General features: G+C 70.3%; 95 protein-coding genes, 10 tRNA genes, 1 other RNA gene, 1 pseudogene and 1 riboswitch (2 of these 108 cut by a window edge). Of the genes and pseudogenes, 64 read left to right on the plus strand and 43 right to left on the minus strand.

The annotated features are described in order from the left end of the window. Both cobN and JOC24_RS07115 read left to right on the plus strand, forming a co-directional pair. A protein-coding gene (gene cobN, locus JOC24_RS07110; protein ID WP_205019234.1) for a cobaltochelatase subunit CobN crosses the window boundary here: on the plus strand, positions 1-1,584 show its end. 2,016 nt of this gene lie to the left of the window's left edge; the window shows 1,584 of its 3,600 coding nt (coding positions 2,017-3,600); its start codon lies beyond the left edge, outside the window; its stop codon occupies positions 1,582-1,584. 86 nt (positions 1,585-1,670) lie between these two features. After that, positions 1,671-2,420 carry an IclR family transcriptional regulator gene (locus tag JOC24_RS07115; protein ID WP_205019235.1) on the plus strand — a complete coding sequence of 250 codons (750 nt, stop codon included), beginning with the start codon at positions 1,671-1,673 and terminating at the stop codon, positions 2,418-2,420. 105 nt (positions 2,421-2,525) lie between these two features. On the opposite strand, the gene JOC24_RS07120 is transcribed toward JOC24_RS07115, so the two are convergent. Beyond that, positions 2,526-3,260: an SDR family oxidoreductase gene (locus JOC24_RS07120; RefSeq protein WP_205019236.1), complete on the minus strand. Its 735-nt coding sequence runs from the start codon at positions 3,258-3,260 to the stop codon at positions 2,526-2,528. Between the two features lie 148 nt (positions 3,261-3,408). Here JOC24_RS07120 and JOC24_RS07125 point away from each other — a divergent pair, with 148 nt between their 5' ends. The 5 genes from JOC24_RS07125 to JOC24_RS07145 all read left to right on the plus strand — a co-directional run bounded on the left by JOC24_RS07125 (position 3,409) and on the right by JOC24_RS07145 (position 6,571). Beyond that, a complete protein-coding gene (locus tag JOC24_RS07125) occupies positions 3,409-3,885 on the plus strand; it encodes an RrF2 family transcriptional regulator (RefSeq protein ID WP_205019353.1) in 477 nt (158 codons plus the stop codon). A gap of 247 nt (positions 3,886-4,132) precedes the next feature. Continuing rightward, a complete protein-coding gene (locus JOC24_RS07130; RefSeq protein WP_205019237.1) occupies positions 4,133-4,747 on the plus strand; it encodes a VOC family protein in 615 nt (204 codons plus the stop codon). An 87-nt stretch (positions 4,748-4,834) separates the two neighbouring features. Next, positions 4,835-5,284 (plus strand): helix-turn-helix transcriptional regulator, encoded by a 450-nt coding sequence (locus JOC24_RS07135; RefSeq protein ID WP_205019238.1) that lies wholly within the window; start codon positions 4,835-4,837, stop codon positions 5,282-5,284. A gap of 5 nt (positions 5,285-5,289) precedes the next feature. Next, the gene (locus tag JOC24_RS07140; protein WP_205019239.1) at positions 5,290-5,700 is read left to right on the plus strand and encodes a VOC family protein; all 411 of its coding nucleotides are present in this window, start codon (positions 5,290-5,292) and stop codon (positions 5,698-5,700) included. A gap of 325 nt (positions 5,701-6,025) precedes the next feature. Continuing rightward, a complete protein-coding gene (locus tag JOC24_RS07145) occupies positions 6,026-6,571 on the plus strand; it encodes a GNAT family N-acetyltransferase (RefSeq protein ID WP_205019240.1) in 546 nt (181 codons plus the stop codon). A 271-nt stretch (positions 6,572-6,842) separates the two neighbouring features. Here JOC24_RS07145 and JOC24_RS07150 read toward each other — a convergent pair whose 3' ends face one another. The 3 genes from JOC24_RS07150 to JOC24_RS07160 all read right to left on the minus strand — a co-directional run bounded on the left by JOC24_RS07150 (position 6,843) and on the right by JOC24_RS07160 (position 10,534). Next, the gene (locus tag JOC24_RS07150; protein ID WP_205019241.1) at positions 6,843-7,619 is read right to left on the minus strand and encodes an SDR family NAD(P)-dependent oxidoreductase; all 777 of its coding nucleotides are present in this window, start codon (positions 7,617-7,619) and stop codon (positions 6,843-6,845) included. Between the two features lie 1,122 nt (positions 7,620-8,741). Next, on the minus strand, positions 8,742-9,716 hold the full coding sequence (locus tag JOC24_RS07155) for a helix-turn-helix domain-containing protein (protein ID WP_205019242.1): 975 nt from the start codon (positions 9,714-9,716) through the stop codon (positions 8,742-8,744). Continuing rightward, positions 9,713-10,534: a peptidoglycan-binding protein gene (locus tag JOC24_RS07160; protein ID WP_205019243.1), complete on the minus strand. Its 822-nt coding sequence runs from the start codon at positions 10,532-10,534 to the stop codon at positions 9,713-9,715. The genes JOC24_RS07155 and JOC24_RS07160 overlap by 4 nt, the downstream gene beginning before the upstream one ends. Before the next feature lie 423 nt (positions 10,535-10,957). Here JOC24_RS07160 and JOC24_RS07165 point away from each other — a divergent pair, with 423 nt between their 5' ends. From JOC24_RS07165 to JOC24_RS07190, 6 genes are all read left to right on the plus strand, one after another. After that, the gene (locus JOC24_RS07165) at positions 10,958-11,467 is read left to right on the plus strand and encodes a peptidoglycan-binding domain-containing protein (protein WP_205019244.1); all 510 of its coding nucleotides are present in this window, start codon (positions 10,958-10,960) and stop codon (positions 11,465-11,467) included. Positions 11,468-12,124: 657 nt separating this feature from the next. Continuing rightward, complete coding sequence (locus tag JOC24_RS34150; protein WP_374104480.1) at positions 12,125-12,445, plus strand: hypothetical protein; 321 nt, start codon at positions 12,125-12,127, stop codon at positions 12,443-12,445. Between the two features lie 866 nt (positions 12,446-13,311). Next, positions 13,312-13,596 (plus strand): hypothetical protein, encoded by a 285-nt coding sequence (locus JOC24_RS07175; protein WP_205019245.1) that lies wholly within the window; start codon positions 13,312-13,314, stop codon positions 13,594-13,596. Continuing rightward, positions 13,578-13,991, plus strand: a complete 414-nt coding sequence (locus JOC24_RS07180) for a DNA-binding protein (RefSeq protein ID WP_205019246.1) — start codon at positions 13,578-13,580, stop codon at positions 13,989-13,991. The genes JOC24_RS07175 and JOC24_RS07180 overlap by 19 nt, the downstream gene beginning before the upstream one ends. A gap of 952 nt (positions 13,992-14,943) precedes the next feature. Continuing rightward, entirely contained in the window at positions 14,944-15,807 is an 864-nt protein-coding gene (uppS, locus tag JOC24_RS07185) for a polyprenyl diphosphate synthase (protein WP_205019247.1), read from the plus strand. A 125-nt stretch (positions 15,808-15,932) separates the two neighbouring features. Beyond that, complete coding sequence (locus tag JOC24_RS07190; RefSeq protein WP_205019354.1) at positions 15,933-17,342, plus strand: oxygenase MpaB family protein; 1,410 nt, start codon at positions 15,933-15,935, stop codon at positions 17,340-17,342. 225 nt (positions 17,343-17,567) lie between these two features. On the opposite strand, the gene JOC24_RS07195 is transcribed toward JOC24_RS07190, so the two are convergent. Then, positions 17,568-18,608, minus strand: coding sequence for an IS30 family transposase (locus tag JOC24_RS07195; RefSeq protein WP_205019355.1), 1,041 nt, complete (start codon positions 18,606-18,608; stop codon positions 17,568-17,570). Positions 18,609-19,385: 777 nt separating this feature from the next. Here JOC24_RS07195 and JOC24_RS07200 point away from each other — a divergent pair. Both JOC24_RS07200 and JOC24_RS07205 read left to right on the plus strand, forming a co-directional pair. Further along, a complete protein-coding gene (locus tag JOC24_RS07200) occupies positions 19,386-19,670 on the plus strand; it encodes a type II toxin-antitoxin system Phd/YefM family antitoxin (RefSeq protein WP_031097329.1) in 285 nt (94 codons plus the stop codon). Then, positions 19,667-20,071 carry a type II toxin-antitoxin system VapC family toxin gene (locus JOC24_RS07205; protein ID WP_065849249.1) on the plus strand — a complete coding sequence of 135 codons (405 nt, stop codon included), beginning with the start codon at positions 19,667-19,669 and terminating at the stop codon, positions 20,069-20,071. Before JOC24_RS07200 ends, JOC24_RS07205 begins: the two co-directional genes overlap by 4 nt. A gap of 181 nt (positions 20,072-20,252) precedes the next feature. Here JOC24_RS07205 and JOC24_RS07210 read toward each other — a convergent pair whose 3' ends face one another. From JOC24_RS07210 to JOC24_RS07220, 3 genes are all read right to left on the minus strand, one after another. Further along, positions 20,253-21,158 carry a phosphorothioated DNA-binding restriction endonuclease gene (locus JOC24_RS07210; RefSeq protein ID WP_205019248.1) on the minus strand — a complete coding sequence of 302 codons (906 nt, stop codon included), beginning with the start codon at positions 21,156-21,158 and terminating at the stop codon, positions 20,253-20,255. Between the two features lie 101 nt (positions 21,159-21,259). Next, a complete protein-coding gene (locus JOC24_RS07215) occupies positions 21,260-23,710 on the minus strand; it encodes a helicase-associated domain-containing protein (protein ID WP_205019356.1) in 2,451 nt (816 codons plus the stop codon). Between the two features lie 278 nt (positions 23,711-23,988). Next, a tRNA-Ser gene (locus JOC24_RS07220) sits at positions 23,989-24,076 on the minus strand. A gap of 132 nt (positions 24,077-24,208) precedes the next feature. On the opposite strand from JOC24_RS07220, the gene ffs reads away from it, so the two are divergent. The 6 genes from ffs to JOC24_RS07250 all read left to right on the plus strand — a co-directional run bounded on the left by ffs (position 24,209) and on the right by JOC24_RS07250 (position 32,996). Continuing rightward, positions 24,209-24,305: signal recognition particle sRNA small type (gene ffs / locus JOC24_RS07225), an RNA gene on the plus strand. 79 nt (positions 24,306-24,384) lie between these two features. Continuing rightward, the gene (locus JOC24_RS07230) at positions 24,385-26,637 is read left to right on the plus strand and encodes a DNA polymerase III subunit gamma and tau (RefSeq protein WP_205019249.1); all 2,253 of its coding nucleotides are present in this window, start codon (positions 24,385-24,387) and stop codon (positions 26,635-26,637) included. Positions 26,638-26,811: 174 nt separating this feature from the next. Beyond that, complete coding sequence (purD, locus tag JOC24_RS07235; RefSeq protein ID WP_205019250.1) at positions 26,812-28,065, plus strand: phosphoribosylamine--glycine ligase; 1,254 nt, start codon at positions 26,812-26,814, stop codon at positions 28,063-28,065. A 335-nt stretch (positions 28,066-28,400) separates the two neighbouring features. Beyond that, the gene (locus tag JOC24_RS07240; RefSeq protein WP_205019251.1) at positions 28,401-30,122 is read left to right on the plus strand and encodes a M48 family metalloprotease; all 1,722 of its coding nucleotides are present in this window, start codon (positions 28,401-28,403) and stop codon (positions 30,120-30,122) included. A 210-nt stretch (positions 30,123-30,332) separates the two neighbouring features. After that, positions 30,333-31,796 (plus strand): N,N-dimethylformamidase beta subunit family domain-containing protein, encoded by a 1,464-nt coding sequence (locus JOC24_RS07245; RefSeq protein WP_205019252.1) that lies wholly within the window; start codon positions 30,333-30,335, stop codon positions 31,794-31,796. A 273-nt stretch (positions 31,797-32,069) separates the two neighbouring features. Then, positions 32,070-32,996: a phosphoribosylaminoimidazolesuccinocarboxamide synthase gene (locus JOC24_RS07250; RefSeq protein WP_205019253.1), complete on the plus strand. Its 927-nt coding sequence runs from the start codon at positions 32,070-32,072 to the stop codon at positions 32,994-32,996. A gap of 41 nt (positions 32,997-33,037) precedes the next feature. Here the strand turns inward: JOC24_RS07250 and JOC24_RS07255 are convergent. The 5 genes from JOC24_RS07255 to JOC24_RS07275 all read right to left on the minus strand — a co-directional run bounded on the left by JOC24_RS07255 (position 33,038) and on the right by JOC24_RS07275 (position 35,977). Next, positions 33,038-33,113: transfer RNA gene (locus tag JOC24_RS07255), tRNA-Gly, on the minus strand. Positions 33,114-33,590: 477 nt separating this feature from the next. Beyond that, the gene (locus JOC24_RS07260; RefSeq protein WP_239579809.1) at positions 33,591-34,904 is read right to left on the minus strand and encodes a sensor histidine kinase; all 1,314 of its coding nucleotides are present in this window, start codon (positions 34,902-34,904) and stop codon (positions 33,591-33,593) included. Positions 34,905-35,264: 360 nt separating this feature from the next. Then, positions 35,265-35,337, minus strand: a tRNA-Gly gene (locus JOC24_RS07265). A 79-nt stretch (positions 35,338-35,416) separates the two neighbouring features. Beyond that, positions 35,417-35,488: transfer RNA gene (locus tag JOC24_RS07270), tRNA-Gly, on the minus strand. Positions 35,489-35,641: 153 nt separating this feature from the next. After that, positions 35,642-35,977, minus strand: coding sequence for a histone-like nucleoid-structuring protein Lsr2 (locus JOC24_RS07275; RefSeq protein ID WP_205019254.1), 336 nt, complete (start codon positions 35,975-35,977; stop codon positions 35,642-35,644). 388 nt (positions 35,978-36,365) lie between these two features. Between JOC24_RS07275 and purS the strand changes: the two genes are divergently transcribed. The 10 genes from purS (at position 36,366) to purM (ending at position 47,281) form a co-directional block, all read left to right on the plus strand. Then, a complete protein-coding gene (gene purS, locus JOC24_RS07280) occupies positions 36,366-36,617 on the plus strand; it encodes a phosphoribosylformylglycinamidine synthase subunit PurS (RefSeq protein WP_031097355.1) in 252 nt (83 codons plus the stop codon). Beyond that, a complete protein-coding gene (gene purQ / locus JOC24_RS07285; RefSeq protein ID WP_205019255.1) occupies positions 36,614-37,294 on the plus strand; it encodes a phosphoribosylformylglycinamidine synthase subunit PurQ in 681 nt (226 codons plus the stop codon). Before purS ends, purQ begins: the two co-directional genes overlap by 4 nt. Continuing rightward, positions 37,291-39,540, plus strand: a complete 2,250-nt coding sequence (gene purL / locus JOC24_RS07290; RefSeq protein WP_205019256.1) for a phosphoribosylformylglycinamidine synthase subunit PurL — start codon at positions 37,291-37,293, stop codon at positions 39,538-39,540. The genes purQ and purL overlap by 4 nt, the downstream gene beginning before the upstream one ends. 98 nt (positions 39,541-39,638) lie before the next feature. Next, a complete protein-coding gene (locus JOC24_RS07295) occupies positions 39,639-40,163 on the plus strand; it encodes an ArsR/SmtB family transcription factor (protein ID WP_205019257.1) in 525 nt (174 codons plus the stop codon). A 30-nt stretch (positions 40,164-40,193) separates the two neighbouring features. Then, complete coding sequence (locus JOC24_RS07300) at positions 40,194-41,018, plus strand: M23 family metallopeptidase (RefSeq protein WP_205019258.1); 825 nt, start codon at positions 40,194-40,196, stop codon at positions 41,016-41,018. A 4-nt stretch (positions 41,019-41,022) separates the two neighbouring features. Further along, positions 41,023-42,357 (plus strand): hypothetical protein, encoded by a 1,335-nt coding sequence (locus JOC24_RS33085; protein WP_239579811.1) that lies wholly within the window; start codon positions 41,023-41,025, stop codon positions 42,355-42,357. Positions 42,358-42,409: 52 nt separating this feature from the next. After that, on the plus strand, positions 42,410-43,207 hold the full coding sequence (locus tag JOC24_RS07310; RefSeq protein ID WP_205019259.1) for a maleylpyruvate isomerase family mycothiol-dependent enzyme: 798 nt from the start codon (positions 42,410-42,412) through the stop codon (positions 43,205-43,207). Positions 43,208-43,238: 31 nt separating this feature from the next. After that, a complete protein-coding gene (locus tag JOC24_RS07315) occupies positions 43,239-44,072 on the plus strand; it encodes an META domain-containing protein (protein WP_205019260.1) in 834 nt (277 codons plus the stop codon). A 548-nt stretch (positions 44,073-44,620) separates the two neighbouring features. Further along, positions 44,621-46,147, plus strand: a complete 1,527-nt coding sequence (purF, locus tag JOC24_RS07320; RefSeq protein ID WP_205019261.1) for an amidophosphoribosyltransferase — start codon at positions 44,621-44,623, stop codon at positions 46,145-46,147. 60 nt (positions 46,148-46,207) lie between these two features. Beyond that, positions 46,208-47,281, plus strand: a complete 1,074-nt coding sequence (purM, locus tag JOC24_RS07325; protein ID WP_205019262.1) for a phosphoribosylformylglycinamidine cyclo-ligase — start codon at positions 46,208-46,210, stop codon at positions 47,279-47,281. A 150-nt stretch (positions 47,282-47,431) separates the two neighbouring features. Here purM and JOC24_RS07330 read toward each other — a convergent pair whose 3' ends face one another. Next, complete coding sequence (locus JOC24_RS07330; protein WP_031097368.1) at positions 47,432-47,689, minus strand: DUF3073 domain-containing protein; 258 nt, start codon at positions 47,687-47,689, stop codon at positions 47,432-47,434. Positions 47,690-48,049: 360 nt separating this feature from the next. Then, positions 48,050-49,150 (minus strand): Leu/Phe/Val dehydrogenase, encoded by a 1,101-nt coding sequence (locus JOC24_RS07335; protein WP_205019263.1) that lies wholly within the window; start codon positions 49,148-49,150, stop codon positions 48,050-48,052. A gap of 177 nt (positions 49,151-49,327) precedes the next feature. Here JOC24_RS07335 and JOC24_RS07340 point away from each other — a divergent pair, with 177 nt between their 5' ends. Both JOC24_RS07340 and bldC read left to right on the plus strand, forming a co-directional pair. After that, a complete protein-coding gene (locus tag JOC24_RS07340; RefSeq protein ID WP_205019264.1) occupies positions 49,328-50,167 on the plus strand; it encodes a hypothetical protein in 840 nt (279 codons plus the stop codon). A 659-nt stretch (positions 50,168-50,826) separates the two neighbouring features. Then, on the plus strand, positions 50,827-51,033 hold the full coding sequence (gene bldC, locus JOC24_RS07345) for a developmental transcriptional regulator BldC (protein ID WP_003949541.1): 207 nt from the start codon (positions 50,827-50,829) through the stop codon (positions 51,031-51,033). A 559-nt stretch (positions 51,034-51,592) separates the two neighbouring features. Here bldC and JOC24_RS07350 read toward each other — a convergent pair. From JOC24_RS07350 to hrpA, 3 genes are all read right to left on the minus strand, one after another. Next, positions 51,593-51,940, minus strand: coding sequence for a DUF6274 family protein (locus JOC24_RS07350; protein ID WP_205019265.1), 348 nt, complete (start codon positions 51,938-51,940; stop codon positions 51,593-51,595). A 138-nt stretch (positions 51,941-52,078) separates the two neighbouring features. Then, positions 52,079-52,153 (minus strand) — tRNA-Asp (locus JOC24_RS07355). Positions 52,154-52,269: 116 nt separating this feature from the next. Then, positions 52,270-56,190 carry an ATP-dependent RNA helicase HrpA gene (gene hrpA, locus JOC24_RS07360; RefSeq protein WP_205019266.1) on the minus strand — a complete coding sequence of 1,307 codons (3,921 nt, stop codon included), beginning with the start codon at positions 56,188-56,190 and terminating at the stop codon, positions 52,270-52,272. Positions 56,191-56,426: 236 nt separating this feature from the next. Between hrpA and JOC24_RS07365 the strand changes: the two genes are divergently transcribed. Continuing rightward, complete coding sequence (locus tag JOC24_RS07365; protein WP_205019267.1) at positions 56,427-57,206, plus strand: DsbA family protein; 780 nt, start codon at positions 56,427-56,429, stop codon at positions 57,204-57,206. Then, positions 57,203-58,030, plus strand: a complete 828-nt coding sequence (locus JOC24_RS07370) for a cytochrome c biogenesis CcdA family protein (protein WP_205019268.1) — start codon at positions 57,203-57,205, stop codon at positions 58,028-58,030. Before JOC24_RS07365 ends, JOC24_RS07370 begins: the two co-directional genes overlap by 4 nt. 50 nt (positions 58,031-58,080) lie before the next feature. On the opposite strand, the gene JOC24_RS07375 is transcribed toward JOC24_RS07370, so the two are convergent. From JOC24_RS07375 to JOC24_RS07390, 4 genes are all read right to left on the minus strand, one after another. Further along, positions 58,081-58,157, minus strand: a tRNA-Phe gene (locus JOC24_RS07375). A gap of 22 nt (positions 58,158-58,179) precedes the next feature. After that, positions 58,180-58,254, minus strand: a tRNA-Asp gene (locus JOC24_RS07380). A gap of 39 nt (positions 58,255-58,293) precedes the next feature. Then, positions 58,294-58,366 (minus strand) — tRNA-Glu (locus JOC24_RS07385). An 80-nt stretch (positions 58,367-58,446) separates the two neighbouring features. After that, positions 58,447-59,979 (minus strand): metallophosphoesterase family protein, encoded by a 1,533-nt coding sequence (locus tag JOC24_RS07390; protein WP_205019269.1) that lies wholly within the window; start codon positions 59,977-59,979, stop codon positions 58,447-58,449. Positions 59,980-60,124: 145 nt separating this feature from the next. Here JOC24_RS07390 and JOC24_RS07395 point away from each other — a divergent pair, with 145 nt between their 5' ends. The 7 genes from JOC24_RS07395 to JOC24_RS07425 all read left to right on the plus strand — a co-directional run bounded on the left by JOC24_RS07395 (position 60,125) and on the right by JOC24_RS07425 (position 66,374). After that, positions 60,125-60,469: a metallopeptidase family protein gene (locus JOC24_RS07395; protein ID WP_030123167.1), complete on the plus strand. Its 345-nt coding sequence runs from the start codon at positions 60,125-60,127 to the stop codon at positions 60,467-60,469. Further along, positions 60,466-60,963: a FluC/FEX family fluoride channel gene (locus JOC24_RS07400; RefSeq protein WP_205019270.1), complete on the plus strand. Its 498-nt coding sequence runs from the start codon at positions 60,466-60,468 to the stop codon at positions 60,961-60,963. Before JOC24_RS07395 ends, JOC24_RS07400 begins: the two co-directional genes overlap by 4 nt. Continuing rightward, the gene (locus JOC24_RS07405) at positions 60,960-61,328 is read left to right on the plus strand and encodes a fluoride efflux transporter FluC (RefSeq protein ID WP_205019271.1); all 369 of its coding nucleotides are present in this window, start codon (positions 60,960-60,962) and stop codon (positions 61,326-61,328) included. The genes JOC24_RS07400 and JOC24_RS07405 overlap by 4 nt, the downstream gene beginning before the upstream one ends. A 136-nt stretch (positions 61,329-61,464) precedes the next feature. Then, a complete protein-coding gene (locus JOC24_RS07410) occupies positions 61,465-62,025 on the plus strand; it encodes a hypothetical protein (RefSeq protein ID WP_205019272.1) in 561 nt (186 codons plus the stop codon). A 239-nt stretch (positions 62,026-62,264) separates the two neighbouring features. Continuing rightward, on the plus strand, positions 62,265-64,550 hold the full coding sequence (locus JOC24_RS07415; protein WP_205019273.1) for a DEAD/DEAH box helicase: 2,286 nt from the start codon (positions 62,265-62,267) through the stop codon (positions 64,548-64,550). A gap of 103 nt (positions 64,551-64,653) precedes the next feature. Beyond that, positions 64,654-66,210, plus strand: coding sequence for an amino acid permease (locus tag JOC24_RS07420; protein ID WP_239579817.1), 1,557 nt, complete (start codon positions 64,654-64,656; stop codon positions 66,208-66,210). A 90-nt stretch (positions 66,211-66,300) separates the two neighbouring features. Continuing rightward, positions 66,301-66,374: transfer RNA gene (locus tag JOC24_RS07425), tRNA-Lys, on the plus strand. 173 nt (positions 66,375-66,547) lie between these two features. Here the strand turns inward: JOC24_RS07425 and JOC24_RS33090 are convergent. The 4 genes from JOC24_RS33090 to JOC24_RS07440 all read right to left on the minus strand — a co-directional run bounded on the left by JOC24_RS33090 (position 66,548) and on the right by JOC24_RS07440 (position 69,852). After that, entirely contained in the window at positions 66,548-66,796 is a 249-nt protein-coding gene (locus JOC24_RS33090) for a hypothetical protein (RefSeq protein ID WP_239579819.1), read from the minus strand. Positions 66,797-66,814: 18 nt separating this feature from the next. After that, complete coding sequence (locus JOC24_RS33775) at positions 66,815-66,946, minus strand: hypothetical protein (protein WP_275588345.1); 132 nt, start codon at positions 66,944-66,946, stop codon at positions 66,815-66,817. Positions 66,947-67,514: 568 nt separating this feature from the next. After that, positions 67,515-68,348 carry a hypothetical protein gene (locus JOC24_RS07435; protein WP_205019274.1) on the minus strand — a complete coding sequence of 278 codons (834 nt, stop codon included), beginning with the start codon at positions 68,346-68,348 and terminating at the stop codon, positions 67,515-67,517. A 94-nt stretch (positions 68,349-68,442) separates the two neighbouring features. Next, positions 68,443-69,852 carry an ATP-binding protein gene (locus JOC24_RS07440; protein ID WP_205019275.1) on the minus strand — a complete coding sequence of 470 codons (1,410 nt, stop codon included), beginning with the start codon at positions 69,850-69,852 and terminating at the stop codon, positions 68,443-68,445. A 167-nt stretch (positions 69,853-70,019) separates the two neighbouring features. Here JOC24_RS07440 and JOC24_RS07445 point away from each other — a divergent pair, with 167 nt between their 5' ends. Genes JOC24_RS07445 through JOC24_RS33095 form a run of 3 tightly spaced genes read left to right on the plus strand, consistent with a single transcriptional unit; the run spans position 70,020 to position 72,297 of the window. Then, positions 70,020-71,444 carry a hypothetical protein gene (locus JOC24_RS07445; protein ID WP_205019276.1) on the plus strand — a complete coding sequence of 475 codons (1,425 nt, stop codon included), beginning with the start codon at positions 70,020-70,022 and terminating at the stop codon, positions 71,442-71,444. Next, the gene (locus JOC24_RS07450) at positions 71,441-72,007 is read left to right on the plus strand and encodes a RipA family octameric membrane protein (protein ID WP_239579821.1); all 567 of its coding nucleotides are present in this window, start codon (positions 71,441-71,443) and stop codon (positions 72,005-72,007) included. The genes JOC24_RS07445 and JOC24_RS07450 overlap by 4 nt, the downstream gene beginning before the upstream one ends. A gap of 56 nt (positions 72,008-72,063) precedes the next feature. Continuing rightward, on the plus strand, positions 72,064-72,297 hold the full coding sequence (locus JOC24_RS33095) for a site-specific integrase (RefSeq protein WP_239579823.1): 234 nt from the start codon (positions 72,064-72,066) through the stop codon (positions 72,295-72,297). Between the two features lie 32 nt (positions 72,298-72,329). On the opposite strand, the gene xerC is transcribed toward JOC24_RS33095, so the two are convergent. Further along, positions 72,330-73,856 carry a site-specific integrase gene (xerC, locus tag JOC24_RS07460; RefSeq protein ID WP_205019277.1) on the minus strand — a complete coding sequence of 509 codons (1,527 nt, stop codon included), beginning with the start codon at positions 73,854-73,856 and terminating at the stop codon, positions 72,330-72,332. Next, positions 73,853-74,533, minus strand: coding sequence for a helix-turn-helix domain-containing protein (locus JOC24_RS07465; RefSeq protein ID WP_239579825.1), 681 nt, complete (start codon positions 74,531-74,533; stop codon positions 73,853-73,855). The genes xerC and JOC24_RS07465 overlap by 4 nt, the downstream gene beginning before the upstream one ends. A gap of 94 nt (positions 74,534-74,627) precedes the next feature. Here JOC24_RS07465 and JOC24_RS07470 point away from each other — a divergent pair, with 94 nt between their 5' ends. The 5 genes from JOC24_RS07470 (at position 74,628) to JOC24_RS07490 (ending at position 80,323) form a co-directional block, all read left to right on the plus strand. Further along, a complete protein-coding gene (locus JOC24_RS07470; RefSeq protein ID WP_205019278.1) occupies positions 74,628-74,858 on the plus strand; it encodes a hypothetical protein in 231 nt (76 codons plus the stop codon). Between the two features lie 234 nt (positions 74,859-75,092). Further along, complete coding sequence (locus tag JOC24_RS07475) at positions 75,093-76,406, plus strand: DUF3631 domain-containing protein (protein ID WP_205019279.1); 1,314 nt, start codon at positions 75,093-75,095, stop codon at positions 76,404-76,406. 420 nt (positions 76,407-76,826) lie between these two features. After that, positions 76,827-77,699, plus strand: coding sequence for a DUF2637 domain-containing protein (locus tag JOC24_RS07480; RefSeq protein ID WP_205019280.1), 873 nt, complete (start codon positions 76,827-76,829; stop codon positions 77,697-77,699). A gap of 495 nt (positions 77,700-78,194) precedes the next feature. Continuing rightward, on the plus strand, positions 78,195-78,593 hold the full coding sequence (locus JOC24_RS07485; RefSeq protein ID WP_239579829.1) for a MobC family plasmid mobilization relaxosome protein: 399 nt from the start codon (positions 78,195-78,197) through the stop codon (positions 78,591-78,593). Beyond that, positions 78,590-80,323, plus strand: a complete 1,734-nt coding sequence (locus JOC24_RS07490; RefSeq protein WP_205019282.1) for a relaxase/mobilization nuclease domain-containing protein — start codon at positions 78,590-78,592, stop codon at positions 80,321-80,323. The genes JOC24_RS07485 and JOC24_RS07490 overlap by 4 nt, the downstream gene beginning before the upstream one ends. Positions 80,324-80,375: 52 nt before the next feature. Here JOC24_RS07490 and JOC24_RS07495 read toward each other — a convergent pair whose 3' ends face one another. From JOC24_RS07495 to JOC24_RS07505, 3 genes are all read right to left on the minus strand, one after another. Next, positions 80,376-80,933 (minus strand): hypothetical protein, encoded by a 558-nt coding sequence (locus tag JOC24_RS07495; protein WP_205019283.1) that lies wholly within the window; start codon positions 80,931-80,933, stop codon positions 80,376-80,378. 42 nt (positions 80,934-80,975) lie between these two features. Further along, on the minus strand, positions 80,976-81,638 hold the full coding sequence (locus tag JOC24_RS07500) for a class I SAM-dependent methyltransferase (protein ID WP_205019284.1): 663 nt from the start codon (positions 81,636-81,638) through the stop codon (positions 80,976-80,978). A 64-nt stretch (positions 81,639-81,702) separates the two neighbouring features. After that, entirely contained in the window at positions 81,703-82,188 is a 486-nt protein-coding gene (locus tag JOC24_RS07505; protein WP_205019285.1) for a glycine-rich domain-containing protein, read from the minus strand. A 574-nt stretch (positions 82,189-82,762) separates the two neighbouring features. Here JOC24_RS07505 and JOC24_RS07510 point away from each other — a divergent pair. From JOC24_RS07510 to JOC24_RS07520, 3 genes are all read left to right on the plus strand, one after another. Further along, entirely contained in the window at positions 82,763-84,220 is a 1,458-nt protein-coding gene (locus JOC24_RS07510; protein WP_205019286.1) for a helix-turn-helix domain-containing protein, read from the plus strand. Positions 84,221-84,231: 11 nt separating this feature from the next. Continuing rightward, the gene (locus tag JOC24_RS07515) at positions 84,232-84,723 is read left to right on the plus strand and encodes a hypothetical protein (RefSeq protein ID WP_205019287.1); all 492 of its coding nucleotides are present in this window, start codon (positions 84,232-84,234) and stop codon (positions 84,721-84,723) included. A gap of 193 nt (positions 84,724-84,916) precedes the next feature. Beyond that, on the plus strand, positions 84,917-86,371 hold the full coding sequence (locus JOC24_RS07520; protein ID WP_275588346.1) for a serine/threonine-protein kinase: 1,455 nt from the start codon (positions 84,917-84,919) through the stop codon (positions 86,369-86,371). A gap of 1,311 nt (positions 86,372-87,682) precedes the next feature. On the opposite strand, the gene JOC24_RS07530 is transcribed toward JOC24_RS07520, so the two are convergent. Further along, positions 87,683-88,009 (minus strand): SCO4225 family membrane protein, encoded by a 327-nt coding sequence (locus JOC24_RS07530; RefSeq protein WP_205019290.1) that lies wholly within the window; start codon positions 88,007-88,009, stop codon positions 87,683-87,685. A gap of 215 nt (positions 88,010-88,224) precedes the next feature. Here JOC24_RS07530 and JOC24_RS07535 point away from each other — a divergent pair, with 215 nt between their 5' ends. Beyond that, positions 88,225-88,860 carry a maleylpyruvate isomerase family mycothiol-dependent enzyme gene (locus tag JOC24_RS07535; protein ID WP_205019291.1) on the plus strand — a complete coding sequence of 212 codons (636 nt, stop codon included), beginning with the start codon at positions 88,225-88,227 and terminating at the stop codon, positions 88,858-88,860. 56 nt (positions 88,861-88,916) lie between these two features. On the opposite strand, the gene JOC24_RS07540 is transcribed toward JOC24_RS07535, so the two are convergent. Further along, positions 88,917-89,315, minus strand: coding sequence for a VOC family protein (locus JOC24_RS07540; protein ID WP_205019292.1), 399 nt, complete (start codon positions 89,313-89,315; stop codon positions 88,917-88,919). A gap of 93 nt (positions 89,316-89,408) precedes the next feature. Between JOC24_RS07540 and JOC24_RS07545 the strand changes: the two genes are divergently transcribed. Beyond that, on the plus strand, positions 89,409-90,407 hold the full coding sequence (locus JOC24_RS07545) for a helix-turn-helix transcriptional regulator (protein WP_205019293.1): 999 nt from the start codon (positions 89,409-89,411) through the stop codon (positions 90,405-90,407). Positions 90,408-90,474: 67 nt separating this feature from the next. On the opposite strand, the gene JOC24_RS07550 is transcribed toward JOC24_RS07545, so the two are convergent. Further along, positions 90,475-90,930 (minus strand): MarR family winged helix-turn-helix transcriptional regulator, encoded by a 456-nt coding sequence (locus JOC24_RS07550; protein WP_205019294.1) that lies wholly within the window; start codon positions 90,928-90,930, stop codon positions 90,475-90,477. A 210-nt stretch (positions 90,931-91,140) separates the two neighbouring features. On the opposite strand from JOC24_RS07550, the gene JOC24_RS07555 reads away from it, so the two are divergent. Both JOC24_RS07555 and JOC24_RS07560 read left to right on the plus strand, forming a co-directional pair. After that, positions 91,141-92,595, plus strand: coding sequence for an MFS transporter (locus tag JOC24_RS07555; RefSeq protein ID WP_205019295.1), 1,455 nt, complete (start codon positions 91,141-91,143; stop codon positions 92,593-92,595). A 466-nt stretch (positions 92,596-93,061) separates the two neighbouring features. After that, positions 93,062-94,402, plus strand: a complete 1,341-nt coding sequence (locus tag JOC24_RS07560) for an ABC transporter substrate-binding protein (protein WP_205019296.1) — start codon at positions 93,062-93,064, stop codon at positions 94,400-94,402. Between the two features lie 106 nt (positions 94,403-94,508). Here the strand turns inward: JOC24_RS07560 and JOC24_RS07565 are convergent, their stop codons facing one another. The 3 genes from JOC24_RS07565 to JOC24_RS07575 all read right to left on the minus strand — a co-directional run bounded on the left by JOC24_RS07565 (position 94,509) and on the right by JOC24_RS07575 (position 96,565). Next, positions 94,509-94,730, minus strand: a complete 222-nt coding sequence (locus JOC24_RS07565; RefSeq protein ID WP_205019297.1) for a hypothetical protein — start codon at positions 94,728-94,730, stop codon at positions 94,509-94,511. A 73-nt stretch (positions 94,731-94,803) separates the two neighbouring features. Beyond that, a complete protein-coding gene (locus tag JOC24_RS07570) occupies positions 94,804-94,962 on the minus strand; it encodes a hypothetical protein (RefSeq protein ID WP_205019298.1) in 159 nt (52 codons plus the stop codon). A gap of 217 nt (positions 94,963-95,179) precedes the next feature. Beyond that, positions 95,180-96,565: an FAD-binding oxidoreductase gene (locus JOC24_RS07575; RefSeq protein ID WP_205019299.1), complete on the minus strand. Its 1,386-nt coding sequence runs from the start codon at positions 96,563-96,565 to the stop codon at positions 95,180-95,182. A 452-nt stretch (positions 96,566-97,017) separates the two neighbouring features. On the opposite strand from JOC24_RS07575, the gene JOC24_RS07580 reads away from it, so the two are divergent. From JOC24_RS07580 to JOC24_RS07600, 5 genes and pseudogenes are all read left to right on the plus strand, one after another. Further along, a tRNA-Met gene (locus JOC24_RS07580) sits at positions 97,018-97,091 on the plus strand. A gap of 101 nt (positions 97,092-97,192) precedes the next feature. After that, positions 97,193-97,791 (plus strand): annotated as a pseudogene (locus JOC24_RS07585) (TipAS antibiotic-recognition domain-containing protein). Between the two features lie 133 nt (positions 97,792-97,924). Continuing rightward, positions 97,925-99,085 (plus strand): PP2C family protein-serine/threonine phosphatase, encoded by a 1,161-nt coding sequence (locus tag JOC24_RS07590; RefSeq protein ID WP_307792649.1) that lies wholly within the window; start codon positions 97,925-97,927, stop codon positions 99,083-99,085. 233 nt (positions 99,086-99,318) lie between these two features. Further along, a riboswitch (cyclic di-AMP (ydaO/yuaA leader) is annotated at positions 99,319-99,471 on the plus strand. 11 nt (positions 99,472-99,482) lie between these two features. After that, the gene (locus tag JOC24_RS07595) at positions 99,483-100,523 is read left to right on the plus strand and encodes a M23 family metallopeptidase (RefSeq protein WP_205019300.1); all 1,041 of its coding nucleotides are present in this window, start codon (positions 99,483-99,485) and stop codon (positions 100,521-100,523) included. Positions 100,524-100,751: 228 nt separating this feature from the next. Beyond that, the gene (locus JOC24_RS07600; RefSeq protein ID WP_205019364.1) at positions 100,752-101,696 is read left to right on the plus strand and encodes an aldo/keto reductase; all 945 of its coding nucleotides are present in this window, start codon (positions 100,752-100,754) and stop codon (positions 101,694-101,696) included. Between the two features lie 65 nt (positions 101,697-101,761). Here JOC24_RS07600 and JOC24_RS07605 read toward each other — a convergent pair whose 3' ends face one another. The 4 genes from JOC24_RS07605 to JOC24_RS07620 all read right to left on the minus strand — a co-directional run bounded on the left by JOC24_RS07605 (position 101,762) and on the right by JOC24_RS07620 (position 107,104). After that, positions 101,762-103,213 carry a PrsW family intramembrane metalloprotease gene (locus JOC24_RS07605; RefSeq protein WP_205019301.1) on the minus strand — a complete coding sequence of 484 codons (1,452 nt, stop codon included), beginning with the start codon at positions 103,211-103,213 and terminating at the stop codon, positions 101,762-101,764. Positions 103,214-103,283: 70 nt separating this feature from the next. Continuing rightward, positions 103,284-104,174: a tRNA (guanosine(46)-N7)-methyltransferase TrmB gene (gene trmB, locus JOC24_RS07610; protein ID WP_205019302.1), complete on the minus strand. Its 891-nt coding sequence runs from the start codon at positions 104,172-104,174 to the stop codon at positions 103,284-103,286. Next, positions 104,167-105,423 (minus strand): L-2-hydroxyglutarate oxidase, encoded by a 1,257-nt coding sequence (lhgO, locus tag JOC24_RS07615; protein WP_205019303.1) that lies wholly within the window; start codon positions 105,421-105,423, stop codon positions 104,167-104,169. Before lhgO ends, trmB begins: the two co-directional genes overlap by 8 nt. A gap of 160 nt (positions 105,424-105,583) precedes the next feature. Next, positions 105,584-107,104, minus strand: coding sequence for a sporulation protein (locus JOC24_RS07620; protein WP_205019304.1), 1,521 nt, complete (start codon positions 107,102-107,104; stop codon positions 105,584-105,586). Positions 107,105-108,044: 940 nt separating this feature from the next. Here JOC24_RS07620 and JOC24_RS07625 point away from each other — a divergent pair. Next, positions 108,045-110,186: an asparagine synthase-related protein gene (locus tag JOC24_RS07625; RefSeq protein WP_205019305.1), complete on the plus strand. Its 2,142-nt coding sequence runs from the start codon at positions 108,045-108,047 to the stop codon at positions 110,184-110,186. Positions 110,187-110,269: 83 nt separating this feature from the next. On the opposite strand, the gene JOC24_RS07630 is transcribed toward JOC24_RS07625, so the two are convergent. Together JOC24_RS07630 and JOC24_RS07635 are read right to left on the minus strand one after the other, a co-directional pair. Further along, entirely contained in the window at positions 110,270-112,324 is a 2,055-nt protein-coding gene (locus JOC24_RS07630; protein ID WP_205019306.1) for a sigma-70 family RNA polymerase sigma factor, read from the minus strand. A gap of 315 nt (positions 112,325-112,639) precedes the next feature. Next, the gene (locus tag JOC24_RS07635; RefSeq protein ID WP_205019307.1) at positions 112,640-113,446 is read right to left on the minus strand and encodes a TetR/AcrR family transcriptional regulator; all 807 of its coding nucleotides are present in this window, start codon (positions 113,444-113,446) and stop codon (positions 112,640-112,642) included. A 339-nt stretch (positions 113,447-113,785) separates the two neighbouring features. On the opposite strand from JOC24_RS07635, the gene JOC24_RS07640 reads away from it, so the two are divergent. Next, positions 113,786-114,941 carry the 5' portion of an NAD(P)/FAD-dependent oxidoreductase gene (locus tag JOC24_RS07640; protein ID WP_205019308.1) on the plus strand. Its footprint extends 278 nt past the window's final position, so the window shows 1,156 of its 1,434 coding nt (coding positions 1-1,156); the start codon lies at positions 113,786-113,788; the stop codon falls past the right edge of the window.

Below are 114,941 nucleotides of genomic sequence, written 5' to 3' on the forward strand. Positions count from 1 at the left end.
GCCCCGGCCGGCAAGGACCGCGTCAACCTGGTCCTCGCGGTCCTGCGCGCCCGGCAGATCTGGGGCGGCACGGCCTCGCTGCCCGGTCTGCGCGAGGCACTCGGCCTCGACGAGTCCGCCGCCACCCGCACCGCCGCCGACGAGACCGAGGAGAAGGCGCGCGCGCTCGTCCAGGCGATGGACGACGCGGACTGGGACCCGGCCGCCGTCGCCGGTGTGGCCGCCGGGCACCCGCAGGCGGTCGCCGACATCCTCGACTTCGCCGCCCGCGAGGTCGTCCCCCGCCTCGCCGCGACGACCGACGAGCTGGACCACGCGGTCCACGCGCTGAACGGCGGCTTCGTCCCCGCCGGCCCGTCCGGGTCCCCGCTCCGCGGCCTGGTGAACGTCCTGCCGACCGGACGGAACTTCTACTCCGTCGACCCGAAGGCCGTCCCGTCCCGCCTCGCCTGGGAGACCGGCCAGGCCCTCGCGGACTCGCTCCTGGAGCGCTACCGCGCGGACAACGGCGACTGGCCCACCTCCGTCGGCCTGTCCCTGTGGGGCACCAGCGCGATGCGCACCGCCGGTGACGACATCGCCGAGGCGTTCGCCCTGCTCGGCGTCCGCCCCGTCTGGGACGACGCCTCGCGGCGGGTCACCGGTCTGGAGGCGATCCCGTACGAGGAGCTGGGGCGGCCCCGTATCGACGTCACGCTGCGCATCTCCGGCTTCTTCCGCGACGCCTTCCCGCACACCATCGGCCTCCTCGACGACGCCGTACGCCTGGCGGCCTCGCTGGACGAGCCGGCCGAGCGGAACTTCGTGCGCGCCCACACGCAGGCCGATCTCGCCGAACACGGTGACGAGCGGCGTGCCACCACCCGGATCTTCGGCTCCCGGCCCGGTACGTACGGGGCCGGGCTGCTCCAGCTCATCGACTCGCGTGACTGGCGCACCGACGCCGACCTCGCCGAGGTCTACACGGTGTGGGGCGGCTACGCCTACGGCCGTGAGCTGGACGGTCGTCCGGCGCGGGACGAGATGGAGACCGCGTACAAGCGGATCGCGGTGGCGGCGAAGAACACCGACACCCGTGAGCACGACATCGCGGACTCGGACGACTACTTCCAGTACCACGGCGGCATGGTCGCGACCGTGCGCGCGCTGAAGGGCACCGCCCCCGAGGCGTACATCGGGGACTCGACCCGCCCCGAGACGGTGCGCACCCGCACGCTGGTCGAGGAGACGTCCCGGGTCTTCCGCGCCCGGGTGGTCAACCCCAAGTGGATCGAGGCGATGCGCCGCCACGGCTACAAGGGGGCCTTCGAGCTGGCCGCGACGGTCGACTACCTCTTCGGGTACGACGCGACGACGGGCGTGGTCGCGGACTGGATGTACGACAAGCTCACCGAGACGTACGTCCTGGACCCGACGAACCGCGAGTTCCTCCAGCAGGCCAACCCGTGGGCCCTCCACGGCATCGCGGAGCGCCTCCTGGAGGCCGAGTCCCGGGGCATGTGGGCGAAGCCCGATCCGGCGGTCCTCGACGCACTGCGCAAGGTCTTCCTGGAGACGGAAGGCGACCTGGAGGGCGAGGACTGAGGCGGGGCACCGGCCGGAGCAGCACCCGGCCGGGTGCCCCGCGGCCCTGCCTTGCCGCCTCTCCGCCGAGGGTTCAGGCTTGGTGCATGGGTGATCCGGCGGACCACACGCCCATGGCCGCTGTCCAGCACGCCTTTCGCATGCTGGAAGCCGTAGCGGCCCATGCGGGCGGCGCGCCCGTGAAGCAGCTGGCGCGCGAGGCGGGGCTGCCCCTGGAGGCGGCCCTGGAAGCGGTGCGGGCCCTCACGGACGACGGTTACCTCCGCGTGCTCGACGACGGTGGCCTGATCCTGAGCGACCGGCTGGGTGACGGGGACTCCGGGCCCGGCGCGGTCGATCTCGTGCGCCCCGCGCTGGCGGCACTGCGGGACGACCTGTCCGCCGCCGCCTACCTCACCTTCTACGAGGAGGGTGAGATCCGGATCGCCGAGATAGTCGACGGCCCGCAGGCTCCCCGGGTCGACCTCTGGGTGGGGTTCGAGGAGGCCGGGCACGCCACGGCCCTCGGAAAGTGCGTGCTGCGCGAACTGGACGGCGAGGCACGCCGCGACTACCTGGCGCGGCATGCACTCGCCGACCTCACGCCTCGTACGATCACGCACCGGGACGAGCTGATCCGGCAGCTCGAATCATCGAGGCCCGCACCGGTGGTGATGGACCGGGAGGAGTACGACCTCGGCACCACGTGCATCGCGGTGCCCGTCCACAAGGGCGACAAGCTCGGCTCGCTCGGGGTCTCCTTCCGGGCGGACCGGATGTACCGCACCCGCCAGGTCAGGGAGAGCCTGCTGTCGTCGGCGAACCGGGTGAGCCGGGGGCTCACCTTCGATCTCTGAGGCCGGCACCCGGGGCGGCGGCGGGTCCGGCCGGTCCCACGCCGGTCGCTGCCGGCTGGTCGCGTGCCGGGCCGAGACGGCATGTCAGGCCGCAGGCCGGTGCGGTCAGGCGGCCAGCCAGTCGCGGTAGCGGGTCGGGGCGATGCGTGCCGCGGGTCCGGCGATGATCGCGTCGCCCTGGACGGCCGCGAACATACCCGCCGTACCGTCCGTGACGACGGTGCGCTCGTCACCGTGTGCGGCGAGGGTGATGCCGCCGAGTTCGTCGAGCGTGAAGACATCGGCACCCGCGACGTCGAGGGTGCCCTGGAGGGGACGGCCCGCGGCGACCTCCGCCACTGTCGCCGCCACGTCCGCTGCGGCGATCGGCTGGATCGGGGTGGCGGGCAGCCGGACGGTCTTCTCGTCGGCGCTCCAGGACAGCACCGCGTCCATGAACTCGAAGAACTGCGTGGCGCGGACGATCGAGTACGGGACGGGCCCGGCCTTGAGCAGGTCCTCCTGGAGCACCTTTGCGCGGTAGTAGTCGAGCTGGGGCACCTGTTCCACACCGACGATGGAGAGAGCCACCGCGTGTCCGACGCCCTGTTCACGTGCGGCCGCGAGGAGGTTGTCCATCGTCTTCCGGAAGAAGTCGAGCGACGCCTCGTCGAAGGTGGGTGAGTTGGTCACGTTGACGACGACGTCGGCCCCCTCCAGGGCGGCCGACAGGCCCTCCCCGGTGAGGAGGTCGACGCCGGTGGACTGCGAGTGCGGCACCGCCTCGTGTCCGGCCGCCTTGAGGTCCTGCACCACCTGTGAACCGATGAGTCCGGTTCCGCCGAGCACTGCGATCTTCATGTCGTACCTTCCCATGCGCGAACGAGGGCGATTTGCCGGAATTATCCGACCTCGATCACCCTACTCCGGAAACTCGGATATTTCTTGTCCGGGACAATACTCGGACAGAGAGTGTCCGGGCATGGGGAGGTACTGTGAAGTGGTGAAGATGTCGGGCGGAGTCGAGTGGGCGTTGCACTGCTGCACCGTGCTCACGGCCAGCCGCGAGCCGGTCCCCGCCGCGCGGCTGGCCGAACTGCACGATGTCTCCGGCAGTTACCTCGCGAAGCAGCTCCAGGCGCTGTCACGGGCCGGGTTGATCCACTCCACCCAGGGCAAGTCCGGTGGCTACGCCCTGACCCGGGCCCCCGAGACGATCACCGTCCTCGACGTCGTCCAGGCCGTCGACGGTCCCGCGCCCGCCTTCGTCTGCACGGAGATCCGGCAGCGAGGCCCCATGGCGACTCCCGCTGCCGCCTGTGTCACCCCCTGCGCGATCGCCCGCACGATGGGGGCCGCGGAGGCGGCCTGGCGGGCGGCGCTGGCCGCGGTCACGATCGCGGACGTGGCCCACGACGTCGAGTCCGACTACGGGCCCCAGGCCATGGCCGGTATCGGCAACTGGCTCGCGGACAAGGACTCCTGACCGCCTGATCGGCGGAAGGGAGAGCCGATCCGGTCCCGCGCGCCGACCGGGACTCCCGGTCCCGCACCGGACCCGGCGCTACCGTCACGAGGACGACGTCGGGGGCGACGGGCGCCCGGCAGGGCCCGGCCCGGGCCGCGTGCACGCGGACGCGATCACGCGAATGACGTCCGGACCCTGCGCCGAATGGCCGGATCGATCAGGAATCGAGAAGCGCTCGCTGTGGGGCCGGACTTAGCGTCTTCCCATGGCTTCCATCACATCCGTCATCCTCGACGCGGCAGACCCCAACGCCGCCGACCGCTTCTACGCAGCCGCCTTCGGCCTGGACGCGCAGGTGAGCGCCCGGGCCTCGACGACGCTGCCGACCGGCTTCCGCGGGTTCACGCTGTCGCTCGTGGTGTCCCAGCCCTCCGCCGTCAACGGCCTGATCGACGCGGCCGTGGCTGCCGGTGCCACCACGGTGAAGCCGGCGACGAAGTCGCTCTGGGGCTACGGCGGTGTCGTGCGGGCCCCCGACGGGGCGCTCTGGAAGGTGGCGACCTCCGCGAAGAAGGACAAGGGGCCGGCCACCCTGGAGATCGACCAGATCGTGCTGCTTCTCGGGGTGGAGGACGTACTCGCCGGCAAGAAGTTCTACGTCGCCCGAGGCTTCACCGTGGGGAAGAGCTTCGGCCGCAAGTACGTGGATTTCGAGATGCCGTCGAGCCCCGTCAAGCTGGCGCTCTACGGCCGTAAGGCCCTCGCCAAGGACGCCGGGGTCTCTCCCGAGGGGACCGGACCCCACGGGCTCGCGATCGGCTGCGACAACGGCCCCTTCACCGACCCGGACGGCTTCCGGTGGGAGAAGACACCGGGCTGAGGTGCGCCCGGCCTCCCTCCTCGGCGCGCCCACCCGCCGGGCTGGACACACTGGGCAAGTCCGGGCCGGCGTGGCACGATCGCGCACGTGACGAGCAGACCCACCGAGGCGCAGCATCTGCGCGACCTGGCGCTGCTGCGCCGCGTACGCGACCGGATGGACCGGGAGTACGCGCGGCCGCTGGACGTCGAGGCGCTCGCCCGGGGCGTGAGCATGTCGGCCGGGCACCTCAGCCGCCAGTTCCGGCTCGCCTACGGCGAGTCGCCGTACGGCTATCTGATGACGCGGCGGATCGAGCGTGCGATGGCGCTCCTGCGGCGTGGCGACCTGAGCGTCACGGAGGTCTGCTTCGAGGTCGGCTGCTCGTCGCTGGGCACCTTCAGCACACGCTTCACGGAACTCGTCGGCATGCCGCCGAGCGCGTACAGGCGCCAGGCGGCGAGTGGAGCGGCCGGAGTGCCGCCCTGCGTGGCGAAGCAGGTGACCAGACCGATCAGGAATCGAGAAGCGCGCCCCGTCGAACCGCCACTAGCGTGACGGCCATGGACATCACCATTCACACGAGCGTCCTCCCGCACGACGACCCGGACGCCTCGCTGGCCTTCTACCGCGACACCCTGGGTTTCGAGGTCCGCAGCGACGTCGGAACCGGCAGGATGCGCTGGATCACGGTCGGCCCCGCCGGCAGCCCCGGCACGTCCATCCTCCTGGCACCTCCGGCCGCCGACCCGGGCATCACCGAGGACGAGCGCCGCACCGTCGTCGAGATGATGGCCAAGGGCACCTACGGATGGATCCTCCTGGCCACCAAGGACCTCGACGGGACCTTCGAGAGGCTGCAGGCCGGCGACGCGGATGTCATCCAGGAGCCGACCGAGCAGCCGTACGGCGTGCGCGACTGCGCCTTCCGTGACCCCGCGGGCAACCAGATCCGCATCCAGGAACTGCGCTGAGCCCTGCGCGCCCGTAACTGCGGCCGACGAGGCCGGTCGCCGGCATCCGCGGCCGAAACCGTCGGCCGCCCCGTGCCGGGCGACCCGCGCCGTCAGCACGCGGCCGACGGCCGGCTCGTCGTACGCGCGGCCCGGCCGATCGAGTCCGAGGCGGTGCGTGGCGACCGGGGCTCGGGGCCGCACGACGGCGACACATCTCCCAGGGCTCGTGCCCCGCTCGCACGGGCCAGGCGTGCCATCGCGAGGGGCCCCTCGAATTCTGGCGATCCGACGGCTGCCCCCGGTTATCCTGCGTCGTTCTGAACAGGCCAGGGAGGTCTCCAGCATGAGCAGCACCACGTCGCCTTTTCCAGATCGGATCGAACTCACGGGGGAGGGCCTCGTCCTGCGCGACTGGACCGAAGCGGACCTGGTCGCGATGCCGGATCTGTTCGACCACGCGGACATCGCGTACTGGACACCGATCGTCTCCCCCTTCGACGAAGCGGCCGCTCGCGTACGGCTCGACCGGGACCGGCAGCTGCGGGCGGAGGGCACGGCCGTCCTGCTCGCCATCACCACGGACGGCCGCGCACCACTCGGCGAGGTCATGCTGCGGCGCGCTCCCGAGGGCATGGAGATCGGCTACGCGGTCGGCCCGGCACACCGCGGCCAGGCACTGGCCTCACGCGCGGTCCGGGTGATGGCCGCGTACGCCTTCGAGCAGCTGGGCGTGGACCAGGTCATTCTGGAACTGGAGGCCGAGAACGCCGCCAGCGTGGGCGTGGCCGTCAAGGCGGGCTTCAGCCTGCTCGACGTTCCCCTGATCAAGGGGGAGGAGAAGGGACGCTCCTACGCCCTGCAGACGTGGGGCCTGAGCTCCACCACGTGACGGGCTGACGGCGCGACTCCCGGGAGCTGGGCCTGTGTGCGACCGGCAGGGACGAGCCGAGAGCAAGCCTGCGACCCCGACGTGCGGCCGAAGGGCCCACCGCGAACGGTGGGCCCTTCGACGTATCGCCCGGTGCGAGCGATGGCGGAGGATGCGAGATCCGAACCCGTGAGGGTCCGGCTCCCACACGCTTTCGAGGCACGACCCCTGCGAGGCGGTCAGCAACACCGGTGATCCGAGGGCTGCCGGAGGCCCGGGGCGCCCCGTCCGCCTATTCGGGAAAGGGGCCGCGGACCGAGACGCCGCCGTCCAGCACGATCTGCTGACCGGTGATGTAGCGCGCGTCGTCCGAGGCCAGGTAGACGGCCGCGGCAGCCATCTCCTCCGACGTGCCGAAGCGGCCCGCCGGGATCTCGGGGACCCATTCGCCGGAGGAGTTGGCGTTGACGGCGGTGTTGATCGCCCCACCTGCCACGATGTTCATCCGGATGTCGTCGGCCGCGTACTCGGCCGCGACCGTCCGCGCCAGGCTGTACAGGCCGGCCTTGGCGGCGCCGTAACCGGCCTGCTTCGGTGCGGCCATGAATCCGGTGACCGAGCCGACGCTGACGATGTTCCCGCCGGTGCCCTGTTCCAGGAACAGCCGCAGGACGTGCCGCACCGCGCGAACCACGTAGCGCAGGTTCACGTCGTAGACGGTGTCCCAGTCCTCGTCGGCCATCTCATGCAGCTTGACCGCGGGTACGAACGCCACTTGCCCACCGACCACAGTGACCAGCACGTCCAGTCCGCCGAGCCGTTCGGCCGCGCCTGTGATCATGGCTTCGAGCTGCTCGAGGGAGCGGACGTCGGCGCTCAGCGCATGCGCGACATGTCCGGCCGCACGCAACTCGTCCGCCGCCTCGGCTGCCCGTGCGCCATCCACGTCGACCACCACCACGGCCGCCCCGGCGGCCGCACAGGCACGGACGATGCTCCGGCCTATCCCGGCCCCACCACCACCGATCACCAGAGCCCGCTTGCCGTCGAGCCTGCTCAACCCGGCCATGCACCCTCCCCCGACTTCGATTTGCCCAAGGCTATCGACACGACGGCCGACGAGTGAGAAGCAGGGAGGACATGCCGACGGCGGAGGCGGTGAAGGCGGTGGGGCCACCCGTGCCGGCACCACCGAAACGTGGACGCCCTTCATCGGACCGACACTGACACTCCGGTGCCTCGCAGACCAGTTTGTCCGCGAGGTCTCAGGGATACCTGGACGTGGATATCAGTGCATCGGCCGTCCCTGAACGGCCTCCGAGCCGCTCGAGACGCGACACACAGCGATGCGCACTCCACACACCGGCGCGCATGACCGCACGGAGGAGCGCCATGTCCGGGCGACGGGGACCACCGACTTCGGGAACTGTCGGCCGGAACACGGCCTGCTGGCCGAAGCAGAGTTGCTCATGACGTGCCGCCGGTCCGGCTGCCTGAACGAGGATCCGGCGACCAGGCCGATGCTCCGGCGCACGAATTGCTGAAGAACGACGAGAACCCGCAGGGCCTCGATCTCTCGCTCCTCACCGCGGGTCGAGGAGGCTGCCCGTGCCTGGAGCACAGGGCCTCGGCCACGTACGACGACATGCCTCCTTCTGACGCCTGTTTCGCTGCGGGACCTTCGACGTTCGGAGGAACTGAAGAGTCCGGTGGGCCCGAGCCTCGGGCCACTTTCCAGGGACGGACTACGGATCGCGCTTGAACCATCGAGCAGCGATCACCATCCGGCGGTCACGCCGCCGGCAGGCCGAAACCAACAGGGATCGCCACAGACCGGTCAAGCCCGTTTCCAACTGCTCGCACAACTCTGAGTGGAACTACCCCACCGAGAGAAAACAGCAGCATGGCTTCTGCCCGAAGGCCTTTCTATTCCTTTCCCTTCCCCTTGTTCCTGCTGATCAGACTCACGGGCGCACAGATCACCCCGCCGGCAACGAGCAGTACTCCGAGTTCCAGAGCAGGCGAAGTCCCTGAGGAAAGCACCAGGAGGAGCGCGCCGCAGAGTGCAGCGAGGAGGCCGAAGAGAAGGATCTGGCGACCTCTACCCGGTTGAATCATTTCGTGCTCCCTTTCTCGAATCGGCTGGTGCCGGCGAAAGGGGCTACTCACGGCGGCACCACAGCGCCTCCAGCTACGAGGACCGCAGCAGAAGGCCACCTGCAACGGCGCCGTCATCGAGCCGCCGCTCGCTGACGTGCGTCGGTCGGGCCTGCCCTCTGCCGGAGCCCGAATGGACCGAGGGCGAGAGGGCCCGGGGCTTGGCGGGAGGTTCGGTCACCCGGGCCTCGAAGCACTCCCGCTCGCCGTCGGCCGACGTCGGCCGGAAGCAGGCCCGGACGGCGCCGCCGAAAGTGACCTCGGTCATCTCGGTGTAGACGAAGGTCGCCGCATCCTCCGCGTTCCCGATGCGCACGGTGTGGGTCGGTCCGTCCGCCGTCACGTCCACCTGGTCTCCGATCTCGGCCCCCCAGGCTCGTACCCAGCTCGCACCGCACTTCTCGCTGTGGCGAAGCTCGATGTGGGCGCCGGTGGCTGTGCGGTGCGCGGCGAGAGTGTCGGGGTCGATGCCACAGATCAAGCGCATCGGATCCCGCCCTTCGCAGGCGGCGCCGTGGCACAACGGAGCGAAGGAGAAGGGGACGGAAGAGGGCGACGGTTCGTCCCTGGGCGCCTCGGAGTCCGGCAGCAGGAGGAGCAGCACGACGCCGACACCACCGACGATCACGCTGTAGGCCGACGCCAGCAGCACCAGGAGCCTGGTCCGTCCAAGGCGTCGCCGAGGCCCTTCGGCCGTGGCTGTCTCCACGATCGGTGGCGGCGGACCGTCCCCCGAAGAGGGAGGGGCGGGCTGGGGGGTGGCCATCGCGCGTCCGCTCCAGCGCAACTCGGCGATCTCCCAGAGGGCCAGCAGCCGGCCCTGCGGCTGGTGCGCGAGACGGCACAGTTCCTCTACGGCCTGGCGCGGAGGCAGGGCCTTGCCGTTGAGGTAGCGCTCCCACGAGGACTTGCTGTAAGCCGTCCGCTCCGCCAGCGCGGCCAGGCTCAGCCCCGCGTCGGCCCGCAGGTCCCGCAACCCCGCGACCAGCCGGGTATGTTCCGGGGTCACGTCGGATCTGCCTCCCGCAGTGCATTCCAGGTGGGCGGGTCGATGACTCCGTTCACGATCAGCCCGTTCCTCTTCTGCAGGTGCTCGACCGCTCGTCGCGTCTTCGGGCCGAAGATGCCGTCGATGTCCCCCGGAACGGTACCCGCCCGGCGTAGCAGGCACTGGGCCTCGGCCACTTCGAGGCCGAGCTGGGTGTTGGAGAGGAGCACGTCCGCGGTCGGGCTCAGGCCCGCTTGCCAGCGGCCGTCGCGTCTCTCCAGGCGGCAGGTGTAGATGACCGGGACCAGGGTCTCCGACACGGTGGCCGGCGCGGTCGCGACCGCGTCGTCGTGCTGGTGGGCGAGCTGGGTGCGGGCCTCGGTGAGCCGCACGGCCAGCAGGAGGGCCACAGAGACGGACAGGACGGTGACCACGGTCGCCGCGGTCAGCGCGGCGCGCAGGTGGCGCCCGTACGGCTGCCGCTCCCCGGGGACCTGAGCCGGGGCCGAGGCCGGCTCGGACGCCGGGTCCGCGGCCGGGCTCTCGGACGCCGGGGCCGCGACCGGCCGTCCCTCCAGCCAGTGCTGGGCGGCGATCTCGCGCAGTGCCAGCAGGCGGACCGGATCCTCACCGCCGACCCGGGACATCGCCGCCACGGCCTCCTGCGGCGGCAGGGACCTACCGTTCAGGTATCTCTGCCACGACTTCGCGCTGTACCCGGTCCGCGCGGCCAGTTGCCGCGAGCTGAGCCCGCTCCGGTCCTTCAGCCCGCGCAGCCGGACGATCAGCTGACGTGCGGGCGGGGGCAGTTGCGCGGGCAGTTCCTTCCAGCGGGGCACGCTTTTCCCATCACGTTCCGGACCGCAGGCGCGGCCTCCATGCGTCGCTCTCATTCTGCATCAGTCGTTACGGGCGACACAGATTTGCCGCGACAGCCTGGCGGGCCTCCGCCAAGGTGCGGAACCGGGCGTGCGCCGTTGTCCCGTCGCACGGACATGGCGGTCGGCGTCTCCGCAGGCCGGAAGGCGGGACGTCCCGGGACGGGGTCACTTCCGCGGCAGTTGTAGCCGACCGCCGTGCCGCTCCCGCAGTCTGTTGCCGAGCCGGCCGGAGAAGGTCGCCGGTCACGCCACCTCAGAGGAGTTTTCCCAAGACGCCGGACAGAAAGCTGACGGTGGCCCTGAGACATTCACGAACCCTCATCAGAGGTTCGTGAAGGAATTCGTCTCCGAAACGAAACCACGGACCAGAAGGATTGAATCGTGCAACGAGTATCCATGTCCCCCCACATGCGCATCGGAGTGCTGGGGGCGCTGTCTCTCCTTATGGCCGCCGGCCTGACGGCGAGCCCGGCGATGACCACCCCGGCCCACGCCGCCTATGGGCCCTGCAACACCACCTCGTGGCGTGACGTTCCCACTCTCGGCGGGAAGAACGACTACAAGATTCCGGCCCGTTCAGGCAATGGGATCTCCTGCTACCTGAGCTACTACGAGGGTTCTTCCTCGGCAGTCGAGGCTCTTCAGCAGGCCATCACCATCTGCTACCCCGGCACCTGGGCCTCCACGAAGATCCACAACTCCGGTGGCGTCGACGGCGTCTACGGCACCGGCGTGGTCGAGGCGGTGAGGTGGCTGCAGATCAACAAGCTGAACCTCGCAGGGAGCGCGGACGGCGCCTACGGTCCCCAGACGCGAGGGAAGATGCGGTGGCCCCACTATTACGACCGTGGTGCGCTGCTGAACTCCTGCAGCAACCCGTCCACGCTCTGACGCAACCGGCCGAGCCGTATCCGATGACGTTGCCCGGCCTGCCCGAGAGGCGGTGTCGACTCGCAGTGGATTCTCAGGCCGCGGCGGAAAGACGACACCGCCGCGAGGGGCCTGGCCTGAAAGGCGGCTGCTGGGAGGAAGATCCCTGAGTCGTACCACGGGGTATTCATTCCGGGATGCGCCCGCCGCATCCCGGAATGTGCTCGGTGTGAGTCGACGACGGGACGCCGCCAGAAAATCATCATGACATGCCTGGCTGCGTTGTCGGTCAATTCTCGGGCCAGGAGAAAGTTCAAAGATTCCATAGGGGGCGGCCTTCATATCGGCGAGGAAACAGTGCACAAGCGACGGATAGTTTTTGCGGCCTCTCTGGCCATCATGGGATGCGCACTCTCGGCCTGCGGCGGCGATGAGGAGGGGCCGACGGCGCAGGATTCGCCCTCGGTGTCGGCTTCGCCCACGCCGAGCAGTGAGACCCCGGCTGCCGACGACAGCGGCAAGGACGGTGGTGGCACGCCGGCCGGGGGAGACGTCGCAGAGCCGGGGACCAAGCTCTAGGTCGGCGACAGGGCCGTCCTGCCGTTCGAGTACACGAGCGACAAGAAAGGCACCATCGCCCTGACCGTCACGGCGATCGAGAAGGGCACCGAGGCCGACATGGCCGCCTTCGGCGAGAAGGCGAAGGGAATGACGCCCTACTTCATCAAGATGAAGGTCGAGAACGTCGGCGGCACCGACCTGTCGTACGCGTCACTGAAGCTGGACGGCGTGCTGGAAGGCGGCGGCGGCACCGGCGTCATACTGATGGGCGGCATCCCGGGCACATGCGACAACGAGACCGCGCCCGCCGAGTTCAAGACCGAGGGCGCTTCGTACGAGACCTGCGCGCTCAGCGCCACGACGGGAGCGCCCGTCACCGGCGCCAGGTTCGACGAGGGCGACGCGTACAGGAACAGCCCAGTCGTCTGGGCCAACTGAAGCCACGCGCATGCGCCTTACCGTTCCTGCCGGCCGGCACCACGTCTGTCGGGCCGATAGCGGCGGCAACCCGACCACCCACCCACCGGGGGATCGGGGTGAAGGCCCCTGCTCCCAGGTTCGCGGGCGGTGACCTCCATGCCGATACCGAGTGGCGGCGTGCTCGACGAGGTGCCGACGGTAACCGCCGGCGCCCCGCACGTTGCGGAGGCCCGGGTGGCCGGTGCGACCTGGTCGAGCAGGGCGGTGCCGCAACGGAGTCCCGCCCGCCAGACACCGTGACCAGCGCGGCGAGGGGAAGGCCGGGCGTGCCGATGGTGATGCTCGGCTGCCTGCCGACGTTCTTCCTGCCTGCGTCGATGCCCTGCCCCGCGGCGTGGACGGTGGTGTAGGTCATCGGCCTGTGCGGAGCCCGCGTCCCGCTTCCTCGTCCACTGCCTCGACCGCGAGGCGCGCTCGACCCGGTGCGTGGTCGACGATCCCAGTGGTGGCTCGTCGCGGCGCTTGGCCGGTGATGTCTGCTGGACGAGGCCGGAACTACAACCAGCAACGTCGAAGGGCCCCGCAGCAAGCTGCGGGGCCCTTCGGCGTATTGCCCGGTGAGAGCAATGGCGGAGGATACGAGATTCGAACTCGTGAGGGGTTGCCCCCAGCACGCTTTCCACATGTTCGTTTGCGGGTTCGGGGAGGGGTAGGGGCGTCCTGACCTGGGGTGGAGTGGATTGTTCAGCGACGTCCGGACGCGGCTGAACGTAGGCGAATGAGGCCAGAACTGAGACCACGAGGTGCCGGATGGGTGGCTCGCGGCGTTCGGCGGATTCTGCACCCGGGGCCCAAATTCCTACTTGTTTGATAATGTCTGTTCCATGAGCGAGATTCCTTACAGCGTCGGCGAAGGGCCAGCGACCAGGGTCAGTCTCTCCCTTCCCGAGGGGACGGCGGAGGCGATTCGCCGACGGGTCGGCAAGCGTGAGTTTTCCGCGTTCATCACCGAAGCGGTGGAGCGCGAGCTGCGCGGTCAGATCCTGGATGAGTACCTGGCCGACTACGAACGCCGTCAGGGGGCGATCTCCGAGCGCGAGCAGGAGCGTGCACGCCGGGTCTTCGACGAGGTGTTCGCTGAGGAGGGGCAGTGGCCCGCCGCAAGCTGAGCCACGAAGGCACCCTCGTTCTCGACTGCGAGGGTTTGTCAAAGTTTGTCAGTGATCACGAGCCCGTCGTCGCCCTCATCGCGGAAGCCCGCAAGCGGGGCATGGAGGTGGTCATCAGTGCACTCACCATCATCGAAGCGGTGTATCGCCGGACAGATAAGGCGAGGCTCGCCTGGGTCCTGTCCGGCGTGCGAATCGTGCACATCGGTGACGAGGAGGCCAAGGCCGCCTCAGCCATGCTGATCAATGCTGGGCTTCATGGTCACAAGTACGCCATCGACGCTGCCGTGGCCGAGATGGCGCTGCGTCAGCGCCGCCCGGTCGTCATGCTCACCTCGGACATTGACGACATGACGAAGCTCTGCGGCGACAGAGTGCGCCTCGTCGCCGTGTAGCCGACGCCCAGGACCCGAACGAGGGGACGTTCGCCGCATGCCTGAAATGTATTGAATATCGGAAATGAATGAGACCAGAACTGAGACCAGCAACGTCGAAGGGCCCCGCAGCAAGCTGCGGGGCCCTTCGACGTATTACCCGGTGAGAGCAATGGCGGAGGATACGAGATTCGAACTCGTGAGGGGTTGCCCCCAACACGTTTTCCAAATGTTCACCTGGGAGTTCTGGGGCGTACGGGAAGGTTCTGACGCGCGGTGCACGCGGTGCTGGTGGGATTCTGAACGGTGCTGTACGTCGGTGAATGCAGCCAGAACCGCAACCACGGCAGGCCATCCCCGCTCATGCCTTACGCCAGGCGCTGAGCACTTCCTCGGGGCCGTACGCCGCCGTGGCAGGGCCAGCGCCACCGATCCCGGGCGCTGAAGACGGTCCGCCAACTCCTTCCGTGTCACGAGCACGCGTGCCGGTCGAGAGCTGTCGAGGCTGCTCAGCCAGGTCGCCAGAGTTGATCGGGACTTCATGCGTAGTGCACCTCGTCAGCCCAGGGAGCGCCGCAGCGGGCCGGAGCCGGTCCGGCGCCGGGTTCAAGGAGGGCGCATCCCCGTGATCAGCTGGTGCCGCTCGGAACAGGTGGAGCGGCTGCTTCGCTCGCCGGGACGATGCCCGCTCCTGGCGCCGGCACTACCGGGTCGTCGTTCTCGTTCGCGGCGATGAAACCGCCCTCGGAGCGGGAAGGCCGCCCACTCGGTCCGGGGTGGCGGGGAGCGTTCCCACGCGCCGGTGCCCTCCGACTGACGTGCTACGGGTGAATATGCGGGCAACACGATGCGCCGTGGGCCGGACACCGGCACTCTGCTGGTGAGGAGCAGCAGGGGGGATGCTCCGGCCAGTGCGCAACCGGGGCCCCGGCCCCGGCGGAGCCTGCGGACGCGAGTCGAAGGGGGCGCTTCAATGACATCCATCGGAGCAGGGCCATCCAGTCAGGCGCATGCGACGGGTAAGCCGGCCGGCAGCGTCGGCACACAGTCGGCCGGCCCCGCCATACCGGCGGTTCCCGTACAACCACGCCGCCTGCCCGGTGAGGAGGAGCGGCGGCGCCCGGTGCCTCGCCACGTCGCGTGCGTGATGGACGGGAACGGCAGGTGGGCGCAGCAGCGCTCCTTGCCACGTACGTCAGGGCACCGGGCGGCGGAGACGACGGTGATCGACGTCATCGAGGCTGCGCGGTCGGCGGGGGTCGAGTGGCTCAGCCTGTACGCCTTCTCCACCGAGAACTGGCGACGGCCGGGCGAGGAGATCGACTTCCTCATGCGTCTGGTGAGCCGCGTGGTGCGCAAACACGCGCCTCTGCTGTACGCACGCGGGATCCGCTGCCGATTCCTGGGAGCCGAGGATCCGAGGATCCCCGTTCGCCTGGCCCAGGAGTTCACCGACCTGATGACACTTACCGAGAACAATCGGGGCATGACGCTGACCGTGGCGTTCGACCACGGCGGGCGCCAGGACATTGTCTCCGCGGCGCGGTCCCTCATCCGCGCCGGGGTGTCCGCCGACGCCGTCGACCAAGCGCGCTTCGCCGCGCATCTGCCCGTCCCCGATACGCCTGACGTGGACCTCGTCATCCGTACCTCCGGCGAACAGCGCATCTCCAACTTCATGCTCTGGCAGGTGGCCTACGCCGAGTGGATCTTCCCGTCGGTGCTGTGGCCCGATTTCCGTGCGTCGCACTTTCTGGAGTGCCTGCACGACTACCGAAGCCGCGACCGCCGCTTCGGCGGCGTGACGCCGCAAGCGAATGGAGAGCCTCACAGGTGAAGGACACGGACAGCAGCCGCTTCACGAGGACCGGCCCCGACGCAACGGGCCCGTACGACGACCCCGAGCCCACAGGCCCGTCCGGAGATCCCGGCCGGGAGGCCTCCGGAACGCCGACCGAATCCCTGTTCGGCCCTGGATCGCAGTTCCACTGTTTCTTCAACGATCCCCGCTGGGCGCTGGCCGTCGTCAGGGCCACGGTGCTGGAGGCCGCCCACCCGCAGATCGGCGCGGCACTGGCCGACAACTCCTCCTTCGTAGTGCATCCGTGGCGGCGGCTGAGCAACACTCTTGTGAGCCTGCAGCGCATGTTCGGAGCCGACGAGCACACACGGCAGCGGGAGGCGGCACGGCTCAACCGCCTGCACACGCGACTGAGCGGCACGGACGCGAGGAACCGGCCCTACGACGCCATGGACCCCGAGGTGCGGGCGTGGGTGGTCGCGACGCTCTTCGAGAGCTCCGTCACCATGTGCCGATTGAGCGGGCAGCCCCTGGACCAGATCACCATGGAGCGGCTCTACGCCGAGTTCCAGGCCTTCCTCGCCGCCTTGGGGGACGAGGCGGGCCACCTCCCGCCCACCTTGCACGAGTTCTGGAAGTACTACGACCGCATGGTCGCGGAGGAACTGCAGAACACAGAGGCGCTGCGCATCATCCTGTTCAAGCTCTTCGAACATCTACCGGCACCGCCGCTGTTCGCAGGTCTGCCCACGGTCTGGGCGACCGGACGCGCGCTGGCGGGGCCCGTCATCGGCACCATCACCGTTGCCTCCCTTCCCGAGGTTTTCCGCCGCCGGGCGGGGCTGCCGGAGGTTCCCGGTGCCCAGACCCTGATGCAGGGTGCTTACGTGACCGCCCGCCTGGCCCGCGCCCTTCCCGACAACTGGATCCGGACGGAGAACTTCGTCAGTCTGCTCCAGCTGTCGCCGGAAGGCGACGGCCCCTGTGCCGAGGCGCTCACCACTTTGCGCGCCCGGGTGAAACGGGCCGGCGCGCTCATCCGGCTGATCACACCGGTACCGGCCCAGCAGGACAGTACGGGCGGGACCGAGAACCGGCGCAGTGCCCGCGTCTTCTTCACCGAGGTGCTGGACCAGACCGGGGACGGCTATCTGGACTGGCCCGATCTCGCCGCCATGGCACGGGAACTCTGCTCCCGTCTCGACCTGGACGAGCCGGAGGAGACCCGGCTGTACGACGCGTTCGCCGCGTGGTGGAGGGAACTTCAGGCGGCTCTGGACAGTGACGGTGACGGCAGGGTGAGCGAGGAGGAGTACGCGGCCGCAGCCCCGTCCCTGGCAGGACCGGCGCTGATCAGGGTCGCCGAGGTTCTCTTCGGTGTCACCGACGCGGACGGCGATCAGTTCATCGATGCCGAGGAGTACCGCGTCCTGTTCAGGAAAGGCTTCGGGCGATCCGTGGTGGACGCCGGAGGGCGTTACTCCCGAAGCGCATTCGTGCGGGACTTCCTCTCCTTCATGTCAGGGCGTCAGCGTTCGACCTCCTACGATCCACTGCTCTCCGACGCGTAGAACCTCGGACAGCCCGATCACCGCGACACCGCAGGTGCGCGGTTCTCGGCAACGGTTCCGGTCGCGCAGGTTCTGGGAGTAGCGGGTCCGGTGCGGTACTGCCCGGCGTCACCATCAGGACGGCGGCTCTGACTCCAGGACGACCGGAGCGCAACCGCAACCACTGAACGTCGAAGGCCCCCGGCAGCTCTTGGGTTCCAGGGGTCGTCGCAACACCACTTGGTTTCAGGTGGTGAGTAGATCACGTAGGCGCTCGGCTGGGGTATCCCAGCCGAGCGTTTTGCGTGGGCGGCCGTTGAGTTCCTGGGCGACGTGTTCGAGGTCTTCGGGGCTGTGGGCGCTCAGGTCGGTGCCCTTGGGGAAGTACTGGCGCAGGAGTCCGTTGGTGTTCTCGTTCGAGCCGCGCTGCCAAGGGCTGGCGGGGTCGCAGAAGTAGACGGGCATGCCGGTGGCCACGCTGAACTGCTTGTGGCGTGCCATCTCGCTGCCCTGGTCCCAGGTGAGGGAGCCGCGCAGGTGGGCGGGCAGGGTCTGGACCGTGGTGACGAGGCCGTCGCGGACGGTCTCGGCGTCGTGGGCTCCGCCCGGCAGGTGGACCAGCATGGTGTAGCGGGTGGCCCGCTCGACCAGGGTGGCGATCGCGGAGCGCCCGCCCGCACCGATGATCAGGTCGCCTTCCCAGTGACCGGGCACGGCCCGGTCCTCGACGGCGGCGGGACGGTCGCTGATCATCACCATCGGGTCGATGAACCGGGGCATGCGCCGCTCAGGGTCCCGGCGGGGCTTGCGGCGGGTTCGCCCGGAGCGGATCGCGGCCTGCACTTCCCGCTTCAGGCCGCCGCGGGCCTGGAAATACAGCGCCTGGTAGACCGTCTCCACGCTCACCCGCATGCTCTCGTCGTCGGGACACTCCTTGCGTAGAGCGTGGCAGATCTGCTCCGGTGACCATCGACTGCGCAGTCCGTCCTGGACGAAGCGGCGCAGCCGTCCCTCGCGCAGCAGTTTGCGTTCCTTGGGCCGGGGTCTGCGCGCTGCGGCGGCGCGGTAGGCGGCGTAGGGCTGGTAGCCCTCGCTGCCCGAGTTGGCGTCGATCTCCCGTTTGACCGTGCTCGCCGGCCGTCCCAGGGCCCGTCCGATCGCCCTCAGCGACTTCCCCGCCGCGCGCAGATCGCGGATCTTCTCGCGCTCGGCCAGGGTCAGGAATCGGGGGTGGAGCTGCTTCTCCAGGGCGCTCAGGCCCACCGGTGCTGTGGTCACACCGCACATCGTGACGGTCCCGGCCGCGTAGTCGACACGACGCCCGTCGGCATAGATTCGGCCGTTGCGGCTCTTCTTGACGCCCCAGTCCCAGTCCTTGGCCGTGCGCTCGTTCACACCGACCTGCCGGGCTGCAACCCGGCGTGCGACACCGGCGGCCCGGAGCCGCTCGTACTTCTCGCGCCCTGGGTGCCGCCGACGCTGCGAACTCAGTCCGGCCTTCCGGGCCCAGCCGAATGCAGTGTTCGGGTTCACCCCCAGCTCACGCGCCACCACGGTCACGTTCCCCACGACATCCAGCCGCTCAAGGAAGCGCTCCCGCAGCCCTGCAAGATCAGCACACTCAACGGCCACGGTCCTCGCAACTCCCACAGATCGCGGGTGTTGCGAGGACCGTTAGAACCCAAGAGCAGCGGGGGCCTTCGACGTATTGCCCGGTGAGAGCAATGGCGGAGGATACGAGATTCGAACTCGTGAGGGGTTGCCCCCAACACGCTTTCCAAATGTTTGTACGGGGGTCCGTTGGGGGTCGTACCCGTCCTGACCTGAGGCGGGGCGTTCGGAGTGGCCCGGTCCGGACACGGCTGGACGAGGATGAATGAGACCAGGACTGAGACCAGGCGTCGGCGGGACCACTTCCTGGTCCCGCTCGCAGCGCTCTTGGCCGTGCTCGTGGGAAGCGGTCCTTCGGTAAGGCCTTGACCGGGTCGGGTAGTGAGCTGTCGGTGCCCTCGTCCGTACGGCCACCCCGTAGCACAATGCATTACGCCGCGATACGCTGGTTTCATGAAGACCATCACTCAGCGGGAGCTCGCCGCGCGCTCCAAGGCTGTGCTCGACGACGTGGAGGCGGGTGAGACGTACCACGTCACCCGAAACGGCGCCGAGATCGCGGAGGTGCGCCCGCTCAGCAGTAGGCGTCGCTTCGTCCCGGTGGAGGAACTCCAGCGGAAGTGGCGCCACGCGCCCCGGAGCGACGCCGCCCGGATGCGTACGGAAGCGGACGAATTTTTTGGCTCCGAGGACCGCATCGATATCGATGGCGACGGCAATCCGTGGGACCGCACATGACAGACAGAGTGCAGCGCGGACTCTTGGACACGTGCGTCGTCATCGATCTGCCCCTGATCGACTCGAGCCTCCTGCCCGTGGAGGCGGCTGTCTCCTCGGTCGTCCTGGCGGAGTTGGCGCAGGGCGTGGCAATGACGAAGGACCCGGCGGAGATGATGGCGCGAGCGCAACGCCTGGCCGACGTGGAAGCGGAATTCGCAGCCGTTCCCTTCGACCGGGAGGCTGCCCGCCGGTTCGGGACGCTGGTCGCCCTCACGGTCAAGGCGAATCGCAATCCTCGTCCCCGACGCATGGATCTGATGATCGCCGCTACCGCTGCCGCCCAGGGCCTCCCGCTCTTCACGCGGAACGCCGATGACTTCAAGGGGCTGGATCAGGGCGTCGAGGTCATCTCGGTGTGAGTTTCCCGCTCGGTGGAGAGGGCTCGCCGTCCGCAGTGACAGTCCCGGTGATCGGGACCCTGTGAGCCGCGCAGTGGATCGGTGCCGCTCGGGGGGCCTGCTCCGCCTGGAGCTACCACCCCAAGCGTGATGGCCGACGTACTGCGGGGTCCACCTGCTTGCGTGACCGCCAGGTCGGCGTTCAGGCGGTCGCGGCGGGACGTGGGCTGCCTTGGAAGACCTGACTGGTGTGCCAGGAACGATGGGCGGCGGCGATGGGGCGGACGCCCGACTGGGGGCCGATGACCGGACGGCCGGCGAGTGTGATGACGTGCTCGCGGGCGGCGGTGCTGCGGCCGACGAAGCTCTGTGAGACCAGGATGCGGTGGCCCTCGCCACGGCCCTCGCCGAGACCGAGTACGCCTTTGTCGAACAGCTTGTGGTGCAGCGAGCACAGGCACAGCCCGTTGTCGAGGTCGTCCGGTCCGTCGAACGCCCACCAGCGGACATGGGCGGCCTCAAGCCCGACCGGCACCGCGCCGATCCTGCCGTCGTACCCGCAGAAGGCGCACTGGTACTCGTAAGCCGTCAGGACCATCTCCCGCATACGCCGGTCCCGCTGCCTGCGCTTGGCCGAGACCAGTCCGGTCTCGGCCTCCTCCAGTTCCAGGCCGACGGCTTCGCACAGCTCGCCGTGGAGGGAGGGCGGGAAGTTCAGATCGAGGAGTACGCGTGTCATTCGGCCGAGCAGGGGCGGATCCCGCCGCAGCGCCGCCCGTAGCTCCGGCGTCAGCCGCCCAGCGGCGCCGGTTGCGCGCAGCTCCCTGACCCCGGTCCCGGGGCTGCCCGGACCGCGCTCGGTGCGCACCTCCCACACGCCGTCACTCACCAGATGATGGAAGGGATAGGCGGGCGTCGTCCGGTTCCCAGGACCGTACTCGGCGAGCAGCCGCCGCAGGTCCTGCTCCACCGTGCTGTACCGCAGCTCGTCGTCGGCGTCCTGCTGGAACCGGCTGAGCGCGTACAGGAACAGCAACGGCTTGTGCGGAGCCCGCGCCCCGCTCCTGGTCCACTGCCTCAACTGCGCGGTGCGCTCGACCCAGTCCATGGTCGGCGATCGTAAGGGCGGCTCGTCGCCGTGCCTGGTGGCGGGGCGTGGCGCATGGCCGCAGTGACCGGCCGAACACCGAGCCACGGCACGGATCCCGGCTACCCGGGCATGATGCCGTGGATGCGGGAGAGGGTGAAGACCCGTTCGTCGTCGCGCAGGTGGCACCAGGCGGACAGGTAGGGCGGGTCGAGCACGAGCTCGCTGAGGATACGTACGGTCCGGTTTCCCGAGGCGGCGACGTACTCGACCGTGATGGCTGTGCCGACGTCGACGGCATGGGCGAGCTGGCGGACATCGCTGTACGCCAGGTTCTTCGCGTACGCGGCGACGATCTCCTCGGTGTCCGTGCCGTAGGGGACCCCGGTGCCGAACGGGTCGGGAGCCGGGAGTGCCGGCGGGGCGGCCCGCAGCCTGGCGGCCAGCGTGCTCAGGTCGACGGTTACCGGAGTCATCCGAGTCACCGTCGGGACGGATCGCTGCCGCTGTCCTGTGAGTGGTGGGACTGGCACCGGGGCGGCGGCACGCCGACGCCGGGTCTTCTCGACGCGTACGGTTCCGTCGGCCCTCTCGGCGACGGGTGCGTAGCCGGCGGCCCGGAGCGCGGCGAGGGTCTTGTCGAGTGGGGTCCGGCTGACCAGCACGGTCGGTGCCAACACGCGTAGGCCGAGGGCGGCGAGCTTTCTGTGAGTGACGAGTTCGGCGAGGAGGGCGGCTTCTTCACCATGGATCACACAGGAAGCGGGGGCGATGCGCACACGGCCGTGAGTGCGTGCGGAGTCGTTGATCAGGTACAACAGCGGCTGGGGCAGGGCGCCGACCGCGACGGCGCCCAGGTCGGCCGCGATGGCATCCGCCGTGCGGCCCGTGTCCAGGGCACGGCGAACGGTTGTGGGGCTGAACCGCCACACCGATGCCGTGCCACCGACTTCCTTGTCCGCGACGGTGTCCAGCAGTGCGGCGAGGCGGGCGGACGGTGTGCCGGTGACAACGGCGGTGAGGTCCGCGCCGAAACAGGCTGCCCTGGTGGCTGCCGGCAGCAGCCGCTCACAGGCAGCGGCGAGCGTTTCGGCGGCTTCGGTGTCGTCGGCCCGCAGAGCGGCACCGAGGGGGGACAGGCAGCCGCGGGCGACGACCCCGAGCAGTTCCGCTTCCCGGATTGCGGTAGCGAAGGGCGTTGTGTCCTGGGGGAGTTGCTCGGCGAGCGGGCGGTGCCAGGCAACCATCGGCCCCAGTTCCGCGGGGCTGTGCACTCCCCGGTGCGCTGGGAACTCCGCTGCGGCGGCGAGGAGCCCCTCTCGGGCCTGTATACAGCCGCCGCAGGGCGGTGTTCCGGCGAGCGCGGGCAGTACCTTGCCGTCCTCGTCGCGGGCCTGGGCCGGAGTCAGCGGCAGCGTCCGCCAGGCGTGGAGAAGGGCGGTGAGCTGCTCCGCCGGTTCGCGTTCCGCCCAGGTGTCGTATCCGTCCGTTGCCGCGACCCGGTCGCCGTCCTGGGCCAGCAGCCCGGCTTCGTGCGCCGTCTCCAGAACAAGACGTACGACGATGTCGTCGCACTGCGCCGCCTTGCTGATCCGGGACAGTTCACGTGCTCCGACCCCGCCGGACTTCAGCAGGACCGGTGGAGCAGCGGAGCACGTCGCCAGAACCGACGCGGCATGTGCGGCGAACGCCGTGGCGGCTGCCGCCGCCTCCCGGTCCACTTCCGCCGAGGTGACGGACGCCGTCCGCACGGCGGGCGGGACGGGATCGAAGGGGGCGTGCCAGCCGACTCCGCGCAGTGCGAGCGCCACCTCGGCGGGCATGCGTGTGGATCCGTACCCGGAGTACCGGTCCTGGACCAGCAGTCCCCGCTCCAGTGCCCAGTGCGCACCCGCCTCGGAGTCGGCCGACGGGGCCCTGAACGTGATCAAACGCGTCGGTGATTGAGCCTGTTCACGCTGGTGAGACGCTCGCCGCTCAAGCAGCTTCCGGGTGGACGCAGGTGCCGAAGTGATAACCGCGGCCACCCGCTCCGGATTGCTGTGGTGTTCCAGCAAGGCGGTCAGCCGATGCTTCTTGGTGGTGCCGGGCGACGGGATGCCCAGGGCCACCAGCATGCGGCGCAGTTCCTCGGAGGTCGTGTCCGCCAGTAGCCGGGTGAGCGGAGCGTCCAGCCCCAGCGGCGAGTCCCACGCCTGCCGCAACGGCGCCGCCATGCGCAGCAGCCCTTCGCCGTCCGGCCAGACGAGTGCGCGGTCGGCCAGCGCCTCCAAGGCCGCGTCCAGCCAGCGAGTGCTCTCCGTTCCGGTCGCATCCAGCAGATCGGCCAGGGCGGCACATGGAACGGGCCCCGATGCCGCCAGTGCCTCGGCTACCTGCAGGTGTGGCAGCGCGAGTCCGGGCAGCACCGGGGCCACCGACGCCGGGCGCTGAAGGCGGTCCGCGAGTTCGCCGAACGATCGTGGTTCCGGCGGTGACACGGCATCCGGGCGAGCTGCCAGGACCCGCTCGAGCCGGTCGACTTCCAGATCACTCAGCCACGTGGCCAGAGTTGATCCGCTGGGCTTGCCGATGGGGACACCTCACAGAGACGAGTGCCGGTGGTCTCCGACCGGAATCGGTCCTGCACAAAGCCAGAATGGCGGATCGCGGGGGACGCCTGCGTCCTGAGTCGGCAGAAACCCGCTTCTGAGTGAAGGCGATGTCCTGTGACCCGACCCGGCGACGGCAAGTCGACGCAATGAAATGTCTCTTATGTCGGAAAGGAATGAGACTAGAACTGAGACCAGCAACGTCGAAGGGCCCCACCGCAAGCGGTGGGGCCCTTCGACGTATTGCCCGGTGAGAGCAATGGCGGAGGATACGAGATTCGAACTCGTGAGGGGTTGCCCCCAACACGCTTTCCAAGCGTGCGCCCTAGGCCACTAGGCGAATCCTCCGCGGCAAACAATACAAGACGTTGGAGGGTGCTCGCGAACACGTTCCCCGGAGATCGTTCCGGACCGTCCTCCGGGAGGGGTGGGGTGGGGGAGCGGGTGGACGGCAGGGGGATGGGATCGGCTAAGGTGGGCGTCAGCCCCTCACGTGGCGCTATCTGACTGAACTCCCCCAGGGCCGGAAGGCAGCAAGGGTAGGTTGGCTCTGGCGGGTGCGTGGGGGGCCCTTGCGTGTCCGGGGTGTGGTCTCCCGCCGGGCGCCCGGTCCGGGGCGGGACCAGTTGTCGGTGCGCCCCGATAACCTCGTATGTGTGTCGTCCCTTGCGCTGTACCGCCGCTATCGCCCCGAGTCCTTCGCCGAGGTCATCGGTCAGGAGCATGTCACTGACCCGTTGCAGCAGGCCCTGCGGAACAACCGGGTCAATCACGCGTACCTCTTCAGTGGGCCACGCGGCTGCGGAAAGACGACCAGCGCGCGCATCCTCGCCCGCTGCCTGAACTGCGAGCAGGGCCCCACACCCACACCCTGCGGGGAGTGCCAGTCCTGCCAGGACCTCGCGCGCAACGGGCCCGGTTCGATCGACGTGATCGAGATCGACGCCGCGTCGCACGGGGGCGTGGACGACGCCCGTGACCTGCGGGAGAAGGCTTTCTTCGGGCCCGCGTCGAGTCGGTACAAGATCTACATCATCGACGAGGCGCACATGGTCACCCCGGCAGGGTTCAACGCCCTGCTGAAGGTGGTCGAGGAGCCGCCGGAGCATCTCAAGTTCATCTTCGCGACCACCGAGCCCGAGAAGGTCATCGGCACGATCCGGTCGCGTACGCACCACTACCCCTTCCGGCTGGTTCCGCCCGGGACGCTGCGCGGGTACCTCGCCGAGGTGTGCGGCAAGGAGAACAGCGCCGTCGAGGACGGTGTGCTTCCGCTCGTGGTGCGCGCCGGCGCGGGATCCGTGCGTGACTCGATGTCCGTCATGGACCAGCTGCTGGCCGGCGCCGGCGACGACGGTGTGACATACGCCATGGCGACCTCGCTCCTCGGCTATACGGACGGGTCCCTGCTGGACTCCGTCGTGGACGCCTTCGCGGCGGGTGACGGGGCGGCGGCCTTCGAGGTCGTGGACCGGGTGGTCGAGGGCGGCAACGACCCCCGGCGCTTCGTCGCGGACCTGCTCGAGCGGCTGCGTGACCTGGTGATCCTGGCCGCCGTGCCGGATGCCGGGGACAAGGGGCTGATCGACGCCCCCGCCGACGTGGTGGAACGGATGCAGGCCCAGGCGTCCGTCTTCGGCGCCGCGGAGCTGAGTCGCGCGGCCGATCTGGTCAACGAAGGGCTCACCGAGATGCGCGGGGCGACCTCGCCCCGGCTCCAGGTGGAGCTGATCTGTGCCCGGGTGCTGCTGCCCGCCGCCTTCGACGACGAGCGTTCGCTCCAGGCCCGGCTGGACCGGCTGGAGCGCGGCGCGTCCTTCGCCGCGGCCGGGCCCGGCCCCGCCCTGGGGTACGCACCGGGGCGGGAGGCCCACGGAGCGGGTGTCGGGATGCCCGCCGTAAGCGCGGGAGGTGCCGGAGGCCCCGCCGCGGCCCGGGCTGCGGAGGCGGCTGCTGCCCCCGAGTACCAGCAGTCCCAGCCGGCCGCACCGCAGGAAGCCCCCCGGGCCCAGCAGCCGCAGGCCCATGCCCAGCCCCCCCAGCCTCAAGGCCGGCAGGCCCAGCCCCAAGCCCATCAACCCCAGGCGCCCGTAGGCCAGCGCCCCGGGGCCTGGCCCTCGGCGGCCGGTGCCGGGAGTGGCGCGGGCGGTGCGGGCGGTGCGGAACCGGCGCGGAGGCCCGGTGGCTGGCCGACCGCCTCCGCACCCGGTGGCGGCGTGCCGCAGGCTCCCGTGCCTGCGGCCGCCCCTGTCCCGGCTGCCCCGGCTCCCGCCGCTCAGGCACCCGCGGCCGGCGGTCAGGACATGGTGCAGGGCGCCGCCCAGGTGAGGAACATGTGGCCGGACATCCTCGACGCCGTGAAGAACCGCCGGCGGTTCACCTGGATCCTCCTCAGCCAGAACGCCCAGGTCACCGGCTTCGACGGCAGCACCCTGCAGATCGGCTTCCTCAACGCCGGGGCTCGCGACACCTTCTCGAGCAGTGGCAGCGAGGAGGTGCTCAAGCAGGCTCTCGCCGAGCAGTTCAACGCCAAGTGGCGGGTCGACGCGGTCGTCGACCCGTCGGGCGGTGGCGGACAGCCCCCGCAGGGCGGCGGGGGCGGCGGCCGGCCTCCTGCCGCCCCGTACCAGCCTCCGCCCGCGCCGCCGGCTCCGTCGTACGAGTCCCGGCAGCCCGCCCCCGCGCAGCAGACTCCGCCGCCCGCGCAGCAGCCCCCGCAGCAGCAGCCCGGGCGGCCCGAGCCGTCCTCCTACGACCGGGCGGCCCCCGAGCCGCCTCGGTCGGTCGCGCCCGAGGACGACACCGCCGAGGCGGATGATCCCGATCTGGTCGACTCCGCGCTCTCCGGGCACGACCTGATCGTCCGGGAGCTGGGCGCCACGGTCGTCGAGGAGTTCACCAACGAGTAGCGGGCCACCGGCCCGCTGACGGGGCGCGGCACAGAGCGGTGGGTGTCCGGGCCACCGGCGGATGGCGGGTCGACGACGAGGAGCGGACTCCGCGACCCCGGATCCCGGTCCACGGGCTGTCCGCGGACCGGCGCCCGTCGAGACCCCCGGCCCCCGGCGGCTAGGCTGCACCCCGTGAAGGTCCTCGTCATCGGCGGCGGCGCCCGCGAACACGCCCTGTGCCGCTCTCTCTCCCTCGACCCCGATGTCACCGCTCTGTACTGCGCCCCCGGCAACGCCGGAATCGCAGAGGTGGCCGAACTGCACCCGGTCGACGCACTCGACGGCGATGCCGTCGCGCGCCTCGCCACCGAGCTGGGCGCCGAGCTGGTGGTCGTCGGCCCGGAGGCGCCGCTCGTCGCCGGCGTCGCCGACGCCGTGCGTGCGGCCGGCATCCCCTGCTTCGGCCCCTCGGGCGAGGCCGCCCGGCTGGAGGGCTCCAAGGCGTTCGCCAAGGACGTCATGGCCGGTGCCAACGTCCCGACCGCCCGCAGCTACGTCTGCACGACGCCCGAAGAGATCGACGAGGCCCTGGACGCCTTCGGCGCTCCGTACGTCGTGAAGGACGACGGCCTCGCGGCCGGAAAGGGCGTCGTCGTCACGGACGACGTCGAGGCCGCGCGTACCCACGCCCTGGCCTGCGACCGCGTGGTCATCGAGGAGTTCCTCGACGGCCCCGAGGTGAGCCTCTTCGCGATCACCGACGGCGTGACGGTGCTGCCGCTCCAGCCCGCCCAGGACTTCAAGCGTGCCCTGGACGGCGACGAGGGCCCGAACACCGGCGGCATGGGGGCGTACTCCCCGCTCCCGTGGGCCGACCCGAAGCTGGTCGACGAGGTCATGCGGACCGTCCTGCAGCCGACCGTCGACGAGCTCCGGCGCCGTGGTACCCCGTTCTCCGGGCTGCTCTACGCGGGCCTCGCGATCACCTTGCGCGGCGTACGGGTCATCGAGTTCAACGCCCGCTTCGGCGACCCCGAGACGCAGGTGGTCCTGGCCCGGCTGAAGACACCGCTGGCAGGGATCCTGCTCGGGTCCGCCAACGGAACCCTGGACGTGCTGCCCCCGCTGACCTGGCGCGAGGACGCCGCGGTCACCGTGGTCATCGCCTCGCACAACTACCCGGGAACGCCTCGGACGGGGGACCCCATCGAGGGCCTCGCGGATGTCGTGGCGAAGGATGCGCCGCACGCGTTCGTCCTGCACGCCGGCACCCGGCAGGACGGCGACGCGGTCGTCAGCGCCGGAGGCCGCGTGCTCTCCGTCACGGCGAGCGGCAAGGACCTCGCACAGGCCCGCGAGCGTGCCTACACCGCCGTGGGCCGGATCCGGCTCGACGGCTCCCAGCACCGTACGGACATCGCCCGCAAGGCCGCCGAAGAAGCCTGAAACCTCTTCGTCCCCGTGCCCGGCCCTCCAGGGAGGTGCCGGGCACAGGCGTGTCCGGCACCTCCGCGTACGCAGGGCGTGCGGGTTCTGCCCGTGCACCCGTCCGGGGCCGCGGTATCACTGAACCGGTGGGCGCAGACTCGTCAGCAGCTTTGCCCAAAGCCATTCCATCGGGTGACGGCTCGGCCATCCGGATGACGCCCGCCGAGGCCCCAACTAGGGTGCGGCGCAGGCATTCCGGCACTTGGCTCACCGGCATTGCGATGTCGGTGGCGGGTGCCACAGTGGGGGAGTGACCAACACCGTCGCGGGGGCAGAGGGGGTGACGTCCAGTCGTGTCCGGTACCGGTTCGGTTGAGGAGCTGGGTGCGCACGCAGCGCGGGCCAGGGCCGTCGCTCTGCTGCGCATCCGTGGCAGGGCCACGGCCCTGGCGATCCTGCCTGCGGCCGCCGCCGTGGTGCTGCTCGTCGCGAGCGCCCAGGGGCGCATCGCAGGGGTGTGGTCCACGGTCAGCTGGGCCGTGACGGCCTGCGCCGTCGTGGTCCTGCTGCTCGCCGCGGGGGTCGCCGTCGCGGTGGCCCGCGCACGGCCCGCGGTCAGTCCGACCGTGCCCCTCACCGAGACCGCTGCCCCCGATCTCTACCGGCTGGTGCGTGACCTCGCCGACCGGCTCGACGTCCCGGTGCCGTCGGCCGTGGCGCTGACCCCTGACTGCGACAGCTGGCTGGAGGACCGTACGCACCCCGCCGCGCAGCCGGGAGTGAAGGCCCTCGGGGGTCGCGCGGGGATCCGGCGTGGGAGACGGGTCCCCGCAGCGCCGGTGCTGGTGATCGGCTCCCCCTTCCTGTGGTGGATGAGGGTCGCCGAACTGCGAGCGGTTCTCGCCCCGGTCGTCGCGGGCACGGGCCCGGCCGCGCACCCCGACATAGCCGCTGCCCGGCGTTTCGTCCGCGGGCTGGACGCGGCGGTCGCCGATGCCTCCCTGCCCGGTCGGGGCCGTGTGCGCGGGCTTCCCGCTGCCTTCGTGGGGCGGATCGCCGGAATGCTGCTGCGCGGCTGCCGCGATCACGCGTCGGAGATGGAGCGTTGCGTCGCCGCCTCGGCCTCGGGACGTGCGCATGAGGTGGACTACGGGCTGCGGATCGCCGCCCAGGAGCAGGTGGGCCTCGCCTACGCCGGCTGGGACCGGCTGCTGACCCGCGTCGCGCTGCCCGCCTGGCGGATGGGGCGCTGGCCCTCCCGGCTCGACGCCGGGGTCGTCTCCGCGCTCACGGAGCTCTCCCGGCGCGACCGGTTGGCCGAGGGCTTCACCTCCCGGCTGGGGGAGCGCCCCGCCTGCGATCTGATCGAGGAGCCGGGCGCCGCCGACGAGGCGGCTTCGCTGCTGGCCGCCCGGCTCTTCCACGGTGGGCCCGCGGAGCCCGGACCCGGCTGGTCCCCCGTCGACTGGCAGCAGTATCCGGAGGAGGTCGTGGACCGGAAGTGGCGTACCGAGGCCGCCCGCCTGCACCGGGTGCTCGACGCGATGGGGGTGGCCGTCAACGTCTCCGTGGGCGCACCGGGTGCGGCGGCGGCCGACGGCTCCGCGGTACCCACGCTGGCGCGTGTGATCGACCACCTCGCCACACCCGGCGCGGACAGCGAGGCACTCGCGGCCGGGATAGGTGCAGCCGTGGCCCGCGACGAGGAGAAGGCGACGCCGCGGCCCCGCGCCTCCTCCGGTGGCGGTACCGCGCAGGAGAGCGTGGGCGGTGACCACCTCGACCTCTGGGGACCCGTGCCGCCCCCGCTCTTCCCCCTCCAGCCGCCACGTACGGGCACGGAGCTGCTCGCCGACCACGTCGTGGCGATGGTCTGCTGCGCGGCCGTGGACACGGCGGGGGCGGCGCCCGGGCTGGACTGGCTCGACGGCCCCGCGCTGCTGGTCGACGGCGGCCGCAGGTCGGACCTCGGCGCGCCCGTCCTCACGCTGGTCGAGGACGGTGACTCGGAGCCGCTGCTCTCCTGGCTCACCTCGGTGGGAGTGCGCACCGACAAACCGGTGCGCCTGGGCTGAGAGCGCGGCCGACGATCCGCCGAATGTACGACCGTCCGTCCACATGAATGGCGAAATGGGCGGAATGTTCCGGTGATGCACGGAGAATCCGGTTCCGTGCGCGTTGATTCGCGACGAACGGTGACGGAGTGCGTGCTTAATGTGATGTGCTGGGGGTGGCGTCGGCGTCCGGCGCATCGCAGGTGCCGGGGGGCGAGGGAGGGGTGCGGTATGGGGGCGGAGCAGATCCGGCGGTGGGAATCGGGTGCCCTCGCGCATGCCGTGAGCGACCCCTTCGGGCAGGGCCCGCTGCCCTGGCTGCGCGGCAGCGAGCACTACTTCGACGACACGGGCCAGGTCGTCCCCTGGTACGCGGCCCCCGAGCTCGGCCGCGGTGGAACGGGCGGCGGGACGCGCACCGCCGACGACGTCCGGCAGCAGATCAAGGGCTTCGTGTCTCCCGGTGCCGCGGCACCCGGCGAGGCGATCGACTTCCACATCACCGTGGACCCGCCTCAGCAGTTCTCCGTCGACGTCTACCGCATCGGGCACTACGCGGGCGACGGAGCCGCCAAGATCACCACCAGCCCCCGTCTGTCCGGCATCGTCCAGCCGGCACCGATGACCGCCGAGCGGACCGTCTCCTGCCACCACTGGTGGCTCTCCTGGAGGCTGCAGATCCCCAGCTACTGGTCGGTCGGCGCATACGTCGCCGTGCTCACCACGGCCGACGGCCACCGCTCGCACGTCCCCTTCACGGTCCGGGACGAACATCCGGCGGATCTGCTGCTCCTGCTGCCCGACGTCACCTGGCAGGCGTACAACCTCTATCCGGAGGACGGCCGGACGGGCGCGAGCCTCTATCACGCCTGGGACGAGCGAGGCAGGCTGCTGGGCGAGGAGGACGCCGCCGTCACCATCTCCTTCGACCGCCCGTACGCGGGCGCGGGCCTCCCTCTCCACGTCGGCCACGCCTACGACTTCATCCGCTGGGCCGAACGCTACGGCTACGACCTCGCGTACGCCGACGCGCGCGACCTGCACGCCGGCCGTGTGGACCCCAGTCGCTACCGTGGCCTGGTCTTCCCCGGCCACGACGAGTACTGGTCGGTGCCGATGCGCCGCACGGCTGAGCTCGCCCGGGACTCCGGCACCTCACTCGTCTTCCTCTCGGCGAACACCATGTACTGGCAGGTCGGCCTCGGCCCGTCCCCCTCGGGGAGCCCGGACCGCCTGCTCACCTGCCGCAAGCGCCGGGGCCCGGGGAAGTCCGCGTTGTGGCGTGAGATCGACCGCCCGGAGCAGCAACTGCTCGGCATCCAGTACGCGGGCCGGGTCCCCGACCCCCATCCGCTGGTGGTGCGGAACGCCGGCCACTGGCTGTGGGAAGCCACCGGGGCGGCGGAGGGCGATGAGATCGACGGCCTGGTCGCAGGCGAGGCCGACCGCTACTTCCCGCGCACCGCGCTGCCCGATCACGAGAGCCGCATGCTGCTCGCGCATTCCCCGTACACGGACGGTGACGGGGCCACCCGGCACCAGGAGACCTCGCTGTACCGCGCCCCGTCCGGCGCGCTCGTCTTCGCCTCGGGCACCTTCGCCTGGTCCCCCGCGCTGGACCGCCCCGGCCATGTCGACCCCCGGATCCAGCGGGCCACGGCGAATCTGCTCGACCGGATCTGCAAGCGGGACTGAATCCTGGGTGCCGAACCCGGAGCGGTTCATCCACCGCTGCGGACGTGAGCCCGTGCGGCTTCCCGACCGTGCGGTTCCACAATGCTGTTGCCGTGTCCTCACCCGGCGGTCCGCCCCGCCGGGTGAGGACACCGACGAGGACGACGACCGCGCCGGTCCGCGGACCCGCCGCGGGATCCGGCTCCTCGTCCCACGGTGCGACCCCTGGCGGCGCGGCTCCTTCGCATGCGGGACAATCGGAACGACTCCTGGATCAACCTACGCGGAGGCAGCGTGTCCGGTTTCGTAGAAAAGCCCGAGCCCGTGCAGGTGCCGGGGCTCACCCACCTGCACACCGGCAAGGTGCGCGACCTGTACCGGAACGAGGCGGGTGACCTCGTGATGGTCGCCAGCGACCGTATGTCCGCGTACGACTGGGTCCTGCCCAGCGAGATTCCGGACAAGGGCCGTGTGCTCACCCAGCTGTCGCTGTGGTGGTTCGACCAGCTTGCCGACCTGGTCCCCAACCATGTGCTGTCGGCGGAGCTTCCCGCCGGTGCGCCCGCCGACTGGGCCGGCCGGACCCTGATCTGCCGCTCGCTGCGGATGGTCCAGGTCGAGTGCGTGGCGCGCGGATACCTGACCGGCTCCGGCCTGACCGAGTACGACGCGACCCGCACGGTCTGCGGTCTCGCGCTGCCCGAGGGCCTCGTCGACGGCTCCGAGCTCCCGGCACCGATCTTCACCCCGGCCACGAAGGCCGCGGTCGGAGAGCACGACGAGAACGTGTCGTACGAGGAGGTCGCCCGGGAGGTCGGCCCCGAGACGGCGGCGGCGCTCCGCCGGACGACGCTCGACGTCTACGGCCGTGCCCGGGACATCGCCCGTGAGCGCGGGATCATCCTCGCCGACACGAAGTTCGAGTTCGGCTTCGCGCCGACCGCGGACGGGGGAGAGGAGCTGATCCTCGCGGACGAGGTGCTGACGCCGGACTCCTCCCGTTTCTGGCCTGCCGAGGCATGGGAGCCCGGGAAGGCGCAGCCGTCCTACGACAAGCAGTTCGTGCGTGACTGGCTGACCTCGCCGGCCTCCGGCTGGGACCGTCACGGCGAGCAGCCGCCCCCGCCGCTGCCTCAGGAGATCGTCGAAGCGACCCGCGCCAAGTACCTGGAGGCGTACGAGCTTCTCACCGGCCTCAAGTGGCCGGTCGAGGGGAGCTGACGGAAGAAGGCCCCGGTCACGAGGACCGGGGCCTTCTTGTGTGGAGCGAACGACGAGGTTCGAACTCGCGACCTCAACCTTGGCAAGGTTGCGCTCTACCAGCTGAGCTACGTTCGCATGCGCCGTGGCGCGGTGCCTACTATACCCAACCTCTCTCGTGGTCGAGACGCGCTGCCGCACGACGGTTTTCGGCTTCGAGTCCTGAGTACGCCACCGGGAGGCAGCCACGCACGGTCCCTGGGGCCGAGGACGTCCGCGCCGCGATCTCCGCGACCGGCGCCCTGCCCGCTGCGGGTTCGGGACCCGCCTTCCGCGAGGTCAACGGGGAGTCTCCGGTCGAAGGCCGTAGCGGCCACCAACTCCGTTTCCACGGAGCGTCTCCCGCGCGCACGGTACGGACGACCCCGGTCGCCGACCGCTCGGGGGAACGAACGCCCGGGACGCCCGCACCGGGATCCGCCCCAGGCTCCCGGGAGCCGTGACTCGGCACGGTCACGGTCAGGGGGCCGGGCTGCGCCGCCCGCAGCGATGTGGCGGTCTTCACACCGCCGCTGCCGGGGCCTCCGGGGCCAGGACGAGGGATTCGGGCGGGCGTCATCCGTTCGCCGGCGCGGAGGGCGCGGCGGGTGCGGCGGGTGCGGCGGGCGCGGCGGGCGCGGAGGGTGCGGCGCTCTGCCGCGCGGGCAGCGGGACAGCGGCGGTCAGATGGAACCGCCCGTCGCCGACCGGCCCCGCCTCCAGCGAACCGCCGACCGCGGCCAGCCGTTCCCGGAGCCCGTGGAGCCCTGAGCCGCCGCCGGTGGTCCCGGCCCTGTCCGGCGTCACGCCGTCGTTCTCCACCACAAGCCGGATCCCGTCCCGCACCGTCTCCAGCCGGATGTCACACCGCCGGGGATCGCCGTGCCGCAGCACGTTGGTTGCTGCCTCGCGCACCGCCCAGCCGAGCGCCGACTGCACCTGGGCGGGCAGCAGCCCGCCGTCGCCGTGGACCGCACACTCGATTCCGGCCGCCCGCAAGACCCCCTGGGCCCCCAGCAGTTCCGTACGGAGGTCGGCTTCCCGGTATCCCCGTACGACGTCCCGGACCTCCTGCTGGGAGGTGCGGGCGATGCGCTGCACCTCGACCATCTGGTCCATGGCCGAGGGCTTCCCGCGTTGTGCCAGCTCGACAGCGAGTTCGCTCTTCAGCGCGATCACCGCCAGATTCCGGCCCAGGACGTCGTGCATGTCCCGTCCGAACCGCAGTCGCTCCTCGGCGACCGCCAACCGGGTTTTCACGTCCTGGGCTTCGCGGAGTTGCGACATCACGCCGAGAGTCCAGGCGGACAGCCGGGCGGTCACGGCGAGCAGTCCGACGCCGAAGCCCACTCCGAGGAAGGTCTGGAGCGCGAATGGCCCGCCTCCGCCGGCCAGCGAAGTACCGCCGCTCACACCCACCGACAGACATGCCAGGGCCACGGCGGACACCCACATGGGCGCGATCAGGACGAGCGAGGTCGTGAACGGCAGGGCCGCGGCGGACAGGGCCACCGGCAGCTCGGGAAACTCCTCGGGTCCGGTGTACGCACCGAGTCCGAGGAGGCCCGCGGTGTTCGCGAGCATCAGAACTGCCCCGAGCGCGGGCAACGGCCGGTCGACGGTTCCCTGCCCCAGGTAGGCCGCCATGGACCGGGCCACCAGAGGGGTCGAAACGAATCCCTGGGCGATCGCCACCATGACCGTTCCGGATATCAGCGCGAAAGGCGCGCCGGACTCGCGCACGGGCCCGGTGACCGAGAGCAGCGCCTGGGGCACGATCGACATCCAGACCAGGGAGTGCAGGGTGCCGCGCGTGTAAAGATCGATCTTGTCGAAGCCGTTGCGGCCCTTCCAGCGCCGCACCTGCGCCCCTATCCACACAGCACGCATCCCCCTCGGCCCCGTCGGGGCGCAGCCACTCGGATCCCGTCGGAACCACCGCTGCCCAGCAAACACCGGGAGATTCGTCCGGGCCAACATCACCGGCCCCGCACCAGTCGCCTCACGGGCAGGCCGTGCCGGCTCCGTCGGCCTCCGAGCGGCCCGAGGAGTCAGCCGGGAGACGCGGAGAGAGCCGGGAGACGCGGAGGGGGAGAGATCCGGATCACACTGCCCCGATGCCGTCACCACCGCCCCGATGGCGCCTGGACGGCCGTTCCGGTTTCTTCGACGCCCATGAAGCGCGCCATGCGCCGATAACCGGAAACGCCAAAGGCCCCGGTCGATATCGACCAGGGCCTTTGAATCAAGAGCGGACGACCAGGTTCGAACTGGCGACCTCAACCTTGGCAAGGTTGCGCTCTACCAACTGAGCTACGTCCGCATTGCTGCCACTCGGCTTTCACCGGTGGAGCGCTCACCACTCTACCTGATCCACTGAGTGATCCGGTAAGGCAGTGCAGAGCGGGTGACAGGAATTGCACACTGCGCCTTCCCCCTGGAAGGGGGATGTTCTACTACTGAACTACACCCGCACGCTGCGTGGGACTCGGCTTTTCGGCCTTGCCCTTCGGCGTGCTCCAGACTCTAGCCGACCTGCAGGGGTGTTGTGCAAGTCGGCTCCCCGGGGTGTCCCGCGGGGGGGCAGGCCGGCGCCGGCCCGGAATGGAACATTCCGGGCGCTGCCCTCAACTGGCCGCGTCGAACGCCTCGTAGACCTTCTTGGGGATCCGGCCGCGGGCCGGCACCTCCATGCGGTGCGAGCGGGCCCAGGCGCGCACGGCCGCGGGGTCCGGGGCGAGCGAAGTGTGGTGGTACGACACCGGAGCCCTGCCTCGCTTGCCGGTTTTTGTCTGCTTTCGGCCCGCCGCCACGTACGGAGCCAGCGCCTTACGCAGTTTCTTTGCATTGGCGGGATTCAGGTCGATCTCGTACGACTTACCGTCCAGGGAGAAGGTGACCGTTTCCGCCGCTTCTCCCCCGTCGATGTCGTCGGAGAGCGTGACCACTACGCGCTGAGCCACGGATATCGGTCCTTTCCTGCGGCACCGGCGCGGCTGACATGCACGGATGCCGGCCTTCCGGCGGCTGGGCGGATGCGGATCGACTGCTGTCGACTGTTCCGGGGCAACCATGCTTTCCCGGGTATTCATTTGTACAGCGGTGAGGGCCGCATTGTGAAGCCCGGGCAATTGCATCCGCGTGTTGCCTCCGCGTGTCCTCGTGCAATCCGGGTGAAGATTCTTTCTTCCCAGGACTTTTCACCGGCGTTCTTGCCTCCGATATCTGGCCGTGATCAGGCCGCGTTGATATCTACCCGCGTAGAATTTCTGGACGGGTACGCTGAGTGGACCCGCGGGGATCTGGGGAACCCCTCGGAGACACAGCCGCACCACACCACCGGGAGTGCCAGTGGCACGCGTCGTAGTCGACGTCATGCTCAAGCCGGAGATCCTCGACCCGCAGGGACAGGCTGTGCAGCGCGCACTGCCCCGTCTCGGCTTCGACGGAATCGCGGACGTTCGTCAGGGAAAGCGTTTCGAACTCGAGGTCGAGGGGCCGGTCGACGACGCCGCCCTCGCCCGTATCAACGAGCTGGCCGAAACCTTCCTCGCCAACACCGTCATCGAGGACTTCACCGTCAAGGTGGAGGAGGAGAAGTGACCACCCGTATCGGCGTCGTCACTTTTCCCGGCACGCTCGACGACCAGGACAGCCTCCGGGCCGTGCGGATCGCCGGCGCCGAACCCGTATCCCTCTGGCACCGCGACAAGGACCTCCACCAGGTCGACGCGGTCATCCTGGCGGGCGGATTCAGTTACGGCGACTATCTGCGCGCCGGTGCCATCTCGCGTTTCTCGCCGGTGATGGAGACCGTCATCGAGCAGGCGAAGGGCGGCATGCCGGTCCTCGGCATCTGCAACGGATTCCAGATCCTGACCGAGGCGCACCTGTTGCCCGGCGCGATGCTGCGCAACAACCACCTCCACTTCATCTGCCGCGACCAGAAGCTGCGGGTGGAGAACGCGGAGACCGCCTGGACCTCGGACTACACCGCGGGCCAGGAGATCTCCGTACCGCTGAAGAACGTGGACGGCCGGTACACCGCCGACGAGCGCACGCTCGACGCGCTGGAGGCCGAGGGCCGCGTCGCCTTCCGCTACGCCGACGTCAACCCGAACGGTTCGCTGCGCGACATCGCGGGCATCACCAACGCCGCGGGCAACATCGTCGGTCTGATGCCGCACCCGGAGCACGCCGTCGAGCCGCTGATCGGCACCGGTCGCACCGACGGCCTGGGTTTTTTCACCTCGATCATCAAGAAGCTGGTCAACGCATGAGCCTGGACACGGTCAAGCACGCGGCCGAAACCCCGGACGCCGGACAGCCCTGGAAGGAACTCGGCCTCAAGGAGGACGAGTACACCCGGATCCGCGAGATCCTGGGCCGCCGCCCCACCGGCGCCGAGCTCGCCATGTACTCCGTGATGTGGTCCGAGCACTGCTCCTACAAGAGCAGCAAGGTCCACCTCAAGCAGTTCGGCGAGAAGGTCCCCGAGAACGACGCGATGCTCGTCGGCATCGGCGAGAACGCCGGTGTGGTCGACGTCGGTCAGGGCTACGCGGTCACCTTCAAGGTCGAGTCGCACAACCACCCCTCGTACATCGAGCCCTACCAGGGCGCGGCCACCGGCGTCGGCGGCATCGTCCGCGACATCCTCGCCATGGGTGCCCGTCCGGTCGCGGTCGTGGACCCGCTGCGCTTCGGTGCGGCCGACCACCCCGACACCCGCCGGGTGCTGCCGGGCATCGTCGCGGGCATCGGCGGCTACGGAAACTGCCTCGGCCTGCCGAACATCGGCGGCGAGGTCGTCTTCGACGCCTGCTACCAGGGCAACCCGCTCGTCAACGCCGGGTGTATCGGCGTGATGAAGCACGAGGACATCCACCTGGCCCAGGCCTCCGGTCCCGGCAACAAGGTGATCCTCTACGGCGCCCGCACCGGCGGCGACGGCATCGGCGGCGTCTCCGTGCTGGCCTCGGAGACCTTCGACGACACCAAGCCCACCAAGCGCCCCGCCGTTCAGGTCGGCGACCCGTTCCAGGAGAAGCTCCTCATCGAGTGCACCCTGGAGATCTTCAAGGAGAAGCTCGTCGCGGGCATCCAGGACCTCGGCGGCGCCGGGCTCTCCTGCGCCACGAGCGAGCTGGCCTCCGCGGGCTCCGGCGGTATGCGCGTCGAGCTGGACACCGTCCCGCTGCGCGACTCCTCCCTCTCGCCCGAGGAGATCCTCATGAGCGAGTCGCAGGAGCGCATGTGCGCGATCGTCGAGCCGCAGCACGTGGACCGCTTCCTGGAGATCTGCGAGAAGTGGGACGTCATCGCCACCGTCATCGGTGAGGTGACGGAGGGGTCGCAGCTGGAGATCTTCTGGCACGGCGAGCAGATCGTGGACGTACCGCCCCGGTCCGTGGCCCACGAGGGCCCGACGTACAACCGGCCGTTCGCGCGGCCCTCCTGGCAGGACGCGCTGCAGGCCGACGACGCCGGCAAGCTGGCCCGTCCGGCGAACGGCGCGGAACTGCGCGAGCAGGTCCTCGCCCTGGTCGCCTCCCCGAACCAGGCCTCCAAGTCCTGGATCACCGACCAGTACGACCGTTTCGTGCAGGGCAACACCGTGCTGGCGATGCCCGAGGACGCCGGCATGATCCGGATCGACGAGAAGTCGAACCTGGGTGTGGCCATGGCGACGGACGGCAACGGCCGCTACGCGAAGCTCGACCCCTACACGGGCGCACAGCTCGCGCTGGCGGAGTCGTACCGAAACGTCGCCGCGTCCGGTGCCAAGCCGCTCGCCATCTCGGACTGCCTGAACTTCGGTTCGCCCGAGGACCCGGACGTCATGTGGCAGTTCGCCGAGGCCACCCGTGGCCTGGCCGACGGCTGCCTGGAGCTGGGCACCCCGGTCACGGGCGGCAACGTGTCGCTGTACAACCAGACCGGTGAGACGGCGATCCACCCGACGCCGGTCGTGGCCGTCCTCGGTGTGATCGACGACGTGAACCGGCGTACGCCGGTCGCCTTCGCCGAAGAGGGGCAGCTGCTCTACCTGCTGGGTGACACGAACGAGGAGTTCGGTGGCTCGGCCTGGTCCGAGGTCGTCCACCAGCACCTCGGCGGCCTGCCGCCGAAGGTCGACCTGGGCCGCGAGAAGCTGCTCGGTGAGATCCTGATCTCGGCCTCCCGCGACGGCATGGTCGACGCGGCGCACGACCTCTCCGACGGCGGCCTGATCCAGGCGGTCACCGAGTCCTGCCTGCGCGGCGGGAAGGGTGCCCGGCTGGTCGTGCCGGACGGTCTGGACGCCTTCACCTTCCTGTTCTCGGAGTCGGCGGGGCGTGCGGTCGTCTCGATTCCGCGCAGCGAGGAGCTCCGCTTCACCGACATGTGCGGTGCACGGGGTCTGCCCGTGGCCCGGATCGGTGTCGTGGACGGCGACGAGATCGAGATCCAGGGCGAGTTCAGCATCCCGCTGAGCGAGTTGCGGACGGCGCACGAGGGGACCCTCAAGGGTCTGTTCGCCTAGGTTCTGCCTGTACCGCCGAAGCCCCCGTCCGGGTCGACCGGACGGGGGCTTCGGCGTTCCCCTTGATGGAAATTACGTAACTACGTAAGGTTGTGGCTATGGGGCTCGAGGAACGCGTCGCCGAGCTGGAACGTCGGCTGGCGGTGCTGGAGCGGGCTGCGGACAGTGCGTCGCCCGCTCTCGGCGACGGTGACTTCTGGGCGCTGGACGGGCTGAAGGACCAGCTCGAACAGGTCGGGGACGCCGCGGCCGACGGCGGGGTGCTGTTCACCGGCGCGGTGAAGCTGCCGGCCGGTGAGCGGCACGAGTGGCAGTACGGCGCGCTCACCGCGGGGCTCCTGGGTTCCGACGAGGACCGCCCGGACTGGGCGGAAGCCGCCGAGCCCCTGGCCGCACTCGGCCACCCCGTCCGGCTGCGACTGCTGCGCGAGATCCTCGGCGGCCGGCGTACGGCGGCCGAGCTGGCCGAGCTGGACGAGACGGGCACGACCGGTCAGATCTACCACCACCTGCGCATGCTGACCGGCGCGGGCTGGCTGCACACGACGGGCCGCGGGCGCTACGAGGTGCCCGGCACCCGGGTCGTGCCGCTGCTGGTGGTCCTCACGGCCGCCCGGCCGTGAGACCCGCACGCCGAGACCGAGGGGGACCCCATGTCCGTACGCAAAGCAGCGATGCTCCTCTACCGCTGCTGCTGGCTCGCGTTCGTGGCACTGGTGCTGGTCGACGTCCTCGCCGAGCCGCTGGTCCCGTTCTGGCTGGTCTTCGTACCCGCGGCGGCCGCGATCCTCATCGGCATGCTGGTGGGCCGCCGCAGTCCTGAGGGCCGGGCGAAGGGCCGACCGGCCCTCGAGGTGGGGCCGCCGGTGACCGGGCGCTGGACCGCGCTCAACAGCCCGGCCGACAAGGTGCCCAGTCACGGCACCCACGGCTACGGGCAGACGTACGCGATCGACGTCGTCGCCGAGCCCGCAGAAGGAGACCGCCCACCCTTCCGGTGGCTGTGGCCGGTCGCCCGGCCCAACCGTGACTTCCCGGCCTTCGACGCCCCGCTGATCGCGGTGGCGGACGGGACCGTGGTGCACGCGAGCGACACTCAGCGCGACCACCTCAGCCGTACCTCCGGTCCGGCGCTGGCGTATCTGATGCTGGTCGAGGCATTCGTGCGCGACATGGCCGGCGCCCGCAGGATCGTCGGCAACCACATCGTGCTCGACCTCGGCGACGGGACGTACGCCGCGTACGCACATGTACGGCGCGGCTCCCTCCAGGTGGGAACGGGGGACACGGTCCTGGAGGGGCAGGTGCTCGCCCGCTGCGGGAACTCCGGCAACTCCACCGAGCCGCACGTGCACTTCCAGCTGATGGACCACCCGGACTTCGACGTGGCGCGCGGTGTCCCCTTCACCTGGCGGGGCGTCGGCGTACCGGCCAACGGTGAGGCGTTCACGGCCGAGGGGACTGCCGGTACCGGCTGATAGCTTGACGATCGTCGAACGTGGGACCGTACGGGGGGCGACGGTGGACGAGCGCGGCAATGTGCGACGGAACGGTGGCGACCGGGGATGGCCCGACCACGGGCCCTGGGGCAACGCCTGCAACATGCTGCTGTGCGTGCTGGCCGTCGCCGGTATCGGGCTCAGCGGCTGGGCCTTCGCCATGGAGTTCATCGAGCTCCGTGACCGGGGGGAGAGCCGCGAGCGCATCACGGCTGGGTGCGGCGGCCTGATCGATCCGGACCCGGTCCTGGGGCTCAACGGCGGTACCGACCGGGTCGAGCTCTCCGACCGGTACGAGACCGACCTCGGCGAGCTGTCCAGCGGCTGTCTCGTCCACCGCGTCGGCGATCCGGGCACGGCCTACGGGCACTTCTCGATGGCCGTGGTCCGGTACTCGTCCGAGCCGGGTGCCGAGGAGATCGTGCACGACTGGACCGAGATCGACGAATGGGAGGACGAGCCGTTCCGCCGCCCGTACGGCAACGAGGAGCCCGCACCCGGCCCCGTCGTGAACCACGCCCTCCCGCACCCGCTGGGCGACGGCGGACTCGGCGAGTACGACGAGTACAAGGTGACGGCGCGCGCGGTCTGCGCGAAGGGCGGCGAGGTCTCCTCCATAGAGGCTTCCGCCGTCGCCCAGTACGGCGAGCGCGTCACGGCCGAGGACCGACGCGCGCTCGCCGGCCTGGCCCGCCAGGCGGCGGACCGCGCTGCCGGACGGACGGGGTGCCGGGCCGACCTGCCGCGGCTTCCGGCCACGCTCCCCGAGCCCGGGAAGGAGCTCGGCGCCGTGGCGACCACGGGTGGCACCTGTGCCTGGTACCGGCGCTTCCTCGCCACCCAGGAGCGTGGCCGGCTCCCGGACCTGGCGCTGTCCGCTCCGGCGGGAAGGGCGAGCGACCGCGATGCCTGTGTGCTGGCGGTCGGGGAGAGCGAGACCCGCAGGATCTACCCCGGCTTCGTGAAGTCCTCGGGCTACCCCCAGACGCTCGAGGACGTGCTGAAGTACCTCCCCTGGTGGGTGAAGACCGATACGTACGTCGGCGACGGCACGCGAGGGCTGCGGACCGGCCGCGTCGGTGATCAGACCGAGCTCACCCCGGGCACCGCGGGCACCGACTCCGCCGGGACCTGGTGGGCGTCCTCCGTCTGCGGGGGCCGGCCCGCCCTGCACGTGCTGTGGGCGGGCTACCCGTACGACCGCATAGCCGCCGACCGACTGGAGACGCTCTTCCGGGCGTACGTCGACGATGCGACCGGCCGTCGCGGCTGCACCGACGTCGTCGTCCCCGACGCGGCGGACTTCGAGCGGAGTTGAGCCGGTCCGGTCCGCGCGGGCGCTGTCGGACCCGCCGGTTAGTGTCGCCCCCATGCCACCGGCCAAGAAGCGCCCCCGCGCCTACGACTTCCCCCGGACCAGGACCGCGGTCCTGGCCCAGTTCGCCCACGTACAGGCCGCCGTCCGTGCCCTGACACCCGGGCAGCTCGCTCTGCCCGGCCTGGGGGAGTGGACCGTACGGGAACTCGCGGCGCACATGACGGCGGTGCCGGAGCGGGCCAGCCAGGAACTGGAACTGCCGGAGCCGCCCGGCCCCAAGCCCCAGCTCACCCTGCTGGAGTGGCCGTTCTCCACAGCGGCGGGGGCGAAGGGGATCGCGGACGACGCCAAGGCCCTGGCCGCGGCCCGACCCGACCTCGACGTGCTGTACGCGGAGACGGCGGCCCGGTTCGACGAGCTGGTGCCGGCCGACGCCGGGGACCGGCTGGTGACGACCCGGGCGGGGACGATGCGGCTGGGTGATTTCCTGGTCACCCGCACATTCGAACTCGTCGTCCACACCGACGACCTGCACCGGGCGACCGGTCTGGACATCCCGTACGACCGCCAGGCGCTGGCAGCCTGCACGCGCCTGCTGGCCGACGCTCTCGCGGACAAGGCGCCCGGCGGCTCCGTGGAGGTGCGAGTCCCGCCCTTCGCCGTCGTCCAGTGCATCGGCGGTCCCAAGCACACCCGGGGTACGCCGCCCAATGTCGTGGAGACCGACCCGCTCACCTGGATCCGGCTGGCCACCGGCCGTACGCCGTGGACGCAGGCGCTGGAATCGGCGCAGGTCAGCGCCAGCGGCGAGCGGGCCGACCTCGCCCCGCTGCTCCCGCTGACGGGCTGAGGGGAACCGGATCGACCGGTCGACCCGTCCCATGGCCATGTACAAACAACGTATGGCTGTCAGCGTCCTGGCCCTCTTCACCCTCGCCGCCTGCGGTACGGAGTCGGGCTCCGGATCAGGATCCGGAGACGGCAGCGGCACCGTGCGGACGGACGTGCCCCTCAGCGGCGTCCACTGGAGCGTGTCCTCCCTGACCGTCGGCGGGAAGAAGACGACCGCTCCCGCCGGCGCGCACGTCTCCATCGACTCCGCGGGGAAGGCCACGGGCAATCTGGGCTGCAACCGCTTCACCGCAGACGTCCGCCTCGACGGCGACAAGGTCACCGTCGGACAGAACACGTCCACCGGGATGGCGTGCGCGAAGGACGTCCAGGAGTTCGAGAACGCGATGGGCGAGGCATTCCGCGGCGAACTGAAGGCCGCCGTGGCGGGCCGGGGAGAGGAGAAGAATCTGACCCTGACCACCGCGCAGGGCGATTCCATCGCCCTCACCTCCGAGCCCCCGGCCCCGCTCACCGGCACCAGTTGGAAGGTCACCGGACTCGTGTCCGGCAAATCCGCCTCCTCCCTTCCCGCCGGCACGGAGAAGAAGGCTCATCTCACCTTCGCCGAGGACGGCTCGGTGGAGGGAAACCTCGGCTGCAACTCCTTCCACGGCAAGGCGGCGGTCTCGGGCTCGACGCTCACCTTCGAGCCGCTCGCCTCCACCCGGAAGATGTGCGCGGGCCCCGAGATGGAGCTGGAGCGCGCACTGCTCGGCGTGCTGGAGGGGAGGACCACGTACGAGATCGATCACCGCTCCCTGTCGATCGAGGCCGCCAACGGCAAGGCGCTCGACGCCACCGCCCCTGCGGCCAAGGGCTGACCCGCCCAAGCACGACCTCGCCGGGTCGGCCGGCCGCCGGGATCCGGAAGGCACCGTCGATGGCCCCCCGCGCCCCGGTCGGTCTCGTCCGCGATGCCCTTTTCCGTCCGCTGTGCCCCGGTCCGGTCGCGGGTCTTCCTCGGTGCCGGGACCGGGGCGGCGGTCTGCCCGAACCGCCCGTCGCGGACTCTCCGGAGGGCTCACGCGCCCCCGGGGCGGCGTCCTCCGGTGTGAGGCTCGCCACGGAACGGGCGCTCGGCCGACGCCTGCACCGGCGGCCGTAGTGGCTCACCGAGTGCCACGGGCGGAGCGATCCCGGCGATGCGCCGGACCGCCACCCGACCGGCCGGTAACCAGCGCCCATCCCTTGCGTCGGCCGCCTGAGGCGTCCCCCGGGGTAGGTCGAAGACATTGCCGGGGTGACGGTGAGTGACTGTCCGGTGCCGACCCGAACCCTCATGGGTGAGTGCCCCGTCGTCCCCTCGCCGGCGTCCGCGGTGTGGTCCCCAGATTCGGACCGGTGGTCGATCTCGCCTACACTCGGTGGCGTGCCTCGTGGTGATGGACGACTCAACCACGACCTGCTCCCCGGAGAAAAGGGCCCCCAGGACGCTTGCGGCGTCTTCGGTGTCTGGGCTCCGGGCGAAGAGGTCGCCAAGCTCACCTATTTCGGACTGTATGCCCTGCAGCACCGTGGACAGGAGTCCGCGGGCATCGCAGTGAGCAACGGGTCCCAGATCCTGGTCTTCAAGGACATGGGACTGGTCTCGCAGGTCTTCGACGAAACGTCTCTGGGATCCCTCCAGGGCCACATCGCGGTCGGTCATGCCCGCTACTCCACCACCGGTGCCTCGGTGTGGGAGAACGCGCAGCCGACGTTCCGTGCCACCGCGCACGGCTCGATCGCCCTGGGTCATAACGGCAACCTGGTCAACACGGCCCGGCTCGCGGAGATGGTCGCCGACCTTCCCCGCAAGGACGGCCGTGCCACCCAGGTCGCGGCGACGAACGACACCGACCTGGTGACCGCGCTGCTCGCCGGCCAGAGAGACGACGACGACAAGCCGCTCACCATCGAGGAGGCCGCCGCAAAGGTGCTTCCCGAGGTCAAGGGCGCCTTCTCGCTGGTCTTCATGGACGAGCACACCCTCTACGCCGCCCGTGACCCGCAGGGCATCCGCCCGCTGGTCCTCGGCCGGCTGGAGCGTGGCTGGGTGGTGGCCTCCGAGTCCGCCGCCCTCGACATCTGCGGTGCCAGCTTCGTCCGCGAGATCGAGCCGGGCGAGCTCGTCGCCATCGACGAGAACGGCCTGCGCACCTCGCGCTTCGCAGAAGCGAAGCCCAAGGGCTGTGTCTTCGAGTACGTCTACCTGGCCCGACCCGACACCGACATCGCGGGACGGAACGTCTACCTCTCCCGGGTCGAGATGGGCCGGAAGCTGGCGGCCGAGGCACCCGCCGAGGCGGATCTGGTCATAGCGACGCCGGAATCGGGAACCCCCGCGGCCATCGGCTACGCCGAGGCGAGCGGAATTCCGTTCGGGGCAGGCCTCGTCAAGAACGCCTACGTCGGCCGGACGTTCATCCAGCCTTCGCAGACCATCCGCCAGCTGGGTATCCGGCTCAAGCTCAACCCGCTCAAGGAAGTCATCAAGGGCAAGCGCCTGGTGGTCGTCGACGACTCGATCGTCCGCGGCAACACCCAGCGAGCCCTGGTGCGGATGCTCCGCGAGGCGGGTGCCGCCGAGATCCACATCCGGATCTCCTCCCCGCCCGTGAAGTGGCCGTGCTTCTTCGGCATCGACTTCGCGACGCGCGCCGAGCTGATCGCCAACGGCATGTCGGTCGACGAGATCGCCACCTCCATGGGTGCCGACTCGCTGTCCTACATCTCGATCGACTCGATGATCGAGGCCACCACGATCGACAAGCCGAACCTCTGCCGCGCCTGTTTCGACGGTGAATACCCGATGGAGCTGCCGGACCCGGAACTGCTCGGCAAGCAGCTGCTGGAGACCGAGCTGGCCGCCGGGCCCGCCGCGACCGCGGCGGCCGACGCGCTGCGTCGTCCGTGACCCGGACCGGCCCGCGCTCTCCCCTCCAGCCCCGCATTCCGACACGAAAGATCCCGGGCAATGTCTGAGACAACTGGTGCTTCCTACGCTGCGGCGGGCGTCGACATCGAAGCCGGTGACCGCGCCGTCGAGCTGATGAAGGAGTGGGTGAAGAAGACACAGCGCCCCGAGGTGGCGGGCCTCGGCGGCCTCGGCGGATTCGCCGGCCTCTTCGACGCCTCGGCGCTTCTGCGCTACGAGCGCCCGCTACTCGCCTCCGCCACCGACGGCGTCGGCACGAAGGTCGACCTGGCCCGGAAGATGGGCGTGTACGACACCATCGGTCACGACCTCGTCGGCATGGTCGTCGACGACCTGGTCGTCTGCGGTGCCGAGCCGCTGTTCATGACCGACTACATCTGTGTCGGCAAGGTGCATCCCGAGCGTGTCGCGGCCATCGTGAAGGGCATCGCCGAGGGCTGTGTCCTGGCCGGCTGCGCCTTGGTCGGCGGCGAGACGGCCGAGCACCCGGGGCTGCTGGGCCCGGACGACTTCGACGTCGCGGGTGCCGGTACGGGTGTGGTCGAGGCCGACCGACTGCTGGGCGCTGACCGTATCCGTAAGGGGGACGCCGTGATCGCGATGGCGTCGTCCGGACTTCACTCGAACGGGTACTCGCTCGTGCGCCACGTGGTCTTCGACCGGGCCGGCTGGACCCTGGACCGCCAGGTCGAGGAGTTCGGCAGGACGCTCGGCGAGGAGCTCCTGGAGCCGACCAGGATCTACTCCCTGGACTGCCTGGCGCTGACCCGTACGACCGAGGTGCACGCCTTCAGCCACGTCACCGGCGGTGGCCTGGCCAACAACCTGGCCCGGGTGATCCCGGACGCGCTGCACGCCACGGTCGACCGCTCCACCTGGGCGCCCGGTGCCGTCTTCGACCTGGTCGGCAAGGCCGGGCAGGTCGAGCGGCTGGAGCTCGAGAAGACGCTCAACATGGGTGTCGGCATGATCGCGGTCGTGCCTGCGGACTCGGTGGACGCCGCTCTGACCACGCTGGCCGACCGGGGCGTCGACTCCTGGGTCGCCGGCGAGATCACCGAGCGCGCCGATCACGCCACGGGTGCAGAGCTGACGGGCAGCTACGCGAGGTAGGACGTCGTCACCGTCGGTCCGGACCACCACCGGACCGACGGGCGGCTCCACCTCGCGGGCCGACCGCGAGCACGCTCGCTCCTTCCGCACCGGGACAGCACAGAACCCGGTCCGGGCAGGCCCGGACCGGGTTCATGTGTCAGCGCGAGGTCAAGCGCCGCGGCGCTGTGACGACGGACCGGACTGGCCGTCCTCGTCCGCGTCCTCGTCGTCGTTGTACAGATCCGCGTACTGTGCGTACGGGTCATCTTCCTCGTCGTCGTCCTCGAACGGCTCGGCGTTCGGTGGCTGACTCGAAGGCGATGCGCCCAGCTCATTGGCCAGACGCGACAGGTCCGTTCCGCCGCTGCTGTACTTCAGCTGGCGGGCGACCTTTGTCTGCTTGGCCTTTGCCCGGCCGCGCCCCATGGCTCGACCCCCTCGGTGACGGGGCTCGACGGCCCCAGAGTCTTGACACGCGTTCATGTTTCAGGACGGACTCTCAGCAGAGAGACCGCGCCCGTGGCTTTAACCGTACCTGCTTCCTCGGCCATACGGTACGCCGCCCGCACCACCCGCCTTCGCGCAGGACCGTGGAGGAGCCCGTCCTCGCTGGTCACACATGACTTTAACCTCTTGTGGACGGCCGACCCGCCGACCGGAGTGAGTCTTGTCTCCCCGGTCCCCACGAGTCCCTTCGGCCGCCTCCCCGCCCCCCTGGGGCGGGGCCTCCGTCACCGGGCTCACCCGCACAGCCCGGTGACGGCTCCTCGTCCCCGCGGTGACGTGTCAGTGACGGCGGGCGTCCGCCATCCGCTGTTCCGCGATCCGGTCGGCCGCCGCAGCCGGCGGGATCCCATCCGCCTTCGCACGTGCGAATATGGCCAGCGTGGTGTCGAAGATCCTCGTGGCCTTGGCCTTGCACCGGTCGAAGTCGAAACCGTGCAGCTCGTCGGCGACCTGGATCACACCACCAGCGTTCACCACGTAGTCCGGGGCGTACAGGATCGACCGGTCCGCCAGGTCCTTCTCGACGCCCGTGTGCGCGAGCTGGTTGTTGGCCGCGCCGCAGACCACCTTGGCGGTGAGCGCGGGAACGCTCTCGTCGTTCAGGGCGCCGCCGAGCGCGCACGGAGCGTAGATGTCGAGCCCCTCGGTGCGGATCAGCGCGTCCGTGTCGACCGCCACCGAGATCTCGGGGTGCAGAGCGGTGATGGCGCGCACGGACTCCTCGCGCACGTCCGTCACGACGACTTCGGCGCCGTCGCTCAGCAGGTGCTCCACCAGGTGGCGGCCGACCTTGCCGACGCCCGCGACGCCCACCTTGCGGCCGCGCAGCGTGGGGTCGCCCCACAGGTGCTGCGCCGAGGCCCTCATGCCCTGGAAGACACCGAAGGAGGTGAGGACGGAGGAGTCTCCCGCGCCGCCGTTCTCGGGGGAGCGGCCGGTGGTCCAGCGGCACTCCCGGGCGACGACGTCCATGTCGGCGACGTAGGTCCCGACGTCACAGGCGGTCACGTAGCGCCCGCCCAGGGAGGCGACGAACCGCCCGTAAGCCAGGAGCAGTTCCTCGGACTTGATCCGGTCCGGATCGCCGATGATGACGGCCTTGCCGCCACCGTGGTCGAGGCCGGCCAGGGCGTTCTTGTACGACATGCCGCGCGACAGGTTCAGCGCGTCCGCGACGGCCTCCTCCTCGGAGGCGTACGGATAGAAGCGGGTTCCGCCGAGGGCCGGGCCCAGGGCGGTGGAGTGGAGGGCGATGACGGCCTTGAGGCCGCTGGCGCGGTCCTGGCAGATCACGACCTGCTCGTGGCCACCCTGATCCGAGTGGAACAGGGTGTGCAGTACGTCTACGGGTACGACAGGTACGCCGGTCACATCGGTCACTGTGGTGACTCCCAAGTACGAAGCGGCGGAGAACCCTCCTGAAGGTGGGGAGGGTCCCGGACGGCCCGGCACCGGCCGGTCCGACTGGGCAAGAGCGTAAGTCCTCATGACACGTGGATCTGTTCCCCCGACCGGTATCACCCCCCTGTGGAGTACCGGCGTGACACGATCTGCCGCATGTCGGTGGTGTCTTCGGTGCTCGTCCCTTACGCGTCCTACCTGCGGGTGTACGAACCGCTGGCCGCCTTCCGCGAACCCGAGCGGGGGCACTGGACGCGTTACGCGCAGCGCTCCGAGCTCCCCACGGCCCAGGACGAACTGCGCCGCTCGCTGGCGGACCTGGTTCCGACCCCTCCGGTGGCGGTGCCGGTGCACGAGAGCGCGGACGCCTTCGTCGCCCTGGTCGACGGGGTGGTCTGCGTCTGTCCTTGGCGGACCCGGATGCGGGGCTGGCTGGCCATGAGCGAACTGGGGGGTCTGTTTCCGGCCACCGTGCTGGACGCGGTACTGCCGCCGGTGGTGCGGGGGCAGGCGGCGGCGGATCACGAGCGGTGGGCCGAGCGGAATCCGGACGCCCGGCCCTGGATCCGGACCACGGTGTGGCATGTGCCGGTGCGCTGGTTCGTCCTGTTCGCCGACGAGGAGCGGGAGTACGTCGCCGGTGCCGACGGGGGCCGGCTGCTGCGCTACCGGACCCCGATGGTGCAGGCGAGACGCCGGCTGGCGAGGGCGCTGCGGACGCTTCGGGAGACCGTCGACGAGGGGCCGCTGACCGAGGGGCTCGTCGAGGTGGGGCGCTGGCTGGAGGAGTTCCATCCGCGCGGCATGGTCGAGCTGGACTACGGCGGCCTGGTCCACGCACTGAGCGCCGAGCAGCTCGCCGCGGACCGGTCGGCCGCGGACGTGGCCGCGGGCATCGAGGCCCTGCGCTCCGGTGACAACGACGCTGCGGGTGTCGCGTACGGGCGCCTCGCCGACCGCTGGCGGGCGGTGCGTGACCTACAATCCTCCAACTAGCCTGAATCGGTGTGAATTGGAGCGCACCCTCGCATAGAGGAGCTTTCGCGAGGGAAGAGACATCCTGTGAGGTGTCCGACATCTGAAGGCACCGAGAGGGGCGGCGGGGGTGAACGAGGATGTCCTGAGGGGACTTGACGGGCCGTGAACCGGCGCCGGATGTGATGCGTGTGACATGTGAGGCAGGATGCCGCTCGCTAGGTCCGGGACCTACGTCCCGAACCGGGCCTATGCCTCAAGCGTGACGGACAGCACTTACGGGGCCCTTGCGCCCTTCCCTACTCCTCATGCCAAAATAGGACAAGGAGTTCGGGGAGGACTCTGTCCACCCAACTATGGGTGGAATGCTCAGCATTGCACGCTATGGGGGGTCTGATGACTTCTGACGACTCCTGGTTGTCCTGTGACTGATCGTTACTGACGGGTGACTGTCCGCTATGGCATGGTCCATCGGCTTCCGTCGCTGATGAACACCTGGGAGGGCAATTCCATCGGTTTGGCCGACGTGGCTGGACTGATGGTGTAGTTGTAGTGCCGAGGACAAGCCGTTCGTCCTATAACCGACTCGGCCTGCGTCCGCCATTCCGGGCAACGCGGGTCAAGGTGCAGAATTTAGAGGAAAGAACCGAGATTGTTCGGTTCTCCCGAGGAGGCCGCTCATGACCGCTCGCACCCCTGATGCCGAGCCGCTGCTGACCCCGGCTGAGGTTGCCACGATGTTCCGCGTGGACCCGAAGACGGTCACTCGCTGGGCAAAGGCGGGCAAGCTCACGTCCATCCGCACGCTCGGTGGACATCGCCGGTACCGCGAGGCAGAGGTCCGCGCACTGCTTGCGGGTATTCCGCAGCAGCGCAGCGAGGCCTGACACACCCCTGTCGCCGCAGCCACAACTGGGCACTGAAGGGTCCCCCAGCCCCCGGTGGTCCCACTCATAGCACCACACGACGGGCGCCCGCCCCAACGGGCGCCGAACCTGTGACATGCGGGTACGTCGTTCGATCGCGTTGGACTCCGCCGGGTCCAGCGCGATCTTTTTTGTGCCCGGACAGGCCCGGAAGGCCTGTCCGGAGGCGTCTTTGAGGGTGCCCTCATCGGCGCGCCCCGAGGTGCCCGCGGCTGCCCGAATGGCCTGATCGGCTGCCTGAACCTGCCGACGGGTCGGTTTGTGAAGAGTCGGCGTGTGACGGTGTGCGGCCCTGTTCGGGACTGTTCGCCCGGGTCCCGGGTGCCGTGGGCCGGCTCGGGTGGAACGGTCCGGGATGTGCTTCCGGGGCAGTGCAATTGCACATATTAAATTCGCCAGTTGTAGGGAGGGCGTAAGATCCCCCCTGCGGAAAACTGTTTCCGTGACTCCCGTCACACCGGCGAACCCTTGCCAACTACGAGCCTGCCACTGCGAGGGGGTGCTCGGCTGCAGCAGATGGTCATGTCGCGGAAGGACTTTCGTCCCCGGAGTGACCGTGCGGGTGGTCGCGGGCGCGGTCCACGCCGGCCCCGTCGCCGTCCGTCGTCGGCCCGGCCGCACGGTGTGACGCCCCGGCGTCGCCCGCAGGGGTGTCGGTGGCGGCCCCGGGGCCTGTCGGCGGCTCGCTCGACCCGTCGGTGCCCCCGGGCGCGTACGGCGCCTGTGGGGCCGTCAGGGGCTCCATGGCGAGCCTCAGCAGCCGATGGCAGATCGGACAGTTCGGTGTGAGGTGGCGGTAGCCGGACGCGGCCGCCAGATGGGCGCGCAGCAGCGCGCGGGTCTCGTGCCTTTCCGTGGGCGCAGGCATGCGTGCGGCCTCCCGGTGGACCCGGCCGCCCCGCGAGGGAACAGGGACGGACTCCGTCCTACGGGGTTACCCGCGCCGGGAGCCGGAGTCAAGACGCACGGAAGCCCGGATCCAGAGGATCCGGGCTTCCGGCTACTGCGGTCCTGACGGGATTTGAACCCGCGGCCTCCACCTTGACAGGGTGGCGAGCACTCCAAACTGCTCCACAGGACCTTGTTTTCGCTGCCTGCCTTGCGGCCTGCTGCGAAGACAGACTGTACAGGAGGTCCGAGTGCCAGGTCGAACTCACTCACCGTGGGGGTGCCATTACGGCACCGTGCGGGGCGGGTTCAGGGAGCGGCGGCGTCGATGGCCTTCACGATCCGCTTGTCCGAGACGGGCTGGGCGGTGCCGAGCGCGTGCGCGAAGTAGCTCACGCGCAGCTCCTCGATCATCCAGCTGATGTCCAGGACCTCCTGGGGCACGGGCCGCCCCTGGGGCAGTTGTTCGAGCAGCCAGGCGTACTCGTCCTGCATCTCGTGGACCTTCTCCATGCGCGTGGTGTCGCGCTGGACGTTCGTCGGCATCTGCTGGAGCCGGCGGTCCTCGGCGACCAGGTAGCGCATCAGGTCGGGCAGCCTGCGCAGCCCGGTCGCGGTGACGAACCCCGGCGGCACGAGGCGGGCCAGGTGATCCCGTACGTCCGTCACGTTGTTGATCAGGACCAGACTGTTCGTCGACTTCAGCCGTCGCTCACAGGCCTGCCAGGCGGCCAGGATCTGCTGCACCTGGCCGATCGTGCGGACGGTGAGGTCCACGAGGTCGGCGCGGACCTTGTCGTACAGCTTCCGGAACGACGCCTCGTCCCAGGCGGGGCCGCCGTGCGCGGCGATGAGGCGGTCGGCCGCGGCCGTCGCGCAGTCGTCGAACAGCGCCTGGATGGAGCCGTGCGGATTGCGGGACAGCGCCAGCTTCTGCTGGTTGGTGAGCTTGTCGGAGGCGAACTTGGCCGGGTTCACCGGGATGTTCAGCAGGATCAGCCTCCGGGTGCCCCGCCACATCGCCTGCTGCTGTTCGGCCTCCGTGTCGAAGAGCCGCACGGCTACGGTCGCGCCCTGGTCGACGAGGGCCGGGTAGGCCTTCACCGGCTGCCCGGCCCTCCGGGTCTCGAAGATCCGGTCGAGGGCGCCGATCGTCCAGTCCGTGAGACCCGAACGCTCGATGGACTCGCCCGAGGGGCCCGCGGTGGCCGCCGCGGCCTTGGAGAGGGCCTGACGGGCCTTCGGGCGCAGTTGGAGCTTCAGTGCCTCCAGGTCCTTGTCCTCCGCGACCTTGCGGCGCCGTTCGTCGGTGATCCGGAAGGTGATCTTCAGATGGTCCGGGATCCGCGACAGGTCGAAGTCGTCCGCCGTGACCGGGACGCCGACCATGCGCTGGAGCTCGCGGGCGAGCGTCAGCGGCAGCGGCTCCTGGAGCGGGACGGCCCGGTCCAGGAACTTGGTGGCGTAGTTCGGGGCCGGGACGTAGTGCCGGCGGATGGGCTTCGGCAGCGATCGGATGAGCTCGGTGACCACCTCTTCGCGGAGTCCCGGGATCTGCCAGTCGAAGCCCTCCGAGGTGACCTGGTTGAGCACCTGGAGTGGGATGTGGACGGTGACACCGTCGGCGTCGGCTCCGGGCTCGAACTGGTAGGTCACCCGGAATTTGAGCTTCCCCTGCCGCCAGGAGTCCGGGTAGTCGTCCTTGGTGACGGCCCCGGCCTTCTCGTTGATGAGCATCGAGCGCTCGAAGTCGAGCGCGTCCGGCTCGTCGCGGCGCTTGTGCTTCCACCAGGAGTCGAAGTGGGCGCCGGAGACGATGTGCTCGGGGATCCGCTGATCGTAGAAGTCGAAGAGCGTCTCGTCGTCCACGAGGATGTCGCGGCGTCGGGCGCGGTGCTCCAACTCCTCGACCTCGCCGAGCAGTTTGCGGTTGTCGTTGAAGAACTGGTGGTGAGTGCGCCAGTCCCCCTCGACCAGGGCGTTGCGGATGAACAGATCGCGGGACGCCTCCTGGTCGATGCGGCCGAAATTGATCTTGCGCTGGGCGACGATGGGTACCCCGTAGAGCGTGACCCGTTCGTACGCCATCACCGCCGCCTGGTCCTTCTCCCAGTGCGGCTCGCTGTAGGTGCGCTTCAGGAGGTGCTGGGCGAGTGGCTCGATCCACTCCGGCTCGACCTTCGCGTTGACCCGCGCCCACAGGCGGGAGGTCTCGACCAGCTCGGCCGACATCACGAAGCGCGGCTGCTTCTTGAACAGCGCGGAGCCCGGGAAGATCGCGAACTTCGCGCTGCGGGCGCCCACGTACTCGTTCTTCTCGGTGTCCTTCAGACCGATGTGCGACAGGAGTCCGGCGAGCAGGGAGGTGTGCACCGACTGCTCGGGAGCATCGGTGTCCTTGACCTCGATGCCCATCTGCTTGGCGACGCTGCGCAGCTGCGCGTAGATGTCCTGCCACTCACGGATCCGCAGGAAGTTCAGGTACTCCTGCTTGCACATCCGGCGGAAGCTGGAGGAGCCGCGCTCCTTCTGCTGCTCACGGATGTAGCGCCACAGGTTCAGGAACGCCAGGAAGTCCGACGTCTCGTCCTTGAAGCGGGCGTGGTTCTGGTCGGCCTGCGTCTGCTTCTCCGAGGGCCGCTCGCGCGGGTCCTGGATGGAGAGTGCCGCCGCGATGACCATGACCTCGCGGGCGCAGCCGTTGCGTTCGGCCTCGATGACCATGCGGGCAAGACGCGGGTCGACGGGCAGCTGGGAGAGCTTGCGGCCCAGCGGGGTGAGGCGCTTCTTCGGGTCCTTCTCCGCCGGGTCGAGGGCGCCGAGCTCCTGCAGCAGCTGGACGCCGTCGCGGATGTTGCGGTGGTCCGGCGGGTCGATGAAGGGGAACTTCTCGATGTCGCCGAGGCCTGCCGCGGTCATCTGGAGGATGACGGAGGCGAGGTTGGTCCGCAGGATCTCCGGGTCGGTGAACTCCGGGCGGGTCAGGAAGTCGTCCTCGGAGTACAGCCGGATGCAGATGCCGTCCGACGTACGGCCGCAGCGGCCCTTGCGCTGGTTGGCGCTGGCCTGCGAGACCCGCTCGATCGGCAGCCGCTGGACCTTGGTGCGGTGGCTGTAGCGGGAGATGCGGGCGTTGCCCGGGTCGATCACGTACTTGATGCCGGGGACGGTCAGCGAGGTCTCCGCGACGTTCGTCGCCAGGACGATCCTGCGACCGGTATGGCGCTGGAAAACCCGGTGCTGCTCGGCGTGCGACAGGCGCGCGTAGAGGGGGAGGACCTCGGTGTGTCTGAGGTTGCGCTTGTTCAGGGCGTCCGCGGTGTCGCGGATCTCCCGCTCCCCGGAGAGGAAGACCAGGACGTCCCCCGGCGCCTCCCCCGAGAGTTCGTCCACCGCGTCGCAGATCGCGGTGATCTGATCCCGGTCGGAGTCGTCGCCGCCCTCCTCGAGGAGTGGGCGGTAGCGGACCTCCACCGGATACGTACGCCCGCTGACCTCCACGATGGGCGCCTTGCCGAAGTGCTGGGCGAAGCGCTCCGGGTCGATGGTCGCCGAGGTGATGACGACCTTCAGGTCGGGGCGCTTGGGCAGGAGCCTGGCCAGATAGCCCAGCAGGAAATCGATGTTCAGCGACCGCTCGTGGGCCTCGTCGATGATGATCGTGTCGTAGGCGAGGAGCTCGCGGTCCGTCTGGATCTCGGCCAGCAGGATGCCGTCCGTCATCAGCTTCACGAAGGTCGCGTCCGGGTTCACCTGGTCGGTGAAGCGCACCTTCCAGCCGACCGCTTCGCCGAGCGGGGTCTTCAGCTCGTCCGCGACGCGTTCGGCGACGGTGCGGGCCGCGATCCGGCGGGGCTGGGTGTGCCCGATCATGCCCCGGACGCCACGACCCAGCTCCATGCAGATCTTCGGGATCTGCGTGGTCTTGCCCGAGCCGGTCTCACCGGCGACGATCACGACCTGGTGGTCGCGTATCGCCTCCAGGATCTCGTCCTTCTTCTGGCTGACCGGAAGCTGCTCCGGGTACGAGAGGGCGGGCATCCGCGCGGCGCGTCCCGCGAGCCGATCGGATGCCTTTCCGGCCTCGGCGGAGATCTCGTCCAGCACGGACTGGCGGGCCTCGGGCTTGCGGATGCGGCGGGCACCCTCGAGGCGACGGCCGAGCCGGTGCGCGTCGCGGAGCGAGAGCTGCCCGAGCTGGGACTGGAGATCGGCGAAGGAAGTAGACATACGGACCCCAGGATCTCACCCGGGCGTGAGGAGTGGCGAACGTATTTCGTCCGGGCCGTGTCACACCCGCTCCCGAGGGGCCTGCGCGACCGACCCGGTGACGGAGCGGGGGCGGGCGGTCACAGCACGTACCATTCCGGGCAACTGATGACCCGTTGTCCGCACACGGCGGATCCCACTCGTACTCCCGCGGATCCCGCTCGTTCCCCCCCCCCCGCACTCGCACGGAGCGCCGAATGCCCCCGCCCCCTCGCCCGTCGCCGTCCGCGAAGAAGCCGTCCTCCGCGAAGAAGCCGGCGCTTCTCGGCCTCGTCGTCGTCCTCGCCGCCGGGCTGCTCGGATTCGTGTCCTACCGGGCGACCGCCCCGGACGGGCCCGCCTCCGACACACCGGCCTCCGCCACGACCGCCGGAGCGGACTCCGACGTCTACAGGGAGCTGGCGGAACTCGCCCGTCGTGACGCCGGCGACAAGCTGGCGCAGGGCCGCACCGACGCCCCCGTCGTCCTCATCGAATACGCCGACTTCCAGTGCGGGTACTGCGGGAAGTTCGCCCGGGACACCGAACCCGAACTGATCAGGAGGTACGTCGACGACGGCACCCTGCGCATCGAGTGGCGCAACTTCCCGATCTTCGGCGAGACGTCCGAGGCAGCCGCCCGCGCCTCCTGGGCGGCGGGACGGCAGGACCGCTTCTGGCCCTTCCACCGGGCCGCCTACGCGAAGGACGCCAAGGAGAAGGGCTTCGGCAAGGACCGCCTCAGGGCCCTCGCCCGGCAGGCCGGCGTGAAGGACCTCGACCGCTTCGCGCGGGACACGGAGAGCGCTGCGGCGAGCGAAGCGGTCCGCGAGGACCGGGAACAGGCATACGGGATCGGGGCGACCTCCACCCCGTCCTTCCTCATCAACGGCCGCCCCCTGGCCGGAGCCCAGCCCATGGCCGTGTTCACCCAGGCCATCGAGGACGCGGCGGCGGAGGAAGCGAATGTCGGAAGCGCCGGGAAACCCGCCGAGTGACCCCGGACATCGGCTACTTCGCGGCTCTGCTCGGTGGGCTGCTGGCCCTCGTCAGCCCGTGCAGCGCCCTGCTGCTCCCTGCCTTCTTCGCGTACTCGGTCGACTCGACCTCACGGCTCCTTGCGCGCACGGGCATCTTCTACGCCGGTCTCGCCACGACCCTCGTCCCGCTCGGAGCCGCGGGTTCCTACGCGGGCCGGCTCTTCCACGGGCACCGTGACGCGCTCGTCCTCGGTGCGGGCTGGCTGATCATCGGGCTCGGCCTCGCGCAGATCGTGGGCCTCGGCTTCGCCTCCCGCCGGATCGCCGCCCTCAGCGGCCGCATCCGGCCCACGACCGCCCTCTCCGTCTACGCCCTCGGCGCGGTCTACGGGCTGGCGGGCTTCTGCGCCGGCCCGATCCTCGGCAGCGTCCTCACGGTGGCCGCCGTCAGCGGCAGCCCCGTCTACGGCGGACTGCTGCTGGCCGTCTACGCGCTGGGCATGGCCGTCCCGCTGTTCGTCCTCGCCCTGCTCTGGGAACGCTTCGACCTCGGCCACCGGGCCTGGCTGCGCGGCAGGCCGCTGCGCGCCGGCCGCTTCGAGCTGCACAGCACCTCGCTGCTCTCCGGCCTCTTCTTCATCGCGTTGGGCGCGCTCTTCCTGGTGTACGACGGGGCGACCGCGCTGCCCGGACTCCTGGACGTGGACGACTCGTTCGCCGTCGAGCAGTGGGCCCGGCGGCTCGGCGAACGGGTGCCGGACTCGGCGGCTCTGACAGTGCTGGTGGCGGTGGCGCTGCTCGGGCCGGCCGTGCAGGCGGTGCGGCGCCGGCGTGACCGCTGACGGTGGGGCCTCAACGGCGAAAGCCCCGTCCGGGGGACGGGGCTTTCGGGTGGTGGCTGGGGCCGGGATCGAACCGGCGACCTATCGCTTTTCAGGCGATCGCTCGTACCAACTGAGCTACCCAGCCACGCAGCTCGTACGGGCTGCAGCGGTCCTGACGGGATTTGAACCCGCGGCCTCCACCTTGACAGGGTGGCGAGCACTCCAAACTGCTCCACAGGACCTAGCTAGTGTGCGAGACAAGTCTCGCACACGGTAAAGCGTGCCCCCAACGGGATTCGAACCCGTGCTACCGCCTTGAAAGGGCGGCGTCCTGGGCCACTAGACGATGAGGGCTAAGGGCCCACCTGCGCGCTTTCCAGCGCGTCGGGGACGTGAGAAGCATATGGGATGCGGGGAGGTATCGCCAAAACGGTTTACGGGGAGGTCGTCGAGACGCTCGGGGAGGGGGACGTGGTCTTCAGGTTCTCCTCCGGGAGGTGGCGGCCGACCTCGGCCGTCGTGAGGCCGAGACCGCCGAGGGTGATCTCGTCCCAGGCCTGCAGATGTTGGGTGGGTCGGTCCAGGTACAGGACCGAGGCGCGCACCTTCTCGGGCTTCTGGTTCTGCACGGCGCGCAGTCCGCCGCCGCCCGTGGAGCCCTCGACCTTCAGCCGCGTACCCAACGGCAGCAGTTCGTTCACCCGGTGGTGCACATGACCCGCCAGGACCAGCGGAACCGTTCCGTCGGTCTTCCGTGCCGCGTCCGGGTCGTGCGCCACCGCGATGTCCACCGGGGTCCCCGCCCGCTCCTGGTCGCGCAGTGCCGAGGCGAGGCGCATCCCCGCGAGCTGTTCGGAGGCCTTGCCGCCGGTGGGGCGCGAGCGGTCCGGGGTGAACTGGGGGTCCCCGGTGCCGGCGATCCTCAGCCCGGCCACGTCCACCGCGTCGCCCTCGTCGAGGACGTGCACGTTCTTCGTCTTCTCCAGATGGGCCTGGGTCTGCTTCGAGTCGTGGTTGCCCCTGACCCACACGTACGGCGCCCCGAGATCACGGACGGGGTCCAGGAATCCGTTCTCCGCGGCGGTGCCGTGGTCCATCGTGTCGCCCGAGTCGATGATCACGTCGATCTCGTACTGCTCGACCAGCGAGCTGATGATGTGCCAGGCGGCGGGGTTGAGATGGATGTCCGAGACGTGCAGGACCCGGATGGTCCCCGGGTCCGGCTGGTACACGGGCAGCGTGGACGTGGCGTCGTACAGCTTGGTCACGTTGGTGACGAGCCGGGCCAGTTCCTGCTGGTAGACGTCGAACTCGGTGACGATCGAGCGGGCGTCGCCGACGACCGACGGGGCGCTGGAGAGCAGCCCGGAGAATTTCGGCTCCAGGACGGACTTCGGGTTCCACGTCGCGTACGCGCTGACGCCCGAGGCGGCCAGCAGTGCCAGGGCGAGGCCCCCGGCGGCCAGGGCGCGGCGCGGGCGCCGGTAGACGACGAGGCCGAGCGCGGTGGCGCCGGACACCACGGCCACGCAGGAACGGACGGCGAGCTCCCGGGTGCCGGAGGCGACGTCGTCGGTCACCTCGTCCTGCAGACCGGAGAGGCGCTCGGGGTGCTTGACCAGGGCCTGCGAGCGCTCCGGGTCCAGTTGGTCCACGTCCACGTCCAGGCGGACCGGTGCGCGGTGGGAGTCCAGCTCCAGCGCTCCGAGCGGCGACACGTTGATCTTGGTGCCGCCGCTCACCGACGGCCGCAGGGTCATGGTGGTGTCCACGGGCCCCACCGGCGTACGCACGCTGCCGACGACCAGCAGGCCGAGCCAGGCGCCCAGTACGACCACGGCGAGCAGGCCGAGCGCGCGCTTCCAGGGGTGCGTGGCGGGGGTGAGCCCGCCGGTGGGGGCGGTGGCGCTGGAGCGGGAGCGGAGGCGGCGGACACGGGCTGCTGCGGCGTGGAACGGGCGTGCCATTGGGCCCGTATGCCCCGATCGGGTGCCGGGCATGCGGGCGGGTCGCGGACGTGTGGGCCGGGCGGGTGGCCCCGGGGACTGCGCCCGGGTGCACGCTCCCCACACGTCGCTCTTCCCGGTACGTGACAATGGCCGTGTGCTGGAGATGACGCGCGAGGAGTTCGAAGAGCTGGTGAGCCTGGCCCTTGACCGGGTCCCGCCGGAGCTGATGCGGCTGATGGACAACGTCGCGGTGTTCGTGGAGGAGGAACCCGAGGATCCGGAGGACAGGGAGCTGCTGGGCCTCTACGAGGGCACACCGCTCACCGAGCGCGGCGAGTGGTACGCGGGGGTGCTGCCGGACCGGATCACCATCTACCGGGGGCCGACGCTCCGGATGTGCGAGACCCGGGAGGACGTGGTCGCCGAGACGGAGATCACCGTGGTCCACGAGATCGCCCACCACTTCGGCATCGACGACGAGCGGCTGCACGAGCTGGGGTACGGGTGAGCACCCAGGAGCCCTGGCCGGCCCGGCCCGCAGTCGACCCGGACGTCGATCTCTCCGTACCGGCGCAGCGCGCCGAGACCGCGGGCTCAGGCCGGTGGCGGGTCCTGGGGGTGATCGCGGCGGGCGGCGCCCTGGGGGCCACGGCGCGTTACGCGGCGTCCCTGGCCTGGCCGGTCGCCGACGGGGCCTTCCCCTGGTCCGTCTTCGGGGTCAACGTGACGGGCTGTGCCCTGATCGGGGTGCTGATGGTGCTGCTCGCGGAACGGGACGGGGCCGCGCATCCGCTGGTGCGGCCGTTCCTGGGGGTCGGGGTGCTCGGCGGGTTCACCACGTTCTCGACGTACGCCGCCGACGTGTCGAAGCTGCTGGTGCGTCAGGAGGTGGCGACGGCCGTGGCCTACGCGGCCGCGACGGCCGTCGCGGCGCTCGGCGCCGTGTGGGCGGCGGCCGCGTCCACCCGGGCCCTGCTGGACGGGCGGGGGCGGACGTCGTGACCTGGCTGCTGGTCGCGCTCGGGGGCGCCGTCGGGGCGCCGCTGCGCTATCTGACGGACCGTGCGGTGCAGGCCCGGCACGGCGCGGGGCTGCCGTACGTCTTCCCGTGGGGGACCTTCACGGTCAACGCGGCGGGCAGCCTGCTGCTCGGGGTGCTCACAGGGGCCATGGTGTCCTCCCCCGTCCACGCCCTCCTCGGTACGGGCCTGTGCGGGGCGCTGACGACGTACTCGACGTTCTCGTACGAGACCCTGCGGCTGGCCGAGGCGGGCCGGGGCTTCCTGGCGGGGGCCAATGCGCTGGCGTCCCTGCTGGTGGGGCTCGGGGCGGTGTTCCTGGGGGCGGAACTGGCGGGGGGCTTCTGAGGTTCCGTGCGGTGGCGTCCCGCCCGGCGGTGCCTGTGCGGGTGTTGTGTCCGGGCGTGTCCCCGGCGGGGGCAGGGGAGTTGGACACATCGCTCTCCCGTCCCGCTGTCTCTCCCCTCCCCGGAGGTGCCACCCCGTGCGCCAGTTGTCCGCCCGCGTCCGCTGGGCAGCCGTCACCGCGCTGACGATCGCCGCGTCCACAGGCTGTGTGAGCGTCGGGGACGACGCCGGGAAGCCTTCACCCTCGAGGTCCGCCGACCGGAAGGGCGCGTCGGTCATGCCGGACGGCGGCACCGTGTCCGGTACCGGCGGGTCAGGCTCCGGCGGCGGTGGCCGTGCCGAGACGCAGACCGACCGGGGTGCCTCCCGTGAGCCGGACGCCAAGTCCTCCGGCCGCGCCCACTCGGCGGGTCCCGAGGACGCCCGGCCGGTGCCCGGCGGCCCCGGCAGCCCGGAACCGACCCGGGGCGGCCCGCTGCCGACCGCGGAGCCCAGTGCCCCCGGCCCGGGTGAGCCGCCGGCTCCGCCGGTCACCCCCGAGGAGCCCCCGCCCTCGCCCGATCCGGAGCCCTCGCCGCCGTCGGATCCGCCCTCCGCGTCGCCCGCGGCCCAGTTGCGCACGCACGCGACGGGGGTCCCGGAGCGCGCCGGGAAGCGGCCCACTCCCCGGGTGTCACCGCAGGTCGCGCCGGTGTGAGCCGGTTCGCGGCGACCCCGGTTTGCACGAATGGGGGGAGGGTGCGTATGGTAGTAGATCGTTTGATCCTATGCCCGGCGCCGACACAGAAGAGCGCCGTGTGGCGCGTACTCTCCCTTGCCGTGGCTGGACCGCATTGAGGCGGTCGAAATTGCGAAAACACGGAGTTACGGGCGCGTGCCGAGACTCCGGAAGGTTTCGCATTTCGCATGTCAATTTCCAGTTCTGACCACACCGTCATGCCCGAGAACGACGTCGAGAACATCGAGGTCGTGCAGGCCGCCGAGGCCGTGGTGGCCCAGGCTCCCGAGGCAGCCGACGAGACCCCCGCCGCGGAGCCCGCGGTCGCCGAGAGCCCCGTCGAGGAGATCTCCGTCGCGGAGGTCGCCGAGGAAACCCTCTCCGAGGAGGCCGCCGAGGACGCCGAGCCCGGCATCACGTTCGCGTCGCTCGGGCTGCCCGAGGGCATCGTCCGCAAGCTCGCGCAGAACGGTGTGACGGCCCCCTTCCCGATCCAGGCCGCGACCATCCCGGACGCCCTGGCCGGCAAGGACATCCTCGGCCGTGGCCGCACCGGCTCGGGCAAGACGCTCTCCTTCGGTCTGCCGACCCTGGCCGCGCTGGCCGGTGGGCACACCGAGAAGAAGAAGCCCCGCGCGATCATCCTCACGCCTACCCGTGAGCTCGCGATGCAGGTCGCGGACGCACTGCAGCCCTACGGCGACGTGCTCGGCCTGAAGATGAAGGTCGTCTGCGGCGGTACGTCGATGGGCAACCAGATCTACGCGCTGGAGCGCGGTGTCGACGTCCTCGTCGCCACCCCGGGCCGGCTGCGCGACATCATCAACCGTGGCGCCTGCTCCCTGGCCAACGTCCAGGTCGCGGTCCTCGACGAGGCCGACCAGATGTCGGACCTGGGCTTCCTGCCCGAGGTCACCGAGCTGCTCGACCAGATCCCCGGTGGCGGCCAGCGCATGCTCTTCTCCGCCACGATGGAGAACGAGATCGGCACGCTCGTCAAGCGCTACCTGAGCAACCCGGTCACCCACGAGGTCGACAGCGCCCAGGGCAACGTCTCGACCATGTCGCACCACGTCCTCGTCGTGAAGCCGAAGGACAAGGCGCCGGTCACGGCCGCGATCGCCGCCCGCAAGGGCCGCACGATCATCTTCGTCCGCACCCAGCTGGGCGCCGACCGCATCGCCGAGCAGCTCATCGAGTCCGGTGTGAAGGCCGACGCGCTGCACGGCGGCATGACGCAGGGCGCCCGTACCCGCGTCCTCGAGGACTTCAAGAAGGGCTACGTCAACGCCCTCGTCGCCACCGACGTCGCCGCCCGCGGCATCCACGTCGACGGCATCGACCTCGTCCTCAACGTGGACCCGGCCGGCGACCACAAGGACTACCTGCACCGCTCGGGCCGTACCGCCCGTGCCGGCAAGTCCGGTGTCGTCGTGTCGCTGGCGCTTCCGCACCAGCGTCGCCAGATCTTCCGCCTCATGGAGGACGCGGGCGTCGACGCCTCGCGTCACATCGTCCAGGGCGCCGGCGTCTTCGAGCCCGAGGTCGCCGAGATCACCGGAGCGCGGTCGCTGACCGAGGTCCAGGCCGACTCCGCGAACAACGCGGCCAAGCAGGCCGAGCGCGAGGCCGCCGACCTCACCAAGCAGCTGGAGCGCGTCCAGCGCCGTGCCGTCGAGCTGCGCGAGGAGGCCGACCGCCTGGTCGCCCGTGCCGCCCGCGAGCGGGGCGACGACCCGGAGGCGGCGGTGGCCGAGGTGGCCGCCGAGGCCGAGGCCGCGCTCGTCGCAGCCGTGTCCGTACCCGAGCAGCCGGCCGCGCGTGACGACCGTCGCGACGACCGGGGCAACTTCAGCCGCCGTGACGACCGCGGTGGCAACGACCGTGGCGGTTACCGCGGCGGCAACGACCGTACCGGCGAGCGCAGTGGACGCCCCGCCGGCGGCAGCGGTTACCGCGGCAGCAACGACCGTCCGTCGTTCCGCGGCAGCAGCGACCGTCCGTCCGGTGGCTTCCGTTCCGGTGGCGAGCGTCGTGACGACCGCGGCGGCGACCGTGGTGGCCGTTCGTTCGAGCGTCGTGACAACGACCGTCCGTCGTTCAACCGCGAGCGTCGTGACGACCGCCCCTCGGGCGGCTTCCGCTCCGGCGGCGAGCGTCGTGACGACCGTCCGTCCGGTGGCTTCCGTTCCGGTGGCGAGCGTCGTGACGACCGCGGCGGCGACCGTGGTGGCCGTTCGTTCGAGCGTCGTGACAACGACCGTCCGTCGTTCAACCGCGAGCGTCGTGACGACCGCCCCTCGGGCGGCTTCCGCTCCGGCGGCAGCGATCGCCCGTTCAACCGCGACCGTCGTGACGACCGCCCCTCGGGTGGCTTCCGCTCCGGTGGCGGCGACCGCCCGACCGGCCGCCGCGACGACCACCGCGGTGGCACCGGCACGGGTACCGGCACCGGCACCTTCGGCCGCCGTGACGACAAGCCGCGCTGGAAGCGCAACGGCTGAGTCCGGCTGACCGACTGAACGCTCCTCGGGGCCCGCACGACACTTCGGTGTCGTGCGGGCCCCGAGGCGTTTCCGGCGACCCTGCGAGGGCATCGCTGGGGGCATGACAAACGACGAAGCGGTGGCCGCCGAGCCGCCACCCGACGCCCTCGAGGCACCTCCGGCCGCGTCCTCCGACGAGGAACGGCTGGCCGAACTCGGATACACCCAGGTGCTCGCCCGCCGGATGTCCGCCTTCTCCAACTACGCCGTCTCGTTCACGATCATCTCGGTGCTCTCCGGCTGCCTGACGCTGTATCTGTTCGGCATGAACACCGGCGGACCCGCCGTCATCACGTGGGGTTGGGTCGGCGTCGGGCTGATGACGCTGTTCGTCGGGCTGGCGATGGCCGAGATCTGTTCGGCGTACCCGACGTCCGCGGGTCTGTACTTCTGGGCCCACCGGCTCGCTCCGCCACGCTCGGCCGCGGCGTGGGCCTGGTTCGCCGGCTGGTTCAACGTGCTGGGCCAGGTGGCCGTCACCGCCGGCATCGACTTCGGGGCGGCGTCCTTCCTCGGGGCCTACCTGAACCTCCAGTTCGGCTTCGAGGTCACACCCGGCCGTACGATCCTGCTCTTCGCCGCGATCCTGGTCCTGCACGGCCTCCTGAACACCTTCGGCGTGGGAATCGTCGCCGTCCTCAACAACGTCAGCGTGTGGTGGCACGTGGTCGGGGTCGCCGTCATCGTGGGCGCGCTCACCTTCGTGCCCGACTCGCACCAGTCGGCGTCGTACGTCTTCACCGAGTTCGTCAACAACACCGGCTGGGGAAGCGGCTTCTACGTCGTGATGATCGGCCTGCTGATGGCGCAGTACACCTTCACCGGGTACGACGCCTCCGCCCACATGACGGAGGAGACCCACGACGCGGCCGTGGCGGGCCCGCGTGGCATCGTGCAGTCCATCTGGACGTCCTGGATCGCCGGCTTCGTGCTCCTGCTGGGCTTCACCTTCGCCATCCAGTCCTACGACGGCGCCCTGAACTCCCCGACGGGAGCACCGCCCGCCCAGATCCTCCTGGACGCGCTGGGCGCCACCACGGGCAAGCTCCTGCTGCTCGTCGTGATCGGCGCGCAGTTGTTCTGCGGGATGGCGTCGGTGACCGCGAACAGCCGCATGATCTACGCCTTCTCGCGCGACGGGGCGCTGCCCTTCTCGCGCGTCTGGCACACGGTCAGCCCCCGCACCCGCACCCCTGTCGCGGCGGTCTGGCTGGCCGCGCTCGGCGCACTGGCCCTCGGCCTCCCGTACCTGATCAACGTCACCGCGTACGCCGCCGTCACGTCCATCGCGGTGATCGGCCTGTACATCGCCTACGTCATCCCGACCCTGCTCAGACTGCTGCGGGGCGAGGACTTCGTCCGGGGCCCCTGGCACCTGGGCCGATGGTCCCGGCCCATCGGGATCGTCGCGGTGACCTGGGTCGGGGTGATCACGGTGCTGTTCATGCTGCCCCAGGTGTCCCCGATCACCTGGGAGAGCTTCAACTACGCTCCCCTGGCGGTCCTGGTGGTGCTCGGCTTCGCCGCCGTCTGGTGGCTGGTCTCGGCCCGCCACTGGTTCCTCAAGCCGGCCGACCCGGATCACAAGCGCACGAACACGGCCGAATCCTCCGACTGACCGGGCGCTCCCGGGCACGACAGGGCCCGGCACCCGATACCCGATCGGCTGCCGGGCCCGGGGAAGCTATGCTCGGGGGTGATCCATCAGGGGCCGTTAGCTCAATTGGTCAGAGCAGCGGACTTTTAATCCGTTGGTTGTGGGTTCGAGTCCCACACGGCCTACCGATCGCAGGGAAGGGGCACCCCTTCTGACCTGCTACTTAGCGCCTCGACCGGCTTCATCCGGTCGGGGCGCTTCGTCGTCCCGGGGCTCTTGCGTGAGCGATGCGTGAGCGGACGGCCCGAAGCAGGGCCGGACGAAGGCGTATCTGGGAGCACGAGGCAGGGTCCCGCGGCTACAAGCGCGAGGCGGCGTCCGCCCAGAGAGGCATGTACAAGCCTTCGCCGACGGCCTCCTCTTCGTACCAGCTGGTGCCGGCCAGCCAGGCTTCCAGCCACTCGGCGAGACAGCCCGCGTCTACGAACCAGGTGCCAGACAGTTCCTGATCGTGGATCGCGTTCGGTTCGAAGAGCAAGACGGTCCCGCCCTGGCTCGGGCAGTCGACCCCGGCGACCATGGCGCAGCCCCAGTCCAGGATCGGCACGACGCCCTTGGTCCAGGATCACCAGGTGTCCGCGTCGGCAGGCGGAATGCAATCGAGATAGCTGTCCGCCACCGTCGACTCGTCGTCGGACTGAGGTGCGGGTGTGAGCGACAGCAGGGACTCCGCAGGGCCGAAGCCCCCGTCGCCCACCCGCTGACACAGTGCGGCGAGGAGGGGGTGCAGCCGGAATCCGAGCCGCTTCTCTGGGGCAATCAGTCCGACAGCAGTGATGGGTGTCTGGAGGCGCCCACTCTCCGCAGACTTTGCTGCGACCCGTCCGAGCAGATCAGCAGACACGTTGATTCGGCCTCGCCCCTGGACGGCTGGACGCTGCACCGGCTGCGGCACTCCGCGTTCAGCCACGACGCCGAGGATGGTACCCCCACCCCGATGCTGCTGGCCCGCTCCCGCCACGCTTCCGGCCGCTCCCGGAGCGGTACACCCGTCCCGGTGTGGACACGGTCGCCCGGCACGTCGCCGAACGCGATCCCGCAGCCCGGCGCAACCCGCCCCGCTGACAGGCGAGAGCGGTCAGAGGTTGGGGGGACTTGAGCGAGGCGACCGCCGCCGCATCGCCCACCGCTGTCGCCGCTTTGACCGACGGCCGCCACTAGCGCGTCAGCCAGAGCCCCTTCCAAGTGCACCTGCCTGGTGGCCTGCGGTCTCGGCGTGACTGGGCTGGAGGGCTTGAACGCGACGCCGTGACGAACAGAGATGGTCAGCGAACGACGAACTGCTCCAGCTCCGGATCGTCGAAGAATGCGCGGTTAGTGTAGGCGAAGCGCACGGCCAGTGCCAGATTCGCGGAACGGGCAGCCGGAATGGCCGCCCGCGCGCCCTCCGGAGACGCGGGTGGTGGCATGCAGTCGAGTATGAATGCCCGTGCGTGGGCCACGAACTTATCGAGCGTGCTGGGGCTCGCACCCGCCTGTGCGGCAATCTGGACACGGTTCTCCAGTCCCAGGGCAAGGGCCTGCCAGAGTCGCAGCTGTGTCCGTGTCCCGCACACCGTATGCAGCTTCAGATGCTCTGGACGGTTGTAGTACGGGCGCAGATGCGCACCGAGAGGCGGATCGCGTCCGTCCAGGAGGTCGCAGATAGCTTCCGCTTGCCTCGGGGGCTCCAAAGACTTGCTGATCCAGGTGCTTGGTTTGTGGGGGGAGAGTTCGAAGGCGGCGCGAAGCATCAGCTCTCGGTTTCCTTCGACGTCCGCCGTGTAGAGCGCCGTCGTTGTGTGAGGCGTGGCCTCGGCCAGTAGCCGCAGTGCTGTCAGCCCGTGGCTCTGGGAACCGCCGGCCCGGCGGGATCCGAAATCGAGGTCGACGAGCGCCAGGTCGTATGTGACCCCCATATCCCACGCCAGCTCGACGGTGGCGGGAATGTCGTTAGGGTTGGTCACCTGAGCGGTCTCGAACGTCAGACGTCCTGACGTGACGGCGGGATGCTTGTTAAGCATCCCCTCAATGCTGTACTCGATCGTGCCCAGGTCATCGGCGATTAAGATGTGTCGAACGGGCTTACTCTCTTCGAGCTGATGAAGTGTATTGGTCAAGGAGAGCTACCTCCGACTGGCGATGTGTGGGACGCCAGTGTTTCAGAGGTCCGGTGAGACGTCAGCAAGGCTGTATCCATCGATGAGTTGATGCTCATAGAGCGAGCCAGGTTGCGCGTACCCGGGCCCCGCCGTCGGGTACTCGGCTCACCTCGATCCCACCGCCACGCCGCTTCAGCCTCCGGTCCAGCACGGCGAGGCTGGCCCCCTGCCGGCTCATCGACGAGGTGCCGTCGAAGCCGCTTCCGTCGTCCTCCACCGTCGCGGTCACCCTGCGGCGTCGGCCCTCCAGGGTCGTGCTGATGGAGATCCGGATGCCGTAGGCGGATCGGCCGAGTCGATTGGCCTCGCGGACGCTGTTGGCGCACAGGTCGCTGAGGATGATCTCTAGCAGATTCAGGTCGGTGGGGCGTAGCGGCGCCCCCTCCGTGCCCTCGCTCTGCGCCGACAGCTCGATTGCCGAGCTGTCGGCTGCAAGGGCACGGGATGTCGACCGGACGCCTTCGATGATCTCATCGAGGTCGAGAGAGTCGCCCTCGCGGAACGGGTGGCAGCGCAAGGTCTCGACCTGATGTACCAGGCTGTGCCAGCTTGCCTGTGCCGCCGGGGATTGGGAGTCCAGTTCCAGGTATGTACCGAGGATGCGCAACTCGTTCTTAATCTTGCTGTGCACCACGCTTGACACCGCGTCGGACAGGTCTTTGCGTTGATCGCGCAGTGCATCTGGAAGCGCACTCAGCAGCGCGTTCACCAGGCTCACGTCCACGTAGAGACGGAGCATTAGCCCCGCGATCACGATCGCACTGTCGGGTCCCGGCGCCGACACCGGTGCACACACCCGGTACAGCGCGAACCCCGTTCCGGCCAGGGCGAGGGGGAGCAGGAAGCGGATCCAGGCGTGGTCGGCCCGTCGGGCAAGCGCGGGCTGATACCAGGACGGGTCGATGACGTACTGGGAGAACGGGAAGTACAGGAGCAGAAGCGTGAATGCGACGGACCACAGGACCGGCACTGTCTGATGGGCCTGCGGCGCCGTCCAGGCGGTGAGTGAGGACATGGCGAGGACTCCCGCGCCCTCGGTCAAGCCGGGCACGTCCACGCTCACCTGCCTGTCCCTGGCCGTGCGTCGCAGATAGCCGGAGAAGCGATGCAGGGCACGCCGGTCGTCCATCCAGTCCAGTACGCCTTCGTGGTGGTGACTCCACGCTGCAACCGCACCCAGGGTGGACAGGACCCCGGTCACGAGAACCAGGGTGCCGAGAAGACGCGTACTGTCCTGCGGCCGGCTGGTGGGGCCGGTGAGCACTTCGATGATCAGGGCGCCTGCCCACAGTGGGACGACGATGAGCCTGCTGATCGCCATCCGCCGGTAGAAGCCGTGAAGGGCGCGCCTGATCATGACCGCGTGCTGGGTGGTGTGGAGTTCGGGTCGATGGCCGGGGACGAGAGCGCCCTTGCCGAACACCCGGTCGCGTATCGAGAGTGTCGCTTCCTCTGAAGGCATGCGCACGATTGTCGCCGACGGGCATCACCGGAGGGAGGGAAACCTTCGTATACCGGATTGCAAAACTTTGTAACGCGTACGGCAATTCAGTGCCTCGCTGATTCCCTTCGCCTTCCTGGAAGGTGGTGTACAGCCGACTTCGGATCAACTCCCCGATGCTGGGGCCGATGTCGGGCATCACAAATAGATCACTTCAAGGAAGGAACGAAATGGAACTGACGGAAATGTTGACTCGCGGGCCGGCCGTGGACGACGAGTTGGTCTTCTTCGCCATGCCGTACGGGGAGCGCACCCTGCCGAACGATGAGGTGGCGGACTTTGATGTGCTCTACGAACGGTACTTCGCCGAAACGGTGCGGTCGATGGGGCTGACGCCCGAGCGCGCGGACCGTATCCCGGGAACGACGGAGAGTCCGCTGTCCGCGGCATGGAACGGCGTCGACCGGGCCGGCGTGGTGGTCATCGACCTCTCCTTCCCGTCCACATCGGTCGCCATGGAGCTGGGCTGGGCAATGTGCCTGCACAAGCAGGCAGTGGTGATCCACCACGAGGGCGCCGTAGTGCCGACCAACATCATCGGTCAGGTGCGGGCCATCAAATACCGCTGTGACATGAACGGGCTGCCGGACATGCAGGAGGCGCTGCGGCTCGCGATCGAGGAGGCCCGCAAGCAGGGAACGCCGGAAATGGACCTGCGCCCCCGTACGGGCGTCCGCAACGTGGAGGCCATCGCCGAGGTGGTGTGGACAGCGGCCGACCACATCTATGTCCGGGATGTGCAGAACGAACTGCGCACAGGAGTCATGCGGCGGACTGACATGGATTACCTGGAAACCCTTCCGGATGACATGGCGAAGCGGTTCCGGGAGCACAGCAGGGTCCGTGGAATTTTCGTCACGGACGAGAACGGCACGCGTTTCTCGCAGCGTCACGGAAAGACCAATCCCTGGCCGTCGTTCGAAATGGCTTACCAGCGCGGAGCGCTGGTACGGGCCAAGGTCACTCAGATCAACCGGGGTGGCTGTTTCGTGGAGCTGGAGGATGGCGGGAAGTCCAGGCTCTCCACAGCCGCTGCGGAGGCAGCCGGACTCGACCACGGGTCGGAGGTACGCGTACGGGTACACCGTGTGGACCCGGCAGGGCAGCGCATCGAGGTGACTCTCGCCGACCGGGTGCCGACTGCCGGCGGACTGCCCCGGACGGCGCTTGCCCCCGCGAACGCCGGACGGCACCTGCCACTCCTGCTCCCGCGACCGGGGGACCAGTGCGAGGGAACGGTGACCAAACCGGTCAACGAGCGGGGCTTCGTGCTGGTTGACCTGGACGGCTGGAGCGATATCGGGCAGCCGGCCTTTCTGCACATCTCTCGGATGACGTCCGAACTTCGCGAGCGGTTCAACGCAGGCGCGGTCGCCAAGGGCGACCGGCTGCGGGTCGAGGTGGTCTCGGCCGGGCCGTCCCCGCGTGACCCGGAGCGGGTCGAGGTCCGCCTGCGGGAGGTTCCCACACACGCCTGGACAGCCGCCGCTGCGGCCCCGGAGCCAGGGACGCCTGCGTCCGAGACCGGCATGTCCGAGGGGCAGGCGGCATGACCACCGTGCACGGCACCATGGCGGGGGGCGCCCTCCCCGCTCCCCGCTCCCGGCGGACGGATCTCAGGACCGCCCTGTGGAACTCCGCGGTGCTCGCGGAAGAGTTCGCCGACGATTCGGCGTCCCGCTACCGCACAGCCGTGCTGGAGCAGTACAAGGTATACGTGGAGTCGGCGGACCGGGCGAGTGCCCGCAGGAACGTGGCGAACACGTTCTTCCTCACCGTGAACGGGCTCTTGCTCACCCTGTTCGGTGCGGCTGCCGCCTCGGGGGTGCGCGAGGCCCCGGCGGTCGGTGTTGTATGTGTCGTGGTGGCCGCGCTCTGCCAGTGTGTCGTGTGGTGGGCACAGGCTCGCTCGTACCGCAGGCTCGGTTCCGCCAAGTGGGCGGTCGTCGCCGAACTGGAACTCCGGCTGCCTGCCTTGGCTTACTCGTCGGCCGAGTGGGGCACCGCGCTGCCGAGCCGCGGCTATACGCCGCTCACGCGGATCGAGCAGTGGGTTCCAGTCGTGTTCGCTGCTCTCCACCTCGGGATGGGGCTCACCGTTCTGATCTCCCGCTGAGCACCAAGGCCAGGGGCCGCACCGTGGAAGCGTTGCGGCCCCGCGTCATTGGCGTCGTGCCCTCAGGGCAGGATCCCGGGCCGCTCGCATCCCTGCAGGTGTGGACGCTTCACCGACTTCGTCACAGTGCGCTCACGCACAACACCGAGGACGGCACCTCGACGCCGATGTTGCTGGCCCGCTCCCGCCACGCGTCCGTACGGTCCCTGGAGCGGTACGCCTGTCCCAGTGTCGACGCGGTCGCCCGGCATGTCGTCGAGCGCTACCCCGCCGCCCGCTTCCGCAGGTGAATCCGGCACTTCAGTGGCCTTGATGCCCCCGATCATCGGGTCTCTTCGCGAACGGGCATACGTGCCCGAGGAATCAACGCTGAAGCGGCTTCAGCGGCGGCGCGATCGACTTCGGGCAGCAGGCTCGTGTACGTGTCCGAGGTCAGCGTGATCGTGGAGTGGCGCAGCGTCTCCTTGATCGTGTGCAGGTCGCCGCCCCCGCCATGGGTGAGGGTGGCCGCGACGTGGCGTAGATCGCGCAGGGTGATGGGCGGCAGATCCGTGGTGGCGAGGATGCGCCTGAACGTCTCGGAGACCGTCTCCGGGTGCAGCCAGGAGCCGTCCTCGCGAGTGAAGACCTTGCCGGTCTCCTTCCACGCGGTGTCCCACTTCTCCCGTGCTTCCAGCATGGCCTTGTGGTGCTCTCGCAGGAGAGCGACGTTGACGCTGTCCAGGGCGATCGTCCCGGCGCTGCCGTCCGTCTTGGGGGCGGATTCGTACGGATCCCAGCCGTCGACCACGATCTCCTTGGCCGGCGTGATGAGGCCGGCGTCCAGGTCGACATCGGTCCAGTTCTGGCCAACAGCCTCGCCCCTACGAAGACCGCGGGTACCCACGAGGTGGAAGAGCACATAGAGCCGGTCGGATTCGGCTGCGTCCAGGAACGTTCCGAGCTGCGACGGTGTCCAGACCATCACCGGCGAAGGCAGCTCACCGGTGGCGCGCCAGCGCTCCACCCGCTGCTCAGTCCAGAGGAGCGGCTTCGGGCGCTTGCCGGACTCCAGCTCGACGTGGGAAGCCGGGTTGAAGGTGATGTACTGCTGGGCTATTGCCGCGTTCAGGGCAGCTCGCAGTGTGCGCCGGATGCTCTGTTGCGTGGCTGGGCCGGTGATCTTCCGGAACGGCTTCATCTCGGCAAGCTTCGCCCGTTCGACGGCGAGCAGTGCCCGCTCGGCTGCGACGGGACGGCCCGGCCTGCTGGGCTTGCACCTGGCGATCTGCTCGCGCCGTTCGAGGTTCTCCGCCTGGATCACCTCGTTGGCGTCGGCTATGCCGTCGTACATCTCAACCAGGTGGCCGACGTTGAGACGGTCGAGGCGGACATGGCCGATGCGGGGCTTCAGGTGGACGCGGATATGAGAGGCGTACCCGTTGAGTGTCGTCTTTCGTGACTTCTTCGCAGCAAGCCACTGATCGAGCCACTCACCCACCGTGCGCCGTCCGATCAGGTCCAAGCCCGCCCTGAACCGCCTGCGGGTGTCCTCGATGTCGGGCAGGGGAGCCTTCTCATCGGCGACCTGTTCGAGCAACTCCGCGATCCGGTCGAGATCGTGATCATCGTCCGAGTCCGCGATGGCGATGAGGGCCCGTACGTGGTCCAGATCGCTTTGCGCGGCCTTCAACGTCTCGTAGCCGGCGCGGTTGAAGGAGCGGCGGGTTCCGTCGGCTCGGGGCGGGAGCTCCTGGCGTATGGAGTAGGAGCCATGCTTGCGGCTGGCGAGCTTGGGGCACTTCTTGCCGAGCGGCTTGCCGGTCTCGGCGTCTCGGCAGTAGCAGCGGCGGTGGGTGGATCCCTTCAAGGGCGTTCCTCCGTGGTGGTATCGGGGACCCATTCGGGCGGGTCGACGTCGTGGAGTGCGGGCGGGAGATCGGGTGGAATGGCTCCGTCTTCGCGGAGCTCGCGACGGAGGTACCGGAGCTTGTACTTGGCCGAGACGGCTTGGTCGGCGTACGCGGTCCGCCTGCGTTCGGCCTCTTCCTGCTGGGCGCGGCTCGTTGCCGTCCTGGCCGCGAAGCGGGCCCGCTCTTCTTCGTCGAGTGCAGCCAGGGCCGTCCCTACGAGGCTGGCGTGCGCCTCGAAGTCGGGCACTAGGCCGGCATCGTGCCCCAGCACCTCCTGCTCGCCGGTGAAGCGTCGCAGGGCGTCCCAAGTCGGCACGAGCCGCTCGAAGGGGAGTTCCTGGGTCTGGTCGACGTAGCCGACCGGGAAGATGAGGCAGGCCGGGTACGTCTCCAGGGCAGCGGCCAGCACCAGGACGTCCACCAGCGGCAGGCCGGCCCGGCGGCCGGACTCCATGTTGGCGATCACGTTGCGCGGGATCGGGTGCCCGAGCTGCTCGCACCGGTCGGCCAGCTCCTGCGCGCTCCACCCCATCTCCTTTCGTCTGCGGCGGACTTCGCCGGCCACGTTCGCCTGGACCCGGTCCACCCACTCCGGGAAGTCGTCCGCATCATCATCCACACGGCGTTGTGTCATACAGACACATTAGCTTGTGGATCCTGATTGGTAGACGCCTGGAGCCGGACGTGATGGCCACGTTCGCCGACGGCTGTACCGAAAGGGATGGCGCATGCGCGAAAACGGCACAGAGGGGTCGCCGAAGGGGATGAGTCGTGAGGACCTGCTTGCCCTGCCCGTGGCCGTTGACCTCGAAACCAGCAACCGTGCCCTGGGGCTCGGGCGGAGCAAGGGGTACGAACTGGCGAAGCGTGGCGCGTACCCGTGCAAGGTCCTGCGGCTGGGCAATGCCTATCGGGTCGTGACCGCGGATCTGCTGATCCTGTTGGGTCTGGCCGCATGAGAGGCCGGAAGCGTAGCAAAGGGTTCTGCGCTGAGCTGACACAGAGACGCTGGACTGTGGACGGGCGTGACCGTACTGTCCGTGTTCCCTCGCGGTACCCCAGTGCCTGCGGGAAGGGGGGAGAGCCCCCGGCGGTGCAACGCCGGAGGCCCCATAGCTCCCCAGCGATCCGATGAGAACCGACCCGGCGGAATGGGCGGGCGAGCCCGCCACCGCCAGACGAGGAGCTGCCCAGTGGAACCCGAGAACCCCAAAGGCTATTCCGAGCCCGCCAAGACGAGCTGGCCCCCCACCGCAATCCCTGGTCGGCCTGGTGCCCACCTGTGCGCCGCGCAGCCTGACCATGCCGCTCCGGGCTTGACCGGCGATGTGCCCGCGCCTGGCACCGCTGAGGCGCAAGCGTCGAGTGGGCTGGAGAGCATGCCTGATGCGGAGTCGACGCAGGGCTCCGCGCTGCTGGATGCATTGCATACCCAGATAGCCCAGTTCGTGATCCCGCCGTCAGCGGAGGCGCTGGATGCGATCACGTTGTGGGTGGTAGCCACACACCTCCAGCCCGCGTGGCAACACGCGCCGCGCCTGGCGGTGGTGGGTCCGGCCAAGCGGTGCGGTAAGTCGCGGCTCCTGGACGTGCTGACCGAGACGGTCTACGAGCCGATGCTGACGATCAACACCACGCCTGCGGCGATCTTTCGCTCGATCACCGAGGAGGAGCCACCGACGCTTCTGGTGGACGAGGCGGACACCATCTTCGGTACGCCGAAGCAGGCGGAGCGGAACGAAGAGACGCGTGGCCTGCTCAACGCCGGTCATCAGCGAGGGCGTTACGTGACGCGGGTCGTCGGTAACGACCACACCCCACACAAGTTCGCCACCTTCGCCATGGCGGCCATCGCAGGGATCGGCGACCTGCCTGACACGGTCATGGACCGGTCGGTCGTGATCCGGATGCGTCGGCGGGCGGAGGGGGAGAAGGTGAAGCCCTTCCGCTCGCGCCGTGACATCCCCGCCCTGCACGACCTGCGAGACCGGATCAACGCGTGGGTCAGGCCGCTTCTGGAGGAGGCAGCAATCCTGGAACCGGATATGCCGGTCGAGGACCGCGCTGCCGACACCTGGGAGCCCCTGGTGATCGTCGCCGAGCTGGCCGGGGGTCCCTGGCCGCGCCGGGCCCGAGTGGCATGCGCGCGGATGGTCGCCGCCGAAGTGGCAGCCGAGGACGACCACCCCGGCGGCGCACGGATCCTCGCCGACATCCGCCGGATCTTCGCCGCGCAGCGCGAGGTGGACAGCCTGTCCACCGAAGACCTCCTCCACCACCTGCGCCAGGACCCCGAAGGCCCGTGGGCGGAGTGGGGTCGCGGCGGGTTGAACGCCCGTGATCTAGGCAGGCTGCTGCGGGACTTCGACGTCAGGCCGGGCAACGTCCGGATGGCCGACGGAACACAACGCAAGGGCTACACGCGCAACAAGTTCCTCGACAGCTGGCGGCGGTACTGCCCCACCGTTCACCCCGTCGACCCCCGCCCCGCCCCCGACAAGGGCTGAGGCCCGCCGCCCTGGTTGCCGTCCCTGCCGTCCTTGCCGTGATCTCACAGGTCAAACGGCCTGAGGCCGAGACGGCGACCGGGGCCAAGACGGCAACGCGATCACGACCACCGGCGTGGCCGCCCAAGACGCTGTCCGGATCCGTCTTGCCCCGTCTCTCGCGTCCATGCCGTATCAGTGCAGGTCACGGCCTTGGTCGGTGAGACGGAAGACGCAAAGGCCGCCGTCCCCTGCTCGGGAGGTGGCCACTCCGGACCTGGCTCAGGCGCGGCGAACTGCCTGAGCCCTGTTGAGGCATAGCTGACGCTGGCTGCACCCGCCGAGACGGATAGCCGGAGCTGCTGCCGTACGGCCCTGACCTGCACTTGCAACGGCCAAGACGCCAAAGACGCACCACACCACCACCTCAGGAGCACCCGCTTGCCCACCCCTCGCATTTCACCCCCGCATCATCAGCCGTCCGACGGCCGGACGGGCGAAGGACGGCCAATATCGCCCCGGGGCGATGCCGAGCGCTACGCGCTTCTCGCAGCCGGCATCGTCATCGTCGCCCTGACCGCCGGAGCGTTCTGTCTTTCCTACGCGCACTTGGCCGGCGTCGCCGGGCAGCACGGGCTGGGAGGTTCACCGGTCCGCCGCTGGGCGTGGCCCGCCACCCTGGACGCGTTCATCGTCGCGGGCGAGCTGCTCATGCTCCGGGCGGGCCTGCGCCGGGTCACCGACCGGTGGGCTATCGCTGTGACCGTAATCGGATCGGTCGGCTCCATAGCGCTGAACGTTGCTGGGGTCAGTGGCACGCGTGATACCGGCGATACCCCGTTCCTTGACTACGTGGTGGCCGCGGTTCCCCCGGCAGCCGCGATGGTGGCCTTCGCCGTACTGATGCGACAGGTCCACCAGCACGTAGAGCGGCCCTCGCCCGCAGGTTCCGGGCAGGTGGTGAGGGCGTCGGTCACTGCACCTCTCCGGTCCGCCGGAAAGCCAGCGGAGCCAGCACAACTCGACCCCGTCACGGAGCCACCGGTGGCCGCGTCCGATGGGTCTCCGGAACTTCCTGCGGAGGTTCCGGAGAGCAAGCCCCGAGGCGGCCGCCCGCCTGGCGCCCCACTTAGGGAACTCGTGGAGATCGGCAGGACCGCTGGTACCGAGCAGGGAAAACTCACCCGGGCCACCGTCCGGAAGGCAGTTGAGGACAAGGGCCTTCCGATTTCCAGTGAACGGCTGACCGAGGTGATGGGCGTCCTCCGGAAGGAAATCAAAGCCTCTGCGGAAAGCGGTCCGGCCAGCGGCTGACCGGCCCATGTTGGGTGACCGGAACCCGTTCCGGTCACCCGACCAAGCGGTACGCCGACCCGCGCGCCGCTCACTCATCCATACCTGCGGACAGATTCGTATGACCGCACACAGCTCACGGACCGTCCCGAAAGCCCATCTGCCCTCCCGCCTCTACCTGGAGACCCGCACGTGACGCATGACCCGCACCACTCCAAGGAGCCGATACCGCCAACGAAGCCGCCTACGTTGACAGAACGTCTGCGGCAGGCGTTCGGACGGACGGCTCCTGGCGGAGCCAGTAGTACCCCGAGTCCGACTCATGGCCGATCTTCGGGGGTCTCCGCCCCGGGGGTGGCGGAGACGGCCCAGCGCCAGGGGGCGCCGGACCACGTGGCCGGGGCCGAGGAAGGCCCCGACCCGGACACGCTTCACGCCGCCCAGCAAGCGATCCTCCGCCCGACGCCTACTGACCTCCCCGTCGTCGGGGAACCCCCCGTGCAGAGTGTCCAGCCAATGATTCGCCGGTTCACCGGCGACGCGCGCCTTGAGCGCGTCGGCCCCTTGCGCTTCACCGACGACGAGCGCACCAGCCTGCAGGAGGCCGCAGCCGAGCACGGCTACAAGGGCGAATCCGGCTTCGCCGCCGACGTTGTCCTCGCCTTCGTCGACGGCCGATTCACCGCGAACCTCCCCCTGTCCGAGGACCGACGCCGCACCCACATGTTCCGTGCCCAGGTCCTGCGCGCCCTCAACCGCATCGGTAGCAACGTCAATCAGATCGCCCGCGCGCTCAACAGTGACCTCACCCCGCCTGACATTCGCCAGCGCCTCGACGAACTCCACCGCCTGCTCACCCTGATCGCCGAGGCCCTGCGTCAGCCCACGGACCCGAGGGAGAAACAGTCAGCGTGATCGCAGCCATCAAACCGGCCGGGTCCAACACCCGTGGTCTGCTCGCCTACCTCTACGGTCCCGGCCGACACGACGAACACCTCGACCCGCACCTCATCGCCGCTTTCGCCATGCTCGGCATGCCCGACCCCGGCCGCGACGAACACGCCACCCTGACCGAACTCGGCCACCACCTCGACGAGCCTGTACGCCTGCGCAACAGCGAGTTCGGCAAGCCTGTCACCGACCATGTCTGGCACTGCCCCGTCCGTGCCGCACCCGAAGACCGCTACCTCTCCGACACCGAGTGGGGCGAGATCGCCCAGCGCATCGTGCAGGCAGCCGGCATCGCCCCCGAAGGCGACGATCTGGCGTGCCGGTGGATCGCCGTACGCCATGCGGATGACCACGTCCACATCCTCGCGACCACCGTTCGCGAAGACGGCCGTCGTCCCAAGCTCCACGACAGCGGCATCCGCGTTGGCGACGCCTGCCGGGAGATCGAGAAGGACTACGGGCTGCGCCGCCTGAAGAAGGGCGACCGCACCGGCACCCGACGCCCCACCCAGGCCGAGATGCACAAGTCCGAGCGCCTCGGCTGGGAGCAGACCAGCCGCGAGTGGCTCCAGGACCGTGTCCGCGCCGCTATCCCGCACGCCACCAGCACTGAGGAACTCCTCGCCTATCTCGAAGCCGACGACATCCTGGTCAAGCGCCGCCGCGGCCCCTCTGGAGATCTCCTGGGCTATGCCGTTGGCCGTCCCGGCGACCTGAACAAGGACGGCGAGCAGATCTACCACCCCGGCGGGAAGATCGCCCCCGACCTGTCCCTGCCCAAGCTGAAGGCCCGCCTGGAGACCAGCACCCCCGAGGAACACCCCACCGCCCGGCGCAACCGACCCGCCACCGCCTGGCACCAGGCCACCGAAGCCCTCAACACCCTCCACACAGAGATGACCGGCACGAGCGCCGATGATGGTGGGGACGCACGAGCGCAGGCGCACATCACTGCCCTGGGCGAACTCATCGAAGCCACCGCCCAGAAAGCCCCCGCAGATATCCGTGCGCAACTACATGCGGCCAGCCGGACCTTCGCCCGTGCCCAGCGCTCTCAGATCCGTGCCGAAGACCGCGCCGCCCACGCCCTGCGGTCTGCGGCCCGCGACATCGTCAACACTGACACCGGGCCCGACGGCAGCGCCCTCGCCGCCCTGACCGCCGCACTCCTCTGGGCCGCCATCCTCGCTGCACGCTGGCACGAGGCCAAGGAGCACGCCCACCAAGCCGACGCCGCCCGCCAAGCCGTCCAACACCTGCAGTCGGCAGCCGACGACGCGCTCAGTCCGACACTCACCGAACTGGCAGTCCGCCCCTCCAAGGAGGAGATCCGTCGCATCCTGGCCAACGACGTACGCGCAGCCGTCCCCGAACACGCCGAGCGGATCCTCTCCGACCCCGGCTGGCCCGCGCTCGCCACGGTCCTCGCCGAAGCCGAAGCCGGCGGCCACAAACCCCACCAACTCCTCAAAGAAGCTGCCGCCCGCCGTGAACTCGGCACCGCCCACAGGCCCGCCCGCGTCCTGATCACCCGCATCCAGCACACCAGCCGCAACCCCGCACCCAACCGCCGCGCCGAAGCAGCCCGCCTACGGAGCACCACCGCGTCAGCCTTCAGCGCCCCGTCTCCCAGCATCCAGCCGCCTATGACAACTACAGCACCCACCAGCCGGCCGGGTCGCCCACGCCGCTGAGCCGGCAACGAGAGTCCGATGCCCAGAGGCCCCGCCAGCAGACGCCAACGCCTCAGCTGGCGACCTTCTCCAGGCGCTCATTGGCGTGGAGTTTCCAGGCGATTCCGTCATCATCCTTGAACTGCAGCACTGCTCGGGAGCTCCCCAGTTCCGTGTCTCTGAACAACGGTGAAGAGAACTCGGCGCTCTTGGACCGAGCCAAAATCCGCAGAGGCTGCCCTCCAGCCCGGCCGGGACTCTCAACCCACGTGGCCGGCTGCTCGCCGAAGGTGACGGAGAGGTCATACAGGGGGGCATCGCTGCCATTGACCACGGTGACGGACCACTGGTTCGCGTTCTCAAGCTGACCAGTCTCATCGTTCAACTCGGCCCCATGGGCTTGTTCCGAGAGGCGTACCTGACGGGCTTGGGACGAACGCCGGTCGGCAAGGTCTGCGGTGAGAGACTGCCGTTCCAATGCGAGATTCGCGGACTGCTGGGCGATGAACTCTCGCTGTTCGGCGATCTGGCTCTGCTGACTCTTCAACGTGCTTCGTGTGTAGAACGCCGCGACGGCTGCAAACCCGCCCGCTATCCAGGTCGGGGCGTCGCCCCAGTCAATCCCAGTCATACGGCGCAGCGTAGACCGCGGCAGCGGGCGGTGGGTGGAACCCTACCCACGGGCGCGAACGAGGAGCGTGCCGACCTTCCTCGGCCCGGGTGGCGCGGGCAGGACCCGAGCGGTCGCAGCAGTGAAACCGTGCTCGGTGAGGAGCTCCACCCACCGGTCGGGTTCGTAGTCCCAGCGCTTCACGACGAGCGGGTCCTGGTCCTCGGAGCGGTTGATGTACGACGCCTGGCACCCGTAGCAGCCCTCGATCGGGGGCCGCTGCGAGAAGGCGAGGACACCACCGGGGCGCAGACGACGGCGGATCGCGGGCAGTAGGACCGCGGGGTCGGTGAACCAGATGGCGCCGAACACGGAGAACACGGAGTCGAAGCTGGCTCCGGTCTCATCGAGGAAGCGGGTCGCCTCGGTGCGGTGCAGCGTCATCTGCATGTCGGACCAGCGGGCGCCGGCCGCCTTGATCTGGGCGAGCGAGACGTCGACCCCTACCGCGTGGGCGCCGAGGGTCGTGAGGTGGGCGAGGTTGCCGCCCTTGCCGCAGCCCAGTTCGAGGACGGCCGAGCCGGGGCGGACGCCGAGGACCTCGGCGCCGGGGCCATGGTCGGGGTACTGCGTCCAGTTGAACCAGGTCGTCTCGCCCGCCGCGTTCACCGGGCGCCGCTCCGGCTTCTGCTGCGAGTACGTGTCCCACGCCTTGGTTTCGGTCACTGCGGCTCCGTTCATGGGGCCGGCCGCCCGGTTGTGCACCGGGCGGCCGGCTATAGGGGTGGTACTACGCAGACTTCTTGCCGCCGTTCGGGCTGTCGGTGCAACCCGCGTGGCACTGGGAGCACTCGCCCATCATGGCGGCATCGGGCCACAAATCGTGGTCGATCCGGAACCCTGCGGCCGCCATGGCGTCGAGGGTGCGCTGCCGGGTCGCTGCGGACCCGCCTTCGACGCTCTCGCCTTCCCGCGTGGGGACGTGGTGGATGAACCGTCCGGCGATGCGGTCGCAGAACGCGGAGTAGTCGACGGTGTGGAGGATCCACGTGTGCCAGCCGACGTCCACGGCTTTGCTCGGCGACAGCGCGGCGTCGGGCAGGGCCGCACTCGCGGCGAGGAAGGCTGCGGCCTGGCCGACGATGCGGCGGGCGGTGGGCAGGTCGGTGCCGGGCTGATCCTTGGTGATGCGGGCGGCGAGCCGCTCCAACATCTCGGGATCGACGAGGGTCGCCGGGTCGGTGGTGCCCACGGGACGCTCCAACGCGATGGTCATGTGCTTCCTCCTGTGGTGGACGTGCCCCTGTGCCGGGGCGGTCCCGCCTGGCCGGTAGGCCGGGCGGAAGTGTGCGGGGTTTCTCCGGCGTCGCACTCGGGGCAGGCCCAGACCTCGGTGTCGAGGACGTGGGCGCCGTCGCGGCATCGGATGGTGCCGGCGCTTACGGCTCCGGTCGTGAGCAGCCGCTTGCACCAGACGCAGGCCCGGCCGGCGGACTGGCCCCACGTGAGGGTTTCGAGTGAGGGAAGTTCCCGGGTGGCGGTCACGGCCGTCCCTTGCACCGTGGGCACTCGCAGGCCGGGAACCTGTCGGTGGTCTCGGGTCGTTCGAGGGGGACCACCTCAGCTTCCGGTTGCAGCACCCGGATCCCGCCGTCGCGGTTCACCTCGTACACCTTCATCGTCATCGCCATGGGTCTCTCCGCGTCGCTTGCGGTTTCCGTCGCCACCAAAGCGTCGTCCTGGCGCGGTAACTGCGGGATGACCGGCGGGGGTTACCGAAGCGGTAATACACTCGTTGGCGCTCCAGTAAGGCGCCTGCGCCTGCATAGGATCGCAACGGAAGTCAGCCCATGGATGCCACCACCCCCGGCCTGCTCGCCCCCGACGTGCTCGACAGAGCAGACGTCCGGGCAGCGCTCATCGAGCACGACTTCGCCGCTGTCTTCACCCTGATCAAGAAGTGGGGCGGCCTCTCCCAGAACCGCATCGCGTCCGCCTGCCAGCTCACCCCCGGCAAGGTTTCCACGATCATCAGCGGGGCCCAGCGCGTCACCTCGTTCGACGTCGTCTGCCGGATCGCCGACGGCCTTCGCATCCCGGGCAGCCTGCTCGGGCTCGCGCCACGCCCCTGGGAGGGCGAACACACGACAGCACAGCAGGACCAGCCAGAAACGTCAGGTGCCCGGCCAGACACAGACGAGATCCCGTGGCGGCCCGACGCCACCGTGAACCTGGCTGCCCACCTCACCAGGAGTGATCTCGTGATGGACCGACGCGCCCTCACTCGCGCCCTCGCCGGTGCCGCGGTAACCGGCGCTGCCCTCCTCGACAGCCTCGAAGGCTGGCTCGTACCGGCCGCCACCGTCCAAGGGGAACGCCGCCCAGGCCGGCTCGGGATGCGGGAAGTCGAAGAACTGGAGACCACCGCGCGGGCCTTCCGCCAGTGGGACCACCAGTACGGCGGCGGCCTGCGGAGGAAGGCGGTCATCGGCCAGCTCGCCGAGGTATCCGGCGCCCTTGACGACCACCAGGCCCCAGCAGTCACAGACCGCCTGTACCGCGTGATGGCGCAACTGGCCGGCACCGCCGCCACCATGGCGTGGGACTCCGGCCTGCACAGGCGGGCGCAGGACTACTACCGTCTCGCCCTTCGTGCCGCCCACGCCGGAGGAGACGTTGCCTTCGGGGCCAACGTGCTGGCCGGCATGGCCCGACAGATGCTCTACCGCGACCGGGCCGACGACGCACTCCAGCTGATCCACCTCGCCCAGGAGGGTGCCCGCGACGCGATCGGCCCCCGGGTCCGCGCCATGCTCCACACTCGCGAGGCGTGGGCATACGCCGCGCAGGGCCGCACCGCCGGATTCCACCGGGCCACCGCCAAGGCCGCCGAGGTCCTATCCAACGCCGGCGCGGATGGCGACGAGCCGTACTGGATCGCCTACTTTGACGAGGCGGAACTTGCGGGCGTCACCGGGGGACGGCTCCTTGACCTCTCCCGCACTGACCCGCGCCGCCACGCCGCTCAGGCCGCGGGCCAAATCCGGGCCGCCCTGGCATCCCGGGGTCCCGAAGCCGGGCGCTCCCACGCGCTCGACCGCATCGGTCTGGCGGAGTGCCAGTTCCTTGTCGGTGACGTCCAAGGCGCGGCCGCTGAAACTGTCCTGGCGGTGCAGGCCGCGCGAGGTACGCAGTCGGGGCGTGTCCGTGCACAGCTCGGGCAGCTGTATCCCTACACCGTGGGACACAGCACTTCGCGTCCGGTGCGTGAGGCACGGGATAGTATCCGCGACCTGCTGTCGAGCTGAGGAACGGGCGCATGACAACACTTGCCGTGACCGGGCACATGGACCTGACCGACGAGACCGTGCCCCTGGTACGGGCCGCGCTGCGAGACCTGCTTGCCAAGTACAGCGACGACCTGACCGGGGTGTCGTGCATCGCCGCGGGGGCAGACAGCCTCTTCGCGGAAGAGGTGACCGCGATCGGAGGCCGCCTGATCGCCGTGATCCCCTCCGCGGACTACCGCGCCACGAAGGTGAAGCCAGCCCACGCCGCCGTCTTCGACCACTTGGTCGAGGCCGCCGAGGACGTCGTAACCCTGCCGCATACGAAGGCGAACCGGGCTGCCTACGAGGCGGCGAACGCCGAGCTGCTGCGCCGCGCGGATCGCCTCGTCGCGGTGTGGGACGGCACACCTCCTTCAGGCAAGGGCGGCGGAACCGCCGACACCGTTGGCCAAGCCCGTCAGGCCGGGCTGGCGGTAGACGTGGTGTGGCCCGCCGGGGCCACGCGGCGCGTGTGTGAGTAAAGGGACAATCCGGACTTGTCAAAAGGGGCCACTGCTAGCCCTGGATCGTGGGAAGATCGGCCGCAGATGCCCGGCTCCGTCTAATCCTGAGATCACCAAGTGCTCGGCAGGAGAGCAACGATGACCCGCACCCTGAAATGGTCCCTGCCCGGCTCTCGCGGCTGCGGCGGCGTCGCGGCAGCGAGGGGCTCGCATGCGTGACTTAGCGCCCGAGGACCCTGCAGCAATAGGACCGTACCGGCTTACTGGCAGCCTGGGCGAAGGCGGTATGGGGAAGGTCTACCTGGCCCAGTCGCGCGGGAGACGGCGTGTGGCGGTGAAGGTCGTACGTCCCGAGATCGCGGCAGACCCTGGCTTTCGCGAGCGGTTCCGCCGCGAAATAGAAGCCGCGCGAGCCGTCGGTGGATTCTGGACCGCGCCCATCGTTGACGCGGACCCCGACGCCGCCACCCCCTGGGTCGCTACCGACTACATCGCCGCGCCAAACCTCGCCGAACACGTAAACGAATACGGGCCGTACGGTGTGGACGAGCTAGTCTCGCTCACTGTCGGCCTAGCTGAGGCTCTGGAGACTATTCACCGTGCCGGCCTGGTGCACCGTGACCTCAAACCGTCGAACATCCTGGCCACAGACGACGGGCCACGGGTGATCGACTTCGGAATCTCCAAGGCAGTGCAGGGTCTCACCACCCTTACCGACACCGGTCTCATCATCGGCAGCCCTGGTTTCATGTCCCCCGAACAAGCTTCGGGAGGCCGCGTCGGGCCATCTAGCGACATCTTCTCGCTGGGTACCGTGCTGGTCTTCGCGGCAACAGGCAAAGGCCCCTTCGACGCAGAGAGCATCCCCGCCATGCTGTACCGCGTGGTTCACGACACCCCCAGCCTGAATGGGGTTCCAGAAGGGCTCCAGGAAGTGCTCGCCGCCTGCCTGGAAAAGTCGGCCGAGCGGCGTCCGACCCCGGGCAAGCTGCTCGACCGTTTGAACGGCGCAAGCCTTCCGGCACCCACACGCCCAATGCAGCGACATGAAGCCACCACGGCAACGTCTCCCGCCCAGACCGCTGCGGAACCCACCCCAGCCGTGGACGCGCGCGTATCACATCCCACCTGGGGGTATTCCGATGGCGGAAAGATCCTTATTGGGTTAGGTCTACTAATCAGTATCGGAACCATTTTATATTATCTACTATCCGGAGATGACGGACTCTGGGAATCGCTCGTAGTGCCGGGTCTGGTTTTCTTTATCCCGGGCTCTGTCTTGTGCTTATGGGCTACCCGGCATCCACGCGAAGTCGTAATCGAGGTCACTGGGCAAGGTCTGAATTATGTCCATCTACATTGGAATTGGCGGGGCCTTTGGGGAGACGTCCAGTCGGTGACCCTGGCCCCTTTCCGGCATCCCGGCATCGATAGGGTCTATTGGGAGGTCAAGGCTACTTGGGGTGACAACTGGAACCCAGTGGCGCAGGTGCCTAAGCCGTTCCGCGTTAAGGGTCATCCCCGCGCGGCGCGAATCCTCTTATTGTTCACCGGTGCCGCCACGACTCGTGCCGAGCTGACCCGGCTGGACGTTGCCCTCCGCCACCACGCAGCGGGGAAATACAACCCCGATCCCGCTCTGATCGCACTGCTGCGCTCCTCCTGATGCCCTGTTACGGGGTGGTCGGGCAGCTTTCCGGTGCGGCAAGAACACTGGCTTCGGCCGCTCCCCTTCCCGCCATCTCGACGTCAGTGCCACCTGGCTTGAGCCCAGCCTCACGGCGATCGATCTCCTCGCCTGGGCCCGCGTCCTCCTGCTGAATGGCGAAGTCGCCGTCGTTGAACCCAAGAAACTTCGCTACCCGCTGCTGCCCGCCTTACCTCGATGGACGCCGCCCCCGCCTGCGGAGCTCTGTGACCTGGCCCTGGAGACTCGAACCGGCCATGGCTTTCCGCTGCCTTGCCGAAGTACCCAGAGAGGCCGACCATTGAGCCGGGACTCCACCATGCCCAGATAACAGAATCGCCCCGACCACCGAACAGCTGGTGATCAAGGCAGCCGCCTCAGCCCACCGAAACGGCGAGGATACGGGGTCCATGGTCATCGAGGGAGTGCTGACGCCTGGCACTGGGCGTAAGCGGCAGGACCCGTGGTTGCAGTCGTGGTTGCTTCACTGGAGGAGCAGCACCGTTCAAGAACCCCTCCCGCCCCTGCTGAGCGGCAGGTCAGGACGTGCCTTCCTTGAGCTCCGATGCGTGAGCGATGCGTGAGCGGACGGGCTGGCACGACGGGGTCAGATCTGTACCGGACATCAACCGCGGGTCTCTGACCAGGAATTTCTAGATCAGTGGCGTGTCCGATGGACGCTCCGGCAGTATCCTGCCGGGACTTTTAATCCGTTGGTTGTGGGTTCGAGTCCCACACGGCCTACCGATCACAGGCGGGGGTACACCCTCTCCGACCTGGCACTGAGCGCCCTTCCCCGGCTTCGGCCGGGAGGGGCGCTCAGTCGTGTGCGCCGTGCCCGCCGTGCGATCAGCCGCGCCTACGCCTTCACGGTGAGTGGTTCCGGACCGCCACGCGCAGTTCGGAGGTACGCACCGGGAGCCGTGCCCCCGGACGCGCGGTACGCATCTCGCGCCGCAGCGGTCAGCCGATCGTGCGCAGTACCAGCCGCACACCGGCCATGACGCCCCGCCCGATCCACCCGAGCAGTCCCATTTCCACGGCCAGTTCGGCGGCCTCCATGGCCGCCTCCTCAGGGTCCTCCCGATCCGACGACCTGGAACGGCACCGGGAGCAGGAGCGGGGCCAACGGCGTTTCCGCGCACCGCACTTCTTGCACATCGCCATGCCCTGCACTCTCCCTGCCGCCGTCCTCCCCCGTACGCGGGGCCGAAAGGTGAAACTCGCATGCGGTCCCGTTCGCGGAGGCGCACTGTCCCGGCGCGCCGGCCGTCGGTCGATGGCGCTTCCTCAGGCGCCGGCAACGGCGGTGCGCCGCGAGGTCCGACCGTGAGCCCAGCGGTACGCGGCCCCGATCGCCAGCGCCTGGACGACGGCACCGACGGCGACGCCGGCGAACGGCAGTGCACCGGGAAGGGCCGAGAACAGCAGGGAGGCCGGGGCGGTCACGATGAACAGCCAGACCCCGGCGAAACTGCCGTCCACCTGCTCGACGAGAAGCGCGTCCACCCCGACCCATACGCCGACGGCGGCCACGACGGCCAGATAGCCCAGGGCGGCGGGGTTCACCAGGGAGCGGCGAAGGGACTGGGACAGGGGACGCGACGAGGCAGTCATCTCTAACTCCGATGTGAGGGAACCGTGTTGGCCGGTGTGACACACGATGCCGTCGGGTCGCCGGCTGCGGCATGAGTACTCATACCTAAGTTCGTATAGTGATGACCGACTCGGCATCGAGGGCTGAGTGCCGTCGTTCCCCAGGGCCTTCCTGGACGGAGCCGATGAGTTCCCCGGGCGCCGCGAGTCTTCTCCTGCGGGTGCTGTGATCGGCGATGGAGGTAGTCGTGGGAGATGTCTGGTCGATGGTCCACGCCGAGCGTGCGGCCCTCATCGCTGACCTCGAGAGTCTGGACGACCGGCGGTGGGAGGAGCCGTCGCTCTGCGCGGGGTGGACCGTGCACGACGTGGTCGCCCACCTGGTCGACACCGCGCGGACGACGCGACTGGGCTTCCTGGCCGGCCTCGTCCGGGCGCGCTTCGACTTCGACGGTCAGAACACCCGCGGTGTCGAGCGTGAACGGGGCGCCTCCCCGCAGGAGACGCTCGAGCGGCTTCGGCGGGTGGCGTCGCGCAGGTCGACACCGCCGGCGCCCCTCGACAGCCGGCTCGTCGAGGAGGTCGTGCACGGCGAGGACATCCGTCGGCCGCTGGGACTCGCGCACTGCTACGCGAGCGAGGCCGTCGTCAGGTCACTTCGTCTGCAGACCCGGACTCCCGCCTCCTTCGGCGGGGCCAAGGAGCTCGTGTCCCGTATCCGGCTGGCCGCTGCTGACGACGACTTCGCGACCGGTGAAGGCCCGGAGGTGAGCGGGCCCGCGTTGTCCCTGCTCCTGGCCGTCTCCGGCCGGCGGGTGGCACTTGAGGACCTCCACGGACCGGGAGTCGTCGTGCTGACCGCGGCGATCTGACGGGCTGTCGCTCCGACGTCGGGGCGCGGCTCCCGGATGAGCTGTCGGACGCGGTCTCAGCGGCCGAACTTCGCGACGGCCTCGGGGGTGACAGGTGTGAAGAAGTTGACGAGGTTGCCGTCCGGGTCGCGGAGCAGCAGTGAGCGGTTGCCCCAGGGCATCGTGGTGGGCTCGGCGACGAATTCGGTGACGAGGCCGGTCAGATCCCTGTGCACGCGGTCCACGTCATCGACGAGGAACTCGGTGATCACACTGTGGTTGTCGGCCGGACGTGCGGAGCCCGGGGCGAACAGTGGGACGGTGCGGGTGCTCGCGATCGCGAGGGTGGCGGTGGGGGTCCTGAGCTCGGCGAAGTCCTCGCCTCCCCACGTGGCCCGCACGCCCGTGGCGCGCTCGTAGAAGTCCACGAGGCGGGGTACGTCGCCGGTGATGACGCGGATCGAGACGAAGTCCATGGTGCTCTCCTCGGCGGTGCTGAAGGGGTGTTCGTCGAAGGCTAGAGCCGATAGTGGACAGAATCCGCCCTGTATTCGCCGTAGGCTCTGAACATGCTTCGCCCCACCGGCCGCGTGCTGACCCTCCTCGAGCTGCTGCAGTCGGGCGGCACCCGGACGGTCGCCGAACTCGCCGGCCGGCTCGGTGTCGACGGGCGTACCGTCCGGCGGTACGTGGACCAGTTGATCGACCTCGACGTGCCCGTGGAGTCGGTGCGCGGCCGTTACGGCGGGTACCGGCTCGGCCCCGGACACCGCCTGCCGCCGCTCATGCTCAGCGACGACGAGGCACTGGCCGTGCTGCTGGGCCTGGTCGCGGGCCGCCGTGCGGGGTTGACGACGGCCGGGGAGACAGCGAGCGAGACGGCGTCGGCCAAGATCCGGCGGGTGCTGCCCAGGCACCTGGCCGCCCGGCTCGACGCGCTCCTGGACTCGCTCGCCTTCACGGATCGGCCCGGCGGGTTCGCCGCCCCGGACGCAGGCGTCCTGCTCACCCTCGCCGACGCGGTACGCCACCGCAGGCCGGTCTCGATGAGATACACCGGCGGGGACGGCCGGCGAACCGAGCGCACCCTGCACGCGTACGGGATCGTCGCCCATGCGGGCCGGTGGTACGTCACCGGCCCGGACACCCGGACCGGCGAGGACCGGACCTTCCGGCTCGACCGGATCACGGACGCGCGGACGCTGCCCGGGACCTTCGACGTGCCCGTGGACATCGATCCTGCCCGGCGTGTGCTGACCGGGTTCGCCACGGCCGAGTACCGGCACGAGGTGACCCTGCGGATCCACGGGACCGTCGAGCAGATCCGCGCCCGTCTTCCCGCCGCCGTCGCGGTCCTGGAGGAGATGAAGGAGTACGAGGACCCGTCGGCCGAGGACCCGGCGCCCGAGCGCTGGTGGCGCGTCCTGCTGCGGGCGGAACGCCTGGACTGGTTGCCGCCGGTGCTGGCGTCGATCGACCGGCCGTTCGTCGTCGAGGGCCCCGACGAGCTGCGTGACCTCGTCGTCGCGTTCGCCGATCGCCTCGCCGCCGACGCCCGCCGGGCCTGACGGAGAGTGGCTGATCCGGGCGCCCGGCCCTTGCCCGGGAGGGCGCCGCTTCCCCCGTGTGCCGGGCTCAGGGCCGCGGCCAGGGGCGGCCGCCGATGCGCTCGATGTCGGAGTTGAAGCGCCGCAGGTAGCCGGCGAAGGCGGAGATGTCCTCGTCGGGCCAGTCGGCCATGACGCGTTCCAGGGAACTGACCATGCCCTCGCGTTCCGTGTCGAGGGTCCGCGCGCCCTCCTCGGTGATGCGGAACTTGCGGGCCATGCCCCCGTCGGGGTCGGGGATCCGCTCCACGAAGCCCTCGCGCAGGACCGCGGCGGTCTGCCGGTTGAGGGTCGAGACGTCGAGGTCGAAGGCTTCGCTGAGCTCACCGACCGACATGGGGCCCTGGACGCGGATGCGGCTGAGCAGGACGTACGCGCTGCGTTCCAGGAGGCCGTCCTTGCGGCGCCCCTTTCTGTGGGTCAGCAGGCCGTGGCGGCTGAGCAGCATCTGCTCGTACTCGACCTCTTGCGTTGCCCTGTCCATGCGCGGGCACCTCCTGCTTCCTGCCGGGCGGGGCCGGTGTGTCGTCGTGCCGTCGTGATGGCTGTGGTGAGGGCCGTGGTGGAGCCGTTCGTGCGTGGTGACTTCATCGTAAGTTTACGAGAAAGTGCATGGACCACAAGGTGTGCATGATGCAATAGAAATGTACGATGCCAAAGCTTCCCACCGAACAGATAGCCGAGGATCCAAGACATGGACGCCCCCAAGCCCACAGCACGCGCAGGCGGCGTGATCACGACGCTGGCACTCGCCGGGACCGTCGCGGCGGTCATGCAGACGCTGGTGACGCCGCTCATCGCGGAGCTGCCGCGAATCCTGGACACCTCGTCCTCGAACGCGGCGTGGGTGGTCACCGTCACCCTCCTGGTCGCCGGAGTCTGCGTGCCGGTGACCGGCCGCCTCGGCGACCTCCTCGGCAAGCGCCGGATGCTGCTGGCGTGTGCGGTCCCGCTCGTCGTCGGCTCCGTCGTGTGTGCGCTGGCCTCCTCCGTGGTCCCGATGATCGTCGGGCGCGGCCTCCAGGGCATGGGGATGGGCATGGTGCCGCTGGGCATCGCGCTGCTGCGTGACGTGGTCCCCGCCGAGAAGCTCAGCGGCTCGATCGCCCTGGTCAGCGCCTCCATGGGCATCGGCGGCGCCCTCGGTCTGCCGATCTCCGCCGCGGTCGCCGAATACACCAGCTGGCGCGTGCTGTTCTGGGGTTCCGCCGTCCTCGCGCTGATGATCGCCGTGCTCATCCGGGCCTTCGTCCCCGACATCCCGGCCCCTGCCAAGGGGCAGCGTTTCGACGCTCCCGGCGCGATCGGGCTCGCCATCGGCCTGGTGTCGCTCCTGCTGGCGATCTCCAAGGGTGCCGACTGGGGCTGGGGTTCGGGCACCACGCTCGGCCTGTTCGCCGTCGCGGTCCTGGCCCTCGGCGCCTGGGGGTTCTACGAACTGCGTACCCGCGACCCGCTGGTCGACCTGCGCACCACCGCGCGCCCGCGCGTCCTGCTGACCAACGTCTCGTCGATCCTGGTCGGCGTGGGCATGTACTCCTTCATGCTGATCGCCCCCCAGCTGCTGCAGTTCCCCGAGGCCACGGGGTACGGGCTCGGGCAGTCGATGCTGGCCGCGGGCCTCTGGATGGCCCCCGGCGGAGTGATGATGATGATCGTCTCGCCGCTCGGCGGGAAGCTGATCAACGCGCGCGGCCCCAAGATCGCTCTTGTCCTGGGCGCGCTCGTCATCTCGCTCGGCTACGGCATCTCCCTGTTCCTCATGGGCTCCGCCTGGGGTCTGATGGTCGTCGGTATCGTCATCAACAGCGGCGTGGGCCTCGCCTACGGCGCTATGCCCGCCCTGATCATGAGCTCGGTCCCGCTCTCCGAGACCGCCGCCGCGAACGGCTTCAACACCCTGATGCGTTCGCTGGGCACCACCATCGGCTCGGCCGTCATCGGTGTGGTGCTGGCCCAGATGACCATGAACCTCGGCGGCTACTCGCTCGCCTCCGAGGACGGCTTCCGTGTCGGTCTGATGATCGGCTGCGGTGTCGCCCTCGTCGCCGCCGCCGTGGCCGCCTTCATCCCGGGCCTCGTCCGTCCCGCCGCGGACGGCGACAGGACCGGTCCCGCCACGGCCGGCAAGGTGACGGTCGAAGCCTGACCACGACCACCGGGCACGTCCCGTACGACAGCAGCAGCGCCCCGACCGGTCGGACCGGCCGGGGCGCTGCTGTGTCCGGGCGCCGGAACTTTCTCGTGCACGGGCATTGACCGTGGCTGTGGGCCGACTTACGTTCTTCGCGTTGCCCTTCGTATGTCATATATGAGACGTGATATGAGAGCCGAGCGCCGTATGCAGCCAGCCCCGAGCCCTCGCCCCTGCTGCCCCGGCCGTCGCGGGAGGCGCTGAACGGCCCGTTCGCCGAAGAACGGAAGGGGCCGCGTCACTCGGCCCCCGTCACGGGACGCGACGGGGCGGGGTGGCGATCGGACACCCAGCCCGCTCCGCCCACCCCGGCTCCGCAGGACGCCGGACTCCTGTGCCACGCCGACCCCCACGGCTTCACACGACGACGCACCCCGTTGCCCGGCGCCCGCCGGTGAGCACCCAGAGAAGAGAGCCGACCATGATCAAGCCCCGAAACAGCCGTCTCGCCGCCGCGATATCGCTGGTCTCGGCCCTGGCCCTCACCGCCACCGCCTGCGGTGACGACGGCAGCGCCGCCACCGGCGCGAAGGGCGCCGAGGGCTCCGGCACCGGGAAGATCGTTTTCTGGGACGAGAACGGCGGTGTCCGTACGGCGATCTGGAAGGAGATCATCGCCGACTTCGAGAAGGCCAACCCGGACGTCGAGGTGCAGTACGTGGGCATCGCCTCCACCGAGGCGCAGTCCAAGTACGACACGGCCATCCAGGGCGGCGGTCTGCCGGACGTCGGCGGTGTGGGTGCCGCGATGGTCGCCGGGATCACCGCCCAGGACGCGCTCGAACCGCTGGACGACCGGATCGGGTCGAGCTCGCTCAAGGGCAAGCTCAACGAGGCGATGGTCGAGAACGTGAGGAGCGCCGCCGGCCGGGACGAGACGTACACGGTGCCGATCTCCGCCACCAACGGCGTCCTCTACTACCGGACGGACCTGTTCGAGAAGGCCGGGCTGGGCGAGCCGAACACGTGGGACGAGTTCTACGCGGCCGCGGCGAAGCTGACGGACAAGAAGAAGAACCAGTTCGGCTACACCATCCGCGGCGGCCCGGGCTCCATCGCCCAGGCGCTGGACTCGATGTACGGGCAGTCGGGCATCGAGTCCTTCTGGGACGAATCCGGGACGAAGACCACGGTCAACGACCCCAAGAACGTCGCGGCGCTCGAGAAGTACGTCGGTCTGTACAAGAAGGCCACCCCGGAGGCCGACCTCAACAACGACTTCACCAAGATGGTCGCGCAGTTCGACTCCGGCGGCATCGCCATGCTCAACCACAACCTGGGTTCCTACCAGGACCATGTGAGCTCGCTCGGAGTCGAAAAGTTCCGCGGCATCCCTCAGCCCGAACTGGCGGACGGCACCCGGGTGATGGTCTCCAACCCGGTCTCCGGCCTCGGCCTGCTCAAGTCGTCCGAGAACAAGGCGGCGGCCTGGAAGTTCATCGAGTTCGCGGCCTCCCACGCCTCGAACTCCAAGTTCAGCGAGTCCGCGGGCCTGATCCCGGCCAACAAGGAGGCCGCCGAGGACCCCTGGCTCGACAAGGCCGAGACCACCAAGCTCGGTGCCGAGGCGCTGTTCTCCGGCAACACCAAGATCGTCCAGCTCCCCTACTACCTGCCGGACTGGAACACCCTGTCCAAGGCCGACAGCGAGTCGGGCTTCCAGAAGGTGCTGCTCGGAAAGATGAGCGCCGAGGACTTCCTGGACACATTCGCCGAGGACCTCGACGCGGCCCAGGCGGAGTGGAAGGAACAGCAGGGCTGACGAACCGCCGCCCCGCCCCGGGGGAGCGGCGGCGCCGCTCCACGCCTCCCGGGGCCCGGTGGCCGGGCGCGTCCCGACGGACCCCCGGCGGCCGGGCACCGCCCGCTCAGTCCAGGCCCTCTTCCCGCAGCTCGTACATCAGGAGGAACGTCCGGTAGGTCTCCGCGGACACGTCCAGGCAGATGTCCGGCCGGTTGGTCCACGTCGACGTGTTGTCGAGGGCCCGGCGGCAGGCCAGCTCCGTCTCGGCCTGGGACGGGATGTTCGAGATGAACGCGGTGATCAGCAGGACCACTGCGAGGACGACCACACCGATACGGATGCGCATGGCCTTCCAACGACCGTGCGGCCGTGCCGGTCACCCGAAGCAGGCCATCAGGGGCGGATCGCGGGCGTCCCGGTCATTCGGCGTCCTCGGTGAACGGCGGCAGGTCGGGCTCGATGAACAGGTTGGCGTACTGCGGGGTGGGACGCGGAGCCGCGGTGCCCATGTCGGCGGTGACGATCGCGGACGGGCCGTCGGTGGGCCGCTGGATCGTGCGGACAGACATGTCGGTCATCTCAGGTGTCCTGTACGTAGGTGTGTGGTGAGAGCCCCGTGACCGAGCCTCTGGATGCCGGACTGGTCCCGACCGGTACGGCTACGAGGTGCCGCCGCCGGTGTCGCGCCGTTCCGGGGGCGTCCGGATCATCGTGCGGCGCGTTGCAGAACTGTGCATGCAGACTGTAACCCTCCCGGCACGGCTTTCCCTCGGAATTGCGGGCCCGGCGTGATGGTCAGTGCGGCGGTGCGGGTTCGATGTTCTGGTTTGCGTGGAAGAGGTTGTGCGGGTCGTAGGTCCGCTTGGCCTCCGCGAGCCGGTCGTAGTGCCCCCGGTAGGTCGCCCGGACTCGGTCCTGGGACTCGTCGGTGCCGATGAAGTTCACGTATCCGCCGCCCATGGAGTGCGGGTGCAGCGCCTCCCAGTAAGTGACCGCCCACTCCCGCAGCGCCGCCGCGTTGGCAGGGTCGGGGTCGATGCCGGCGATGACCCCGGACCAGACGGCGTCGCGGTAGGCCCAGGCGGTGTCGTCGGGCCCGACCCGGGAGGCGGCGCCGTCGACCGGATACATGTGCATGGTCGACAGGCCGGTGGGCAGCTTCTCGGCGAAGGCGGCGTGCACGTCGGCGGCGTCGTCCGTGATCCGGTCGAAGAAGTCCCCGCGCCAGTACCACTGGAGTCCGGCCGGCATCAGCCCGTCGAACATGCTCTGCAGGGCCGGGTAGGGCATGGGCGTCGTGAAGTGGAAGGCGGGCGGACCCGGTTCGTCGACCACGGCGAGGGTCTCACCCAGGGATTCCGGGTCCGCGGTCGAGGACCAGATGACACCGCACATCTTCCGCCCGTGGATCTCCTCGGGGAAGGGCGGGCCGGGCGGGACGGTCAGCGAGGCGAAGAAGCCGTACAGGTCGTCCGGGGCCTGCGGCAGGAAGTCGCGGTACCAGCGCATGACGTCGTGGAAGAGTTCCAGGGGCCACAGGGTGATCCCGACCCCCACCGTGTCCACGGGATGCAGCTCGAAGTCGAACGACGTGACGATGCCGAAGTTCCCGCCGCCGCCGCGCAGCGCCCAGAACAGATCGGCGTGCTCACTCGGGTTGGTGGAGACGAAGCTGCCGTCGGCCAGGACCACGTCCGCGGAGACCAGATTGTCCACCGACAGGCCGTACTTGCGGGTGAGATAACCGTGCCCGCCACCGAGGGTGAGACCGCCGATGCCGGTCGTGGACATGATGCCCGCCGGGGTGGCGAGGCCGAACGCGTGCGTGGCGTGGTCGAAGTCCCCCAGAGTCGCCCCGCCGTCCGCCTGGGCGGTCTGCGTGGCGGGGTCGACCCGCACGCCGTTCATGGGGGACAGGTCGAGCGTGACGGCGCCGTCGGAGAGGCCGAGACCCGGACCGCTGTGCCCGCCGCCCAGGACGGCCACGTCCAGGCCGTGCTCGCGGACGAAGTCGACGGCAGCCATGACGTCCGCCGTGTCGCGGCACTTGACCACCGCGGCCGGCTTCTTGTCGATCATGCCGTTGTAGACCGTACGGGCCTGCCCGTACTCCTGGTCGTCCGGGCCGATGACCGGGCCGCGCAGAGCGGTCCTCATCGTCTCCAGCAGGGCGCCGTCCATGATCGTCTCCTAGCGCGCGTGCGCTCGGCCTCCCCTGGCACCATCGCAGCGGGTGGGCCGGCCGACACCGGCACCCCTGGGATGCCGCGCAGACGGGACCGAACACCGAAAGCCTTGTCCGTCCAGCGTCCCGCCGCTCCGGAGACCGCGCAATCGCGGAACGCGGGGGCCGCGCACCTGACCGGTCCGGGGCGCGAGGCCGAACGGGGTCACTCCTGTGGTGCGGCCGCGATGTCCTCCGCGGGGGACGTGGGCACCGGCTCCGAGGCGTTGTCGGGCGCGCCGACGAACCCGTGAGTACGACTCTGTGCCTGACAACTTCGTTGTGCGCCAACCGCGTTGGCGTATCGCGTCACTGCCGAAGGGGATGCCGTGAACGCCTGGGGGTGCGGGGTGGTGGCAAAAGTGGTCGGAGCACCGTCCTGAATGGGCTAGAGTTGCAATCACAACGACGCGGGGTGGAGCAGCTCGGTAGCTCGCTGGGCTCATAACCCAGAGGTCGCAGGTTCAAATCCTGTCCCCGCTACTGAAAGACAGAGGCCCGGATCCTTTTGAGGATCCGGGCCTCTGTCGTATGCCCGTCGCCGGGCCTGACCTCGACGTCACGTGGGGACCGGCGTTCGCTTCATGGGGTGGTCCGTCCAGGAGATCGCCGACGAGCCGGCACCGCGGGCCGCGCCCTCCGGCACCATGGAGACGCCGTTCCCCTCGCGTAGCCGCGCGGGTGTCAACGGCTGCCGCCACATGATCGCCCGGGTGCGGAACGGGTGCGGACGGGTCCGGACCACTGTGCGCAGGGCCGAAAAGGGGAGGGACCGATGGCCGAGGAAGTGTGCGACGGCTTCGACCACACGGCGCACGAGCAGGAGGTCGCCGAGCGCTGGGGCCGGGAGGCGTACGCGCGGAGCGGCCGGTGGTGGGGCGGACTGAGCGAGGCGGAGCGCGTCCGCTTCCGGGGCGTGCACGACGCCATCGCCCGGGACTACGGGCGGGCCGTGGCCGCCGGCCTGGAGGCCGGCGGCGAGGAGGCGCAGGACATCGCGCGGCGGCACTGCGCATGGCTGTCGGTGACCGTGGAGACCACCCGCGCGTATGTGACAGGCCACGGGGAGATGTACGTCGCCGATCCCCGCTTCCGCAGGAACTACGATCGCTACGGAGACGGAACCGCCGTCTTCGTACGGGATGCACTGACGATCTACGCGCAGCACCGGCTCTCCGACTGACCTCCGGAGCGCGGGGCTACGACGCGCTCCTCCCTTTGGCCGATGACGAGTCGCCGCTCGGCGCGGCTCCGGCCAGCCTGGGTGGGGCGCGGTACCGTCCGCAGCCGTGGGTGGACCGGGCAGGAGTGCACAGGTGGGGAAGCGGGACGGCGGACGGCGGAGGAGCGCTGCCGGGAACGCCCGTTCCCGGCGTTTCGTGCGTGTGCTGCCCGCTCTGATGATCTGTGCCGGTGTGGTCTTCGACCTCGTGACGCCGCCGGAGGTCACGGCTGTTCCGTTCTTCGCCGCCGCCCCGCTGATCGCCGCGCCCTTCTTCTCGCCGGCCGGGACCGTCCGCGTCGGGGTGGTCGCGGTCCTCCTCGTCCTCGCCATCCGGATCTCGGACGGCGTGCTTGCCAAGGTCGTGCCGGTCACCGACCTGCTCACCCTGGTCACCGTCGCCGCGCTCTCCCTCGTCATCAACAGCGTCGTGCGCCGCGGGAACGAGCAACTGGCCTCGGCCAGGGTCATCGCGGAGACGGCGATGCGCGCGGTGCTCCCGACCCCGGACGACCGGATCGGCGGTCTGCTGGTCGCGGCGCGGTACGAGGCGGCCCAGGCGGACGAGTTCGTCGGCGGCGACCTCTTCGCCGTCGCGGACACCCCCCACGGGGTGCGTCTGGTCGTCGGGGACGTACGGGGCAAGGGGCTGGACGCGGTGGGGGCGGTGGCGGTCGTCATCGGGGCGTTCCGGGAGGCCGCCGAGCAGGAGATGTCTCTGGAGGGAGTGGCCCAGCGGCTGGAACGTGCGCTGGCCCGTGAGGGGTCGCGCCGGGGCGGCTTCGACTCGATGGAGGGGTTCGTCACCGCTGTTCTCGCGGAGATCCCGGTCGGCTCGGACGTGCTGCGGGTCGTCAACCGAGGTCACCCCGAGCCGCTCGTGCTGCATGCGGACGGGGCGCTGGAGGTACTGGCGCCGACGGTGCCCGCCTTGCCGCTCGGGATGGGACTGGGCGCCCGGCCGGACCGCTCGGACGAGTGGACGCTGCCGGCCGGGGCGATGTTCCTGGCGTTCACCGACGGGCTCTCCGAGGCGCGGGACGCGAAGGGCGTCTTCTACGACCCGGCGGCCCGGCTGAGCGGCCGGCTCTTCCCGGGGCCCGAGGAACTGCTGTCCGCGCTGACCGACGACGTACGGCTGCACACAGGGGGCCGGTCGACGGACGACCTGGCGCTGCTCGCGATCGGCCGTCCCGCGCGGGGGCAGCAGGAGCGGCGGACGACAGTGAAGATCGTGCGACGGGACAGTGAATGACCCGTCGCGACCGTCGGTAGTCGAAGGACCCCGCTCCGCATAACATTTGACGTACCGTCAGAAACTGATGGCTGGCCAAGGGCTGCTCAAGTCGCCCGTTTGCGCCCGATTGAACCCTTAAAGTCCAGGCCAGGGCCATGAACGATCTGTCGGAACGGCTTGGATTCGGAGCCGGGTGTCTATTAACGTTCGATAACGCAGCGCGGTTGTACCTGTCGTCGCAAGAGACGGCACCGTGCGCAGCGCCGAATTCCGCAAGGGAACCGGGGAACCACCTACATGGGGTGAATCGGACACCTGTGTCTCGCGAGAGGCGAAGGGGTCCGTAGGAGACCTTCCTGCTCCGAACCCGTCAGCTAACCCGGTAGGCGAGAAGGAAGGAAAGGAGAGCGCCCACGTGGCGTCGAATCAGCCTGCCCCCGAGGCACCGTCATCCTTCAGGACCGACAGCTTCGGTGATGAGGGCAGGACTTGGGAGGAATGGAACCCCACCGAGGAGTCCATCCGCCCCGTACGCGGCCGGCACCGCGTAGCCAAGCAGCGCGGCCTCGCCCGTAGCTCCACCGTCCTCGGCGTCGGCGTCATCGCGGCCGTCGGCGCGGGTGGTATGGCCACCGCGCAGAGCAAGCCGCCGGTCTCCATCTCTCTCCCCGATTCCATCGCGGACAATCTTCCCGATGCCAAGTCCCTTCCCGGCGTGGGCGCGTTCATGTCCGGCGACTCCGGCTCGGACCACGAGACGGTCGCCGCGTCCTCCCCGCTCACCACCGCCGGGATCACCGCCGCCGAGGCGGAGCAGGGCAGCACCGACGCCGGCGAGGCGCTGCGCGCCCGCATCCTCCAGCAGGCCGAGCAGCAGCAGGCCGGAGCCGAGGCCGAGGCCAGGGCCGCGCAGGAGAAGGCGGCTGTCGAAGCGGCCGCGTCCCAGGCGGCCAAGAAGCAGAGCCAGGCCGAAGCCGATGCCGCCGCGGAGAAGAAGGCGGCGGAAGAGGCGGCGAAGAAGAAGGCCGAGGCCGAGCGTCTCGCCAAGCTCGCCGCCAGCTACGCCGTCCCGACCTCCTCCTACTACATCAGCTCGTCCTTCGGCCAGGCCGGTCCGATGTGGTCCTCCGGCCACCACACCGGGCTGGACTTCGCGGCGCCGACCGGCACCCCGGTCAAGGCCGTCCACAGCGGCACGGTGAAGTCGGCCGGCTACTCCGGGTCGTACGGCTACCGCACGGTCCTGGAACTCGACGACGGCACCGAGGTCTGGTACTGCCACCAGTCCTCGATGGACGTGAGCGCCGGTCAGAAGGTGACCACCGGCCAGACCATCGGCCGCGTCGGCGCGACCGGCAACGTGACCGGTGCGCACCTGCACCTGGAGATCCACACCGCGGACGGCACGGGCATCGACCCCATGAGCTGGCTCCGCGGCAAGGGCCTCACCATCTGAGGCCCCGGGTCTTCCGTCCGCACCGGAGAGGTACGGGCGGAAGACCCCGCTGCCGGTATTCGGCGCACCCGAACCCCGGCGGCCCTGACGCACGACCCCCCGACGCCAGGGCCGCCGGTCCGTCCGGGGCCGCGCACTCCCCGGCCCCCCCCCCCCCGCGGTGCCGGGCCCCGGGGTGGTCGGCACGAAACCGGAATAGTCGCCTCAGTGGACGGGTTGTCCCTGGGTATGACATCTCTGCGCCCGCTCGGTTCCTCGAGCCTTCAGGTCTTCCCCCTCGCTCTCGGCGGCAACGTCTTCGGCTGGACGGCCGACGAGGACCGGACCTTCGCCGTCCTCGACGCGTACGTGGCGGCCGGCGGCAACTTCGTCGACACCGCCGACTCCTACTCCGCCTGGATCCCGGGCAACGAGGGCGGTGAGTCGGAGACCCTCATCGGTAAGTGGCTGGCGGCCCGCTCCCGCCGCGACGACGTCGTCATCGCCACCAAGGTCGGCGCCCACCCCGCGTACAAGGGGCTCTCGCCCACCACGATCAAGGAAGCGGCCGAGGCGTCGCTGCGCCGGCTCGGTACCGACCACATCGACCTCTACTACACGCACTTCGACGACGAGAGCGTCCCCGTCGAGGAGATCGTGACCGCGCTGGACCAGCTGGTGAAGGCCGGCACCGTGCGGGAGGTCGCCGCCTCCAACATCAGCCCCGAGCGGCTCCAGGCATCTCTGGACTTCTCCGAGCGCGAGGGTCTGGCCCGCTACGTCGCACTGCAGCCGCACTACAACCTCGTCTCGCGGGACACCTACGAGGGAGCGCTCCAGGACACGGCGGCCGGTGCCGGTCTCGCCGCCGTCCCGTACTTCGCCCTCGCCTCCGGCTTCCTCACCGGCAAGTACCGTCCGGGGACCCCGGTCGAGAGCGCGCGGGCCGAGGGCGCGGGCAAGCACCTGGAAACCGAGCGCGGCCGCGACGTGCTCACGGCGCTCGACAGGATCGCCCAGGAGCACGACGCCGAGATCGCCACGGTCGCCCTGGCCTGGCTGGCCTCCCGTCCGACCGTGACCGCCCCGATCGCCTCCGCGCGTACGGTCGAACAGCTCCCCGCACTGGTCGCGGTGGCCGACCTCCGCCTGACCGAGCAGGAGCTGGCCGAGCTGACCGAGGCGTCGGCCTGACCGGGGCGTCCGCCTGACCGGGCAGGAGACGGCTCGCCTGACCGGGGGCGTCCGTCTGACGTGCTCTACGCGGACGGTGTCCGGTGCCCGCCGTCCTCCATGTACGGGTTGTGGCCGCCGTAGTGCCGGTGCGGGGCGGGGAGATGCTGCTGAGGCGGGCCGCCGTGGGAGAACTGACGGGGGAACGGGGGCGGCGCGGGTGGCCGGGGGGCGCGCAGCCGGCCCGTCGCGTGGGCCGCGTACGTCAGGGCCGGGCCCGCGACGTCCCGGCGCTGCCAGAGGTGGTGCAGCAACTCCTGCTCGCGCAGGGCGAAGTCCGGGCCCGCACCGTCGTGCCGGGCCCTCCGGCGCAGCATGGCCAGGGACGTCGCGAACGACTCGTACTCCGCGACGGCCCGCGCCGCGGCCCGGCCCCGGGCGCGCTCCGGGTGACTGTTCCAGTGCCTGGCCATGTCGCGGGCCATGCCCCGCGCACGCATCGAGGCCAGCGCGAGAGGCTCGGCGGGTGTGAGCCAGCCGGCCGCCGCGTACACCGGGAGCTCCGTGGAGAGCGTGCGCAGTTCCCGCTGGCGCGACCAGATCGCCAGCCAGGTCACCAGCCCGAAGCACGGCACCATGAACGCGCCGTACACCGCGTAGAAGCCGTACGGCCCGAAGGACGACGAGCCGTTCCACAGGGCGTGCATGCCCATGGCGAGGACGAGCCCGAGCAGCGGCAGGACGACCCGGCGGATCCGGTGACGGGACCCGCCCAGCGCCGCGATGCCGAAGCCGATGCCGGAGAGCACCGTGAACAGGGGGTGCGCGAACGGCGACATCACCACGCGCACGAAGAACGTCCCCGCCGTCACGGAGGCGAGGCCCGTGGTCCCGAGATGCTGGTCCTCGCCGAAGGCATTGCCCAGGTAGAGGATGTTCTCGGTGAACGCGAAGCCCGTCGCGGTGAAGCCCGCGACCACGATGCCGTCGACCATTCCGCCGAACTGCCGTCTGCGGAAGAGGAAGATCAGCAGGACCGCGACGGCCTTCGCGCTCTCCTCGACGACCGGGGCGACGAGGGTGGCCCCGAGGGTGTCGGCGCTCGCCGGATCCGCGGTGGCCGTGGCTATCCAGCGGGTCGCGAAGGAGTTGGCGAGGATCGCCACGAGCGCGGCCGCGCACGCACCCCAGGAGAAGGCGAAGAGCAGATTGCGCCAGGGGCCCGGCTCGACGCGGTCGAGCCAGCGGAACGCCGCCATCAGCAGCGGCACGGGCAGGACGGCCAGCCCCAGCCCCACCAGGAAGCCCTCGGTGCCCGTCTGCTGTCGCACCAGGGCCAGGATCACCAGACCGCAGAGTGCGAGCACCGTGATCACCGCACCGGCGCGGAACGCCTTGCTGCGCCAGACCATGCCGACGCGGCGGGGCCGGTAACGCCACTGACCCCGCTCCGGTACGGCGCCCAGGAACTCGTCGAGCCGTTGCTCCTCGAGAACCGGTACGGCCGGCTGCTGGTGCTGTACGGACCCCTCGGACATTCGACGACCCTAACGAGGACCACCGACACCTGGCCACGTCACGGCGCGCGGGAGGCCGGGTGTTGGCTGATCAGCGACGGGTGAACAGCACGTCGTGCACGACATGTCCCTTGTCCAGGCCCTGGCCCTCGAAGCGGGTCAGGGGCCGGAAGGCGGGCCGGGGTGCGTAGCCGCCGTCCGCCCGGGTGTTCTCGAACAGGGGGTGTGCCGTCAGGACGTCCAGCATCTGCTCCGCGTACGGCTCCCAGTCCGTCGCGCAGTGGACGACCGCGCCCGGCTTCAACCGCCGCGCCACCAGGTCGAGGAACTCCGGCTGGATCAGCCGCCGCTTGTGATGCCGCTTCTTGGGCCACGGGTCGGGGAAGAAGACCCGGAGTCCGTCCAGCGCGTCCGGCTCCAGCATCTCGCGGAGCAGGATGATCGCGTCACCGTTGGCGACACGGACGTTGGACAGCCCCGCCCGCTCCGCGAGACCCAGCAGATTGCCCTGGCCGGGGGTGTGCACGTCGACGGCCAGGATTCCGGTGACCGGGTCGTCGGCCGCCATCTGCGCGGTCGCCTCGCCCATACCGAAGCCGATCTCCAGGACCACCGGGAGGCCGTCGAACAGTGTGGGGAGATCGAGGACGCTGCGGCCGTCGATGTCCAGGCCCCACGTGGGCCACAGGCGCTGGAGGGCGTCCTCCTGCCCGGTGGTCACCCGGCTGCGGCGCGGCTGGAAGCTGCGGATCCGTCGCTCGTGGTGCGAGCCCGCCGGGTCGGCCGCCGGACCGCCGGGGAAGCGGGGCTCCTGGCGCAGTCTCCGCTGGCGCTCGAACGACGCTGCACGCCTCGCCTCCGCGTCCGCGTCCCCGTCCGGGGCCGTCTCCGGGGCGGTGGCGGGCGCGGTCTCCGGCGGGACGCCGGGCGTCTCGGGGGCGGGGCCGGGCGTCTCTGGGGTGGGGTTCACAGGTTCAGACACAATGACCCGATTCTACGGCGGGAGGCGTCCACCCCGTCGCGCGAGCCCGCAGCAGAGCCCGTCGCGCCACCTCCCTCCCGATGGGCAGTGACGCGGTGGCCGCGGGGGACGGGGCGTTCAGCACGTGCACGGTGTGCGGGGCGTCCCTGATCAGGAAGTCGTCCACCAGCGTGCCGTCCCGAAGGACCGCCTGTGCCCTGACCCCGGCCGGGGAGGGCCGCAGATCGTCCTCCGTCACCTCTGGCAGCAGCCGCTGGACGGCCCGGGTGAACGCGCTCTTCGACAGTGATCTGTGCACCTCGCCGGCCCCGTACCGCCAGTGCCGCCGGGCGATCCGCCAGGAACCGGGCCAGGCCAGGGTGGCGGCCAGCTCGCGCGGGCGGACGACCGCCCGGCCGTAGCCCTCGCGGGCCAGTGCCGGCACGGCGTTCGGGCCGACGTGCACCGTGCCGTCGACGCCCCGGGTCAGATGTACCCCGAGGAAGGGGAACGCCGGATCGGGCACCGGATAGACGAGCCCGCGCACCAGCTCGGGCCTGGCCAGCTCGTAGTACTCCCCGCGGAACGGCACGATGCGCGCCCCCGGGTCGTCACCCGCGAGCAGCGCCACCCGGTCGCTGTGCAGGCCCGCGCAGTTGACCAGTACGCGGGCTCTGACCACCTGGCCGTCGGACGTGCGCACCGCGACGCCCCAGGGGCGCCGGTCGACGGCGACGACCTCCGCGCCGTAGCGGATCTGTCCGCCCGAGGCGCTCACCTCGGCGGCGAACCGTACGGTCACCGCGGTGAAGTCGCACACCCCCGTCGTCCCGACCCGGATCGCCGCAACGCCACGCACCCGCGGTTCGTACTCCGAGATCTGTGCGGGTCCGAGCTCCCGCACCGGCAGGCCGTGGGCCCGGCCCCGCTGCACCAGGGCGTGCAGCCGGGGCAGCTCGTCCTGGCCGGTGGCGACGATCAGCTTGCCCGTCACCGCGTGGGCGATCCCGTGCTCCGCGCAGAAGTCCACCAGCTCGGCCGCGCCCCGCACCGCGTAGCGCGCCTTGAGCGAGCCGGGCGGGTAGTAGATGCCGCTGTGGATCACCCCGCTGTTGCGCCCGGTCTGGTGCCGCGCCGGGCCCCACTCCTTCTCCAGCACCGTGACCCGGGTGCCCGGTGCGGCGCGCGTCACCGCGTACGCGGTCGACAGACCGACGATCCCGCCACCGATCACCAGCACATCGCAGTCGTACGCCGCGTGCGTCGTCATCACGCCACCTCCCACCCCGATAGTGCACTGACCCACTGACAACGGGCTCAAACCAGGGTCGGCGTGTGCGTGGCGAGATGTTTCGCCCCCGGACCGCTCGAAACCGGGACGTACCGGTGACCCCGGCGCCTGCCGGTGGTCCCCGGGCCCGTCCTCAGGATCAGGCGGGGGCGACCAGGAGCGGCCTGGCGCGTTCCCGTAGCTCGGCCACGCGGGGCTCGTCCCCGTACGGCTCCAGGCGGTGCAGCAGGTCGCGTACGTACTCGGTGGTGCGCGCCGAGGAGATGCGGCCCGCCACCTCGACCGCCCGCGTCCCCGCCGCGCAGGCCGCGTCGAGGTTGCCGGACTCCAGTTCGGCGACCGCGGAGACGACGAGCCGCAGTCCGTGGGAGCGGACGAACTCGTCGGTGGGCCTCGACAGGGCCTGCTCGGTGAAGCGCCGCACCTGGCGGGGCGCCTTGAGGTCGCGGTAGCACTCGGCGGCGTCGGCGGCGAACCTGTCGTAGGAGTAGAAGCCGAGCCACGCCGGGTCCGAGTCACCGGCCCGGGAGCGCTCCAGCCAGCTCTCGGCGGCCCGGAGCGCGGCCCCCGCGGCCGGTGCGTCGCCGGCCTTGGCATGGGCGCGCGCCTCCACGAGCCGGAAGAAGCTCATGGTCCGCGCGGTGGCGAGCCCGCGGTTGCGTTCGACCGCGGCCTGCGCGAGGTCCACGCCCTCGTCGGCGAAGCCGCGGTAGGTCGCCTGCAGGGACATCGACGCCAGGACGTAACCGCCCAGCGGAACGTCCGCGGCGGCCCGGGCCAGGCGCAGCGCCTGGATGTAGTAGCGCTGGGCTGCCTCCTGCTGGCCGGTGTCGAAGGCCATCCACCCGGCGAGCCTGGTCAGCTCAGCGGACGCGCCGAAGAGAGCCCGTCCCACCTCGTCGCTGTACGAACCCAGGAGGAGTGGAGCGGCGTCGACCCGTAAGCACTCCGGGACCATGGAGGAACGCCAGTCGCCGCCGCCGTACTTGGAGTCCCAGCGGCGCGCGTCCTGGGCGGCCTCGCGCAGTTTGGTCACGTCGCTGTGGCCGACGCGCAGCAGCGGCCCGTCGAGCGCGGCGGAGCCCGCGGTGTCCGGGCCCGGCTGGACCGGCACCCCGGCCTGTGCCGCGGCGTGAGCCCCGGGTGCGCCCTCGGGGGCGAGGATCGCGGCGTGGGCCGCCGTCGGGTCCCGCGCGACCGACGGATCGGCGGGAGTTATGAGCCAGCGGGACGCGGGGGTCGCATAGGCGCTCACCGCGAAGGAACCCGCCAGCGACTGCCAGATCCCGCCGCCGCCCCGGCGGCCCGCCAGATCCAGCCGGTACAGATCCGTCGCCGACCGCACCGCCTCCGCCACGTCGCGGGGGAACGCCAGACCGACCTCGGGCGCCGGATCGGCGTCGGCGAGCCCGATCTCGTGCAGCGGGACGGGACGGCCGAGTTTGGCCCCTATCGCCGCCGCGATGAGATGCGGCGCCGCGCCCTGCGGCACCATGCCCTTCGCGACCCAGCGGGCCACCGACGTCTTGTCGTAACGAAGGGTCAGACCGCGCTGCGCCCCGAGGTCGTTGACCCGCCGGGCCAGCCCGGCGTTGCTGATTCCCGCGAGGGCGAGAACCGTGCCGAGCTTCTCGTTCGGCCCGCGTTGTTCCCTGGACATGCGTCACCCCTCGACACACAGACGGCCGCCGCGTCACCGTCAGGCGCGCGGCATTCGTACCGTGTTCTCCCCAGGTCCGGTCCCGGGCACTCCGGCCGCACACGCATTTGGCCAGGCCCCGTGGAATATGCCGCTCTGCTGAGAACATCGGTAAACCCAGCGTAGTTCGCCGCATCCCCACCGTTAAGGGGCAGACCTCCGTATGGCGGGAATGTTGTCCGTGCGGCGCGGAGCGTGGGAGCCGTGCTCCTGACGTGTGGCCGTGCGCCCGGCCGTGCGCTCTGGCCCGACCGGTGCGGCAAACGCTTCGATGGGCCCTGCGTGGGTCGGCCCGCCGAACTGGACTCGGTGGGCTGGGGGAGACCGCCGCCCCAATCCCCGCGGGCGGCGAACCGGTCCGGGAGGTGACGAACACCTCCCGGACCGTGCGCCGCACGGGCGGGGATCGGAGACGGCGACGTGTGGTCCGGCGCACCGGGGGGATGCGCCGGCCCGCACGTTGCCGCACTCCGGCGGGTCCGGTCGGGGCCCACGTCGTCCTGCCGGGGTCCTGCCCACCGCTTCTTGCAGGGGTGCGCGGGGGCTGTGCCGCTGAGTTGCCGTGGACGAAACGCGCGGTTCCGCAGCGAGCGGAGAATGGCTGAATAGCGCCGGTCGGACGGGGTGTTGCGCAGCCGCCCGGCTATGGCCTGATTGCGCCTGTTCCGTGGCCCGGCCGGTCCGGGGGCCGCCGGCGGCGCCGGCTGCCACAACTCCCGGATGATCCAATTCCGTTGTGAGGGCACCCCGGAGCCGTGGCCAGGCTTTTGCCAGGGGCGCATGCGCATCCGTTGTGCGCCGCCCGTACCCCCTCCCGGGCGCCGTTGTCGTGGCAGCATGTCCCGCAACGGCGTTCCCGTGTCCTGGTACGCCGGTTCGTCCACAGCCTGTGGAGGCGGCGATGCGTTGGTTGGTGGGGTGGAGCAGTATCGCCGCGAGCTTCGGCACCGTGGGCGCCGTCGGCCACCAGAGCGAGGGGCGAACCGTCCACCCGGTGGGATCCCAACTCCTGTGGGGGGACCCGGATCCGCTGTGGGCCGTGGGCGACTGGCGCCCCGACGAGATCCGCGTCGTCACGGTCGCTACCCCGGTGGGAGCGCCGGTCACCCGCCTCGCGGTCCTCGGCTGCTGCGGGGCCACCGACGAACAGCTCCGCGTCGGACTGCTGGCCGCCCGAGGCGGTGCGCTGCGCCATCTCACCGCCTGGTCCGGCAGTTACACGGCCGTCGTCCAGATCGGCCGCCGCATCACCGTCGCCGGAGACCTCGCCGGAGCGCGGCCCGTCTTCCACACGCCCTGGGCCAACGGCACCGCCTACGCCACCGCCGCCCTCCCGCTCGCCGACCTCATCGAGGCGCAGCTGGACATCGGCCATCTCGCCGCGCTGCTGGCCTGCCCCGAGACCCCGGAGGCGCTGGGCGACGGCACACCGTACGCCGGGGTGAAGCGGATCCCGCCCGGCCACGCGCTGATCCTCCGGGAGGGATCGCGCGAGATCACCGGGTACGAGGCGGTGGCCTCCCTCGCTGTGGCAGCGGCGCAGACCGACCCGGTGAGCGCCGTCGAAGGCGTACGGGACGCGCTCGTCGAGGCCGTACGCGCACGGCTCACAGCTCCGCGCCACGCCCCCGAGACCCTGCCCCCCGACCCCGGACCCGTCCCGGGCATGGGGCCCGCCGAACGCCGCGCGGCCCGTGGGGCGCCCGTCCCCGGCATCGGGTCGGACCTCTCCGGTGGCAGTGCCTCCGCCACCCTCGCGCTGCTGGCCGCCGGACTGCCCGGGCTGCCGGGTACCGTGCTGGGCCATGGCACGGGGGCGGGCGAACGCCTCCTGGCCGTCACCTTCAACGACCTCTCCGTACAGAGCCGTACGGCGCACGGGCTCTCGGCGCAGGACCGCGAGGACGAGCTGGAGCGTGCCCGTGTGATCGCGGCCGATCCCCGCCTGCACCACGTGGTCGTGGCGGCGGGCGATGAGGCCCTCCCGTACGCCTCACTGGAGAGCGGCCCGCTCACGGACGAACCCGCCCCCTCCCTCGTCGTCGCCGAACGCCACCGCCGCCGGCTGGCCGCGGGCAGCGCGGACCACTTCGTCGGACACGGCGCCCGCCAGGTCCTGGACGCGCACCCCGCACGGCTGGCCGACCTCCTCATGGACCGGCGCAGACGCCACCTCCTGCGGCCCGTCGCCGCGCTCGCCAGGGCCGAAGGGCCCTCCACGCACTCCCTGTTCGTCCCGCTGGCCGTCTACCGGGCCGCCCGCAGACTGGCCCGCACGTCGTACCGCACCGGGCTCGAGACGGCGGCGTCCCTGCTGCCCGAGGCCAATCGTGACGCCCCCGGCCTCGACACCCCGGCCGACGCCTCGCTCGCCTCCCTCGCCTGGTCACGACCCGGTCCGGCCGCCCGCTGGCTCACGGGGGAGGCACTCGCGGAAGTATCGGTTCGTCTCCAGGAGGCGGCGATCCGGCCCGCATCGGTCCAGCGCCCGGGGGAGGCCAGGGCCCGCGCCGCGCTGGCCCGGCACGCTGCCGACCAGCGGATCCTGGAACAGGCCTCCGAGATCCGCAGCCAGCGGCTGCACGCCCCCTACCTCGACAACCAGGTCGTGCGCGCCGCCCGCGCCCTCCCGGAATCGCTCCGGGTCCAGCCGGGCGCCCGCGCCGCGATCCTGCGCAGGGTCCTCGCCGGCGCCGGCATCCACGACCTGCCGCCCGGCTGGGGCACCCCGTCCCAGGCCACCTCGACCGCGGCCGGACGGATCGGACTGCGTACCGCCCTTCCCGACCTGATCGCCCTCTTCGACGCCCCGCTGCTCGCCGACGCGGGCCTGATCGAGGCCCGCGTCGTGCGCAAGGCGCTGCGTGCGGCGTCCGAGGGCGAACCCCTCCCGCTGGACGGCCTCGCCGAGCTCGCGTCCACGGAACTGTGGCTCCGCCGTCTGGTCACCCGCCGAGGCACCTGCTGGACCGGCACGGCGGCCCCACGGCAGCGCGCGGTGGCCGGAGGCGTCGTCCCGGCCCGCCGAACCCTGCAGGCATAGGGGCCCGCGGCGGCGCGTGCTGTCCGCGTGCGGTCGTGCGCCTCAGGTTGGCCCCGGCCTCCTCGCCGGTGCCGCAGGGGCGCTCAGCGGCAACTGATCCGGGAGCGCGCCCAGTCGGCCAGCGCGACCCCGCCGAGCCGTCCCCACGGCTCCACCACGAGCCGGACAGCCTTCCGGCCCTCGATGCCGACGCTCACCGGTACGGCGGGCTCACCACCCCGCACCACCGGGGACCGCCACAGCCGCGCCCCCTCTCCGTCGTACACCGAGAAACGCACGGCGCCGAGCCCCAGGGTCAGGTCGTCGACCCCCGCCATCGCCTCGTAGCGGGTGCACGGCCGGTTGAGCTGGACGGTGACCGACGAGCTGGAGGGGGCGGTCACCCCGTGGTCGTACGTCGTGGAGGCGATCGACAGTCCCCGGCGCTGCCAGAACACACCGGTGCTGCCGTCGAGCAGCACCTCGGGACCGGTGTGGTCACCGGTGACGGAGTACTCGAGCTCGTTCACCTGGTAGATCTCCGGCGCGGGTGGTGGCGGCTCCTTCGGCGCGGGAGGTTCCGGGGTCGGGGTCGGGGTGGGCGTCGGCGCCGGCTCCTCCGGTGGGGGCGGCGTGGGAGTGGGAGGAGGTGTCGGGACCGGCGCGGGGGGCGGAGTCGGCTCCGGGGCGGGCGGTGCTCCGGGCTCGGGCGGGGCCGGCGGCTCGGGCTCCGGTACCGGCTGCGGCTCGGGTGGGGGAGGCGGCGTGGGGGTGGCGGGCGCCGCGGCCGGCGGCTTGGCCACCGGTTTCTGCTCCGGCGCCGGCCGGTCGTCCCCGACCAGCGCCCACACGAGTCCGGCAGCCGCCGCCACAGCCACCGCGGCGGCGATGCCGGCCTTCATCGGGCCTCCGATCCCCTCCGACGCCGCTGCCCCGCCTGCCGTGCCTCCCCCGGAGGACGCGCCCCCCGTGGCCGCCGCGGCGGCTCCGGCGCCGGCCGCACCCGCCGCGCCACCCGCCACGATGCCTGCGGCCTTGAGCGAGTAGCCCGCGGCGAACCAGCCGATGACCGCGATCGGGAGGAGGGCCGGAATACCGGCGTTCACACGGTCCAGCTCACCGGCGGCGATCCGGCACTTCGCGCATTCGTCCAGGTGCTTGCGCAGTCCGCGCTCGGCCCGGGTGCGCAGACCGCCCCGGGCATGGGCGCCGAGCCGGTCGGCGTACTGCGCGCAGTCACCCCCGGCCGTCAGCGACCGGCTCACATGGGCCTGCAGATAGGCCTGCTTGAGCCCTTCTCGGGCCCGGACGGCCAGGACCGCCGTGGCATTGGCCGTCAGTCCGAACAGCGGGGCGACCTCACGGGGCGACTCCTCCTCCACGGTGGTGTGCCACAACACGGCCTGCCAGCGTTCCGGCAGGCTGCGGAACGCCTGCATGGCCATCGACCGGTCCGCCTCGTGCATGGCGAGCACGTCGGCGCCCAGGTCGAGGGTGTCGGCCTCCGACAGCTCGGCGGCGCGAGTGGCCTGCGCGGCGAACACCGCGAAGTCGTCGACCAGATGCTCGCGCTTCGCGCTCCTGGTCCACGCGGCGGCGACATGCCGGACAGCCGTCATGAGATAGGCCCGGACGGCTTCCTCCGGCCCCTTCCCGCCGCGTACGGCCTGCAGCGTCCGGGCGAACACCTCGGCCGTCAGGTCGTCGGCCGTGTGGGCGTCCCGGCAGCAGGTACGCGCATAGCGGCGCACCGCTGCCGAGTGACGCCGGAAGAGCTCCTCGTACGCCCCGTCGTCCCCCGTACGCATGCCCTGGATCAACTGCGCGTCCGACGGACCGAGATCGCCGGACCCCGCGCGCCCCTCACGCTGCAGGGGGACCGCGTACGCGGTGGCGGGCTCCGGCTGAGCCCTGTCGTCGGCGCCGGACCTCGACGGCCAGGGACCGGGCAGCACGGTGCCGCCCCCGTCCGGGCCGTCCGGCCGCGCGGGCTCCGCGGCGCCTTCGGCGGAGCCGATCGGCAGGTCGGCCCCGGAACGGCCCGACGGCGACGTCCTGCCCGGCATCCGCGAGGCCGGCGGGCCGTCGGTCTCCGTGCCGCCCTTGCCCGCTGCGGCGGCACCCTCGGACGGTTCTTCCTGCTGCGCGTCACCGCTCATCGCGGAAGCCCCCGTATACACCCTCGGACCCGAATAACCGGGGCAAGAGTGCCACAGGGCAACGCCGCCACGAACCCCGAGCGGCAGCAACCACTCGTCCGGGGTGTCTTCCCGTGCCCGTGGGGCGTGACATCGCAACGACGGGGAAGGAGCAATGCCCCCCGGGCGCAGGTGCCCGGCCGACGGGAGCCCCGTCCCACCGGACCCCCGCAGCCGGCCGACGGCTGTGCGCACACGACGGCTGCCCGGCCCGCGCACCACGAGCGCGCGGCATTCGGCGTGGGACCTGCGCCGTGTGGGCCACGCGGGGCGCGCTTACGCCGGGCGGGAGCGAAGACCCTCCAGCAGGATGTCCAGCAACCGGGCCGAAGCGGCGGCCTGATGGGCGGGATCAGGCAGAGCCGGTGCCGCCGTGGCGATGACCAGCAGCACATCGGCCACCGTCACATCGCCTCGCAGCTCGCCCGACTCACGAGCCCGGTCGACCAGCCTGCCCACGACCTCGAGCAGCTCGGCCACCCCCGGCTCGTCCTCGATCCCCTCCTCGCCCGCGGAATGCGGGCCGACCACCCGGAGACCGGGCTCGCCCACTCCCTGCCTCTGGTGCGGGACGCGCGACTCGCCGCCGGCCGTGCCGGGGCCCTCCGACGCGGCCTGCTCGTCCTGCTCCGCCCCCACGCGCAGCACCTGCGGCGGGAGCAGCCGCCCCGCGCCGGATGCCACCGAGGTCCGCAGGAAGCGGGAGAGCGCCGCCCACGGCTCGTCCTCCTGGCCGAGAGCCGTGCGCGCCTGATCGGTCAGCCGCGCCGTCTCCTCCTCGGCTATCCGGCGCACCAGCACGTCCTTGCTCGGGAAACGCCGGTAGACCGTACCGACGCCCACCCGTGCCCTGCGTGCCACGTCCTCCATCGGCGCGCCGTAACCCAACTCCCCGAACACCTCACGCGCGGCGCGCAGGACGTGTTCGAGATTGCGCTGTGCGTCGACGCGGAGCGGCGCCGAGCGCGCAGTGCCGCCCGTCGGTCCCGCGACCGTCCCGACCGCGCCCACGGGGCTCAGCCGCCCATGGTCCTCAGCGGACGAGGTGACAGTGCTCGGCCCATGCAAATCCTGAATGTGCATAACTTCCCCCGGTTATGACGTCTCCCCCCGGAGACTTCCCCGCCGTGTCCGCCGGCGTGTGGACCTTGGTCCGAATCCGACACCCCGACGGGGTACGAACATAGTTGAGCCCGGGTCAATTCAGAAGGGGGTAGTTCCGCACGGAGCGCCCCCCGATCGGAGCAAGGACCGGTCGGACCCCGGATCGACCCCTTCGGGCACACCTTCGCGCCGCATCTGACCTGCACAGCTCCGGAATCGGACGGTGGCCGGGGGCCGCCGGGTGATCGGAGAGCTCCGGTCACACAATTTGCCGGGCCTGTGGACAAACTCCGGACTCCGTTGCGTCATGGGATGGTGATGGCACCAGATTCCCGGAGGACACCCCCCGGCACCCGGCCCAGTGCACGCATTCTCGTCGTCGGCGGCGGCTACGTCGGGATGTACACCGCGTTGCGTCTCCAGCGGAAGCTCCGGCAGAGACTGAGAAGCGGTGAGGCCGAGATCGTGGTGGTCACGCCCGACCCCTACATGACCTATCAGCCGTTCCTGCCCGAAGCCGCGGCAGGTTCGATCTCTCCGCGCCATGTCGTCGTGCCGCTGCGCAGGGTCCTGAAGAACTGCACGATCGTCATCGGCGAGGCGGAGCGCGTCGACCACGCCAAGCGCACAGTGACGGTCACGACGCTCGCCACCGGCGAGGACGGCACCGGTGCCCTGGAGATCCCGTACGACGAACTCGTCCTCGCGCCCGGATCCGTGTCACGCACCCTGCCGGTTCCGGGCCTCGCGGACTTCGGAATCGGCTTCAAGACCGTCGAGGAGGCCATCGGCCTCCGCAACCACGTCATCGAGCAGATGGACATCGCCTCCGCCACCCGGGACCCCGCCATCCGCGACGCGGCCCTCACCTTCGTCTTCGTCGGCGGCGGGTACGCGGGCGTGGAGGCACTCGCGGAGCTGGAGGACATGGCCCGCTACACCTCGCGGTACTACCACAACATCAAGCCCTCGGACCTGAGATGGATCCTGGTCGAGGCGACCGGGCGCATCCTGCCCGAGGTCGGAGAGGCGATGGGCAGGTACGCCGTCAGGGAACTGCGGGGCCGCAACATCGACGTACGGCTCGACACCCGGCTGGACAGCTGCGAGGGCAGGGTCGCCGTGCTCAGCGACGGCTCGCGCTTCCCGACCCGCACCCTGGTGTGGACCGCGGGTGTGAAGCCCGCGCCGATCCTCGCCGCCACCGACCTCCCCCTCACGGAACGCGGCCGGATCCGCTGCACCGCCACGCTCTCCGTCGACGGAGCCGAGCACGCCTGGGCCGCGGGTGACGCGGCGGCCGTCCCTGACCTCACCTCGTCGGAGCCGGGCACGGAGACCGCGCCGAACGCCCAGCACGCGGTCCGTCAGGCAAAGGTCCTCGCCGACAACATCGTGGCCACGCTCGCCGGCCGTCCGGCCGAGGACTACCGGCACTCCTACGCCGGTTCCGTCGCCTCGCTCGGCCTGCACA

The sequence above is a fragment of the Streptomyces sp. HB132 genome (assembly GCF_016909575.1).
Classification (GTDB): Bacteria; Actinomycetota; Actinomycetes; order Streptomycetales; family Streptomycetaceae; genus Streptomyces.

What these genes read in the sequence shown, in the direction of transcription:
- JOC24_RS07560 (WP_205019296.1), top strand. Translation starts at nt 93,062, where the DNA reads ATGATCAAGCCCCGAAACAGCCGTCTCGCCGCCGCGATATCGCTGGTC.
- JOC24_RS07635 (WP_205019307.1), bottom strand. Translation starts at nt 113,446, where the DNA reads ATGCACATTCAGGATTTGCATGGGCCGAGCACTGTCACCTCGTCCGCT.
- JOC24_RS07310 (WP_205019259.1), top strand. Translation starts at nt 42,410, where the DNA reads ATGCCACCGGCCAAGAAGCGCCCCCGCGCCTACGACTTCCCCCGGACC.
- JOC24_RS07535 (WP_205019291.1), top strand. Translation starts at nt 88,225, where the DNA reads ATGGAGGTAGTCGTGGGAGATGTCTGGTCGATGGTCCACGCCGAGCGT.
- JOC24_RS07315 (WP_205019260.1), top strand. Translation starts at nt 43,239, where the DNA reads ATGGCCATGTACAAACAACGTATGGCTGTCAGCGTCCTGGCCCTCTTC.
- JOC24_RS07395 (WP_030123167.1), top strand. Translation starts at nt 60,125, where the DNA reads ATGACGCGCGAGGAGTTCGAAGAGCTGGTGAGCCTGGCCCTTGACCGG.
- JOC24_RS07145 (WP_205019240.1), top strand. Translation starts at nt 6,026, where the DNA reads ATGAGCAGCACCACGTCGCCTTTTCCAGATCGGATCGAACTCACGGGG.
- JOC24_RS07495 (WP_205019283.1), bottom strand. Translation starts at nt 80,933, where the DNA reads ATGACTGGGATTGACTGGGGCGACGCCCCGACCTGGATAGCGGGCGGG.
- bldC (WP_003949541.1), top strand. Translation starts at nt 50,827, where the DNA reads ATGACCGCTCGCACCCCTGATGCCGAGCCGCTGCTGACCCCGGCTGAG.
- JOC24_RS07545 (WP_205019293.1), top strand. Translation starts at nt 89,409, where the DNA reads ATGCTTCGCCCCACCGGCCGCGTGCTGACCCTCCTCGAGCTGCTGCAG.
- JOC24_RS07465 (WP_239579825.1), bottom strand. Translation starts at nt 74,533, where the DNA reads ATGACACAACGCCGTGTGGATGATGATGCGGACGACTTCCCGGAGTGG.
- JOC24_RS07515 (WP_205019287.1), top strand. Translation starts at nt 84,232, where the DNA reads ATGACAACACTTGCCGTGACCGGGCACATGGACCTGACCGACGAGACC.
- JOC24_RS07620 (WP_205019304.1), bottom strand. Translation starts at nt 107,104, where the DNA reads ATGTCCAGGGAACAACGCGGGCCGAACGAGAAGCTCGGCACGGTTCTC.
- JOC24_RS07520 (WP_275588346.1), top strand. Translation starts at nt 84,917, where the DNA reads ATGCGTGACTTAGCGCCCGAGGACCCTGCAGCAATAGGACCGTACCGG.
- purM (WP_205019262.1), top strand. Translation starts at nt 46,208, where the DNA reads ATGTCTGAGACAACTGGTGCTTCCTACGCTGCGGCGGGCGTCGACATC.
- JOC24_RS07295 (WP_205019257.1), top strand. Translation starts at nt 39,639, where the DNA reads ATGGGGCTCGAGGAACGCGTCGCCGAGCTGGAACGTCGGCTGGCGGTG.
- JOC24_RS07510 (WP_205019286.1), top strand. Translation starts at nt 82,763, where the DNA reads ATGGATGCCACCACCCCCGGCCTGCTCGCCCCCGACGTGCTCGACAGA.
- JOC24_RS07340 (WP_205019264.1), top strand. Translation starts at nt 49,328, where the DNA reads ATGTCGGTGGTGTCTTCGGTGCTCGTCCCTTACGCGTCCTACCTGCGG.
- JOC24_RS07300 (WP_205019258.1), top strand. Translation starts at nt 40,194, where the DNA reads ATGTCCGTACGCAAAGCAGCGATGCTCCTCTACCGCTGCTGCTGGCTC.
- JOC24_RS07200 (WP_031097329.1), top strand. Translation starts at nt 19,386, where the DNA reads ATGAAGACCATCACTCAGCGGGAGCTCGCCGCGCGCTCCAAGGCTGTG.
- JOC24_RS07450 (WP_239579821.1), top strand. Translation starts at nt 71,441, where the DNA reads ATGACCACCGTGCACGGCACCATGGCGGGGGGCGCCCTCCCCGCTCCC.
- uppS (WP_205019247.1), top strand. Translation starts at nt 14,944, where the DNA reads ATGACATCCATCGGAGCAGGGCCATCCAGTCAGGCGCATGCGACGGGT.
- JOC24_RS07175 (WP_205019245.1), top strand. Translation starts at nt 13,312, where the DNA reads ATGAGCGAGATTCCTTACAGCGTCGGCGAAGGGCCAGCGACCAGGGTC.
- JOC24_RS07415 (WP_205019273.1), top strand. Translation starts at nt 62,265, where the DNA reads ATGCCCGAGAACGACGTCGAGAACATCGAGGTCGTGCAGGCCGCCGAG.
- JOC24_RS07350 (WP_205019265.1), bottom strand. Translation starts at nt 51,940, where the DNA reads ATGCCTGCGCCCACGGAAAGGCACGAGACCCGCGCGCTGCTGCGCGCC.
- JOC24_RS07205 (WP_065849249.1), top strand. Translation starts at nt 19,667, where the DNA reads ATGACAGACAGAGTGCAGCGCGGACTCTTGGACACGTGCGTCGTCATC.
- JOC24_RS07195 (WP_205019355.1), bottom strand. Translation starts at nt 18,608, where the DNA reads ATGTGCGGTGTGACCACAGCACCGGTGGGCCTGAGCGCCCTGGAGAAG.
- JOC24_RS07210 (WP_205019248.1), bottom strand. Translation starts at nt 21,158, where the DNA reads ATGGACTGGGTCGAGCGCACCGCGCAGTTGAGGCAGTGGACCAGGAGC.
- JOC24_RS07115 (WP_205019235.1), top strand. Translation starts at nt 1,671, where the DNA reads ATGGGTGATCCGGCGGACCACACGCCCATGGCCGCTGTCCAGCACGCC.
- JOC24_RS07140 (WP_205019239.1), top strand. Translation starts at nt 5,290, where the DNA reads ATGGACATCACCATTCACACGAGCGTCCTCCCGCACGACGACCCGGAC.
- JOC24_RS07445 (WP_205019276.1), top strand. Translation starts at nt 70,020, where the DNA reads ATGTCGGGCATCACAAATAGATCACTTCAAGGAAGGAACGAAATGGAA.
- JOC24_RS07530 (WP_205019290.1), bottom strand. Translation starts at nt 88,009, where the DNA reads ATGACTGCCTCGTCGCGTCCCCTGTCCCAGTCCCTTCGCCGCTCCCTG.
- JOC24_RS07440 (WP_205019275.1), bottom strand. Translation starts at nt 69,852, where the DNA reads ATGCCTTCAGAGGAAGCGACACTCTCGATACGCGACCGGGTGTTCGGC.
- JOC24_RS07420 (WP_239579817.1), top strand. Translation starts at nt 64,654, where the DNA reads ATGACAAACGACGAAGCGGTGGCCGCCGAGCCGCCACCCGACGCCCTC.
- JOC24_RS07505 (WP_205019285.1), bottom strand. Translation starts at nt 82,188, where the DNA reads ATGACCATCGCGTTGGAGCGTCCCGTGGGCACCACCGACCCGGCGACC.
- JOC24_RS07125 (WP_205019353.1), top strand. Translation starts at nt 3,409, where the DNA reads ATGTCGGGCGGAGTCGAGTGGGCGTTGCACTGCTGCACCGTGCTCACG.
- JOC24_RS07625 (WP_205019305.1), top strand. Translation starts at nt 108,045, where the DNA reads ATGCGTTGGTTGGTGGGGTGGAGCAGTATCGCCGCGAGCTTCGGCACC.
- JOC24_RS07245 (WP_205019252.1), top strand. Translation starts at nt 30,333, where the DNA reads ATGGGGGCGGAGCAGATCCGGCGGTGGGAATCGGGTGCCCTCGCGCAT.
- JOC24_RS07600 (WP_205019364.1), top strand. Translation starts at nt 100,752, where the DNA reads ATGACATCTCTGCGCCCGCTCGGTTCCTCGAGCCTTCAGGTCTTCCCC.
- JOC24_RS07330 (WP_031097368.1), bottom strand. Translation starts at nt 47,689, where the DNA reads ATGGGGCGCGGCCGGGCAAAGGCCAAGCAGACAAAGGTCGCCCGCCAG.
- JOC24_RS07470 (WP_205019278.1), top strand. Translation starts at nt 74,628, where the DNA reads ATGCGCGAAAACGGCACAGAGGGGTCGCCGAAGGGGATGAGTCGTGAG.
- JOC24_RS07570 (WP_205019298.1), bottom strand. Translation starts at nt 94,962, where the DNA reads ATGACCGACATGTCTGTCCGCACGATCCAGCGGCCCACCGACGGCCCG.
- purL (WP_205019256.1), top strand. Translation starts at nt 37,291, where the DNA reads ATGAGCCTGGACACGGTCAAGCACGCGGCCGAAACCCCGGACGCCGGA.
- JOC24_RS07565 (WP_205019297.1), bottom strand. Translation starts at nt 94,730, where the DNA reads ATGCGCATCCGTATCGGTGTGGTCGTCCTCGCAGTGGTCCTGCTGATC.
- JOC24_RS07630 (WP_205019306.1), bottom strand. Translation starts at nt 112,324, where the DNA reads ATGAGCGGTGACGCGCAGCAGGAAGAACCGTCCGAGGGTGCCGCCGCA.
- JOC24_RS07485 (WP_239579829.1), top strand. Translation starts at nt 78,195, where the DNA reads ATGATTCGCCGGTTCACCGGCGACGCGCGCCTTGAGCGCGTCGGCCCC.
- JOC24_RS07550 (WP_205019294.1), bottom strand. Translation starts at nt 90,930, where the DNA reads ATGGACAGGGCAACGCAAGAGGTCGAGTACGAGCAGATGCTGCTCAGC.
- hrpA (WP_205019266.1), bottom strand. Translation starts at nt 56,190, where the DNA reads ATGTCTACTTCCTTCGCCGATCTCCAGTCCCAGCTCGGGCAGCTCTCG.
- JOC24_RS07150 (WP_205019241.1), bottom strand. Translation starts at nt 7,619, where the DNA reads ATGGCCGGGTTGAGCAGGCTCGACGGCAAGCGGGCTCTGGTGATCGGT.
- JOC24_RS07260 (WP_239579809.1), bottom strand. Translation starts at nt 34,904, where the DNA reads ATGCGTGCTGTGTGGATAGGGGCGCAGGTGCGGCGCTGGAAGGGCCGC.
- lhgO (WP_205019303.1), bottom strand. Translation starts at nt 105,423, where the DNA reads ATGACGACGCACGCGGCGTACGACTGCGATGTGCTGGTGATCGGTGGC.
- JOC24_RS07605 (WP_205019301.1), bottom strand. Translation starts at nt 103,213, where the DNA reads ATGTCCGAGGGGTCCGTACAGCACCAGCAGCCGGCCGTACCGGTTCTC.
- JOC24_RS07555 (WP_205019295.1), top strand. Translation starts at nt 91,141, where the DNA reads ATGGACGCCCCCAAGCCCACAGCACGCGCAGGCGGCGTGATCACGACG.
- JOC24_RS07390 (WP_205019269.1), bottom strand. Translation starts at nt 59,979, where the DNA reads ATGGCACGCCCGTTCCACGCCGCAGCAGCCCGTGTCCGCCGCCTCCGC.
- JOC24_RS07540 (WP_205019292.1), bottom strand. Translation starts at nt 89,315, where the DNA reads ATGGACTTCGTCTCGATCCGCGTCATCACCGGCGACGTACCCCGCCTC.
- JOC24_RS07120 (WP_205019236.1), bottom strand. Translation starts at nt 3,260, where the DNA reads ATGAAGATCGCAGTGCTCGGCGGAACCGGACTCATCGGTTCACAGGTG.
- JOC24_RS07130 (WP_205019237.1), top strand. Translation starts at nt 4,133, where the DNA reads ATGGCTTCCATCACATCCGTCATCCTCGACGCGGCAGACCCCAACGCC.
- JOC24_RS07575 (WP_205019299.1), bottom strand. Translation starts at nt 96,565, where the DNA reads ATGGACGGCGCCCTGCTGGAGACGATGAGGACCGCTCTGCGCGGCCCG.
- JOC24_RS07365 (WP_205019267.1), top strand. Translation starts at nt 56,427, where the DNA reads ATGCCCCCGCCCCCTCGCCCGTCGCCGTCCGCGAAGAAGCCGTCCTCC.
- JOC24_RS34150 (WP_374104480.1), top strand. Translation starts at nt 12,125, where the DNA reads ATGGCCGCCTTCGGCGAGAAGGCGAAGGGAATGACGCCCTACTTCATC.